The following is an 84974-nucleotide window of genomic DNA, read 5'->3' on the forward strand; positions in this document are numbered from 1 at the left end:
GGGGGGGGGGCGGTCGCGCGGTCCGCGGGGCCCGCCCCCCCCACACACCACGGCGCGGGCCCCCCGCGCGCGGGGCCGCCCCAACTCTGCGTTGAGGTGTTACTGGGGTGCGGGCGCCCAGTCAGCGCCGGGAGCGTTCGGGTTACCGGGCTGGCGACCGAGCTCGGGTAACTCCTGACCGGGGGTCGGCTTGCTTTTCTTCTTGGTGGTCGACGACTCGGTGGAAGTCGGCGCCTTCGGTGTGGTCGGAGCCTCCTGTACCGCGGTCGACGACGGTTCGGGAGGTGTCGACGGCGATCCGGTCGGCGTCGTCCCACCACCACCGGTGCCGGGGTTGGTCGGCACCGTGATGCTCGGCGCCGTCGGGAGGTCTTTGCCCTGGCTGGGGCCCGGTTCGGGCTGGATGTTCAGCTCGCTCGGTGCTGCCTGGACGGTCGCGATGGCCATACCGGAGAGCACTGCGAAGGTGGCCGCGAGCAAACCTAGTTTGGATCTTCGGTTCTTCATCGGGCTGACTTCTTCCTAGATCGCGAACAGGTCGCCGTAGATCTCCTTGGTGGACTTCCCGGCCTTGCTATCGATCGTCAGTACAGCGTAGGACCGAACCTGAGCAGGGCCAAGGCACCCATCGATGTTGACGTTCACGCCGCTGATCTCGGCGAAGGAGTGCGTCGAGGCGAGGGTCTTCTCCTGCATCGAGTAGGCCTTGATCTCACCCGGGCTCGCTGACATGCCGATGGTCGGTCCGATGTTTCCGCCCAATCCGGCGGTGGGGCCGATCGTGTTGATACCGACCGAGGGGCCCAATGTCATTGCGGCGCTAGCGGTCACGGAGTTCAGGTTGGCGAAGCAGCCGATGATGTAGCCGACGCGCATCACTGCTGATTTGAGTTCGGTCTCGCCTGCGCCGGTCACATCGACAACGCCGCGAACGGTCGCCTGACCTTGGCGGCTCGTGCCTGCCATGTTCTGCGGTGCGAGCTTGTTCCAGCTCTCGTTTTCGAGTCGGATGGTGACGTCCCAACCGTCACCTGTGGTGAAATTTTCGCTCTTCGGAGCGAAATTCACGACTTCGGCGTGGGCAGTGCCCGACATCCCCAGGCAAATGGCAGCAACCATGGTTGAACCCGCCATCGCGGACTTCAGTTTCATCAATCTCCCCGTCATTGATAACCCCCACAGCGAGGTTATAAAACTCTCTCGTGTCCCTCGATCACGCTCGCGAGTAGTCCGACAATGAATTCCGTCTACTTGCGGTCAAGAGTCTAACCACATGCTTTCTTCAAGCGTTAGCCGACGCCGCGCACCTCACATTTCCGCAGGTCATACGCCCATATCGACTCCCAGATGGGACGTGAGGGCACAATAGGTTACCTAGCTGGATCCACTCTCAAACATATTGCCCAAATTGTCCGGATAGTTCCGTTCTGCCGGTCCCGCGGCGAGCGGCCTACGCCGCAGGGCGAGGCATCCGAAAACGGCGTGGCGGCACGATCTTTCGATAGACGGCTCTATGGACGGTGGGGTGCACACGCCGACAGCAACCATCGCTTGACCCCGTTTCCGCCTGCGCTACACTCTCGACGGGGATGACCGGGTCGAGATTGCGATGGGCCCGGCTGGACTCATCAGAGGGGGTTGCCGATATCATATTTGCCCAGTGGGGCCAAACCGTGATACCGATGTTTTTAGGGCCCCGGCTGAAGACCTTTGAAAGTACCCGTTAAGAACGTGGAAAGGTCTGCACGGTTCAGTTCGAGTCGTGCACGATGGGTGGGCATGAGGAGCATTTATAGTCGGAACTGAGGGGGATATGAAGAGCAAATTCGTACAGCTTCTGTTCGGTGTCGGCAACGTTGCTGGCGCTTTAGTTCTCATGGTCGATGTTTGGGCGATGCCTGTCGTATCGTCACCTGTCGCAGGGTGGGCAGATCCGGCCTGCGCATCGATCACCAGCTCGGACGCGGATGCTGGGCTGAGATGCGATTTGTCGGCACCTTCCCCGTGGCCGCCGCTTGTGGATATGCCCCCTGTTGAGACAGATCCAGGGTAGGGCGTTTCCACGGCGACAGACTCCTCCATTTCCGCTGGAGGAAGCCTGAAAGTCCTGCGGGATTACGGCGAGCAACGGGCTGGCCGTAATACCCCAAAGCGTTAGAATAACTCAAGATTTCAATAACTCAAGAACGCCGCATTTGTTGTATTGACGTGGCCATTTCTGAAGCTGTTAAACATTTGTTAAGGGGGAGAGAATATCTTTGCGATTCAATTCGAGTCGAGAAAGAGCTATGGGATGAAGTGCCCCTCACAAGAACATCCAGCTCTTGTAGTCCCGACTCTTCCCCGATATTAGAGGGCCCAACAAAGAGAGAAGAGTGCGCGTGAAGAAGATCGCAGCCACGATTTTCATTGGCATCGGCCTCATCACCGGAGTCGGCGCTGGTGTGGCCTCGGCTCAGGACATGAGCCAGGACCCCGGCCAGTCTGCGAACCAGGTTCCGGCGGGATACGGCAGCTGGCAGGACTACTACAACGACTGCCACGTCACCAACACCTGCCAGATTGCACCCATGCACAACCCGCAGGACGGATCGGTTCCGGAGCCGTGGCTCTGGGACGACCACATTCAGCCGACTGATCCCTCCGGGATCATTCCGAACTAGGCATTAGCTGCTGGAAATTAACCGTCGGATAGCAGCCGCAATACGCATGCGCAATACGCATGAGGGAATCAGGAAAGAGAAGGAGATCATCATGAAGAAGTTCGCAGCCGCGATCCTGCTCGGCGCCGCGCTTGCGGGCGGTATGGCGACCGTGACCGCCGGTAACGCCTTGGCCGTCGAGGGTGGCTGGGAAGGCGAGCCCTTCCCGGAGCAGGGCCTGAACCCCCAGCTCGAAGACTGGGATGCCCAGCAGGAACAGCAGATGCCGGCTGACCCGTGCATCAGCCCTGCTGGTGTCAATGTCTGCACCACCTACTGAGTTTGAAATAAGAGATAGACCGTCAGGCGATATCAGCTCGCCTGACGGTCTATTTTTATACGGAATTCCTGTGCGGACGAGCGGACAATTCCGCGCGTATTCGGTTCCGGCGCGGGATATTTCGTTACCATACCCGTCTCGCCCGAGGTCCCTTGATCCTCATTGACGTTCTGAATGTCTCTGCGTTGGCCCGCCTTGTCGGGTAAGACGCCAGTAGGTCGCGGCTGTTGGATGCCGACCGATGTGGGATACTTCGAACATGCGTTCGACTGGACTGGGCACTGGGTCGACGGGGACGGACCTCGCCGCGTTGCCGCTCGACCAGCGGCTCGCCCGTCTGCGTCAGCAGATGGACGCTATCCCCGCGCGTGCGGGATCTTCGGCCCGGACACCGGTACCTGGCCACGACATCCTTCCTATCGAGGGGCCGCTCGGCGCGCTACTTCCCGATCATGGTCTGGCGCGCGGCACGATGGTCACTTGCCCGCGGGGGGCTGTCCTGTGCGGGCTTCTCGCGGGGGCGACCGCGTCTGGTCGGCATGCCGCGGTTCTTACCGATCCGACCGAGCCTCAGATCGGGTTGCTTGCCGCCTGGGAGATGGGCGCTGTGCTCGAGCGCCTGGCGGTGATCTCGACCCCGGATGAGCGCGCCGCGGAGGTGGCGGGAGTTCTGGCCGATGGCGTCGATGTGATCGTGTTTGATCTGCCCCGGGCCCATATTCGACCGGCTGACTTCGAAAAGCTGCGGGGTCGGCTGCGCGCCAAAGGTGCGATCCTTGTCGCTACCCGCGCCGATTGGGCCAGACAGGCGCACCTTGACCTGCGTATCCAACGGCGTCCGACCTATGGGCTGGGGCGCGGCCGCGGCAGAGTCAGCAAGATCGACCTCGACATCGATGTCCTCGCCGGCGGCCGCTGCGTTCGACGAGGGCGAGTCGTGCTGCGCGGACATGGCGGTCGGACCCGCTGGAATCATCCCGACATCGCACCTCTGACACTGGCTCACACCGGATGACGCGCTCACTCAGCAATCACGAGATGATGAGGTGGCTGTCGAGGCCACTGTCGGTAGAAGTCGACCCATGTGCGGTGATCGTGCTGCCCAAGCAGTGGCCTCGAGCGAACAAGCGTGCAATCGGGGTCTCTGCTGGTGGTCTCGATTTGCGGTTGGATCAGGGCTGGCTCCCGGCCACCTTGCACCGGTGGCTGCGCGTCCGCCTCGGATTTTGGATCGGCGAGGTAGAGGTGGCGTACACGAGTTCCAACGGCACGATCGCGGTGCCGTTGCGCCAGTGGGTCAGTCAGGAAGCTATCAGGCTTCCCAATGGAGATGGACGAGCCGCCGAAGCCTTGGGGGGGAGGTAGGCTTCGGCGGCTCGATGATGGCGTAGATGGCATGGGGACGCCACCTACGCGTTCGGACCGATGGGGGGAGATCGGCCCTCGCAGGCCACATTACGCCTCAGCAAATGCGAAGCATTCCTATCTGGAACGATGCGCACGCGGTTCGACGGTTGATCTGGCCGTAGCTCTACCGGCCAAGTTTGAACATCAGAACATCGAATGTCGGCGCATCTGGCCAGTCCGGCGTCAATGTTCCAGCTCGCGCCCAGCCCCACTTCCTGTACGCGGTGTACGCGGCGGGATTCTCGGGGTCGACGAGCAGGGTCGCACGTTCTTCGGACCGCGCGTTCAGGAGCTCGTCGTGGAGAGAGTGCGCGAGGCCCTGGCCGGTGTATTCCGGGTCGACCATGATCTCGCTGAGCGCGAAGGTCCTTTGTCCAGACTCGTCGATGAATGCGGTGTGGTCGGTGTCTGGGTCATCGAGGTGAAGTCCGCGCCACCACGCCGAGTTTGGTCCAAGTGGCCATCCCCAGGTCTGGCCGACGACGGTGTTATCGACCGTGACGGTGACCAGTTCGAATCTGCTCGCTCGGTCCGGCGCGGTGTAGGCGTCGAAACGCGTCATGAACGCTTCCGGCGATTCGAACGGGTCGTCGGCTGCGATCGCGGCGCTGTAGGCGCGCCGGTACACATCTTCGACTAGGTCGCGATGTGCGCGGGCTTCAGCTGCGTCGTAGCGGCGGAAGATCCTGTCGGTCATGCGGAAAGCGCCTTCTTGTCGGGCTTGTCGAGCTTGTTGTATCGGTCGATGAAGCCATCGCCCGCGCCGGCGATTTGGCGGATTGGCGCCAGCACTCGCAGTGTTCGGGGCGACCTGATTGCGGGGCGGCCCGAGCCGGAGCCTTCCATCGCCAGCAGGACCGGTTCAGCGGCTTCGAGTGCCCCTTGTAGGTCGCCGACCGCGGCGCGGGTGTTGGCGTGCCACGCGGCGGCATTGGCGGTGTTGCGGCGGCCTTGGCCTTGCAGGGCTGTCTCGTAGAGATTCAGTGCGGCACGGTGGTCGCCGAGGTCGGAGTAGGCGCGGGCTTCATGCCCTGCGAGCTCGGCAGGATCGACAAACCGCAACCAGCGCGGGCAATGGGTGATCAGCTCGGTGTTGAGTGCGGCGTCGAGGGCTCGATGCGCATCATCCATGGCGATGCGGAATCCATCGGCGTCGCCGATTCGGGCGTGCGCCTGGGCAGCTCGCACACGGATGAGTGCGTGGATGCGGCCTGGCCGCCAACCCCCGGCGAGGTGTTCGGCGCGTGCAATATTCTGCAGCGCGAGATACGGGTTGCCGCCGCGGCCTTCTCTCGACAGCGTGATTTCCTGGGTGGCTCTGTTGCACAGGGTGTGAACGGTGAGCTCGTCGTCGCCGGACCTGCTCGCTAGGTCCATTGCAGCGGAATAGCATTCGCGCGCCAGATCCTGGTCGTCAGCGTCGTAGGCCAGAAACCCGGTGATGGTGGCGAGGTTGCCGACCGCGCTCGCCGCCGCTGTACCGGTGATCGGGTCGCATATCGCAACATCGAGCTGCTGGCGGGCTACTGCCAGCGCGATGCGTGCCTCGTCGACGAGGAAGGCGCCGCCTTCACGTTGGTCGCGTTGCTCGATTGCCTCGGTGTAGTCGACCAGCGCACGGACATCGTCGAATCCAATTCGCTGCCCCGACACCGAAGCCTGTGCCGTGGCGGAGTCGACCACTAGCGTCGCGCCGACGATCGCCGCCGTGCCGAAGCCGAATTGCCTGCGGTTCACCTCATCCTCGATTCCCGGTGCCAGACACATGCGTGCCAGTTGGGTGGGGGTCAGCATTTCGAGAGCAGTATCGAGCGCTCTGGCGCTTTCGCCCCGTACCGGTCTCTCCAATGTGGCGCTGCGCTCCCACTTGGTGACGGCGTCGACGGTGAATCCCAGTCGCTTGGCGAACTCGACCTTTTCTTCCCGCAGCGCGTACTCGCGCAGCGCAAACACGTGTGCTGCTGTCCATTTGCTGACGATCATTCTCGCCCCTTGTCTGCAGCTGCAACCAGTTGTGGGAAACCGTACGGGTTTCGTACAGGTTCTGTACAGGTTCCGTCGGTCGTTTCCGCTGGGATCATCCGCGCGCATCGGACACGCTGAGAAATACGTTCTCGCCCAACGCGACCCACCGGATTCACCTCGAGAATACGCGGCCTCGGGCGACGGAGAAACCCAGTTCAGGAGCCGACATGGTGCACATCGATCCGGCCACACCGCCGTCGACGAAACGCGCATGGGACTGCCGTGAGGATCCCGGCGAATTCGCCTGTCCCGCCGACGTGGCCGCGGTCGACCGTGTGCACGGCGGGCACGGTCCGGACTGTCTTCCCGCGATCGCCGCGTATGCGTACGTGAGCGATGGCACCGATTACTGAGGGGCCCGCGATGTTCACCGATTCCACGCCCGCCGCCACCGTTCTTCCGGTCACCAACAGCGAAACGCTGCAGGCCCGGTGTTCGTACTACCGCTCGTGCGGTATCGACGCGATCGTGCGCCCGGACGTGCGCCGAATCTTCGTCCTCGCCAACTCGCGCCTCGGCGCGGTGATCTTGCCCTCGCAGCTGGCCCCACAGGTCCGTAGAAAGCTGAGTGAGAGCGGCCTTGCGTTCGGCCCGACAGGGTCGCATCCACGGTCGGGCCGCTGGACGGTCATGGTCCGGCCCGACATCGACGAAACCACGGCCACCTACGCGGGGCTGTTCCGCCGTTACGTATCGGTCGTGCGTGGCGGTGGCGAGATCGCTCTGCCGACCCCGAAGGGTGAGCGCGAAGTCGATCGGCATTGGATCAGCTCGCCGACGGATCTCCTGCCGCCCGGATCCGCTGTCGTGCACGCGATCAAGCTGTGCGCCGAACTCTCACCGCGGCGGTAATCGGCATGACCACCGTGCTCATGAACACGCCGAACGATTTGCCCAACTGGCACCAGCTCAACGCGGCGCTGTTCTGTGGGCCCGCGGCCGCAGGTGAGCATCCGATCGCCCAATTGGCTTGTGCCCTGGCGAAACTGCATCGCAAGCGCTGGACAATCTACCGCCCCATGGTGGCGGCCCAGCGACGCCGGGGCCTGGTCGACGCGATCGATGGATGGATCGTGAACAACCTCGGTACCGCCACGCACTCAGTGCCGCTGTCGGTCGGTGCGCTCGTCGACGAGATGACCCGCGCCGGAGCACGCGCACGGAAGCTGCTGGCAACGACCGACCCGGCGGGCGACGCGGTGCATGCCGCGTGGACTGCCTGCGCTGCCCTGGCCGATCAGTGGACCGACCTGATCACCCACATCCCTATCCGATACGAGCTTTCGACCGCGGGGGCGCATTGATGACCAGACCTGACGTTCACCCGATCCTGCCGAGTGTCACCACCGTGCTGACAGTCCTGATCAACCCGGACGATCTGATACCGCACCGGCGACCTGAGCTGGTCACCGCCTTGCGAGAACTTCACGCCCATCATCGGCTGCACCGCAGTGCTGCCGCCGATCTGGCCATCGAAGGGCTTCCGTCGGCGGCGGTATCGGAGGCTGCCGAATTAGCGTGCGTAGCTGCGTCCGACATCGAGCACACCGTGTACGCGATCGACTGCGAGGTCGCACGGCGGCTCAGGGCCAGATCCGTGGTCCCCCAGGCGACAGCGCCCCGGCATTCGGAGTCGGTCGGGGCGGTGCTCTCGCGCGTGGTTGGACTGTGGATCGAAGTAGATGATCACCGCGACGGCACCGAGCATCTGCCCGCGGCGCCGCAGCTGTTTGAACTTCTCGACGCCTACACCCACCTCAGTGTCGAGCTCGCGCTCGGCGCCCGCCAGCTCCCCACACCTCGCCGACCACTGCCGTGTCGCTCGGAAGCGGACGGCGCGCGGTGATCAACACGCAGAAGCGAGTGGCACCGCGGACCAATCCGGCGCCGAAACTGCCCGGTGAGCCGCCGAGACACCGTGCCCGGCCCGTGCGAAGGCAGCCCCGTAAGTTGTTTCCCGACGACTTCCGGGGCCACCCACACCTTCCGATCCGCTTCCCGCGAATGCGACTTTCACAGACCACCTGAATACCTCGGACCACCCGGCGACCCCCGAGCCGCGCCGGTCCGAGGGTGGGGAAATGCCCCCGGAGGCCGCCAACTTCCCGGCCTCCGGGGGCACCACCCCCAACTCACATGACCACACCTGGTGGAACTCTCCCGGAAGTGAGCTCGGGCAGACACCAAAATCACCAGCATCGCCTACCGATGACCATGCAAACGCCCTGAGCGTGCAGAGGAACTGAGGATGACAATGACGATCCAGGCTGATGACCTCGGGAAGACGGTCAGCACGCGACTGAGTTTCGTCCGGCACGCCCACTCGAACTCGAATGTGGCTCAGCAGATCCGGGGCGAGAACACCTGCACCGGGTTGACCGAGCTGGGCCATCAGCAAGCCGACTGTCTGGCCCGACGGATCGAGCTCGATCACTACGACGACCCGATCACACAGATCTATTCGCCCCTCCTGGCACGGGCCATGCAGACCGCCGAGCCCGTGGCACAGATACTCGGGCTAGAGATCCGGCACATCCCTTCGTGGCGGTACGCCAATTACGGAGCGGCCGAGGGGCGCAGCTGGCGCGAGGTGTTCGATGAGTTCTGCGGCGCGCATCCCGCGCTGCACCCGGACCGTCCGATCGCCGAAGGCGCTGAGCCGATGACAGCGTTTCACGCCTCGATACGCACCGCGATCGTGAGCTCGTCCGACGGCACCCCGGCGAACACATCCTCGCGTTCGGGTCCACGGAAAACCTCATGGCCGTCCACGAGGTCATGCTGGGGCTACCGACTGACTCCCGGGGCCGATCGAAGCTGGCGATCGACCACACCGCCATCATGACCTGGGATCTGGTGCCCGCCCCGTGGTCACCCGCCAGTCAGCGCGCAGTCCTGGTGCGGCACAACGACTCCGGACACCTCCCGGCAACACAGCGGCACAGCCGAATCCGCGCGATCCCCATTACGGGATCCTGAGCGCGATCACACCTCCTGGGGCGGGACGACTCGACCACGTCCGCACGCTCCTGACCGACTGAAACCTGTTGAACGCCTACGAATGAAGGATGGCAAGTGCCACATCCCCACCCGGCACGGGTTCACAATGCGTTGCTCGGCGGCAAGGACAGCCACGAACCGGACCGCCTTCTCGCCGAAACCATGCCGAAACGGCTCCGGGTCGCCGTACACGAATCACGCCGATTCGCGGTCCGCGCGGTCGAACACCTCGTCACCGAGCACCAGGTCACCCAGATCGTCGACCTCGGTTGCGGGCTCCCGTGGGCCCCCGATATCGGTGACGTCGCCACCGGAGCCAACGAAAACGCCCGCACGCTCTACATCGACAACGACCGGTTCGTAGCTACTTACGCCCGCGCGCTGCTGGTCACGCCGAACGCCAGCTTCGCCGAAGCCGACCTGACCGACACCGCCGCGGTCCTCGACCACATCGCCGCGGTGATGGACATGTCCGCACCGATGGCGGTGTGCCTGTCCGGAACCGCCGAACTATTGGCGGAGGCGCCTGCGGTCCTGGCGGATCTGACTCGTGGGCTACCGGCCGGATCCTGGCTCGTGCTCAGCCACATCACCGGCGATCTCGACAACCATGCCATCGCTCGGGCCGCCGAAGACCTGTGCCTGGCCGGGATCGGCTACTACCCGCGTAGCGAAGAGTGCATCCGATCGATGCTCGCCCCGTATACGCTCCTGGAACCCGGTCTGGTCGGCGTGCACTGGTGGCGGCCCGAAATTGACCACCACCACGTCAACGACACCGGCGTGACGCTGCACCCGGTGCCCGACATTGTCAGCGCTTACGCGGCCGTCGGCCAGCTCGAAAAGGCGCAGCAGTGCTGAACAGGACTCAAGATAGCGCTCGGCGGTGCGCACATCCAGTTGGCACCACTCCCAGTGGGACCGAATCCCCGGCGCAGCGCAAACCGCGGTACAGCCACTCCCCGAACAGGACACTGAGTCGGACGGGCATGGGTATCACAGTTCTGACTACGAAGATCCAGGTGGTGCCCGTTTCTCCCCGGATGACGTCGATTCGGCGCGGTCGATCATCCGTGTGCCGTATCCACTCGGCTCCGATCGCGGCCCTGATCTCCCCGGCTCGACGGACTCGTTCACGACAGATTTCTACGGGCCGCTCCCGGTCGTTAGTCGAAGATACGTCCTGGTCCGGTGGCCGAGCACTCATCGGGCATTGGGTTTGCGGCCGAGGATGTAGTAGTGCGCGATCGACTCCTGTAGCTGTCTGGACGGCTCGCACTCGAGAAGTTGCGCTCGAAGGTCCTTCTCAAATTCTTCAGCGACAGCGGGGTTCTGACGAATCGAGGCGGTGTAGGAGGTCGACCACAAGAATCCGAGGAACTCGTCCGCCGTCCAAGCGTGTGGTGTCGGGAACCGGTACTCGGTGACGTCGAGGAACCCGGCCTCCCGCAGGATCTCTTCGTGGGTGCGCCGAGGAGGGGCGCTGCTGTCAGCCGTCGCTGTCGCCGGACTCGCAGGGCGTCCCGGTTCGCCGGACCATCGGGCCACGACGTCGACGGCGATGGCCTGCCACGACTCGGTTCCACTCCACGGTGTACTGCTGCCCACAATCGCCAGAAAACCGCCCGGATCCAGCCACTGACCGGCACGTTCGGCGATCATCGGTCGGTCGAGGCGATGGAAGGCGTTGCCGATCGTGACCAGCTGTGCCGGGTCGGTGACCACCAAATCCTCGGCTCTGCCGACGCTCCAGTCGATATTGGTCGCGTCGACTTCGATGGCTTTGCGGCGGCCGACCTCGACCATGTCGGGTTCGAGGTCAACAGCCTGGACGTGGGCGAACCGGTCGTGCAGTGGAATCGCGATTTCGCCTGTGCCGCAGGCAAGGTCGATGAGGAGGCCGCCCTGACCCGTACGAGCGAGTAGGTCCTCGAACAGGCGCTCAGGGTAAGCCGGGCGATACCGGCTGTAGTACTCCGCCGTCCCGCGAAACAGATCCTCGCGGTAGCCGGGCTGCAGAGGCCAGCTCGGCGGAGTCGACGCAGACGACGAGGTCTCGGTCATGTTGTCATCATTCCTTACCCTCGTGATCGGATGAACGTCTCGTTCGCAGGCTGTGGTCAGGGAACAAGGTCGGGACGGTCGAATTGGCGCCGGTAGGCGCTGAACCCTTCGCCGCAGACTCGCGAGCACACCTTGAGCTTTCCTCCTGCGACGGAATCGGCGCTCCAGCTGTTTTCCACGGCCGTGAAGAAGTTGCTGGTCAGGATGTCGTCGAGTGGGTGTTCGGCGGCGTCGAGGGTGTCGGGCCCGCCGGTGTCGGTGAGCAGGTCGTGGACCTGTCGGTCGGTGGCGGCGTGTTTGCCGTAGAGCTCGGGCAGGGTGGCTTGGACGTAGAGCCAGCAGCACGGGTAGACGTGCCCAGTGGCGGCGAGGAAGATCGCGCTCGAATCCAGGGCGAGGCATCGAACGGCGCAGGTGTCGAAGAACTCGTCGAAGTATTCGGCGCGGGCCTCGATGCTGCGTGCCCAGAGCACGACCTCGTTGACGAGGCGCTCGTCAGCGGGCGGCCGCAGTTCGCCGACCACTTCGCCGGTGCGGTCGTAGATCGGGACGGTGCCGATGCCGTCGCCGGGGCGTAGTTCGGGTGCGGGTTCGTAGAGCGGGCGCAGGAAGCGGGCGGTCTTTTTGACCTGGAACTCGGCGAAGCCGAGGTCGGTGGCGTGGGCGCGGGCGGCGTCGATCTCGTGTTCGTTGTGGGCGAAGGCGATGTAGTCCCACTGGGCGCGACCACCGGCGTCAATGAAGGCTGTGGCGTTGCGCAGGGCTTTGTCGGTGTCGACCTTGCGCCTGTACACCTCGTTGGTGGTCAGCCCGTCGATAGCGAAAATTGTGGTGATGTCGGGGATTTTGGCCAGCTGTGCCCACCACTTCGGGGTGCGCAGGCCGCCGTTGGAGTAGATCCTGATCCGGGTTGCGGGGCTGGTGGCTTGGATGTGGCGGCAGATGTCGAGCAGTTCGGGGGCGATGGCCGGGTCACCGTAGGCGCCGCAGATGTCGACCACCTCGAGCTTGGCCAGGACGTCTTCGGGCATGCAGGTGCGGAATTGGTTCAGCGTCATCGAGGTCTCGGTGAGGCCGGGGGCGGTGGCGCCGAAGAGGTTACGTGCGCACATCGGGCATTCGGCGTTGCAGCGAGTGGAGACTTCGAGGTGGAGTTGGCGCAGGTCGGAGACGGTGTACATGCTGGTCACCTCGGTTGTCAGTGGTGGGCGGCAGTCGGGGCTGCCTTGGTGGCTTTGATGCCGGCGATGCAGTTGCAGGACGTGGCCGAGCAGGTGACGCCTGCGGTGGGCAGGCGCAGGTTAGTGTCGAAGATCGATCCGACGGGCCCGCCTTCGCGGCACGACGCCGGCCAGATCTCGTCGAATCGGATGAACAGCGATTCGGCGCCGACGTCGCAGGTCCAGCCGGGCCAGCTGTTGGCGCCGGTGTCGATGATCTGCGACGGCGTCATGACCTGGTGTGTGCCGTCGAGGTATTCGATGTCGAGATCGCCTTTCAACAGGGCGAATTCCCGAGATCCGGGCTGGTCGACCTCGGTGGCGAGCCCGTCGGTGAGCGCGACGTGCTGGGCGGGGCTGTAGTCGGCCGGGCGGGCCCAGCCGTCGAGGAACATGATCTTGCGGTGCACCGGCGCGTTGCCGTCGGCCTGGATGGTCGCGGCGAGACTCATCGTGGTGTCGAAGGCGGTGGGGTCGATCACGATGTTCACATCGACGCTGGTCGTTGCGGCGATGGTGTCGACGACGGCGCGGAAGTGTTCGGGTTCGGCGCGTTCGTGGTGGTAGCTGAGCAGCACATGGTCGAACGTCGGTGCATGGGTGTTCCACCAGGCCAAGGGCCGTGTGCCGTTGGACAGAATCGCGACATCGATGCCATAGGCACGCAGATCTGCGGCCATGCGTGGCAGGTGCGGCCAGAGCGTGATCTCGCCGCCGCTGAGCAGGAAGGTGATGTCGTGGCCGCGGTAGTGCTCGACGACGGTACCGACGAACCGGTGGACAGAGTCGTAGTCGGGCCAACGAACGCGGTTGTCGTGCAGGTAGATCGGGCAATAGTGGCAGGCGTAGTTGCAGACGCTGCTCATGATCCATTCGACGACGACACGACCTGTGTCGGCGGCCTCGGCGGGGGTGATCCGGAGCGGGATGCGGGTCATGACCCTCCGTTCGGTCGGGTGGCGATGATCAGCTCGGTGGTGAGGTGTTCGGTGAGCACCGCATCTATGCCGCACTGGTCGACCAGTGCGGCCCGCAAGTCGGATTCGAATGCGGCGCGGGCACTTTCGTCGCTGAATTGGGCGGGGGTGCTGTAGGAGAAGGAGAACTGGAGTCCGACTACGGAGTCGATGTCGCGGTCCTTGTCCCATGTCCAGGTAAGGGTGTCGATCTCGAAGAACGGCGAGGTGGCCAGGACTTCGGTGTGGGTGAGGTCGGGGTGGGTGTAGGTGGTGGTGCCCGCGCGGCGCTGCGGGCCCAGATGGGCGGTGCGCACCTCGGTGACGACGTCGTGCCAGGGCGGTGGTGTGGCGGTGGCCGGCGCTCCGCCGCTGGCCAACACGACCGCCCCGTGTGCGGTGAGACGGTGGTCGAGGTCGGCGAGCAGGGCGGTGCGCTCGGTCCAGTGGAAGCTGGCGCCCATGGTGACCAGGTCCAGTTCGGGAAGGTCGAGGTCGTCGAGTCGGTAGGAGTCGCCCTCACACCAGCTGATGTTGTTGATCGCCGCGGCGGTGGCGAGCTCGGCGCCTTCGGCGAGCATCTGCGGGTCGGGATCCACGGCGAACACGCGGGCGACCAGCGGTGCCACGGGTATTGCGATCTGGCCGGTGCCGCACCCGAGGTCGAGCACCTGTTGGGTGCCGTCGAGACCGAACCGTTCACGCAGCGTGGTGAACATCGCCGCCGGGTAGCCGGGCCGGAAGCGGGCGTAGTACGGGGCAGCTCCGGCGAACAGTCCCTGGGGGTCGTAGGACATTCAGTGGACTCCTTCCTGGATCGGGGTGCGGTGGGCCGCGGAGTGGTCGACCAGGGCGAGTCCGGCCTCACGTAGTGCTGCCGCGGATATTGCGGTGTGGTCGAGTAGTTCGTCGGCGGTCATCGGCACGGGTGGGTTGGTCCATCCGCGCACGGTGACGGTGCGCGGTGCGCCGCGTTCGCCGAGCAGTGCATGAACCGGCGCGGGGTGGCAGGTGGCGGCGAACAGAATCGGCACCCCGGGAGGAAACAGCCGGTCGAAGTCGGCGGCGGGGATCGCCGCGGAGCGGCGGCCGGGGGCACCGAGGCTGGTCAGGTCGTGGATGTGCACGTAGCGCACTCGCAGGTGTGCGGCCAATACTGTTGCAGCACTACTGAGTTCGCGGGCAGCAAGGTCACCGATCGACACCACCATCAGCTCCGGGTCCGGGTCGTAGGCGATATGCGCCCAGACCGCATACCCGTTGCGCAGTTCCTCGTCGACGGTGGTGAGCGGATGGGCAGGCATCGGGTGTTTGGAGGCGATGATCAGGCTGGCGCGGCCGAGCTTGCGTACGGCGAAGGTGAGCGCGGCCGCGGTGCGGGCGGCGTCGGCGGGCAGGTAGACGTGGACGGCTGGGTCGGCGGTGCCGATCGCGATGTCGATGAGGCCGGGGTTGGCGTGGGTGATGGTGTTGTGCCAGCCGAGGCTGGTCAGCAGGTAGACCAGGCTCGGGGTCGGGGGGCGTCCGGCGGCTGCGGCAAGCCTGTGGGCGAGCAGCTGCTGGGCCAGTAGCGATGCGGTGATCGGGGCGAATGCCTCGTAGCTGATGACGAGGGCGCGTCGTCCGGTGGACTGGTAGCCCTGTGCCCAGGCGTGGCACAGCTCTTCGTTGAGCACTTCGGTCGTCCAGCCGGAATCAGCGGCCGAGGTCAGCTCGATCCTGTTGGAACTCAGCTCATCCGGACTGAAAACCCGCAGTCCATAGACCGCGTTCAGCTGCCGCAGGGTGCGGGTGAGCGCATCACCGAAGCTCAGTCCGGCGACCTGGTCGGCGACAGCGTTCGCCGCCGCCAGGCAGCCACGAGGTGCGGCGAGCTCGACACGGGCGCGATCGGCAGGCGCGAGAACACTGCGGATCGTCTCCACGGGGGCACCATCTAGGAACAGCTCGTCTGGGCGGTAGGTGGCGAGCCAGCGGCTCAGCGCGGTGAATTCCGCAGCGTTCTCGCGTGGGTTGCGCAGAGGGACTTTGTGGACGCGGGATGTGCGGGCGAGCTGTTGTCCGGCAACGATGTTCGGTACGCCGTGGCCTTTGTCGATGGTGATGACAAGGACAGTTGATGGGCCGTGTTGCGCCGGTTCGAGCCCACCCAGTGCGCGGGCCATCGCGTCGACGATCTCGACGGTGCTCGGGCCGGCGGTGATCACCCGATAGCCCAGGCCTCCCAGGTGTTGTGCGAGATCGTGTGGGTCGAGGCCGGACAGCAGTGACGCCGAGCCCATGCGCAGGCCGTTCGCGAGGATGACCGGGAGTACGCGGCCGTGGGTGCCGGTGCCGATCAAGGCGCGCGCTCCCAGCCAGGCTGCTGCGGTGGCGCCGGTTTCGCATTCGCCGTCGCCGATCAGCGCTACCGAGAGCCGGTTCGGGGCGTCCAACCCCATGCCGTGGGCGATCGCGAGGGCGGGACCGAGCTGGCCTCCGAGGTGGTCGTGGCCGGGGATGAGCGGGGTGATCTCGCCGCCGAAGCGGGTGCGCGGGAACTGTGCGCACAGTCTCCGCAGGTCGTGTTCGGTGTGACCGATTCCGTCGGCACCGGTGGCGAGGGCGCCGGTGATCCAGGCCTGAGCCAGCGCGGACGGACCGGCATGACCGCCCCCGTGGACAACCCGTACGTCGATGCCGGGCATACGCCGATACGGGCCGAGCGCGGCGAGGACGGCGTTGACCGGTGGGCACACTCCCCAGTGCCCGGCCGGGTCCGCTTTGACGTGCTGCGATTCCAGCGGCGCCGTCAGGGTGATGTTGTCGCGCAGGTACAGCTGGGTCAGGCACAGGTAATCCAGTGCGCGCCGCGCCGCATCGATCTCCTCAGCAGTCGCCGAATCTGCGGCAGCCCTCACACGCTGCGTCCAGGTGTCAGTCATAGCCGGGCCTTTCGTGCGGCGGCGGCCTGGCCAATCGCGCGCACGACCACGGTGATGCGGTCCGCGCGCACCGCCGCGTCACCGGCTTCGATGATCATCTCCAGCATCTGAGTCAGTTCGGGCCCGGTGATGTGGGCCAGGTCGAGATCCGCTGCGGTCAGGGCGCGATCCAGATCAGCGGGGACACGATGGTTACGGCGGTCCGGCAACGGACGAAGTCGCAGCCTCACCAGTCCGCTGGTCTGTCGTGCCGCCCAGGGCGGCAGACGCAACGCGGCGCGGCCGTCGAGGTTGAACACCACTCGCGAACAGCCGGTTGTGCCATGGTCGTCCTCGACGCGGAAACGACGCCCGCGGTGGGGCCCGCGGGGTGCGGCGAAATCGAGCACGAGCACGGTGCGGCCGTGGAGTCGGCGAACGGCACCACCGGTGCTCACCGGGGTGGTGGGCAGATCAGGCAGCATCGCGCACCGCCTGGGCGAGATCGACGGTGACGACCGCGCCGGCGGGGCCGCGGGCGGCGCGTCGGGAGGCTTTGGCCGCGAACAGAGCACGGTCGACGGCGGCGAGTAGGAACTTCGCGCGTACCGCCGGGTCCTTGCTCGGCCACACCAAACCTGGCCCGACCACGGTCGAGGCAAACGACACCGTGCACGGCAGTGCGTCACGGCAGCGATCACGCAGGTCGGTGACCGAGTCGGTGAACCCTCGCTCTGTGATGCCAGTAGCCACGATAATCACCTCGTCGCCGCCGAAGGTCGACACACAGCCAGCGGGAAGCTCGGTGTCTGCGAACCACTCTCGGCACACGGCCCCCAGCTCGGTCATCAGCGCGTTTCCGGCGAGGTGGCCAAAGCTGTCGGGGTCGGTGGCGTTGGTGTGCTCGACGTGGATCTTGAGGTCATCGACGTCACCGATGGCCAGGCCGAACAGGGTGTGCTCGGCGGCCGCGCTGTCCAGGGCATCGACGACAGCGCGCGGGTAGAGGTCGGGGAAGGCCACCAGGCCCGTGATCGGGTCGGACCGGGCGCCGGTCAGCCACCCTGCTTTGCATGGCAGCTCATCGAGAATGTTGTTCACGGACAAGGCCTTTCAGTCAGCAGAGGTGCCAGTTCAGTGAGCGCGCCGATGCGCGGAACCTCGGGGTGGGACGATGCTGTGGCGTCGCGGACGAGGTGGATCGCCGACCAGCCCGCGGCCAACGCACCGTCGATGTCGAAGCGGGCGCTATCACCGACATTGATCAGCTGGTGCGGCGACAGGCCCATCGCCGACTCGACGGCGTGGAACGCCGCGGGGTCTGGTTTGCACGCGCCGATCTGCCAGCTGTGCAGGACTACTTCGGCGAGGGCGAAGTACGGCGGGGTCGGGATGTGGGTGTCGGGGTCGGGTCCGATCGCATTCGACAACAGGCAGATTCGGAATCCGGTCGCCGCGAGGTGCTCGAGCGTGGTGATCGCGTCGGGATACAACGGTGGGTCGGCCATGTCGGCGACCCGCAGACGCAGTCGAGCGGCCACCGCGTCGGTGGCGTCGGGTCGGGCGCATTCGGCGGCGAGGATGCGGGCTAGTTCCTGGGTTGGTGCGCGTCGGGTCTTGGCGTGTTCGATCAGCAGGTCACGAACGTGCTCTACCGGCGCACCGAACAGGTCGGCGAGTTCGGTGGCCAGGACACCGCGCGGCATGCGAACCAGGACCCCACCGATATCGAAGCAGATCGCACGGACCTCACGCTGCCGCATCGGTTTCTCCTTCCTCGAAGCGATACCCGCTGGTCAACCCAGCGACCGTGCGGGCTTCGAGCTCACCTGCGACGGGAACCAGTGGCTCGAGCTGATGGTCTTGGCGCAACGGTTCCAGCGTCAGGTGGTACTCGATCGCCGCGACAGCATCAGCGGGCGCGCTCGCAGCCAGGGCCAACGCCACCGCCAAACCGGACCCGTGCGGCAGGCTGCGAATGCCCCGTAGCGCCGCCAGTTCCACCATCGACAGAGCGTGAGCGAGCCCACCACACCACGTCGGGTCCGGCTGCCAGATCTGGACATCGCCACCGAGACTGCCCAGCTGGTCGACCGGGTCATAGTCGTGTTCACCTGCGGCTCGGGCCAGGCCGTGGCGCGCCAGATCGGTGTCCGATAGCGCGCCCGGTTCCTCGACCCAGCACACCCCGACCTCGGCCAGCACCGGCAGCATTCGGCGGGCGTAGTCGGCCGACCATCGGCCGCCGACGTCCACACAGATCCGGGCTTCATCGCCGACTGCGTCGCGGATCCGTTGCAGCCGCACGGCATCGGTGCGGGGAGTCTCACCGCGCACCGCGCCCGGCAGCCCCCATTTCTGGGCCCAGAAACCCTCGCCGGCCAGCCAGCACGCGATATCGGGTGCCAGCGGGTGGTCGATGTCGATGCCCAACGCGGTGGCGTACACCGGTACCCGGGCACGGCGCTCACCCCCGAGCAGCACACCGACCGCGACATTCGCGAGGTTGCTGCGCAGATCCCACGCCGCCAGCTCGACAGCCGACACCGCGAGCCGAACATGGCCGCCGTGTCGGTGCCGTCCCTGCGGGATCAGCGACGCCATCGCGCGCCAGGCATCGACGTCGCGGCCGATGACGGCGGGCGCGACTTGATCGAGGGCCAGCACGGCGACACCGGCCGACACCGGCCCGAACCAGCCCGTCGCGCCGGTGTTGTCGACGACGCCGATCGCCATGCGGGTCAGGTTTTCCGGCCACGGCTGGGCCGCCGGGCGGCACCGCGCTGGGCCAGCCCAGTCGGGCAGCACATCGGCCGCGGGCGCGGCGTCGGGCAGCGCGGGCAGCATCCGGGTGATCACGGCGGTGATCGTGTGGGTGCCCATCTCAGATCCGGGTCCCGGTCAGTGGCTCGTCGGCGAAGCTGAAGTACCACAAGGGCCGGTAGTTCTCCCAGGGCTGCGGACGCAGCCCGGTCGGGCCGAACAGTTCCTCAATCTCGCGGCGCGCGGCCAGGTAGAACTCGATGTTGCGCGCCCCGTCGGCGAGGAACACGTCCATCATCGGAGTGTGGGACTGATAGACCTGGAACCGGGGGAACGTCGTTGTCACGTCGACGAACTCGCGCAGATGGCGAGCTGCGCTGTCGAGCGGATCCAGGCCGACGATGTAGGTGAAGTCGGTACGGATTCCCGCATCGACGGCGTCACCGAGGACCCGCACCATCTCGGTCGGAGTGAGTGAGGCCTTGGATTCTTTGAGGATCAAGTCACGCTGGGTGAAGGCCTCGGCGGTCAAGGTCAGGTGAAACGGGCCGATCGCGGCGGCCTCGGCCAACCCTGCAGGGGTGGTCAGCACGCTGGACAGAAAGTGGATCTCCCCACCACAGTCGTGCCCGGTCATCGCCGCACGGACCTGCCGTAGGTGCGTCAACGCGAGCGCTTCGAATCGGAAGCAGCCGGTGCACACGGTCACCTTCTCCACGTTCGACAGACCACCGGCGTGCTGGTCGTCGACGAGGGTGGAGAAGTAGGCGTTGAGGTCGTCGAGGGCCAGGCGGGGGTCGTTGGCTTCCTCGAGTGTGTTCGGGCAGAACACACAACCGGTGCACGCACTGCGCGCGTTGGAGTTCAGGGTTAGGACCCGGCCTTCGTTGCGCCAGTACCCGAGCACGGCGTCATCGGCTTCGGCGACGTCGATGACCGCGACCTGCTCATCGCCCAGCAGGACCTTCGTGCCGACCAACCGGAACGGCGAACTGTCGCGGCCCAGCGACAAGATCATGTACAGCTGGTCGTCCGGACGCGAGTTCAGCCGTAGCCGAAACCTCAGCCGGGACACCCCGATATCGGCGTTGAGACCGCACGCGTTGAGTGCGATCAGCATGATGTCGTCGGCGCCGATGCCCCATCGGGTGGCGAGTCGTTCGGCGTCGCTTCTGTTCTCCAGCATGTGTCACTACCCCTGGTGAGCTGTGTCGGTGGATTGGTGGGTCTGGCGTTGTTCGTCGACGTGGAACAGGTGCGAGACCAGATCGCTGTACTCGAGCGCGAGCTCGGCGAGTTGTGTCCAGGCCCGGTGCATGTGCTCCGACTGAGCGCCGAATGCAACAAGTTGGCGCATCGCCCGTTCGGCGGCCGCGGCCATCCGGTCGATCAATTCGCCGATCGTCTGTGGATGTGCCAGCGCTAGCGACGGGTGGATGGTGGCAGTCAGCTCGTTGATCTGGTTGATGAATTCGACTCGGCGGCAGTCACATTCAGCCGCCCAGACTGGTGAATCCGTGCGCGTGCCATGCAACCGGACGAGTTCACGTGCTCTGGCGCAGATCGGGTCCGAGTCATCGTCGCCGTGACACAGCGCGATCAACAGACGGTTGCGGGCGGGCAAGCGGCAGCGGCGTTTCTGCGTGATCGGCGGTGTACGCATCCAGCTCCTCCCACCCGGGCGACAGCCCTGAACAAAGCGGACACTCACGCGAACGCGCATGTCATTGCCTCGATGTGCGGTGCTCGGAAGCGGTGCACGGGCTACCTGGATCTCACACGGTACCCACCAACATGGTGGTTGTCCACCAGGTGGATAGGTACTAGGTGGTGGGGGGCTTGCGGATATCCACTAGCAATCCGGTAGCGTCTTTGCTATGCCCAAAAAGCCCGAATACCTCTCGATCGCAGACACGCTGCGAGCCGAAGTGCTCGCCGGCGATTACGACGCCGCGCCCCTTCCCGGCAACGGCGATATCGCTGGACGCTTCGACGTCAACATGAAGACCGCTGGACGGGCTGTGCAACAACTGGTCGCCGAAGGCTTGGTGATCGCTCGGCCCGGGCTGCGAGCGGTCCCCACCCCGCCCGAACTGCGCGGAACCCGGTGGCCGATGAACGGCCGATACGCCCGCGCCCGCGCCGCGCGGGGACTGGTCTTCGCCGGCGACGTCAGCGGCAACGTCCGCAAGGACACCATCAGCCGCGAATGGGCGAACGCCCCACTGCCGATCGCACACCTGCTCGGCATCAAAGAAGGCGCACGGATCTTGCGCCGCAACAGCCGCACCTTCATCGATGACATCGCGACCGAGGACACGATCCTGTTCTTCCCGGAAGCGATCGTCAAAGCCGCTCCCGAACTCGAAACCGCCGACCGCATTCAGGTCGTCGCCCTCATCGAAGACGCCGGACACACCGTGACGCGTACCGCCAACGAGATCCGAGCACGACACGCCACCACCTCCGAGCAGGAGCTGTTCGGCATCGACGCGAGCAGCATCGTCATCGAACACATCCACGGAACCTACGGCGCCACAGGCGAACCGCTCGAGGCCGTCATCAACGTGCGACCCGCACAAGGCGGCGTCATCACCTTCGACACCTACGAAGCACCGCTCGACAACGAATAGAAGGAGACCCCGATGTCCACCTCCACCTCCGCGGTCAGAAACCGGCTGGCGATCGCCCTGGACACCAGCGATCTGGACACCGCGGTGTCCATCGCCAAGGCCGTGCAACCCGACATCGGCGTGGCCAAAGTCGGACTCCAACTATTCAGCGCAGCCGGGCGCGACGCCGTGCGCGCCATCCAGGACATTGGCATGGACGTCTTCCTCGACGTCAAACTGCACGACATCCCCAACACCGTCTACGGAGCCAGCACCGTTCTCGGGGCACTCGGCGTCCAATACCTGACCGTCCACGCGGGCGGTGGAACGGCCATGCTCGAAGCCGCAGTGAAGGGCCTGGGCGAAGGTGCGAGCAACGCAGGGTTTGCGGCGCCGACCGTGCTCGCGGTCACCGTGTTGACCAGCGCGCCCGATGCATCACCGGAACTGCTCAACGAGCGGTTGGCCGCCGCGGTCGCCGCTGGTTGTGGTGGTGTCGTCTGCGCGGCCAGCGACCTTTCCGTCATCCGTGCCGCGGCACCCGACATTCTGACCGTCGTTCCCGGAATCCGCCCGGCCGGTGGTGCGGTACACGACCAACAGCGTGTCGCGACACCGGCCGACGCGATTCGCAGTGGCGCAAGCATTCTCGTCGTCGGCCGGGCAATTACCGACGCAGCAGATCCCGCCGAAGCCGCACAGGCCATCGCTGCAGAGGTAGCACAGGCCATCTGATCGGCACCGGACGATCGTCGCGCGCTGTCGACGATCGTCCGGGCTTCGAATGCCTGGCCCAGCCGGTAGAGTACGGCCGTTCCCGCACGCCACGTGCTTCGACGGAGGCAACCAATGGCGATCACTGACGCTGACATCTCGGGCACGCTCGCCGCTTACGTCAGTCGCCTTTCAAATCAGAGACGATTCCTTTTCAGATTGTGACACTCGTCGTCAGAATGCCAGTAGCAATTCGTCGCGGGAATGTCAGCAAAACCGGCCGCTGATCAGAGGTGGTTCGTGGTCGAATATTTTGCAGGGCGCTTGCGCGGATCTGTTGCGAGCCGACAGGTTCGGAAGGCGTGGGCGGTGGCCGATGCTGCGATGTGTGCGCTGAGGAAAGCTGCGGTCGACAGGTTGGCCGTCCTCGATCAGCACGATGACCTGACCAGCGATCACGTGCGATTGGCCGCCGACACCCTCGCTCGGCGTCACCGAACGCACATGGCGCTGGCTCGCGGCCCCGCCGTGCAGCGTCACCGTCGGAACGGGAGCGGGAACGGTTCCGTATCGATCCAGGCCTGCGGGTACGACTTGCCTATTGGCGCGGCAAGGCCTCCGCGCTGACGATGGGCGGCCGTGCCAGACCGGCGCCCTCGACGGCGCCGATCACGATTTTCTCAGATCACGAAGTTGCGCGTTCTACGAGCGAAGTTCTGCGGTGATCTGCGTACGAATCGCGGCGTTCTGGATCCCGATCTCGGTGCGCAGGAAGTCCTCCAAGTCGGTATTGCCGATCGTGTGTCTGGTGAGCTGGTCGGCATGTCTACGATCGACAGTCTTATTGGAAAAACGAATGCCGCCGGTGGGGGTGAGCATATGAAGCACGACGGTTGAAGACAGCGGTGAGTCTGTTGCGTTCGAGGCGTAGAAACTCATTGCGTGATAGTCGGCTGGCGCCACAGGTTCGGCGGTGAACGTGTAGAGCGGTCGGGACTCGGCACAGTGTCGGTAGTGCAGTGTGAATTGGCCGTCACCATCGTCACCTACCCACCAGCCTTGTTGGGAGGCAACGTTTTCAACCATCGCTCCGTCAAGTGGCACCGCGACTCGGGGTCCGTCGACGCCAAACCCGACGTCGATGAGGTACTGAGTTCCTGCGGTATACGCGATGAGGATCGCGTGTGTCGGTGGCAGCGTGCAGTCTTCGTATCCGGGTGGCAACGGCCGCGCCAGTGCCGCGTGCACGGTGTAACCGAGTCGGTCGAGGGCAGCCCTGAACACGATGGAGTTGAAGAAGCAGTCGCCAACACTGAACTCGTGACACGCCGTGTGAATAGCGTGATCCATCGACTCGACCGGGCGGTGCGGAATCGAGACAAACGGGAACGCGTGCAGGTGCGCGGTTACGAGCGATCCCAGATCGACCGGCGGATGCTGGTAGCCGATGCGCCGTAGATACTGTTCGAGATCGGCGTGTGGCATTGTCGGCCAGGTGCTGCGCCACCGCTCACGTCGAGCCGTCATACTGCCCTCGAGATGATCGGGCAACCGCCGCGCTGTCCGTCGCAGCCCAAGATCACCAGAGATAGGAACGTCGAGTTCTTGGTCCAGAACCCCCACGCGACGTCTAGGCCCCGGTGCAGAGACGGCACAGTGTAGGGGGCGCGGTGGGCGAACTCGGGGAACAGCATTGCGGGTTGGACCAGCGAGTCTTCGATTGCTTGGTATTCCGTCGTCGCCCAACCGAAGGCTTCTTCCGGGGTTCGGCAGGTGAGAGCGACCGCGCGGCTTCCGCGTTTGAGCTCGTCTCGAAGCAAGTTGGCCGGGAGCCTGGAGGACAAGAACTCACGCTCGCTGATGATCGGATCCCGTTTTGCTCTGTCGAGGAGCTCTTTCCCTGGGCCAAACCACTGGTAGCAGTGCCAGTGCGCAGGTGCTGAAACCGCTGAGACAGCGCTCATTTTCGCATCATTCCCAGCAGCGCGATCGTCACCGTTTCGCCTTCGCAGAGCGGTGTGCGGCCATGAGGCAGGTAACGGCCGTCGAAAACCACGGCGTTTCCGGGCTCGGATCGAAATGATTGAACACCTGAACTGGTGACGAAACGGGTCTCTGTGGGGGAGCCCGTGTTCGGCTCGGTTGGTGGGACGTAGTCCAGAACGACCAGCGCGGTCGCATCACCGAACGAGGGGTTATCGACGTGGATGAAGTGATGTGCTCCGGTGCCCCGGTAATGGATGTATCGACCAACGCCGTTAGACACCAGCTCCACCCCGAGCTCGCGGTGCACACCATCGGCAAACAGCGCGGCTAACGGTGCAACGTAGTCTTCGGGCATCTGGGCGACGTATTGCTCGTTGTGGCGGACCATCCCGACGTTTTTGAAGGTGCTCAGCATGTTCGTCAGGTAGTCGGTGCGGCACGGCTCCTGCAGCATGTTCGGCAGAGCCACGAGCGGTGCGCCCAGGCTCGAGTTGGCTTCCAGCATCTTGCTCACCGCGCACGCTTCGAGCGCATGCTGACCCGCCGGATCGTCGTTGATGTCATAGATGTCGGAGAACATTCGGCTCACCCAGTAGGGCGGGGTGCCGGTCTCCTTCTTAGTTTCGGTCTCGGTCATGGCCATGGTCTTCTCCCCTTTCGCGACAGCGACTCAGTTCGACTTCTGGTAGACGGCGGCGAAGCGAGTGCTGTTGCGTGTGAACGGCGTTCCCTCGAAGTCACCAGTCCGCTCCAGCAGCTGCATTCCGTTCAGCTCGGCGATCAGGTCAAGCTCTGGAGGCGTGACATAACGCATTTCGATGGGAAACATCTGAATGCCGCCGTCTACGGTGATGAGGATTTCCTGCATCGTGATGCGCTGAGCATGGAAGTCCGACTTCGATGCCGAGAGCATCACCGCGCCGTCGGTGACCGATCGGACCGCCAAGCGTGGAGCCGAAGGTATCGCTCCGGGTTGGGGATACATGTTCTCGACGACGAAGTAACCGCCCGGGCGCAGCGCCGCGCTGACCGAGGCGACGCAGCGGCGCACGCTCGACTGGTCGGTCAGGTTCAGCATGCTGCTGTACACCGAGTAGACGATGTCGAACTCGTTCCACGGCGGTGGGTCAGCCATGTCACCCTGGACGGCGGTGATCCCCAACGTCGGATACTTCTCGCCGATCTGCTCGACCATCTTGGCGGAGATGTCGATTCCGAACACCGCAGCGTCGCATTGTTGGGCGAGAAGTGAGGCGACTCTGCCGGTTCCGATACCGAGTTCGAGTATCCGGGCCGCGTTGGACCGGGCTGCCAGAGCGCTGAGGAAACGCGCCGGTGATTCGGGATCTTCCTGGGCATGCCAGCTGTCATAGACCTCGGACCAGGAGTCCCATATCCGTTCCTGATCGGGTCGGTGTTGGTCAAGCACGAGCGGCCTCCCACTGGTTCTGGATATCTGCGTCGTTACGGACAAGCGGACGGCAGGCGAGAGTGAGCACAGGGATCGAGGCAAGCAAACACCCGATCATAAACATCGAGGTGTGCGGCCCGACTACCTCCAACAGCAGCCCGCCGCCGATTCTGCTGATCGGCGCTACAGCTAGTCCCAATGCCATCTGGGCGGCGAACAGCGCGGCGAATTCCTGGGGGCCCAGGACGAGCCCCATCGCCGAGATCCAGGTCGCCGCAAGGTATTCCATGACCGCGCCGCCGACCATGCCCAGGCCAAAACTGAGGACGCTGTCGGCCTCGACTGCGATGGCGATTGGCCAGGCGGCCGCCACCCCGATGATCAGCAACGGTGGGACCAGCCGAGGTGCCGTCGAGACCCTGGATGTGTAGATGCCGGCGAAGACAGCACCTACCAATGGCGCCGCCGCGAGTACGAGCCACTGGCTCCCTCTCCCCGACGACTCGTACAGTGCGGGCGCGTTGACCTGAGTGGCTGCACCCCAGCAGAGTTGGAAAAGCACTTCCAGACAGGCGGCCAGCAGAAAGGCAGGGTTTCCTGCCAATAGTGCGAATCCCGCGTGACGTCGCGTCGACGGGAGCTTCTCCTGCCCGCGACGGCCCGGAACCCACAGAAACACCATGCCAGCGGCTATTTTGAACAAACCGTCGGCGAGTAGCATCGTCGGCGCACCAAAAGCAGCGATTGCCGGACTACCTGCTACCAGGCCAGCCACGATGGCCACGTTGCGGACTGTCCGGAGCCTCCCGATACTAGCCCTGAGCGTCGAGACCGGAACAGCTTCGCGTAGCAGGGATGCCATCGCCGCGGTGACCGGCGCGGCCGCGAGTCCGCTACAAACCGCTGCGGCGGCACCGGCTACCAGCAAGTCTTGGTCGAAGCACAGCCATGCCCCGATTTGTCCGGTGGCGCAGCCGAATGCGGACAGCATGATCGTCGCGCGCGTTCCGATTTTGCGGATCAGTAGCGGTGCATTAAGGGTTCCGATCAGCGCCGCTACTGCGTACAACGCTGAAACAGCACCAACTGCGGCGTAGTCGTGATTCGACGCCGAAATTATGACATAGGTCAGCGCAATGGTCGACGCATACCCCGTCAATGCGATAAGGAACTGACCGATATAGATCAGAGTAGGGGTAGATTTATAGGCATCAGCGACCATTCATCGAAACTTCCCCGGCATGGTGCGAATGGCGTAGTGGCAACCCGTCATCACGGAGTCTAGGTATACCACATCCCATGATGAATACGGGTATTTCGCAATCGCGATCCAAGGACAGCAGGTCGGACAGTAGTGTGTCCTGAAACGCCCCCGTCATTGATCCTCCGAGACCAAGCGCGGTAGCGTTCATCGAAAAAAGTTGAGCAATGCAGCCAGAATTCTGATACATTACCCGCATCGCTCGAGGGTGCGGATATTTCCAATGCAACCGGTCGACTCGTGAGGTCAAAAATATCACGAAGGCCGCTTTGTCTATGATATTTTGACCGTATATGATGTCGACAATCTTTCCGTTGTCGATCTGACATGGAAGCGGGCGAATGGCATGAAGCAATTCGTCGTACTCGTATACGCCACGAGGAATGCCGACCACGTTGTCTATATACACATAGGGAACGGTGTCATGTCGGGCGCCACCGCTGGCCGCACCACGGAGTTGTACCATGCCCATATTATTGGCGTGGGAGAACCATACCGGTCCGAATGTCTTCTGCATTAGAACGGAAAAGGCTCGCAAACTAACCGGCGCGTCGTCGAACCGACGATGGGTTCTGCGGTCCTCTACAACCTCGAAGTACTCGACCTGAGTGCGCGGCGTGACCCTGGGCAGGTAGATCTCGTCACCGCGTATCTCGGTGGCTGTCGGCGCGGTCGGCCGCTCTCGCTCGCCGAGGTCGGACAGGTACTGGTCGAAGCGCTCATCCGCTTCACCTGTGGTTTTTCCAATGAACGGTGCGTCGAGGGTCGCAGAGTGAAATGCCCACGCTGCCGTTCCCCAGAGCCGCCATACCTCCGGCACAGTCTCACTGTCGACCTCACTAGAGTCGACGGTGAATCCATACTTGGACAGTTGTTGCAGAATCGGCTGCTCACCCACCTCTGAGCCGCCAAGTTCGATCTCTTCGATCAGCATCGGCAAAAGCCGCTCCGGCACGGTGACTCGACGCTTAGAATAAGGTGCACCCAGAATTGCGCGGTCACCCCTAAGCGTAAACGTCACGGGATATCGAAGTTTCAACACTTGCAGCTCCGCAAATTATTTCCCCCGCGCCTCATCGAGCGCGCCAGCAACGATTTTCGTACGGGCGAGCTTGAAACCATACTGCCATCCCAGACATTGGGCGTGGTCAACAGCCTATTGACTGCGACCACGCCCAATGTGCCGAAATCGTGGCTCACCGTCCGATTACGATGACCGACAAGCCATAACTTCAGTTACTACACGGCGCCAGGAGAAGCCTGGTCGAAGCACAGCAGCTCCGAACCTTCGGGGGATTCTTCGATCACGTTGGCGATCAGTTCAGAAAAGGACATAGTGAATCTCCATCTCAGTTTCGTGATACAGCATGAGGGAGCTTCTGAGTTCCTTCCCCCCTCATCCTTAACCTAACAGTAGGTCGTTTGACCGGCAAACCCATACACATAATTGTTCATTTAGTTCATGTAGCCGAAAGTTAGCGTTACTCAAGAGTGAAGATTCCGAACCTGCAATCTCTGCAGCTCCCCAGCTATGCCATGCCGACTGCTGGTCGTTTGTTCAAGTAACGATCCCTCTGCTGCGACCTTCACCGAAAGGCCGAGCGACCTCCACCTGCGATCGAGGTCGTGTCGCGGCGGGATGGGTCGATCTCAAGTGCAGCTGCTTCGTCGTCGGATCGGGCGTGCGTTATCCGCTCGTAGGGATACGGTGCCGCACACCGGCCTCGTCACAAGGGCCCCACGAACCACCTGATCAGCGGTCGGTTCTACTCACATTCTGATGACGAGCGGCGCTGAAATTCTGATGACGGGTCTCAGGTTCGTCGGATCGCCACCGGGCGCTGGGAGGTGGTTGCCGGAGGGGGTGATTAATTCGCAGTGCGCTTGCGCGGATCTGGTGCGAGCTAAGGGTTCGGAAGGCGTGGGCGGGTGGCCGATGCGGCGAACTCCAGGGCTCTCACGATCTGTCCGGGGTACGCCAACGCCGCCCGCCGCGACCAGGACCACAACGCCGACCTACACACACCATCTACCGCTCATTCGGTGACGTGCGACCCACCACGGACGTGCTCGAAATGCTCTCCACCACGCCCTGACGGCTCTGACCCCCCCAGCCCAAAAGCACCTATTCGCAGTGCAGTTAGGTTCGTTTCATGACCGCAACCGACAAGGTACGCGCAGGCGAAGACTTCTACCGACGGACACACAACCAGATGCCGGGGGCGATGAGCCGGTACGTATTGGCGAACCCGCTGCCCGATGGGCGATCGAGCTACCAGTTCCTGGCAGACCAGGTCCCGGATGCTCGCCGAGTACTCGACCTCGGATGTGGCGACGGTTCCCTACTGGCAGTCCTGGCCCGCAACGGTGCAACCAGTCTCGCCGGCATCGACCTGTCCGAGGTCGAACTCGCCACCGCCGAGCGCAGACCGGAGCTGTCTGGCGCGGACGTGCGGCAAGGACGCGCCCAAGAGCTCCCGTTCGAGGACGACGCATTCGACACCGTGGTCTCCCACATGGCATTGATGCTGATGGCTGATATCGAACAAGTCCTGACCGAAACGGCACGAGTGCTGAAACCCGCTGGCGCGCTCGCGATCTCTGTCGGCCTGCGACCCGCGCCCGCAAGTGGACACGGGTTGTTCCAGAAGCTGGCACAACCGATCTTTGCCGCCGCCCAGCAGCAGGGGGCGATGCCCTCACTCGGCGACCGCCGCACACGCACCCGTGAGGGATTGAACGAACTGGTGACGGCCGCCGGATTCCAAGCCATCAACTGGACCGAGGTTCGCCCCGGCGCCGACGCAACACCGGACCAGATATGGCAGTCCGCTGTCGACTCGTACTACGACGTCACCCTCGTCGATGCTCAGCAACTCCGGCGTCTCCGGGATGAATTCCTCAGCCAGGCTTCGCAGTTGGCTAGTGACGGACTACTCGCCTACGGTGCCCGCATGGCGATCGCCACGACTCGGCTTGATTGAGTCTGGGGTGTGGACCGCCAACTGGCCTAGGCAGCGAGAACAGACGTGGATCGAGCTGCCGCGCCCGGCCGCGGCCACCGCCGAGTCGGGCGGGCACGTGCGTATCGGCTACGCGCGCGCCTCCACCGTGCGCCAGTCCCTCGACACCCAGCTCGACTCCCTGCGCGCCGCTGGCATCGGCCGGATCTTCTCCGAGAAGATCTCCACCCGCGCCCTGAACCGCCCCGAGCTCGACAAGGCCGTCGCCCTGGCTCGGGAGATCCGTGCCTCCGGCGCCGCGGTCACCCTGGTCGTGCACGAACACAAACGACTCGGCCGCGGTATCGAGCTCGCCGCCCTGGCCGAACAGCTCAAGGCCGCCGATATCGGGCTGGAGTTCCTCACCGGTGAACTGCAGGGCTCCCACGACCCGTCCGGGGTGGTGTTCACCGTGCTGGCCGCGCTGTCGGGGATGGAACGCGAATACATCCGCGACCGCACTCTCGAAGGCCACGATTCCGCCCGCCAGCGCGGCAAAACCATCGGCGGCGCCGCCGTCGTCGATGACGCCATGCTGTCGATGGCGCTGCACCTGCGCGAGAGCAACCACAGCCTGCGCGACATCGCCGCGCGCCTGGTCATCACCAAGGGCAAGAAGAAGGGCCAACACCCCTCACCGGCCACCATGATGCGGCTACTGCGCGATCACGAGCAGGAGGCCGCGGAATGTCAGTCGTGACTCGCCATTACTGACATCTCCAGGGAGGTTCTGCGAACGTTTCCGGCTCGGCCGCCCTCATCTCAGATCAGGTCCTTGACCAGGTCTTTGCTGACATCTTGTGACGAACTCTACTGACACGAATGACGAATCCCCAGGTCGGCAACTGACATCGAAATGACGAATCTCAGATTGTCCGCACGGTTTTCGAGAGGGCTTTAGGTCCACGTCCGATAAGGCACGTTTACGGACGTGGACCGGGTCGGCAGCCCGCCTTGCGCGCCCGCAACCGATATCGGAGTTGTCAGTAACGAACGGGACATAGCCCAGCCAAGCCAGCTATTCCTCGGTCCAGTCGTCGTATTCACCGACATCGTCGAGCATGTCCTCGAGGCGTGTGAGCAGGTCGTCGAGGTCTTGGCTGGTGGCGTGGTCGCGGTGACGGGCCGCGACGCCGCGTTCGTGCCAGTCTGCGGACAGTTCGACTATTTCGGAAGGCATGTCGAAAGCGCGTCGGCTGGTGAAGATGTCGATGATCTCGGTGCGGGTGAGAGGGGCGAGCTCATCGATGTAGCCGTCGGCGAAACCGCGTTCGTCGAACCGACACAGCAGCGGCAACTCGGCCCATCGCGGCAGCAGTCCGGTGACTGGTTCGTCTTCGGCCGTGCCGGTCAGTAGGCGTTCGAGGTCGATGTGACCGGTGGGGCGGGGTGCGTAGGCGAGCACGGTGGCCCACCGGCGCATGACGGTCACCGGGCAGGTGGTGGGCAAGCCGGTCGCAGGCAGCTCGACGAGCGGCTGTGTGCCCACGACCACGACCGCGTCGTGGATGCGCACGTCGCGCTGGCGTAGTGCGGCGATGGTGTCGAAGGCCAGTCCGGCGGTGATCAGGTGCAGTACCAGCGCGTCTCGGCGCCCGACGAGTGCGTGGGGCCAGCCGGTGACCGGTAGGTGCGCGATCACCGGCTCGAGCTCGGCCCGCGCGCAGGCAAGCCGTTGTGCCCGTCCGGGGCGGGCGCGCGTACCCGTGCGTGAGTGCTCGGCTGGGCGCAGGATGCGCCGGACCGCTTCGGCATCGCCCGGAGACGGCACACCGACCCGCGGTGGTGACCCTGCGACGATCGGCAGCGGGTCACCGGGTGCACGGCGGGCGCGGCGGTGCGCGGCGGCGATGGCGCTCACGCGGCCGCGCTGGGTGGCGAGCGTGCCCGGGTAAGCGGCCAAGTAGTCCAGCAGCACCGACGCGGGTGCGGGTAGCACCGGCAGTCCGTGGGCAATGCCCCACGTTGCGAACTGTTCCCATTCCCGCGCGTGCTCGCCGGTCAAGCCGCGGACCCGCGCCAAGACCTGTTCCAGTTCGACGACGGCGGGATCGTCGTCGAATGTGCTCCCGGCCTGGCCCCGTTCACGTTTGTGCTCGCCGCCGAGTCCCTCGACGAGGGCCGTGATCCGAGCGAGCTCGGTGGCGGCCGGGTCATCACCCTCGGCGTCGAATGCACTGGGTGCGCTCATGAGCCGCTCACGCCGGCCATTGCCTTCGATATGCGTGGTTGAGTCATCAAATGCCCAGGTCGACTCGGACCGAGCGACGTTCGCGGTTGCGGTCGTAGCGCAGGGCCGACGCTGGACTCCGCCAATCGCCCAGGGCCATGACGTCGGCGAGCGAGGCGCCGCGCTCGAACGCCTCGGTCGCCCCGCCCGCGCGCAAGGAATGCCCGCGCAGTGTCGTGTACCCGCCTGCGGCGCCCCGGGCTTGGATGATGCGCGCGACCTGACGGTCGGAGATCGCCCGCTCCAACGGCTGGCCCGCCTTGGCCAACGGTCGGAACAACGGCATGTCCGGGTCGGCGAGTTCGGGCCATGCCTGCGCGCATCGGTGAGTGCGGGGGTCGGCGTCGTCGATCACCAGCGCCCGTTGCACCGCGATCGACACCGCCCGGTTGACCGCGGGCTGGACGATGGTGGTGTGCCGGTGGCGTTTCTGGCGCCGGACCTCGCGGTCTGCGGCCCGGTCGCGGGCGTCGAGCACGACCAGCCACCGGTGCAGCCCACACCACAGGCAGTGCAGCGCCGGGCCGGTTCCGGCGCGGCGGTACACGTGGGTGATCTTTCCCCGGTTGGCCTTGCTTCCACGGCGCCGGATCCGCAGCAGCCGTTCGCCGTCGGTGGTCAACGACAGGTCCGACCCTGCCAGCGCCGCAATCTCGCTGCGACGGCCGAGCATCGAGAAGCCGGTGAGGATCAACGCGATGTCGCGGCGCGCGGCGACCTGTTCCGGCCAGGTCACTGCGGTGGCATGGGCGGTGGTGATCGCCGCGACCACAACCGGGTGATCGGCCGGTGGCGCCTGGTCGATTTCGTGTCCGGCCTGGGTTTGGGTGGTGCGGACTCCGGCCAGGACCTCGCGGACCTTCTCGCCGGTGGTCGGGTCGAGATGGCCCGCGTCGCGGTGGCGGTCGGCGATCGCGGCGATCCACACCGCCAGCGTCGACGCCGAGAGGTCCTTGCGCACGGCGCCGAGGGCGATGTACCGCTCGACGGTGACGGGGTCGGCCGGTAACGATGCCAGATCCACTGTGCCGCACCAGGTACGGAATGCCTCCCACCCTTCGGAGTAGGCGCGGGTCGTGGTGGCGGGTGTCGCGGCCGCGGCGTAGTGGGTGCGCGCGGCGTCGGCGGCGATCAGGTCGGGGTGATCGCCGCCGGTCGCGACCGAGCGTAGCCGTCCGGCCTCGGTGCTCATCGGGGGTGGACCGCCAGCACGGCGGTGGCCAGTGTCTTGGCCTCGGCGAGGGCCGCTTCCCGGGCTGTGTCGAGGTCCATGGTGACCGGCTCGCTGACGCGTTCGCCGCCGGGGCCGACCCAGCCCGCGTCGTCGCCGACGCGCCACCCGTGTTGGGTCTTGGCCACTACCACGTCGGCCAGCGAGCGGGCCGAATGTCCTTCTGGCAGCCCGCGGGCGAGGTAGCGGATGGCCACGAAGGTCGGCTCGGTGTCGCTCACCGACCACCCTGCTCGTCGATGATTTCGGCGCGGGGGTCGTCGAGGACGTAGTCGTCCTCGGGTGCGTAGACGCGCAGAGCGTTGTAGAGCTCGCTCTTGGCGATGTCGATCTGTTCCTTGGCTGTGGCGATCGCGGCGCGGGCGAGGCGGCGGTGCTCGCCCGCGGCGGCGGGCAGGGTCAGGCCGGTCTCGACGCCGGCCCAGTCCGAATTCAGCTCGTCTCGGGCTTCGGAGAGCCCGTTGCGGGCGGTGTCGAGCGCTTTGAGGGCTTGGGTGAAGATTTCCTGTTGGGTGGGCAAGTGACTCATCGGGTCGTGTCCTCGGGTGCGTCGGTGGTGAGCAGGTCGGTGGGGGTGTGCACGGCGCCGTATTCGTAGAGCTGTGCGGCGAGGGTGTCGGTGTCCCACAGGTCGGTCGTCGCGCGGGCGGCGTCGAAGGTCTTCTCGGGGTCGGTCTCGCCGACGACCTCGACGGGCACGGTGATGCCCAGCTCAGCGGCGCGGGCGTGCACGGTGGCCCGGAACGCGGCGAGGTAGCGGTCGTAGCGGGCTTGCCATCGACGGTATAGGGCCTCTTCCCGCTCGCCGGACTCGTCGGCGAACCGGTTCTCGGCGGCGGCCCATTCGGGGTCGTCGTCGCGCCCGGCGTAGCGCGCCTCGAGTTCGGCGTAGGCGGCATCGTCGGCGGCGGTGAGCGCGCAAATCTGCTCGTCGTAGCTTTCACCTTCGGCCAGCAGCGGTCTCCACCTGGGCGCGGTGGGATTGTCCGGGTCGGGGTCGACGGGGACCTCGGTCTCCAGGATCGCTTCGATTGACACCTCGATCCGGACCGTGTCGGTGCGATAGAAGCACAGCTGGGCGGGGTTTTCGCAGCCCGCGTTTTCCAGCAGGGTCCGCAGGCCATCGGCTTCCCAGCTACCCGGGCGGCCCTGTAGCAGAGCCCCGATGCCGCCGCGGTTGGCGGTGACCGCGGCCAGGATCGGGACCAAGAAACCGGCGAAGTCGACCGGTTCGGTGAGCCGGGGCGGGGTCGGGGCGGTGGCAGCGGGCCCGCGCAGCATCGCTGGAACCCCGCGCTGCATCCTGGCTGCACGGGTGAGCAGGGCGATCACCTGCGCGCCGATCTCGTCGAGTTCGGTGGCGTCGTCGGTGAGTGCGGGATCGGTCATGGTCGGTGCCCTCGCATCGGCGTCGGCGTGATCATCGGTAGTGCTCGGACTTGGAATACAACAGGTCGCGCATCGGCGCGGCGGCCGCCGCGGGCAGCGGGGCATCGGGTTGCAGCCACTGATCGGCGATCTGTTTCCAGCCCTGCTGCCCGTAGAGGTCGTCGGCGTAGCGCGAGACGATGCCGGAAAGGTTCTCGGCGACCTCGACGTAGCGCTCCGGGTCACCGGTCCAGCGGCGCAGCACCTCGGCGATCTCGTCGCGGGCGGTGACGTCGACGCGTTTGGGATTCGGGCCGGTGCTCCGCATCGCGGCCACGTCGGCGCGGTTGTCGCGGGGCCACAGATTCAGCTCCGCGCCGAAGATCCACAGTTCGGTCAGCCGCGCCGATTCCCACGACCCGGGCCTCCCCGCGATCAGGGTGCGCTCGGCGTAGGCGGCAGTGCCCGACACATCAGAATCCCAAGGCCCGAACCGGTTCCGTGCCTCGAAGTGGATCGCCTCGACAGCGGAGGCGATCGACGCGATCGTCTTGCGGCCCGCGCGATCGAAGGCGGACTGGAGTGCGGTCGCGTCGTCGGCCGGGCAGGGTAGCACCGGGCGCACCGGGCCGTGCTCGGCAGTGATCTCGGCCAGCGTCGCCATCACCATCGTCGGCTCACCGGACACGGTCGGGTCGAAGCAGCGGTATTGGTCGGTACCGACCTGCACGATCCAGCCCACATTGCGCGCGTCGACGATTCTGTAGGGCGGCTTCTGCACTGCGGCGGCCGCGGCGGAAAGCGGCGAATTCTGTTGACTCATGGGCATTCTCGATTCACAGCGATGCGGTTGCGGCGGGCGCGCACCGTGCGGGCCCGGGAGAACAGATCGACCCGCCGAGCGGCATGCTCCTGCTCGGTGGGTACCGGCAACATATCCTCGAGGCTCATGCCCGCTGCTCCGCTTCGGCCTCGAACCCTGCGAGCCATTCGGCGTGTGCGCGTTTGCGTTCGAGGTAGGCGGGGGTGTCGCTGATCTGCACATCATCGGCCAAGCCGAGCGCGCGCACGACAGCAGCCAGCACCGCGCGGGCGTGGGCGGCGCCGAGTTCGACACTGACCGCGTCACGCAGGTCGACCGGGACGCCGCCGGCGATGCTGACCGCCAGGGCCAATAGCCGCCGCTGCGCACCGCCGAGCGGACCGAGGTCGGTCTCGGCGCCGAGTGCGGCCCAGTCGACCCGGGCCGCACAGGGCTCGAGGCCGTCGCTGTGGTCCGGGTCGTCGATATCGATGTGGGCGCGGATGGCGCGGCGGTCGAGCAGGCCGGCGAAGTCGAGCAGATCGATCCCGGCGCGATGGTGGTCGTTGTCGGCGAGGTCGCAGCCGGTGATGAGCCAGGCGCGCAGCTCGTCGGTTGCGACGGTGGCGATGTCGGTCATGAGGAGGGTTCTCCTGGAGTCGGCGGGGTGGTGGTGTCGGCCGGGGTGCTCGGCTCGGTGAGCCCGAGCGCGATGGAGACGGCCTCGGCGACGGTGGAGGCGTAGTGGGGGTCGATTTCGCGCAGGATCTCGGTGAGGTGGACGGGTTCGTTGAGCACCAGGCCGAGGGCGAGCTCGAGCAGGTGCTCCTGGTCCAGATCGAGGGTCAGGTCGTCGAAGCTGTGGGCCAGGGCGCGCCAGTGCAGGCTCACCAGGGGCACCGGGGTTCCGTCGTCGTAGAGGGTGTCGGTGTTCAGCTGGGCGCGGATGCCGCGGTGGTCGAGCAGTCCGGTGTCGGCGAGCAGCGCGACAGCGGCGGCCTCGAATCGGGTGCCGTGGCGGGCGATGGTGGCGTCGAGGCCTTCGCGGAGGACGGCGGCCGGGGTGTTGGGGACGGCCAGGAGCCGGTAGCAGCGGCCGCAGACGGGCAGCGGCCGGTCGACTTCGACAGCCAGCTGCGGCGGGGTCGTGTCCGGTCCGGTGACTTCGAGCCGGATGAGCAGCCCGGGTTCGGCGGCGCGGGTGCACCCGCCGGAGCCGACGCCGCGGTGGTAGATCTGGCACAGGCATCGACACCCGCCCGGGGTGTGCTGGTTCCACACCATGGCGGCTGCGACGGGGACCGCGAGGATCGGTGGGTGCTCGAACTCCGCGGTCATCGTGGTTCCCCGTCGTGCCATTGCCGGTATCCCGCGATCATCATGATGGTCACCCCGAGCGCGGAAACCGTGGCGCTCCAGCCGAGGTAGGACCAGCTCAGTGTCCCCGACATTGCCAGTCCGAGGAACGCCATCACGACGTAGAACCAGCCGATGGCGGTGACGACGCCGCCCACCCGTCCGAGGAGCCCGCCCGCGGAGGGTCGTCCGCGCCAGGATCCGGCGCGTGGGGTCGCGCTCATGCGTCGGCCGTGCCGTCGCGGCGGAGGTCGGCGGGCGCCAGGAAGACCGGGAACTGGTTGGCGGCAGTCGGGTTCGGGTTCGCCGGTGTGTCGTCACTGTGACGTTCGGAGAACAGCGACGGCATCGGCCACGGCACGATGTTCCCCGGCTCGTCGATGTAGATGATCGTCGGCTGCGCGGGTGTGGGTGATTCGGTCACGGTCGTCCCCTGGAATTCGGTGGCTGAGCTGCGGTTTCGTCGAGCGTAGCGGTGGCCACCGACTCGTTTCCCCCGGTCGCCACAGGTGATGTTACACGGAAACTGTGCTCTATCAGGGGGTTTGGTGGTTACGTGTCCGATAATCGACATTATCGGACATCTACCTGACGCGAGTCCTGGAACTAGGTAATCAAATCTGAACTGTCATCATTTAACATTTGGCTAGCGGCGGACTCATCGTCGCGCGCGGCGGCCGAAACCTGGTGTGGCACGCTGACCTGGTGGTACAAGGAATCGTCGTCGACCAGATCACCAGGGAGCCCGCGCACCTACGTGAGCTACTCACCGACCTCGACGCACTCCATCAACTACGTGACGGTCACTTCGCCGCGTCCAAGAACATCGACGGCAGCGATCCACACCTCGGCCGGCTCGTCGCTGCCCGTGACGGCCAGCTCGAAGGATTCCTTGCCGGAAACCCGCGCACCGGGCACATCGCGCTCATCGGCGTTCGAAACGAAGGCGCTGGCGTCGGCACCGCCCTACTTGACGCATTCCTCCGGCACGCCCGCGCAGTGGCCTCGACTGAGATCACCGTGGTTCTCGACACCGAGCCCCACGGACGATGGCGGCGCCGGGCGTTCTTCGAGGCCCGGATGTTCACCGCCTCGCCGGGCAGCCATCTGCACTTCCACCGAGGCCTGTAATGCCGTTCGGGAACATCGGCGCTCAAACGGCGACGCAGTGGGGCCCGCTCATGCTTGTCAGTCGCACGTCAACCGGCCACCTGGACCGATAGTGGCGGAGTCCCAGGATAAGTGGCGAGCCCGCAGCCCTGATAGCTGTCATTATCGTGAGTGATCTAGAAATCCACGTAGGCCACCACCGGGACATGACGAATCCCGGGCGAAATAGGCGGTTTTCGGCGAGCCCCGAGAAGCGGGTCAATCGCCAGGTCAGCGGGACAAAGGGCCACACGCCGACAGCATCGGTTTCAGAATAACCCCAGGTCGCGAAGTTCACCAGAGATGCGCTCTCGCCCAACGCCGGTGCGCTACGGTCTCTGGCCATGGGACAACACATCGAGCCGGGCTTCGCTGAGCAGGTCGACGCCGCCTTCGCCACGGTTGTCGCCCGACTGGCCGCGGACAGGATCGATCTGGCCGAGGCCGAGGTCAACATGGCCGTCACGGGCCGCACCGACGCCGAAGTCGCGCTTATCCAGCGTCGCGCGGCCGAAATCGGCTTCGGCGCCATGCGTTTCGTCGATGACGCGCCTGTGCCGCGCCCCGGCACGGTATCCGGCGCCACGTTGACCCCGCTGCATAGTTCGCTGGCCGCCGAAGCTCGCGCACAGCGGATACTCAACGATCACTCCTGATCACGACGAATTGAACAGCCACACCCCGAATCGGGGGTCAGCTACCTGTGACGTCCGCGCAGGAGACCTGACGGAGTGAGCCCTCCAGCCCCCGATGCAGCCGATGAACTCCGGCTGCGACAACGACCAAGGTGCTGCTGAGACTAAGAGACGGAGATCAACACTCCGCCGGTCCCCGGCGGAAAGTTTCACTTGTCGCTGGCAGGCCAGAACTCGATCAGAAACTGCTCTGGAAACGTCGCCGGATCGCGAGCAGCCGCCTCGTCCCAGGTCGGCAGATCTCCAGCCACGCCCAGCGAACTCGCTTCCCTCCGGCCGCGCACGTGGCATCGGATATGCCAGGTTCTCGCAGTTAGCTCAAATTTTACGAGTGGGTCTGACAGTCCCAGACCGCGCTCGAAAAGCTGCGTGAGCAGGTATACGGGGCCATCGAAGTGCACGGTTATCTCATCCCCACGCTCCCATATCGACGGGTCGAGAGCCGCGGGCTCCGAGTTGTGAACGTGGATGCTGACGCCGGCGGCGGACGAATCTGTTGCAGCGGAGACAACGACCATGCCGTTTCCGGCGCGCAGGAGTCGGTCAGCGGAATCATCTATGCCGTCGAATGACCAATCGAGACCTCCGCATATAAAAAAATGCGCATATAAGACATACACGGCTCCGTACACGCTTTGAACCATGCCGAACTCCTTCATTGTCATGTCTCTTTGGACGCTACGGCTCCACGATGAATTTATCTCCGACCACAACGCGATTCTCGCGAAAGAACCGGCTAATCGTACGGCCTTGACTGGAGTTCTCGGCACCGGGAACCCAGGCGATCTGCGAACCTGTGCCGCCTTGAATTGAGCTGGCGAAGGGGTACTCGTCGCATTGTGGTTCCACCATCGAAGGTGGAGGAGGTCCCATGGCGCGCTTCTTCGCGGTGCTGCACGCGGCATTGCGATTCGTATCAATATTTGCGCTGCGACCCCGATTGAGGGGATTGTTTTTCGTGCCTTGAAGAGGCAGTAGAGCCTGTGACCGACGAATATGTGGACTAATGGTCGGAAACGTACTGGCTGGAAATGACACAGTCGGCGTGAAGTCTGGGTTCACGCAACCGACACGCCTCTGGAGTTCCGGCGCATCATCGCAGCGTACATTTAGGCCTGCCGGTGTCACGGTTTGGGCTCCTGTTCCATCTTCCGGTACATATCCGGGTACATTGTAGAAATAGTCGATGGCTAGTGAGTATTTGTCGTCGAATGCCTTAGCAAGACGAGGGGTACCGAAATGTTGTGGCGCGATATCAAATGTCTGCTTTGAGAGAGTGACTCCTGAGAGAGAGTGGACCGCAAAATCCTCCCCCTCCCAAGCGCTTTGCATCCGGAAGGTCAGGCTGAGCTTGCCTGGAGGTGGTGCACCTTCGGGTGTTATCTCCACGGTCGCTTTGAGGGTTATTTCTCCATCATCTAATGACATAAACTGGTGTGCGCGGATATTCACCTGGTATGAACCATGTTTGACTTGGTTTCGAAGCAAGTTGACACCGTTGACGGCCTCGCCACAACTGACAATCCGGCTCGGTTCGCACGGCCACTTCTCGGCCGGAACTGCTCCTGCAGTCCCCGGCTGGGGCATGAGTAGTCCTGCGATCACGACCGCAGCCAGCAGGTTCCTGAAATGTGCGCCAATCTTGTGGGTCCCCGACTTCCCAGATGCGGCGGAATGTCGGGCGCTACCACCGGCGCTTTGCCGATACCGACCAGCTATGGCACGCGGCCACACCGTCAGCAAATTCTCGTTCATGTTTGTACAGATGCCGAATTTCACGTGTGCGGTTCGAGGACGGATCGAGCCGTCCCGCAGCGCCGTGCACGAACGCTGGTCCGGTGCGATCACCGAGTGGGACCGAGGTCAACATGGCCGCCACCGGCCGCTATTCGTCTGTCACTGCGCGCAGGTGCCGCTCATCTGTCTGCGCCCGAATCTGGGCGGCCAATGCACGCGCTTCTGCGGCCATCTGAGCCGCTTCGGGCCGGTCCTTCTCGGCCGAGATCCGATCCAGCAGTGACGCTTTCCGGTCGAGCATGCGAGCACGGGCTCCCTCGACAATCGACCGTGCGCGACATTCGCGACCAAGACTTGGGACCTTTGCTGCCGCTTCCGCAGGATCACCTGAGAATTCGCCCAACTCGGCCACCGCGTCGGGGCGCTCTGTCGGTGGTGCGCATTAGGATGCTCCGGTGCCTGACGCATCGCCCGAGCCGAGCTCGCCGTCTCCCGAAACCACTAAGCCTGCAACGAGTTTGCGCACTGTGTTCCCCGGCTACTACCCGCCTACCGCCGAGCAACTGCGGCAGTTCGTTGTCGAAGGCCTCGTCGTGCTCGACACCAACTCCCTGCTCGACGTCTATCGCTTTACCGAGCGCGCCCGCACCGAATACCTCGCTGCCCTCACCGCGCTCGGCGAACGACTGTGGATACCGCACCGCGTCGGCACCGAGTTCTTCGACAACCGCGTAAAAGTCATGCGCGCCCGCCACCGAGAACGCGAACAATTCGGCACCGCCCTACACACGGCGATCCGCACACCGATAGAGCTGGTCACTGATTACACCAAAGACCACGGCCTTTCCGCCGAGGTCGCAGAGGCACTGACAGCGATCCTCGACAACGCCGTCCACACCCTGCTCGACGAGCTCGACTCCACCGACGACACCGGCTCGGCCAACCCCGACATCGACCCCAGCGCCGATCCTATTCTGGCTGAGGTTGAGGCCGTCATCGGCAACCGCATCGGGCTTGGGTTCGACCCGCAGACTAGGGCCGGTCTTGAGCGGATTTCGCAGACGCGGTTCAACGCCCGCATCCCACCGGGCTGGGCCGATCAGAAGAAGGGCGAACGGGCGATCGGCGACTACCTGATCTGGGAGGAAACGATCCGCCAAGCGAAAACACGCAAACGGCCGGTACTGATGATCACCAATGAGAACAAGCCCGACTGGACGCGCCACAACGGCGAGGCCCTTGGGCCACGACCTGAATTGGTGAAGGAGATGTTCGACCAGGCAGCACAGGGTTTCCACCTCGTCGATGTGCACACATTCTTGGCCCTCGCCAACGAACACCTCGCTGCCAAAGTCAGCGAAACGACCGTGACCGAAGCGACCCGACTCGTCTCGGCCGAGGACAGCATCGTATTCGGCGACGAGGCGGCACCAACCGCCACGTTCCGCGTCGCCGCCCGACCTGGATCGTTGGTGGACACCGCAAACAAGTTGCAGTTGATGGAACAGAGCGGATTGCTAGCCGCTGTCGAGCAGGCACAAAGGAATCTTCAGACCCCCGCATTCCTCGACACAATGAAGGAAATCCGGCGTCGCAACGAAGAGGTCATGCGAAACGCCCAGATGCATCCGGACCTCACTCGGTTCATCCGCAACCTCGACATCGGCTGAGTTGAGTAGCACGTTCGTCCGCGCCTTCTTCGTCCATGTAGAGAACACTGCCGCTGGCCCCGACGGCATCATTGCCGGAACCAGCGATTGATCTGGAGCGCTAAGAGCTCCTAACAGGATCTGTCCGGTAGCGGCGAGTCTGCTTGTCGTGCAGGATGTTTCGTCGTGGCAGCGCCGTGGATCGTGGACGACCAGCTGTGGGCAGTGATAGAACCGCTACTACCGGTCAAGGCGCCGGGAACACCGGGACCAGCAAGGATGAACGATCGGCTTGTCCTGCAAGGGATCTTGTTCGTGCTGATCACCGGCATCGGCTGGGAGGACTTGCCCCAGGAGCTGGGTTTCGGGTCCGGGATGACCTGCTGGCGGCGGCTCCGCGACTGGCAGGCCGCCGGGGTATTCGAGGCCATGCACACCACGATGCTCGCGCACTGCCACCGCGCGGGATTGATCGATTTCGACCGCGTCATCCCCGACGGCTCGCACGTGCGGGCCAAAAAGGGGGCGCCGACACCGGTCCAAGCCCGGTCGACCGCCGTAAAACCGGATCGAAGCATCACATCTTGACCTGCGGTAACGGCCTCCCGCTCGCGATCGTTCAATCAGCGGCCAACGTCAACGACCACCTCGTGCTACCCGAACTGCTCGATCGAGTACGGCCGCTGCGAGGACGCCCCGGCCGACCACGCGAGAAGATCACGACCCTGATCGCCGACAAGGGTTACGACTATCCCCGGGTCTACAACGAACTCGAGCAACGACGGATCACCGCCTACATCCCACGAAGAGGCACCCGCGACAAAGTGACCGCCGGCCGCTGGATCGTCGAGCAAACGCTGGCCTTGCTGCACCAATACCGGCGCTTGGCCGTCCGTTGGGAACGTCGCACCGACATCCATCAAGGATTTCTCGACCTCGCCGCTGCGCTGATCTGCTGGCGACGACTCAGCAATCGAACCTGATAGGAGCTCTAAGTGCTGAGGGCCGATATTCCAATGGAGTATCGGCCCTCAGTGCATCTCGGTTCAGCTGGCCAACGCCACCATCCGGTGCGGCTTAGCGTCGTCGATCAGTCGGCGGACGGACTTCTCCTTCCAACCAGTTCGGACAGCGATGTCACCAAAGTCTCGCTGCTGATCGAACGCGAGGTGGAGGATCTCGGCAACCTCTTCCGGGTCATGGCTGACCGGGCCTGCGCATAGTCGACTTGCGACGGTGTTCCACTTCGCTGCGACGCTCGCTTCCGTCTCTTGTTCCGACGATTCTCCGGCGTCTTGTCCGACTGGAGACTTGGTGCTGTCATGTGGCGCGGGCGTGCCCGCCACGGCGAGCGCGGTGTTGAGGTGAGGCTGTTCGCCTGCCTCGTTGAACTCGTCGCGGTAGGTGTCTGCCCGCTGCTGCTGAGGCGGAGCCGTGGCGGCCTCGTCCTGGACGAAGGTAGTGGCTCCGGCCGACGAGACGGGAATGAGTTCGCGTTGCGCGTTGCTGTCCGTCTTGACCGCCACGTCGAGCACCACGTGTTTTTCGAGCACGTCCGGTGTCGGCGGCAAGGCCAGCAGTACGGCGGTGGCGCCAGCGATTGAACCGTCCAGCAGCAGTGGGAAGAGTTGGGCCTCGTCATGAGCGAAGCCGGCTTGCATCGCGAGCTCACGGAGGGCATCCCAACTCAGGTAGAAGCCGCCGACCGCGAGGATCAGAATCACAAGGAACACAACGGCCTTGGCCAGCTTGCCGTGCTTGAGTGGCACCTGGACGATGAGAGCTAGGCCGTGTGTGTGGACGAGGACTGCGATCGGGACGACGGCGGCGAGAAGCGCAGCGACCGCGGGGTGAAGCATCGGCAGCGTCGCGTCAGAGATGTGTTCGACCCGGGTCCAGGCGTGGAGAGCGTTGCCGAGCACGCTGATCGCCGCGCTGGCGCCGAGTACCCACCACCAGAATTTGCGTGCGTCGCGGATTGCTTCTGCGGTGGCAGTCGAGTCGAGCTGGTCAGGGGTGGAGGTGGGTGATGTCATTGGCAGCCTTCCGCATCGGAGCGGGATACGAATGCCTCGCGGCTGGGCGAGGCTAGTCGGTCGGGTATTCCATTGGAATTTCGGCGGCACCTCGTCGGCCACGGCGGAGATGTGGCCGGGGAGGCCAGAGACGGCCATCGGCGTACTGGAGTCTCAGGTGAGAGATTTGCCGGTTTACGGCGGCCTCAAGGAAGTCGCGCAGGGTGTACGAGGGCACTGAGGTCTTCATCCCGTTGACCGTGCCGTACAGCCTCGATCTGGCCGTTGAGGAGACCCACGACTGCAAGGCAGTGGTGTCTCCTGCAGCCCGTCCCTTCGGGTTGACTCCGCCGCGGGAGATCTTCGCCGCGGCGGGCCAGGCATGTCCCTCGTTGTACCGCTTTTCGAGAACGGAGCAGTAGGAGCTCATGGTGTCCTCAAGGAACCGCCGCATGCTGTAGGTGGGGTCGACGTCGTCCTGCATCCCGGTGATCGTGCCCACCGCGTCGTGGTAGATCGGTGTGGCGATAGGACTTTGGACGAGCGCGTCGGACGTCGACTCCCATGTGGTCTGCCGCGGGTCTCTCAAGCGGCAATCACCCCGTGTTCCTTGAGCCAGTCGGCCACGGCTGTCTGGTCCTCAGTGACCCGCTCGTCGGGGACCCAGAGCAAGAGCGGTTGGCGCGCACCGAAAGACTCAGGGACGTGGACAGTTTCGCGGACGGGAGGAGCGACCAAATTCTCGAGCTTGGGGTTGCCTTTGAACGTCTCGTACATCTCCACGTAGAAGCGGCCACGGTTGGTCGTCACGCGGGTAGGCATGATCGCTACCGGTGCGATCGGGTAGTGCTTACTGACCGAGTCGATCTTGGCGAGTGCGTCCCAGAAGTGCTTCCCCATGGCCTTGTCGTCGGGCGTGACGACGAGTACGACACCGGATCGCCCGCCCCTGGTGCCTCCTCTGGCGGCCCACTTCAGCGCCAGGTAGTGCAGGCTGCCGACCATGCCCGGCAGGTCAAAGATTTCGATGTCGGGCAGGTCCGCCTCGTCGAGGCCCTCGTCGATGGATTCGATCGTGGCGAGCACCTTCTCAGGACCGAGGTCATCACGCGTCATGGCGGTCATGGCGTCGTTGAGCGTCGTGCCGGAGATCCCGATGCCGGACGGGACGATCGTCAGGCGGCGGAGCCAATCCTCCTGTCCCGGTTCTTCGGGTGCTAGGCCGCCGAATTCCTCGGCTTCCTCGGCGGTGGCTCGGAACACCGGCAGCTCGATTTCGCGCATGGTGGCGACGCGGCGACCGGTCCGGGAGTTGGGGTCCTCGATCGTCTCGACACCTGCGAGTACTTCGCCGATCGGGGTCGGGGGCTCCATGTAGTGGAAGTAGGTCGAGCCGTCGCCCTGGTTGTCGCCGTCCCAGTATCGAACGCGCAACCCGCGGCGTGCCCACTCGCACGCCTGGTTGACGGCCTGCGAGGTTTTGCCGGTCGACCCGCCGACGCCGAAGTACACGATTCGGGTGGGGGTTTTGGTGTTGGTCATCGGTCTGCTCCCCGTTGGGTGGTGTCGAGTCGGGCTTCATCGAAGGGGGTGAGGCGGTAGTGGCCAAGGGCGGCCAGCCGCTGGACGTGGCGCTGGATCACGATCGGCCATGTGCCGTCGGCGGCGTAGGTCGAGCGCGCGGCCTCGGTCTCGAGGGCGGCCAGCGCGGCAGCGAGGGCGGTGCGATGGACGTCGACTCGTCGCCCTTCCAGCAGGAGGTGTTCGACGGCGGTCGGGCTCACGTCATGGCCAAGTCCTGATGCCAGCTGCTGACCGAGGTCGAAGTCGATCCATTCGGTAGCGAGGACCGCGTCGGCGAGAACGTCGAGCAGAGTGCTCTGGTTGTGGTCGGCCACGATGCGGCGCATCGCTTCGACGCGACCGTGGTGAGCCTCTTCCCCTGCGCGCAATGCGATCTCGATCGCTGCGGCCGGGGCCTCGATAGGCGCGGTGGGCTGGTCGGCAGCAGGCTGCTCGGGTGTGACGGGTATTCCATTGGAATATTTCCCGGATTCCCCCGCCGGGGCGCCAGGCTCAGGGTTGCCATATTCCATTGGAATATGGTCGTTGGTCTCCGTCTCCCCTACTGTGGTTCCAGGTTCGTCGTATTCCATTGGAATATGGTCGTTGGTCTCCGTCTCCCCTACTGTGGTTCCAGGTTCGTCGTATTCCATTGGAATATCGGCGTCTGTCGGGTCGGCATCGACCACGTCCGTCTGGGCGGGTTCGGTGTCTTCCGCAACCCGGTAACGCGGGGCCGGTGGTGTGGAGTAGTAGACGACCCGCCCGGTGCTTTGGACGACAGCTCCGGCCAACTCCCCTGCGTTGCGAACCTCGTCGAGTTCGCTGTCTCGGAGCTGGTGCTGCCATTCCTCCGAGCCGAACACTACGTCGGGGTCGATCTCGGGAATGCCGTCCTCAGCCAGTGCCTGTCGAGCCTTGTCCGCCGCTTCGGCTTCCTCGGCTGTTCTTCTGGCCGCGTTGACGGCAGCGCGTAGAGCGTCCGCCACCCGCGCGGGACGGTCGAGGTCGTCGGCGGCGGTGAGGGATTCGATCGCTGCGAGGTAGGTCTGTTCACGTGTGACGGCGGGCACCGCCAGTAGTTCTCGCGCGGCATGGGGGCTGACGGTGCCAGCTGACACCGCCGCCTGCACGACCGCGGGCAATTCGAGAAGCTTGAGGGTCTTGCTAACCCGCGGTTGGCTCACGCCGACGAGCGCCCCGAGCTCGCTCTGCTTCACCTTGCGGTAGCGCTGGAGTCGCACATATCCCTGAGCTTCTTCGATCGGCGTCAGGCGCTGGTGGTGGATGTTCGAGGCGAGGAACACCTCGGCCGCGATCGCCGGATCGGCGAGGTCCTCCCTGAGGAGATAAGGAACGTCCACGACGCCGGCCAGTTGGGCTGCACCCCATCGCCGGTGACCGTCGGCGAGAACCACCTGCGCAGACTTCGGGATCTGCGCGTCGAGGTCGGCGTCGTAGGAGACAACCTTGTCTCGGGATGCGACCAGGATCGGCGTCAGCAGGCCGCGCCGCTTGATGTCGGCAGCCAGCGCCTGCAGCTCCTCCACGTCGATGTGGCGGTGCTCGGGATTGAGCGGATGCGGCGCGATCTGCGAGAGCGGGATTCGTGGGAGCTCGGCGACCTGCAGTGGGGTCATCGATTCCGCCTCAGTGCGAGCCTCTTCGAAAGCTTGCACCCCTGCTGCGGCAGCCATAGCGCCGGGAGCGGATGTGCGGGTTGGGGCTCCGGCTGCCGCTCGTGCGGCGGCGCTCGCGCCCCCCTTGCCGCGGGCCATATACACCTCCTGGTGATGGACAATATCCGCGTCCTGCGGACAGTTTAATAATACTATAATTACTCGCCGTATTCCATCGAAATACCCTGCGCCTACTGAGGTTTCATGTCGGGGACTCGCATGGGTACCTGTCGCGGGGTCCGGATTATCGGAGAGCCAGGCGGGGCTGTCTCCGGCGCGTCGTCAGGCGGGACAGCCTGGCGCAGTGGACGTGTCACTCACCGCGCCGCGGTGGGTCTCGTCGAAGATGTTGGCCGCGACGAGCATAGCGCGACGGATCTCTCCACGGCGACTCAAAGGCGCCGAGTCGGTGAATATTCCAATGGAATAATGCCCCGCCGGTTCGTGTCAGGGTGACGATTCGGGTCGGTGCGCGCAGAACAGGGGGAGCCCACGGCTACAACCCGGCGGTAGTGAAGAGATCAGATACCGTGCAGTTCGAGTCGCCCAGTGAGAGCTGTGCACTTGCCAGTCGCCACATCGCGCGATGCCTCCATAGTGAACACACCCGTCACTGTGACGTTTCGATGGTGAAGGAGTTCCTTACCCCGCGAGTTAGAGGGATCGGCATCAGAATTCGATGACTGACGGACATCACACGTATCCCGTGCGAAATGTGTGGTACATTATTGGAGCGGACCCGCCCCACACACGTGGATAGGCGGGTCTAGCTGTATCTGAAACCGGTGTCTGGTTCAGATTTCGAACGGTCCGCCGTTCGCGTCTGACGACAGCAGGTAATCCTCGTACCAGGTGTGCGCGAACTGGTTTCCCGCGTGCTTATTCAGGTGGGCATAGGTGGTCCACGCGACAAGGTCTGCCATTTGGATCAGTTGCGAGCGTCGGGAGTCGTGGAAGAACGGGTCTTCGATCAGGTGCCGGGTGTTCAGGGTGAGGGCACGGTGCGCCGCGAAATATGTTGGGTCGGTGCCGTCGCCGTCCATGTTGACGAGCCCTACCTCGGACCGGCCTGCGAGGTTGTGGTCCCAGCGCTGAACCAGCGCGGCGTAGGTGGCGGCCTTCTCCTGGGCATATGCCTTGCCGCGGGCGTCGGTGTGGCGGTAGGCGGCGCCGGTCGAGATTTGTGAGCAGTCGCGGAGGGTTTCGAGGCAGCGGACGGCGACGGCGCGGCCGAGGTCTTTCCATTTGGTGTTGGCCGGGGCTTGGGGCGCGATCCGGGTTCGGCCGGAGACGTACTTGGTGGTGTGCAGTTCCTCGGAGACCGGCACGCCGTGCTCGCGGTATAGCTCTTTGCGCATTTCGAGCAGGTCTCGCAGGCATACGCGCCACGCCTCGTGGGTGCAGTCGAGCCAGCCGAAGACGATCCATCCGGTGTTCTCGACTCCGGAGTCATCGACATAGATCAACCGCAGGTCAGCCATGGTGTTCAACCCTACGTTCTCGATGGGGGACGGGCTACAGTTCCACACGCACGGTGTGGAACGAATTCTGTTGCGCTCGCTCACGATTCAGCGTGCACCTCGGATCGGAGTGTCGGATCCGGCATCGTCGGCCGCTCAGTTCTCGTCGATGAGGACTGCTCCGAGCTCGTTCATCAGCAACGACAGCGCGAGTTCGTCGGGGTCGGCGGCGACGTCGTTCGGAGGCGCGCTGCCGGGGTCGGGGAAGTCGCGGCGAGCGCCGGGGGCAACGGATTCCATGTAGGCGTCGTGGTCGGCGGCGACGTCCGAGGCGCTGGTGTATCCGACGATTTCGCGGGCGGACCAGTTGTCCAGCACCAGGTCCCAGAATTGCCAGAAGTCGGCGCGTTCACGCTGATGACGGGCGATTCGGTCGTCGCGGCGCTGGTCTGCGACTGCGGTGAGGAGGGGGACTCGGCGGGGGGAGCGGTCGGTTCGGGAGATCCAGCCGTGGCCGTAGTCCGCCATGCCCTCTGCGGCCAGGCCGGCGGTGGCACGTGAGACGGTGGCAGGGCTGACTCGTGCGGCGGCCGCGAGGGCGCGGGGGCTGACCGCGGCACCGGGGGAGGGCTCGATCGCGGTGAGGATGGTGTGGACCCACCATGTCGAGAGGCCGAGCTCGCCCCAGACCGGGTCGACGGGCTCGGGTCGGGCTGCGAAGGCCTCCCATTCGGCGGCGTGTACCGGTTTACCTGCGATCTGGGGCGTGACCAGGGAGAGGCGGTCTCCGGCATGTGTACGGGCTGACCAGGCTTCGATGAGGCGGACCGGAGATCCTTCCGCCGCGATCAATTTTCGCAGGATGAGCCGGGTTGTGTCGTCGCCGAGTACCCCGGCGGCGACTGCTAACCATCGCCCTCCCATGGTCGCGGATCCACGGCCGCTGAGCGAGATCGCGTAGGCCAGAGCGGTTACTACGGCGAGTGCTGAGAACGTCTGTTTCCCTGAAAATTCACCACTTTCGAGAATCCACTTCCGTGCGGCCGCAAGTTTCCAGCGAATTGGTCGTAGAGCAGGCATCCCCCCCGTGTGGACTTGCTCGGGTTTATGCGCGGAATCAGATGATTTCCCTGCGATCTTCGCGGCTGCTCTGCCGCGGGCATGGGTGATGGCTTTGGTCCACTCGATTGCCAGGAGCCGGCGGCCGTCGCGGCGGCTGGTATAGGTCGCCCAGAACGCGGCCCAGGCGGGTTGGTGGGTAGTGGCGCGGAGGTCGGTTAGCGACCAGCCGCGTGAGGCGTGATGGAACAACACGGCTTGACGAGACTCGCTGGGGGACTGGTGGTGCGACGGCACCGCACCATGGGCGCAGAAGTCCGCGACCCACCACGGAACAGGCTTGCGGGTCGGCGCCGGATCAACGGCGTAGTCGTCGTCGATGACCAGATCGGTGACGTCAGAGGAAGACACGTCGCCGGTGTCACCGCGGCCGCCGTGGTGCGCGGGTTCGCTGTCACGGCTGGAGAGGAAGAGACCAGGCGTGGCGGCCGCTCGGAGACGTCCGATCAGACCGGGCTCGGAGCGGCGGTCCAGGGTCTCGAGGGCATCGTCGAGTGTGCCGCCGAGCAGGGTGCGGAATCCGCCGCCCTTGCAACGTGATCCGGGGATCGTGATGCAGCCTTGCTCTGCGTTGAGCATCGGCTGTGCGTCTAGTGTCGGCAGCAGTGCGGTGAGCTCGCGGTACAGCGGCCGGATCGAGCTCTGCGAGACCGACTCTCGGAGTGGGACGTAAAGGTGTACGCCCCCACGGGGACTCACGTCGATGAACCAGCGGCCACCGACGGCGTCGAGCCAAGTGGTGATCCGGTCAACATCTCGAACGACGGCGGCCCGGCGGTCGGCGAGATTGCCGCTTTTCGGCGGATCGAAGTCGAAGTACAGCGTTCCGACGCGCTCGGCGCGGTCGTGGGTCATGACGGCGGCGGGGCGGTCGGGGAGCCGTCCCCAGTACAAGCGGGTGCTGTCGTCGTACTTGCCGGACTTCGCGTCGTGTAGCCGCATCCAGTGGCGGCCGGCTAGCCGGGGGGCGAGCGCGCGCCACAGTCGGTGGGCGGTTTCGCGATCGTCGAACCCGTTCGGGGGCTCGAGCAGCGCTGGTGCGCTGACGTGGTCAGAGGAGTAGGTCTCAGATTGGTCGACACGGCCTGATCCAGTAGCGCTGGAAAATGGACGTGCGGTATCCTCGACCCCAGGTTCCTTCAGCAAGAGTGGTCCTTCTCTAGAGGATGCTGAGGGTGCCGCCAGCGGGGACGAGTTCGCAGCTCGTCCCCCGAGACTTAGATTGATGACTCTCGGCTCTGCCAAAGCCGGGGGTCATTAGTCTTTTCGGGGCACTTTGGGTCTATTCAGTTGTCGTACTACCGCCGGTTTCGGCGGTTCCGGTTCACGCGGACTCTCGCAGTACCTCCTGGCCCAAGTCGCGCAGCAGTTCTTCTTCTGGGACGCCCGTTTCGCGCGCAAGGAGCGCGGTCACGAAGCGTCCGGCGCTGAGCCCACGCTCTTTCGCGATCTGATCGAGGGTGGTCTTCGCAGCTTCCGACAGCCACAGCCTCTTCGCGACCAGCGTGAATTGCGGGTCGGGTCCAGGTTTTCCGCTCTGACTTGCCATACGGACCATCCTTACATGCGTGTGATTCGAGAGCCTAGGCGACACGCGGAACCCTGGGTCCAGAGACTGGGCAACAAAGTCCCGAGCCTCGGAAGAATCCGGTAGTAGGCCGCCAACGCCAGTGATCGCCTGGAGCACAGAGTAATACGGACACACCCTCGATGAGAGGTGCCGGGTCGGACGGAGCATCGACTGCGGACCGCGTAACCTCCTGTAGCTGAACACTTCTCGCCGATAGGCAGTGGACGAGACCGAGCAACATGTGGGACTGCCCAAGACGCCACGTAAGTCGGACCGCAATAGCGTTGCGCAGAGGCGATACCCAACGCCTATGATCTTGAGGCGCCCGTGGCGCGTCATCGCTTAAGGGGAACAGGCGGTGTCTAGGCTCGGTCGGTTGACCCTTGATTCGTTTCTCTCACCCTGTATTTCCGTTGTCGCTCGCAGCTCGTGCTCTGCCAAGAACACCACTTCAGCAACAACCACACCCTGTACGGGGTGCAGGAGGTCATGGTGCCGGGGGGATCGACTATGCCGCCACACCGCGATGAAGTCCATCGCTGGCGCAGAGCGCGGGGTTGGTCACCTTCGGATGTCAGTCCGCGCGTGTCCGAACCCGGATGGGCGGCAAGTGAATGTCGGCCCGGGGGAGAAGCCCCGCGCGATCGGGACGCGGGAACTGCTTGGTCGGCTGTGGCGTGGAGCTCGCCGCCCGAGAGTCCGTCAGCGAACGCGGCCGCGGTTGTAGGCGTCGACGACTTCCGCGACCGGCAGCCCAAGGGCTTTCGCGAGTCGTCGACCGACATCGTCGGTGAGGTTTCCGTGACCGCGTTCCAGCACCGCGAGCAGCCCACTCGAAACCCCCACCTCTGTGGCGAGCATCGGCTGGGTGCGCCCGGACAGTTCCCGCAAGGTCCGCAGTGTGCGCTCGTCGGCGGGGACATCGATCAGGGCGGACATCGGGAGGTCGAGCGCGGCGGCGGTCGCGGCGAGCTTGTCGGGGCTGGGGCTGCGAGTACCACGAACCCATGTCGAAACTGTCGCGGTCGAGACCGACGGTCCAGCTTGGTCAGTGGGGTTGAAGCCCTTCTGCTGGCGCAGGATCGCGGTGGCTCGGGCGGCCAGCTCGCCTTGGGAGATGTCGGCGGCGCGTCGGGCTGCCTCCAACTGATCTGCGCGGAACCCGCGCATCGGCACTCGACTCATCTCTCAGTTCCGCCCATGGTCGGACATCGTGCCCCATCCCCGAATGTATTGTCACAGAGCAGCACAATGCCCTGTAACAATAATACGTTACAATAAAGTACGATTCATCGAATCATGAGGAGAGACATGGCAAAACGCACTGTCACCGCGGTGATCGCATTGCAAGCTGCTGCCGCGGTTGTCGCTGGTGTCGCACACGCCGCACCTGGACAGCCCGGTCTGGCCGCACCGGAACAAGGGCAGCCGGGACTGAGCACCGCACCACAGCCGCCTGCCGCGGTGCCGATCCCAGTCGACTACCTGCCGCCGGTGGAGTCTTTGCCGACACCTTCGCGGCCACGGCCTCGCGCCCAAACGCCCGAAGTTCAGACCCTGATTCAGCCTCCTGCGAGCAGTGAGCTTCCAGCTTCGCAGCAGCTGGAGACGACACCGATCGTGCCCGCCCGGCTGGAGTCGGTGCGCTATGGCTCGGCGAATGTGGCCGTGCCGGAATGGGTCGACCCCACGGTCGCTCGTCGCGTCCAGGGGTACAGCGACGTGGCCGAATGGTGGATGGCCGACGCATTCGACAGGGCAGGGCTGGCACCAGAGGAAAGTGAACGCCGCGCGGCCGCGGCAGTTGCTGGCGGCGTGACCGGCGCCGCCATCGGCGCGCTGATCGCTGCGCCGGTTCCGGCGGTCATCGGCTGCCTCGGCGGCGGTGCTGCGGGCGCGTTGATCGGTGGTGGTGTCGGCGGTGCGATGACCGGTGGTGCTGCGGTGCTACCAGGTGCGGCGGCTGGATCTGTCATCGGTTGTGCCGCCGGAGGTGTGGGCCTCGGGCTTGTCGGCATGACGATCGGTGCGGCGATCGGTGGCGCCGCCGGTGGCATTGCTGCGGCGACCCTGGCAGGTCCGGCCAATCTCGCGAAGCCGAGCGGACCCGATCCTTTGGTCAGCTTCGAGGCCGCTGCGGTGGATCCGGTAGCGGTGGTGGAGTCGTTCACCGAGTCGGTAACAGTCCAGGTCAACGCGGCTGCGCCACGGGTGGAGTCGGTGGTGGATCAGGTCGCGGCGTCGAGCCCGCAGGGCGAGGCGGTCGTGACTTCCCTTCGGGGAGCGATCGACCAGCTGCCGACGTTCGCACCGGATCAGTTCGGGCCACTGACGGCCGGGCTCAATGATCTGACCGCTGCTGCCTCGGCCGCGGTCGGCGCAGCCTAACTACCAGGACGGGGGTGCTGAACATGTCGGGAGACGACAAGGCCGCTGCTGCGGATTGGATGGCGTGGGCGGTGGCGAACGACAACGCCAGCACCCCCGCCCCGGAGGGGCAGCTGGCACAGCCCATCGACGACGGCGACGAGATGGACTCGACGGTGTACGCGGCGCCGTTCGTCGATCACAACGACCCGATGGTCGCGATCGCCGCATCCGTGCGTGAACGCGATCTCGCGCGGCGGCGTCGACATCGACTGTTGCGCACCACCGGCATCGTCGGTGGCGTCGCGGCCGCCGGCGTCGCGGTGTTCGTCGGTGCGCTCGTGGTCGCGACCCCCGATGCACCGGAAACCACGGCGGCCACCGTCGCGACGCCGTCGCTGGTTCCGGCCGTGGCGACTACCTCGGTGGCGGCTCCGGCGCCGTGGTGTGCCGAAGTCGACACCCTCGGGCGGGCAGTGAGTTCGGGGCCGGGCAACCTCGACACCGAGATGGGCGTGATCGTGTTCCAGCAATACGCCTGGTACGTGCTGCGCGATGCCGACAAAGCGCGCTCGGTGCTGGCGCCGGACGCGGTAGCGGCGTCACCGGAAGCCACCCGCGACGCGGTCGCCGCGGTGCCCGCGGGGACCAAGCACTGCGTCGTGGTGAGCGCGCGCGAGGCGAACAAGTGGAACGTTCAGATCACCGAACGCCACGTCGACGGCTCCGATGTCACGTGGGAGCAGGTCGTGACCACCGCGCAGCGCGACGGCGCGATCGCGATCACCTCGATCACGGCGGCCCCGAAATGACCCTGCAGATCGACCTCGACGCGATGAACAACGACTCCGCCCCTGACTCGACACTGCACAACCCGTCACCGCCCGGATCGCCGACGGATCTGGTTCCGCTGCGCGGCGGGGCAGGACGGCTACTCCGTCCGGCCTTCCCGCCGGTCGTGGTGATGGGCGCGGCGGGCGGGGCGGGCGCGACCACCACCACGCTCGGTCTGGCAGCGGCGCTGGCCTCGGAAGCCGAGCCTGACGACGAGATCTGGCCGGGCGCGATCGACGCCACCCTCGGCGGCGGGGATCTGGCGTTGCGCGGCTGCGACGGACACAAAGCGACCAGCTCGATCCAAGAATGGATCCTGGCCGATGCGCCGGGGTTGCCGAACACGATCGAGGAGTACGCCGGATTCAGCTCGACCGGAGTCGCGGTGATGGCGCGCACGCCCGATCCGCTGCCACGGCGCGAAAGCTACGTCTCGGTGCATCGCCATCTCACCGACGGCGGGATCACCCCGATCTATGACGGGGGAGCGCCGGTGACCAACCGGGCACTGACGCCGCTGTTGTCCGATCCCCGTGTCGGGCTGGTGATTTCGGTGACCGCGCGCAGCGACACGCTCAGCCGGGTGTCGGTGCCGTTGCGCTGGCTCGATCAGCACTTCGGGGAGTTCGTGATCGGCGATGCCGTGTTGGTGCTCTCGCACCAGAGCCGAGACGTCAATCCACACCTGGCCAAGCAGGTGCGCACCGTCATGGGGTCGTGGGTGCGCGCGATCGTCGAGATCCCGTTCGATCTGCACGTTCATACCGGTGGCCCGATGTCGTGGCATCGGCTCGCTCCGGAGACGCGAACGGCGTTCCTGAAACTGATGGGAGAGTTGCGATGAAGAACCCTCAGCCGTTGTGGCGCCGGGGTGGTGTTGTCTGCGCGGTCGCGGCGCTATCGGCCGCGCTGGCGCTGGGGGCGGTGCCGGCCACCGCGCAGCCGCCCGCGCCACCGCCCCCAGCGGAGGCTCACGATGGGCGGCCGCCGCAAGGCGAAGCGGCGATTCCGTGCACCCCCCTGCACGTGATCGGCTTCCAGGGCACCGGCCAATCCGGTGACAACGCCAATCCCACTGTCGATTCCGGATTCCTGGGCGACACGGTCACCAAACCGTTGTTGGGGGAGTCGGTGCGCGGGTCGGTGTCGCGCCAGTTCGTGCCCTACTCGGCCGATTTCGGCTTCTCGACCGCGACCTACATCCAGTCGATGACCAGCGGCGTCACCACGGGAATCAAGGTGATCACCGACTACCTGGGCCGCTGCCCAGACTCGAAACTGGCAATCGTGGGCTACTCGCAGGGCGCGCAGATCGCCGACGAGATCGCCCGCATGATCGGTGGCCGGGAACCCAACGCACCAGCCAAGGCCGACCAGGTCGCGGCGGTGTCGCTGTTCTCCTCACCGATCCGGCCGAACAAGGCCGAGATCTTCCCGACCGGTGCCGGGTCCTCAGCAGCGAAATACCCCTCGTCGTCGACCACGACCTCGACGCCCGGCACCGTGGTCAGCCAGCGGCTGAGCCCGTCCGCGCCCCCGGGTGTGGACGCGAGCGCACTGGCCGGGTTGCAGTTGGGCGCGGTCGCACCGGCCCCCGGTGGTGGCTTGTCCACGCCGTTGAGCAAGTCCAACGGCTATGGCGCGCTCTCCGGCAGGGTCGCTTCCTGGTGCAATGCTGGTGACCTCGGGTGCTCGACGCCTGCGGATGCGCCGTTGGCGCGGGTCGTGGCCAATATCGGCGGTCAGTCGCACTTTTCGGCGCAAGACCCGCTGCGCACGGTCAGCGACATCGCGACCGCGCTCGGTGGCTCGGTGCTGCGCACGGGTGCCTCCGCGCTGGCCAACGACATCAAGTTCGACAACGGCAAGTTCTCGATCGCGACGCCGAACAAGACGCTGATGGGTCGCCTCGCCGAGAACACCGATCCGCGCTCTACCGCCGACAACGACATCATCCGCAATGTGCTCAAGGTCGGCGTGATGGGTTTCCAGGCCGCGGTCTCTGTCGCTCAAGATGTCCTCACCCCGGCCAACATCGCCCAGATCGCCGCCGTCGGCCTGGTCGATCCGCTCAGCGCCTTGGTGACTTTCGGGACCAAGCTCGGCGGCGCGGTGCTCGAACTCTTCCCGCCCGCCACGATCAGTTCCGGTGTGCGCTACATCTTCAACGAGATCAGCAAGGACGTCACCGACAACGCCGGGTTGGTGCAGATGGCAACGGATCTGCGCTACTGGGACACCGCGCGCCAGCACATGTCCTATGACTCCGCGCAGGTCGGGGTCGAGGGCCAGTCTCCGGCGAAGTTCACCGTGGAGTGGTTCACCCGACTCGCCACCGCGCTCGAGCAGAAGGCCGCGAAGTCGACGGCGAAGGTGACCACTCGTCCTGCGGCTCCGGCGCAGGCGACGTCCAAGCCCTCGGTGTCCCCGACGACGGCGACGACTACGCGCTGATGAGTGGACAGGGTGCGGTTATTGCAGCGGCAGGAACGGTAGGTGTGCTCATGTCGACCACCGTGCTGATCGTGCTGGGCGGGCAGTTCGAGGCCGACTCGGCCACGACCTGCGGTTCGAGCGCGATGCCCGACGAGGCGGTGTTGGCCGGTGCGGTGGTTCCGCCCGCGGCCGCCGCGCCCGATGCTGCTGCGACCGCACCCGCGGTGGCCGGACGCCGCGCGATGCCGATGGCCGAAGGCACGTACACGATTTCGGATGTCTTCGGCTCCCGTGGCGGCGGCCACAAGGGCATCGACATGGCGGCGACCGACGGCACTCCGATCTATGCCGCGACCGACGGCACGGTGGTCGCGGCCGGGCCCGCGTCCGGCTTCGGCAACTGGATCGTCATCGACACCGTCGACGAACAGGGTCGTCCGCTCTCGACGGTCTACGGCCACATGTGGGACGAGGGCGTCAACGTCGCTGTCAATCAAAAGGTCGTGGCCGGGCAGCCGATCGGCAAGGTCGGTTCCAACGGTGAATCCAGCGGGGCGCACCTGCATTTCGAGGTCGTGCCGGGCGGGCGTTTCGGCGGCGGCACCCAGATCGATCCGCAGCCGTGGTTGGCCGGTGCGGCGACCCCGGACACCTCCACGGCGCCGGGGCCCTCGAGCAGGTCCGGCTCGGGAGGTTCCGGCGCCGACCGTGGCGATGCCTGTCCGCCCGGATTCGGCACGCCCGGTGGCGAACTCAACCAAAACGACATCCCCGACGACCTTGTGGAGTGGTACCGCAAAGCAGGCTCGGTGTGCGCGGAGATTCCCGGGTCGGTGCTCGCCGCCCAGGGCAAGCAGGAAACCGGCTTCCGACGCGGGCTGACCTCGCCGATGGGGGCGCAAGGTCTGGGGCAGTTCCTGCCCGGCACTGCGGCGAGCACCAGTCCGCTCGACGGGCAGCCCTACGTCATCGACTCCGACAACAGCGGCACCGCCAGCGTGTGGGACGACGGCGACGCGATCATCGGCCAAGCCCGCTACATGTGCGCGATCGCGGCGAAGGTCACCGAGTGGAAGAACCAAGGCCTGGTCACCGGCGACGTCGTCGAGCTGACTTTGGCCGGGTACAACGCGGGCGAGGGCGCGGTGCTGGCCTCGGGCGGGATGCCCAATCAGTACCCCGCGCACTTCACCGAAACCCAGCCCTACGTCGCGAACATCATGGCGATGGAACCGGCCTACCGCGCCGCGGGCTCGACAGGCCGGTTCATCCCGACGCCGGGCGCCAACGCCTCCGCGATCGTCGAGGCCGCCCACGACTACCTCGGCACCCCGTACATGTGGGGCGGGGGTGGCCCGTCCGGGCCCAGCGGCGGCGGCTTCGACTGCTCCGGACTCACCAGTTACGCGGTCTACCAGGCATCCAACGGCTCGATCACCTTGCCGCGCACCTCGGAGCAGCAATGGGAAATGGGCACAGAGGTGCCTATCGACCAGGTGCAGGCCGGCGACCTCGTCTTCGGCATGTGGAGCGACCAGGGACTACCTGGCCATGTCGGCATCGCGATGGGGGATGGGCGCATGATCCACGCGCCGACCACGGGCGAAACGGTCAAAGAAGCCCCGTTGCAAGAGGGCATGCGCGCCAAGAGGGTGATGTGAGTGAACCTCAAACCCATTGCAGTGCTGGTCATTTCAGCATCCATCTGCTTCACCGCCGTTGCGTGTTCGGGCAGCGAGGACACCGGTGGCGCCGCGCCCTCCGCGCGCCCGCCGGGCTGGCCCGCGCCGATCACCTCCGCCGGTCCGGCCGCGGGCGATGACCCCGACGCTGTCGCGGGCGCCGGAGTTCGCGAGATCAACACCCTGCGCCCGGCACAGGAAGCCGCCGACGATCCGATCCGCCGTGCCCGCCCATGGCTGAGCGAGGCGTTCACTGCGCGCCTGGGCCCGGCCGCGCCCGCCGCGAAAGGTTCGCTCGAATGGGCGGACTGGGCAAATGACCGTGCACAGATCGACGCGCAGGTTCTCGTCAGCGGGGAGCGCCCGCCGCACGAAGCCGAGGGTCACGCCGACCGCAAGGTCGGCGTGACGCAGACCGTGACCTGGCCAGATGGCCGCCAACAGACATTGCCCACTTTTACCGTCACGGTGGCGTTGACCGCCACGAGCAGCGGGTGGCGAATCGACGGACTCCGTCGGTGGTGAAGGAGAAACTGTGAACGACGTTCTTGCCACACATGCCCGCGCTTGGCCGCCGGTGCCGATGTGGAACCGCAGCGTTGCCCCGACCATGCCCAACCGGCAGGCGCCGATGCTGTGGCTGGTCGGAATGCACGGCGGGGCAGGGGTTTCGAGCCTGACGGCGTCGCTGCCGTTCGCCGGTGACGCCGGTACGCGCTGGCCCGGCAACATCGGCGCTAGCAAGGGACTTGACTCGCCATTCGTCGTGGCGGTCGCTCGCACACACCTGCACGGGCTGGTCGCGCTGCACAACGCGCTGCTGTCACACATGAACGGCGCGACACCGGTCAACACCCAGCTGGCCGGTGTCATCACCGTCGCCGATTCAGACCGCCCGCTGCCCAAATCGGTACAGGTGCGCCGCGACACGATCGAGTCGCTGGCGGTGGAGTTGGGCGGGGCGGCGTGGCGGCTCGGATGGATCGAGCCATGGCGTTCGCTCGAACAGCGCGAACTTCCCGCCTGGGATCACCGCAGCGCAACACCGGCCAAGGTCGGCGACCGCGATGCCCGGCTGGTGCCGCCTTCGACCGTGCAAACCCTCGCCCACTCCATGTACACCACCGTGGGCGAGGCAGTCCGCAGATACATGTTCGCCAACCCCCATAGCTCGCAGTCCGCCGCGGGCTGACAAGTCGAATAGCCAACTACCACAACAGTTCTCGAACAAGGGATCACACACATGATGAAGTCCACTATCGATCTCCTCACCACCCTGGCTCAGGACGCCGGGATCACTATCGTCACCGTCGCCCCGCCGAACTCCGACAAGTTCACCAAGCTGCTCGGCGTGGGTTTGTGGTTCGCCGTGCTCGCCTGCATCGGTTTCGGTATCTACTCCGGCGTCCAGCTCGCGAAGTCGTTCGCCGAAGGCACTCAGACATCTAGCGGAAAGATGGCTCCGATCGGCGCCGCGATCGGAGGAATCATCTCGACCACCGCAGCGTCGTGGGTGACCTTCTTCTGATGGAAGAGAACCTGTTGGCAGCGATGGAGCTACCACCGGCCGATGTCGTCGAGCCGCTACTCACACTCGCGGGCTGGGTGATGTGGCTGGTCTTCGGGGCGTTGGTCGGTGCGGCAATCAAGTCCGGCATCGAAGTCGCGATTGCCTTCAACCGTGGCGAAGGCCTCGATGTCGCGATACAGAAGCCGATGACCATCGCCATCTGCGCGGCCTTCGGCTCGTCGCTTTCCGGCTGGGCCGCGTTCCTACTCGTATGAGGACACCGATGAAACCATCGAAATTCGCTGCCGCTGTGGCGATCCTGTGCGTCGCGGTCACCGTCTCGTGCGGTATCGACGACGACGGCGGCACCGACGTGGCCGAGCTCGACACAACAACCGCACCGGCATCACCTCGCTGGGACAACTACCGCGGGGTCTATGTGCCCTTCACCGCCGACGGGCCGACCCAGAACGTCAGCTCGGTCGCACCAACGGGGTACAAGCAGGTTCCGCAAGGCGCGGTGGTCGCTGCGATGCAGGCCCAGGTCCGGTTGGCGTTGACCGCCGACGACAGCTGGAGCCCTGTGGCCCGCACGTTGGTGCTGCCCGGACCGGGCCGCGATGCGTTCACCACCTCGCGGGTCTTGATGTCGACGACCAAACCCGCCGATCCCGCCGAGACCGCACAGTTCGCGGGGTTCCGCGTCGAAGGCTGGTCAGACCAGGCCACAACGGTATGGCTCGCGACGCGGATGCCCCAAGGGCAGCTCTCCGCGTCCCCGACACGGATGGTGTGGCGCGGTGGCGATTGGAAGGTCGAACTTCCTGCCACGCAAACACCCGACGCGGAGGGTCGGGTACCGACCGACCCGGTAGTGATTCTGACCTTGCAGGGCTACACCGAATTCCACCGCTAGAACAAGCACCGTCGCTAGAAGGAGCACCGTGAAAGACACCAAAGACACCAAAGCTGCCACCGGAATCCGCGCGGCCGGTCAGTGGCTCATCGGCAGCAAGACCACGTTCTGGTTGGCATTCGGGTTCTTCGGGTTCGCCATCCTGGCCGGCGCAGGCGTCTTGTTCGCACGGTTCACCTCAGGCGACGACGCAGCCGCCGCGGGCACGACGAGTTCGGCGGCCGCGCCGACGACCTCGGCGCCTGCGGGCGGCGGATTCGGGACACCGTCAGCGGATACGCTCGGCCGCCCGGTCGAGCATCCGAGAAACCCTGCGGGACAGCCACTCGCGCAGACCCCGGCTGCTCCTACCGACTACCAGTGCGAACTGCCGCCGAACTGCCCGGCGGCCGAAGTACCGCAAGGCCTGATGTGGCAGGAGGTCAAGCCGTGGGTGTTGCCCTTCTCCACCTCTGCGGGACCCGCACGGGTCGAGGGGCCCTTGGCATTCGGATTCCAGCGGAGCCCCCAGGGCGCTGCGCTCGCTGCCTGGCAGATCGCGTGGCGCGCGGCATCGAGCAGGGAGAACTTCGACTTGTTCCTGGCCCGGCAAGCAGCCGGTGAGCCACAGGACTTCGAGTCGATGAAGGCCACCAAGGATTGGGACTACTCGGATCGTGTCAGCGCGGCCAAGCGCCCTTCGGCGTTCCGGATCACCGGCTGGCAACCGTCCGGCTTCGCGGTGATCCAATTCGCGGTCCCTTCGACACCTGGAACCTGGTCCGTCATCGCACTGAATGTGGTCTGGCAGGACGGAGATTGGAAGCTTCGCGCGCCGGGTGGCAGCACGCAGCATTCCCAAACCCTCGTGTCGTTGGCTGGGTGGACGCAGTGGTAACCCACCGTCTGCTGGCTCGAACAATCGGGTGCCTCATCGCGGCCTTCGCGCTCCTGATGATGGCGTCGACGGTCGCCATCGCGCAGTCGCCGTCCACGCCACCCACAACAACCGCGCCCTCGTCCCCGACCACCACAGCAGAGCCGGACTTGTACGAGCCCTGCCGAGAGATCGGCGAAACAGTTCCGGGTCTCGGGGAAGTCCTGGAACTCGGATGCGACGTCACCCAAGCCGCCACCAACCCAGGTGAAGCGGCGAGCGAGGCGGGCAAGGGCTTCTTGGAGAAGATTGCCGCGTCATTCGCGAAAGGTTGGACGAACGCGATCACCATGATGTTTTCGTGGTGGTATCGGACACCGATCACCGGGTCGACCAATACCGACGGCACCTCCGACACCGTCGAGCAGGTCCATAGTTATTTGGGGTTCCTGCAGGTCCTGATGTTCGTCGTGTGCATGGGCTTGGCGTTGGTGAAGATCGCGTGGGCGAGTGCACAGCAACGCGCGCTCCACGTTCAGCAGACCAATACCTATGTGGTGCGCACGGTCGTAGCTGCTTCGCTGGCAGCGAGTTTCGTGATCGGCGCCGATTCCGCGATGCGTGGGTTCAGCGTGTGGCTGCTGTCCAAACTCGCCGCTACCGACGATCCGGCTGCCGCGGTTGAGCGGTTGATCAACGTCGCCGCGATGGGGAACGGTCTCGGTGCCGCGCTGCTGTTGACGTTCGCCCAACTCGGGATGTTGGGGTGCATCGCTCAGATGGTGTTCATCATGGTGCAGCTGGCGGTATCGAAGCTGGCATTGGGCACGTTGCCGCTCGCGGCTGCTGCCTCGGGGACCGAGCCTGGGATGCAGACCTACCGCAAGCTCATGGCGTGGGTTGTGGTGTTCGTGCTTTTCCCACCGGCTACCGCGCTGATCTACGGGCTGGCGCTGTCGATGTCGCTCGGCGCTGAAGATGCCCAAGGCACCCTGGCCGGGCTCGTGCTGCTGACCTTGTCGTGCTTTGCGTTGCCCGCGCTGGTCCGGCTGATCGTTCCGATGGCTGCCCAGGCTGCAGGCGGAAACAGTGCCGGAATGCTCGCCGGAGCAGGTGCTTTGGCGACGGGCGCAGTTCCGATCATGAGCAGCACGTTGCGTGGCGGCGGCCAACCTCCTGGAGGTGGTGCCGGGGCGCCTCCTGGTGGCGGCGGCCGCTCCGACGGTGATGGGCCGTCGGGTGCGGTCTCCGTCGTCGGTGGTGGCGGCGGGCCCACCGGTGGTGGTGCTCGTGGCGCGTCAGGCGCACCGGGGGCGGCGCGCACGACGGCGGGTGGTCTCAGCGGAGGTGCGATGGCAGGTGCGGGGCCGGTCGGCATGGCCGTGGGCGCTGCTGGCCAGCAGCTGGGTTCGACGGCCGGTCAGCTCGCTGGTGGTGCGCGTCAGGCGATCGGTGACTCGACTTCGCCGCCGCCACCGTCGGCCTCCGGCTCGATACCGCCTTCTGGCGGCCGTTCCGACAACCAGTGACCAGGGACAGGACTCGACGATGGTGAACCAGCAACTCAGCCCGGAAGAACGGCCTACCTACGGGCCCGGCCGCGAGGTCCGGCGAACGTTTGCCTATGGCCTCTCGCGAGGCATGTTCTACGCGATCTTCGTCTCGATTCTGCTGGGTGTCGTGATCGCGCTGGTGGGCTTCCGCACGGTCGGGATCGGCTGGGCGGTGCTGAGTTTGGTCTCGGCATGGCCGATGTCGCAGCGGATCGGCGGCAAGACGATCTATGAGCAGTTGGTGTTGGAACGCAAATTCCGCCGTGAGCGCCGTAGCGGGCGGAACGTACTGCGTGCCGGCCCGCTGTCGCACGCGCCTGGCGGGCGTACGCGCCTGCCCGGCGTCGCGGCAAGCACCGAAATGTGGTGGGGCATAGACAAGTACGGTCGCCGATTCGGCATGATCCGGATGCACACCACGGGCCAATACACAGCGGTACTGCGCTGCTCGGCCCGCGGCATGACTGGCATGGAGCAAGCCGCGATCAATGAAATGGTCGCTCAGTGGGGCGACTTCATCGCGACAACCGGGCAGCCCGGTGACATCGCGGGCATCGTTCCGATCGTGGAGGTCTTGCCCGAGACCGGTGCCCGTTTGGGCGCTGAGATCCGCCGCATCGACTCCCCGAACGCACCGGCGCAGGTACGCGATTGGTTGCAGCAGGCCGGATCCGGCCATGACGCCGACGCCAACGGCACCCAGCTGCACACCCGGATCGCGATCACCTGGAACGCCCGCACCGCAGCAAAGAAACAAGACCCGATGCTGATGCTCGCCGATCTGGCCGAACGCATACCAACGATGTGCGAGCAGTTGCGACGCGTCCAGGTGGTCGCGACGCCGATGAGCGATCACCAGATCGCGGCCACGGTGCGGCGTTGTTTCGAACCCCGGCTGACCGTCGAAATGGCAGTCGAGCAGTTGATGCGCTATTCCGGCGAGCCCCCCGCGCACGAGATCATCGACTGGGTCGACGCCGGACCGATCGCCGCAGATGACAACGATCGCGCCACCTACTCCCACGACAACGCCTACTCGCGGTGCTGGGTCATGACCGCACCACCCGCGGGCTTCTTCAACGAGACGGTTCTGAAACCGCTGATGGAACCGCGTGCCGACATTCCACGCAGGCGGCTGGCGATGTTCCTGCGACCGCTCAACCCCACCGAAGCCGCAAACAGCGCGCACAAAGATCTGTTGTCGGCGACCGCGGACGTGTCCGGTGCGCGTGGCATGACCTCGGCGCGCGCGGAACTGAAGCTGCGCGCTACCCACCAGGCCCGTGACGAGGAAGCCAAAGGGGCGGGCGTCGTTGATCAGGCAATGATTTTCACCGTCTCCGCCGACAGCCGCGCAGAACTCGAGGCAATCGCTGAGATCGTCGAAAAGGACTTGTTTCCGGCGGCACGGATCCAGATGCGACCGGCGTATCGAACGCAGGCCTCGACCTTCCTCGCCGGGCTGGGCATCGGCGTTCTGCTGCCTGATCACGCCTCGGTCAGCAAGACCCTGCAGGGAACGGGGGAGTAGATGCGATTCACCTACCGCGGCCGCCGCTTCTTCGAGGACCGCGTCCGCCATTCCTACCGGGAGTCGACCCCGAAAGTCGGCTCGGGAAACCCCGATCTGCTGGCAGCGAGCCGACGCGCACGCCGCGAAGCCGCGCGAGAGCGCGAACTCGCCAAGCGCCAAGCGTTCAAAGAGGAAGTCGCGCGCCGTGATCCGTCTCCGCGTGAGCCCAAGTGGCGCCGCTCAACTCGGCTGACCGCGACCGGATTGCAAGGTCCGGGCGGAGGTTCTACCGACGTCATCGACGTGCCGATGATGTTCCGCTCCACCACCATGCACGCGTGCGGGCTGTTCCCCTGGGTCCAGGGCGATACGCACCCGATGATCGGCACCCCGCACGGCAGACAGATCGCCAACGGCCGCACCTTCTGCTACGACCCGGTCTCGGCGACCTACCGTTCCCGGATCCAGAACACGCCCTCGGCGTTTGTTCTCGGGCTGCCGTCCTTCGGGAAGTCGACCTTCGCGCGCAAGATTTTCGCTGGTGAAGTCGCCGCAGGCCGGATCCCGATGGCGTTCGCCGACACCAAGGGCGAATACGTCAAGTTGGTCGAGTCGGTCGGTGGTGTGGTGATCCGGCTGGGACACGGCCACGGTCACCTCAACCCGCTGGCGGTCGGAGCACTCGGCTCGATCGTCCCGCGCCTGGAAGAGGCGGGCCGCCATGATCTGGCCAAGCAGGTCAAAGCCGATGTGCTCGCACGTCGCCGCCGCCTGGTGCAGGGTTTGTGCGAGATCGAGCGCGGCGAGCCGTTGCGTCAGATCGAGCGCAATATCCTGGGTCGGGCGCTGCGATTGCTCGACGACGACACCCGGTTCGATCCCGAGAACCCGCCGCTGATCAGGGATCTGAGCCAGTTCATCGAGAACCCACCGGCCGAGTTGGTGCGCACCGCCCGCATCCGCAACACCTCCGACACCGCGGCCTACGCCGACACCGTCCGTGAGCTGTTGGCCACCCTCGACGCGCTGCTCGACGGTGATCTGGGCACGGTCTTCGCCGAACAGACCACCAAACCTCTGGATCTGACCGACCAGCCGCCGACGGCGGTCTGTGTCGACATCTCGACGTTGTCGGCCAGCGAGGACAAGCTGTTGGCCGCGGTGATGTTCGCGTGCTGGGAGGACGGCTTCGGTGCCGTCGAGGCCGCCCATGTTCTCGCCGACGCCGAGCTGGGCCCGCAGCGCAACTTCTTGACAGTGATCGACGAGCTGTGGCGAGTCCTCAACGCCGGGCCGGGCATGGTCGAGCGCATCAACGCCACCACCCGGTTGACCCGCACACTGGGCACCGCGCTGCTGATGATCACCCACACCGTCAAAGACCTCGAGTCGTTGGCCGAAGTCTCCGACATCAAGAAGGCCAAGGGCTTCATCGAACGGGCCGGGGCGGTCATCGTCGGCGCGCTCCCTCGCGAGGAAATGGAAGCCCTCGATCAGATCGTGCCCTTCACCTCCACGGACAAAGACCTCGTATCGAGTTGGAGCACACCAGGTATGCGCGATCCCGACACCGGTCACGAAGCCGCGTCACCAGGACGTGGGTGTTTCCTGCTCAAGATCGGCAGCCAACGCGTTCCAGGCGTCGCCTTCCGTACCGAGCTAACGCAGATCGAGATCGACAACAAGTGGCACGATACCGACGCCCGCTTCGCCACGGCGGCGTGAGTGATGGCCAATCCAGATAAGGCGCCCTACCCCGGCGACTCCAGCGCCGGGCTGTGGACTCTGGGCGGCATGCTCGCCCTCTACGTCTCGGCCACGGTGACGATGTGGATCTCGCTGACACTGGCCGGGGCCGACCCGGCGAACCCGATCGCTTTGCCGATGGCGCTGGCCACCGGTCACCAACCGTGGCCGACGGCAGCGACGGTGGTGATGGTCATCCTTGTCGCGGTACAGGTGTGGATCTTCGTCGTCGCTTGTGTGCGCTGGCTCCGGCGCACGGCTGCGCTCGGGCGCTTCGACTTCAAAGCGAAGTGGATGGCGACGCGCCGCGATGTCGCGGCGCTGAGTCTGCCGCAGACCTTGGTCAAGAACGCCGAGCTCGGCGTTCCGAATTGGCCCGGCATTCCGTTGGGAACGTTGGTGACGCCAAAGGGGACTCCTGACTACGACAAGATCCGCACCCAGCAGGTGCCCGCCGACATGCTCTACACCAACGCCGAACAGCTCACCATCGATATCTGGGGTCCGCGGAAGGGCAAGACGAGTACCCGCGTGATTCCGGCGATCATGGCGGCTCCCGGCGCGGTGGTCACCACGTCGAACAAACGCGACGTCGTCGACGCGACCCGTCAGATCCGTGCCGACCGAGGCCCGGTGTTCGTCTTCGACCCGCAGGGCATCATCGGTGACAAACCCCAGTTCGCGTTCAACCCGATCGCGGCGATCCGCCGTGGCCCGCGCAACAAGTGGGACACCCGCGCCGAAGAAATCGCCGACATCTTCCTCGCCAACGCCACCCCGGCCGGCTCCACTCCGGACGCATTCTTCGACCCGGAAGGCCGCGATCTGCTGGCGCGTCTGCTGTTGGCCGCCGCGATAGCGGAGCACCCGATCACCAAGGTCTACCAGTGGATCATCAAACCGACACCGGCACCGCTTGCCATTCTGCGGGCATCGGAATTCACTGCCGCAGAACAGGCTTTGTCGATGTTCATCGGTTACTCCGACCGGCAGAAGGACGGTCTGTTCGGCACGGCCAAGAAGATGACCAATGTCCTCGGTCGGTTCATCACCTCCGAGTGGGTAGAACCGACCGACGAGGCCCCTGAATTCGACGCCGAGGCCTTCCTTCTCGGCAACGGCACCATCTACATCCTCAGCCAGGAAGGAGTGTCTTCTGCCGGGGCGCTGGCGACCGCACTGACCTGGTACCTGCTCGACACCGCCGAGCAACTCGCCAACGCCAACGGCGGCCGTATGCCGATCCCGCTGGTTGCCGCACTCGATGAGCTGGCCAATGTCGTCAAATGGCCCGGCCTGCCAGCAAAGTTCAGCCACTACGGCTCGCGTGGCATCATCGTGCTGGCCATCCTGCAGAACTGGTCTCAAGGCGTGAACTGCTTCGGCGAAGAGCCGATGCGCCAAATGTGGTCTGCTGCGCCGATCCGCTTCTACGGAGGCGGCGAGGCCGACGACAAGTCCCTCGAGATGATCTCCAAACTCATCGGCGACTACTTCGAGATCACACGCTCGATCAGCAACTCCCGCCAAGCCGGACTGCTGTTCGCCTCGGGCCAGGGAGGCGCGCACATTTCGGTCAATTCCGATGTCCGCGAACGCACCCTGTTTACCGTGGCGAACCTGGCGCAGTTGCCGACGGGCCGCTCGATCATGCTCTGGGGCGGGAAAGCGGCGCTGGTGCGCCCAGTTCCGTACTGGGACCGCGACTACGCCGACGACATCGCCGCGTGCATCGAGGCCAATGATCCCAGCGCGGCGTTCCGCAAGCAATCTGCGGCGGTTGCCGCCGAGCGAACTGTCGCGCTCACTCGCCGCCGACGAGTTGAGCAGCAGCTGAGCCGAATTCCCCGCCCGCGTGCACTCGACCGTGCCCGGTCCAAGCCCCCCAATCGGAGATAACCATGACCTCCAACCACATCGATCTTGGTCTGGACCCCGATGTCGAGGACCAGTTCGTCAAGCTCGCGGACAAACGTGGGCGCCCGGCTCTGCGCGAGCTGTTTTCCGGCCTGTACGACAGGGCAATAGCCCAAGCCCTCGACCATAGCGACAACGCCGACATCGCCCGCCAGCTCTCCGATGTAGCCGACGCTGCTGCCGCGCAGTGGGTCAAAGAGCTGCGCAAACCCGACGGCGGACCCACCGACAAGCTGATCTTCGACAACCTCGAACAGTTCTGCACACAGTTCTTCTTCGAGCTCTACGCACGCGACACCACCTACTCCAACGCGATCAAGTGGTGCTGCGACTGGTGGGCCCATCCCGAGGCACAGGTGCGACTCGAGGCGATCTGGCGGGCCTGGGAACAACTTCGCCGCGACGGCGGGACCGGGATGAGCACGTTCATGCGCGACCACGCCGACCACCACATGGCCAAACTGTTCGATCCCGAAGGGCCGTTCAAGTACTGCAGCGCAGACGGCCACGAAAGCGACGAGGAGGGCCGGGTCAAAGCCCTTGCTCACACTCCCGCGCCCACCGGCCTGTTCGCCCGCCCCACCACCAACCAGCCCTAGAGGGGGAGTAGATGAGTGAACTGGAAAATCCTGGCCGCGACGTCGCGGTGGCACTGCGGTCGCTGCTGTTGGTCGCCTCACGTCTGGCCGAGCTCGCCGCGCGACGACGCGAACTGATACTGCGCCGCGCCACCCAACAATCCCAGCAGGCCTACCGAGACACCCAAACTCGATTCAACGCCGAGCGGAAGCTAGCCGAAGACCAGCTGCGCGCCGTCCGCTCCACCATGAACGCCCTGGCCCGCGTCGATCCGAACCAGGTCGCCAACGCCTACCAGACCGCGGCGGCGTGGCGCGGCCAATCAGCCCTTGCCGACGAAGTCATCACCTCCGTCGAAACCTACATGCGTTCCTTCGGCATCGACCCCGATCAACTGCGGGCCGCGGGAACACAATTCGCGCGCCGCGCCGAACCCTCCGCACGCCCCGGCCTGACCTCCGAGATCACCGCCACCGACACCACCCTCGCCACCGACGGCACCGATCCGTGGCGCAGCCAGCTCAGCGAGGAATCGCGACGCATCGGCGCCGCGATACAGGAATCCGGACTGCCCCAATCCTCACGCGACGCACTCGACGCCGCCGACCGAGCCACGATCAAACAGCACGGCCACCAGACGCTCGGCTGGGAACCCAGCAGACAGGTCGACGACACCGCACTGCTGACGTGGCGTGTCGATGAAGCCACTCGGTGGGCGCGCGAGCACCACCATGTCGCCGACCTCGCTCTGTTCGCCGCGCTGATGTCCGACGACGACCCGGTCGCGACCAACAACGATGAACTCGCCACCGCCCGCGCACAACTGGTCGCGCTGTGGATGGACTCACGGATGCGCACCGAAAACGGCATCGCCCAAATCGACCTGATGCGCATCTCGGGCTCGGCCGCGCAGACCCAGCTCGACCGCGCACACGCCTGGGTCCAAGACACCGACGCCGACTACTACGTGGACTGGTCACGCATGCGGACCGTCGATCCCGCACGCGCCGACGCTGAACTGGTGCGCCACTTCGAATCCGATGTGGCACGGCAATGGGCCGGCGAGCTCGGCGACGACCTGTGGAAGCACGGCTTCGCCGCCGCGGTCGCCCGCGACCCGGACGCCGACCTCGACGACGTCGCGCGCCGCGTGTGGACCGCAGCAGGCAAACCCGCGCCCTCGTTCGACCCCGCCGTCACGATCGTGCCGATTCAGCAACGGTGGGCCGACCAAGTCGCTGCTGCGAACGCGTGGGCGCGAAGCGCCGACACCGACGCATGGGACCAGTGGCGGCGGTGGCGTGAAAACCCCGACCACCCGATCGCCGACCGTGCGCGCGGCGACGCCGAACTGGTGTCGGACTATCACAGCGTCCAAGCCGAGGAATGGGTCAGTGCCGCCCGCACCGCCGGAACCCTTTCCCCCGCCCAACACCCGCGCACACCCGATCAGATGATGGCCGCGTGGCGCATCCACACCAGCGGACAAGTCAACATCCGCGAAGCCGCCCAAGGCGAAGACAACGTCCTGAGCCGCGCCATGAACTGGCACCGCAGCCAAGACCCCTTGGGTCACCTCGCATGGAACGCATCCATCCAGGCCGGCGACGACAACCACCGCCAGCAGGCACTCGAAGAACTCGTGCACGACTACGAAACCCACGAAGCACGCCGGTGGGCGCAGGCCGCGGAAACCCTGGCGATCGTTCCCGAGGGCACCGCGAAACTCGAAGCCGACGAGGTGATCGCGATGTGGCGCAGCTACACCGACGCCGTCCGCACCGACAAAGCACAAGCCGCCCAAACCAACACCGAGCAGCCAACCGCAGGCGGTCCTGCCCAGGCCACGCAACAGTCCGAGCAACAGGCGGGGCAATCCCGGCAGCAGAGTGGGCAGCGCCGCCAAAATGAGAAGTCTTTGGCGGATCTGGTGCGAGGCAGCGTGCCCGACAGCCTCCTGGCGAGAGCCCAATGGCGCCAGGCCGTGGAGCCCGCGTTCCGGACCTTCCGGGGCTTCAACATTCCCGCCAGCGAACTCGCCAACGCGGTGCGCAAAATCAATTTCGCTGAAGCCACCAAGCCGATCGGCTTGGTCATCTGGACGCTGCGACAAACGGCAGGGCCAGACGCAGCTGCGAAGTTCGACGAAGCGCGCCACAATCCGACTCCTGAACCAGGTACCGATAAGACCAACACCACCGGCCAAGCCAAGGGAGCGGCCTGGGATTCGCAACAAAGTCGCGACCAGCGTGCCGCCGATCTCAACGCCAACACCAACATCGACCCTGCCGCCGCACGGGCACGCAAGCTCGCCGACCTCGCCTTCGGCACACCACCGCGGTCGGCCGTCGACGACGCCACCGGCAAAGAGAACCCCCGCACATCTCCCAACCAACAGCAGGAACAGCAGCGCCAACGCGGCAAGGGCCGCTCGGCGTGAGTGCCGATCCTGCCGAGCTCGTCGCCGCGCTCGTCTCCGAGATAGCCAAGCTCACCGCGGCCAACGCCGCACCAAAGGAGAAGAAGAAACCGCAACCGCCCGTCTGCGAGTCGGTCTTCGAGTGGGTCGCCGACTACCTCGCCAACGTCTATTGGCGACCCACAGCACCGTCGATGCAACAGCGCGACAACCACTGGTGTTCAGCATGGTTCGAGCACCCCGAAGCGCAAGGCCGGCTCAACCTTCTCTGGAAATTCTGGGAAGCCGCACAGGGCAACGACGAAGCCATGCTGCGCTGGTGGAAGGAGGCCGATCACCACATGAGCAAACTGATGTCGAGCACCGGCCCGTTCTCGCTCTGCACCAAAAAGCACGCCGATCCTGAACGCCTGAAGGTCGACGCGACACCAGCCAAGTTCCTGCAAGGCGACGATCCACCTGACGACGACGACCCTCCAGACGAAGACTGACCGATCCCTCATCGACGGCCGAACCGGCTCTAGACTGGCGACCCGTTCTCGTGGCAAGGTCGCCAGTCTCTGCTCCTCATCGGTGTCGTCAAGAATCCCCACCCGCCCCAACCTTCCTGCCGTGCAAGCTGATGTGCCGGAACGCGGGCATCGGTTTCAACCCGAACACCGCTGCCCCGACGAGATCAGCACCGGCGCCATCATTGACGTCCCGCCGAACATGTCTGGCGCCCGAAGAGCGCCAACCTGCACCAGAACGGAGCACCCCCAGTGACCGACCAACACGATCACAACTCGATGCACTACCTGCTGCGGATCACCGCTGACGACGGATGCGAAGACATCGACATCGAAGTCCACGACGCCGTGCCCCGGATCGGTGAACAGCTCAATTTCGGGATGCGCAACCGGAGCCCTGCCGAGCGCCTGCTGGTCACCGTTACTGACATCGAGCACTGGATCGACGACAACCCGCCCAGGCGGCTCACGGTGGTGATCACCGAGATCGGCGACGATCCGTCCAGCCGCGCCCTCCTGCACAGCTTCTACGATGAGGACACCCTGCAGGCGTGGCTGGCACCGTACTTCCCCCTGCTGCAACCCGATCGCCCCGCGGCGGTGTAATCCCATCGCGGCGGATTAGTAGACGCCACTGCGGCACATAAGGCCACTAATCCGACCGCCGCCAGTATGTCGGTGGGATCTGTCATCGTTGTGGTCACTACGTGCGCAAGGAGGACAGCATGGACGACAGTCGCTCAGGACTCGATGTCGCTGCCCTGCAGCAGATGAGGCTACCGGCTATCCGCGCATTCGAGCAGTCACTGGCGGCCTCGCGATTCGCCGACAAGACGATCGCCACATACATCGAGCGAGTCGGCGAGTTCCTGCGGTGGCTCGCGGCCAGCGCACACTCGCATGCGCTGACCAACGCCAATAGCCTCGACTCTGCAGTGGCTGACTATGTCGGCGATCTACGCGAACGCCGCGCCGCACCGTCCACGATCAACGTCAGCCTGGCCGCGCTCGACCAGTTCGCCGAATGGCTTTCCCTGGGAGATGTTCTCGCGCCCCGGGAAGTGGTCGACCAGATCATCCCGAAGACCCTCAACGCGGCCGAGCAACGGAAGCTTCTGTTCTCCGCCGAAGGCCGGTGGATCCGCGACTACGCGATCGTGGTCCTGCTCCTCCACGCCGGCCCCCGCGAGTCCGAGATCCAAGCCCTCGACCGCGAGCACCTCGACCTCGAATCCGCCAGCGGCGGCAGCACCGTCCTCGGCGCAACCGGACCATGGCGTCGACGATTCCCACTCGGGCCCGGCGCCTGCACGGCACTGCGGCTATGGCGGGCAGAACGCACCAGGATCCTCGGCACCGACGCCGACGGACCGCTGTTCGTCTCGCGCACCAACGCCCGCTCGCGTCTGTCGATTCGCCAGATCGACCGCATCGTCCGAACGATCGGCGCGGCCGCCGATCTCACGATCTCGCCCAGCACCCTGCGCAACACCTGCGAGCAACAGCTACTCCTCGAGGGACATCACCCGAATGCGGTCGCCGCGCTGATGGGTCAACAGAGCAGCAACCGCGCCCGCGTCGACGCGCTCGCTCCGATCCCACAACTCGAATTCGACTTCACGGCCTAGCCGACCCCGACCCTCAGAGGTCGCGGCCGCCATCGTGATCGCGACCGATCTCGGGCTGACGATCGACACCACGCTCGTGCTCACGCTCGACGTCACTTCCCGCCTCAGCCGACCGCGACTGCTGCACCGCACCCGGCGCCGCGGGGCCGACCTCTTCGACGGGATCGGAGTCGAGCGCATCCAGATCGACCTCACGTGGACCCGTCGCGGGACGGTTCCACCCCGACACGAACTTCGCCGCGTCGAACTCGCGGCGCTCAACTCGCGCCCGCTTGGACGGCGCCTGGCGGGACGGCTCAGTCGCACGGGGAGGTATGACCCGTGGTGAATCTGTGTCGCTGAATGCCTCCCGGATTCGGCTGGCGCGCTCAGCAGTTGACCGATCGATCACCGCCGTCGCGGTCGCGCCACCGGCCGTTAGGAACCGGGCATGCACCGCGTCCAAGTCGTGGGAGGCGACGTCGGCGAGCTCGCGCGCGCGACCGGCCTCGCCGCGCGCGTCAGCCGCACGCGAGATCGCCTCAACGGTCCGGCCGATCTGTTTCAGCAGCGCCGCGTTCGCCAATGTCGGGTCCGCCGACGCGCGCGAAGCGAGCAGGATCGTCGCCCACCCGGACAGGTCATCTCGCCGCTGGATCGAGGGCACCGCGCCGTCGAGGTGCGCGGGCAGCTGCGCGTAGCGGCTCAGCGTCTTCGCGGCACGAGCCATGACTCCGGGCTTGGGCTCGCTAGCCAGCGACCAGGCCGAGAACACTCCAGCGGCCTGCCGGGCGGCCGCTGCAAAGGCAACACCATCGGTGGCGGGAATCCGCGCGAACCTCTCCGACCATCGACGCGCCTCGGCGAGCATGGCGTGATTCTTCATCGCGCGATCGGCGGCGGGCAGTGGCTGGGGGAGCGGGGCCACCCGACCCACCGCGGAAGTATCACCGTCCATGTACCGCGCGTAGGCATCTTCCGCCTCGGCCCACGCACGTTCGGCGGCTTCACGGTCTTCGGGGGTGTCGTCCCAGTTGTTGCGCAACCGGGGCAGCGTCAGATCCTTTGCGATGGTTCCGCCAGAAGACAACACCGCGCCGCGCGCACCATCTCGCGGTGAGCCGACGCACCAGCCACGCACTTCCCCGGTCGACTTGTCCCGCGAGCGGTAGAACAGCATGCCCTGATTGCGCAGGTGTCCGACGAACTCCGCTTCGTTGCATGAAGCCGCCAGCGAGGCGCGCACGATTCGTTCATCTGTGTCACGGGTCGGTTCGAGCGTTGCGTTTCGCACAGCTTCCTTCACCTGTCCTCGTGGAATGCCAGCTGCACGCGCGGCCGCGTACAACTGGGCTCGGTGGTATCCGCGGCTCGTTCGTCCGTCGTGACGGCCGATGACAACCCGCAGACCGAACTGTTCTTCAAGCTCTCGGCATGCTCGATGCGCGCGCGAGAAATCCTTGTACGTGTTGACGCGGGTGCCGTCCTCGCGCACCGCGCTCGCGGCGATGTGGATGTGGTCGTTCCCGCCGGCCGAGGGGCCATGATGGATCGCGACCCACCGTGCGGACGCTCGCGCGGATGATGGGTCGTCGAGCTCCATCTTCTTGACGAAAGCGTGAGCGATCGCCGACCACTTCTCGTCGGAGATCCGGCCTTCATCGCGGTGCAGACTCAGCGAGCAATGCCACACGTTGCCGTCGCGCGTCGGTTCGAGCGGGTTGACGACCGGCGTTCCGTCGGCCCCGACAATGGTTCGCCCATCCGCATCTCGGAGATAGTTCGGAACGACCGTGTCGACTTTGTGCGCGCGCCGGGGAGTGTCGATCACGCGCGCGATCGACAGTGCTTGCTCATGTGAAAGGTCGCCGTCGAACCCCATGTCGTACAACGTCTCATGGCTCGCGACGATGTGCGGATGCTCGTGCACGTTCGCGTTCTCGTCGCCGATCCCCACGAGGTAGGCGAGCAGGCCTGACATCCGAGCACCACGGCTGATCTTCGGAATCACCAGCTCACCACCCGATCAACGGCGTGGTTGATGTTGTCGGCATAGCCGCGAACGCTAGCAAGGACATGGGCGAGCTGATCCCGCTCGGCCTCATCGAGCTCATGAGTCGCGTTGACCGATCGCGCGATCTGGTTGAGGTTGTTGCCCAGCGCACGCAGAGCGGACTGCGCCCGAAAAAGCTGGTGCACCAGCTCGCGGAATTCGTCAGGGGAAACCGGGATCTCATCGGCAAGGACAGCTTCGCGCATGAGCCGAGGTGGGGTAACACCGTGGTCGGCCGCGAGCCGTTCGATCTCCGCCTTCTCCTCCGCGGAGACCCTGACTTGGAACGAGCCCGTACGTGTGCCGGTAGGCAGATTGGCCGTGCGCCGACGGCGCTCGGCACGGGCGCTGTTGTTCGCGAGAATGCGCACCGAAGTGGGCGCGTCATGCGAATTCGCTTCGTCCGACACGTCCCTGCACCTCCCTAGCAATCACCCGCTACCGACACCTGTGGTGACCCGATTTCACCACAGAACAAATCGGAGCGCCACGCGCGATCTCACTTACGTTACCTATCCCTATAACTTGCTCTCCGCGAAGATGCCTGAATGCTTGCACACGTCGGTTGATCCAACGGTTCTAAAGACGCTGGGGAGGAGGGGGTCGGTTGCGTCGGGCGGTCTCTCCGGTCCGTCCGGGCGACAGTTCTAGAGCGGCTTGGGAGGCGGCGGGTTGGCCGGGTCGGGCAGTGATCGCGGCGGTAGGCTGTGGTCATGTCGGACTTCGAGAGCTATGAACGCCGGATCCGCGAAGAGGCGGAGCGAAAGATCACCGCCGGCCGCGGTCTCCACGAGGCGGCGGCGGCCGTACTGGCCACGCATGAGCTGTACCGCGGTGCGGTCGATGAGGCTCGGGCCGCGGGCTGGGATGAGGCTGAGCTCTCGCGGTTCGGGCTCCTCGTCGACGGCGTGCGAGTGAGCACCAAGCCGAAGAATGCCAAGTCCCCTGTGGCCAAGAAGGCAGCACCGAAGAGTTCTACTGCTGGGGCATCCGCTACCGCTAAAGCGCCCTCGGCCCGGGATGCAACTGGCGCGGCCGCGGAAAGTGGGCCTGCTTCGCAGTCAGCGGCAGCCGCTGAGGGCGCGGTGCCGACACCGGTCGCCTGAGCTGGAAACGACAGAACGCCCGTCCGGATTCATTCCGGGCGGGCGTTCGTCGATTCGTGAGTGTGTAGATGAGCGTAGGTCCCGGGCGGCGGGAACCTGCCCGGGACCTACATGTGGGGGGTGGTGCTACTTCTCGATGGGATCGGCGGTGTCGTCGCTCAGCTGAGACTGCTGGTACGCGCGCGCAGTGCGAGGATCCTGCTCTCCATGGCATCCCATCCGTCGTTCGCGGTTCGGCGGAGTTGTTTGAGGTCTTCGACCGTGGCAAAGCTGTCCGCCATCTGCTTGATGCGTGTGCCGAATTCCGCGTGGCTGCGTAGGTAGGCGTCTTCGACGACTTGGGCTGCGTCACATCGTGCGCTGATCGGCGTCCCCATCGTGTAGGCCTTCATGATGTAGTCGGCCAGGCGGGAGAACGAGGCATGCTCGACATCTCGCACTCTGCGGGCCCGCGCGATGACTGCTTGGGGCGTGAGCTCGGGGCGTGGGTGCTCACTGAGCAGTGTGCGGATGATCGTCACCACTGCGCCAGCGATGAAGTTCTCGAGGTCGGTGTCCTCGATGAGTCTTAGGATCGCGGCGGCCTCGTCGGCGGTGCTGCAGAGCAATCCGGCGATGAGATGGTTCTCCGCGCTCGCGACGAACAGCTCGGCGTTGTATTCGTCGCCGTCGCCGTCGTCGACCTCGAGAGCGGTGATGGCCTTTGGATCTTTCGATGCCAGCGTGAGCGGCGGCCGTGTGCTGTCACTGCTGCTGTCGGACTGCATCCCCCGACCTCCTACCCCCGTAGTGGCGCGCGATCGGTTGGTGTCGCGGCGGCCGCGACCAACGGTACCCGCCGGCAATTGCGCGCGGGGAACTGCAGCGGTGGCGATCGGTGCGGCGGTCATCGTGGTCTCCTTCGGTTGAGTTCGATCGGCGGAGGCTGAGCTTCAAGAGCCTCCCGGTGAGTTGATTAACTTATAAGTTTACGTTATTTACAGTATGTTGGCCGGGGTTTCCGAACTGATCCAACCGGCGACTGTGGTGTCGGGGTTCAGAGCGCTTCGACGAGCGCTGCGGCGGCCTGGGCGCGGTGGCGGCGCGCGGCTCGGGCCGCCGTGCTTCGGTCGTCTGCAAAGTAGTCGAGGGCTCCGCAGGTGCAGCTGGCGTGTGAGGTCCTGTCGTGAATTTTGCCTGCGCGGCCGCCGGGCTTGTTGAGCCCGACGCTGTCGATGGCGTAGCGGTGGTCGGCCGGATGGTGGTAGCCGCGGGGCGCTCGGGTGTGGGTGCGGTGAGCGCAGGCGGTCAGAGCCAGTCGGGCGGCGAGTGTGACTCGGATCGTTTGTGTCGAGTCGATGATGATCAGTCCCGCGGCGTATAGGCGGGCCTTCGCGCTGTCGGACAGATCGAGAAGGTCGGCACGCGCGCCGTCGTGGATGCGGTCAAGGTTGGCCTGCAATGCCGTGGACATGCGCACGGGGATCTGTGCTTCGATGCGGATCTCGCGCGGGGTTCGGTGGAACATCAGGCTCGGCGGCGTCCATCGCAGGACGGCTCCGCCGGCTGCGCGTGGGTCGATTTCGACACCGCGGCGGTGGCCGGTGCGTAGGAGTCGGATGGTGTCGCGTTCGGTGTAGGTGCATGCGCGCGGCTGGCCGTCGATGGTCTGGTGGATGGTGAACATTAGGTTGCTCCGCTCCTCGAGCGGGTGGGCCCGGTCCGGGCCCACCCGGGGGTTGGTCAGTTGGGTGCGATCTTGGCGCGGGTGATGATGGTGCGGTGTTCGCCGCGTTCGATGGCGGTCTCTTTGACCGTGGCGGCGGTGATGCGGCAGCTCTGGCCGATGGCGAGGTCGAGTTCCTTGGACGCTTTCCACACGATGATGTGCCCGTCGACGCTTCGCAGGGTCAGGTACGTGGTGATCGCGTCGGACCGAAAGTTGCTCGGTCGCTTGCGGACGCCGGTGACGACGGCGTCGACGTCGGTGATCTTGTCGCCCTTCTCGGCGATCCACTCGTGCAGCGCGGGGCCGCTGGCTGCGCGCTGGGATTCGGCGCGCAGGTGCACCGCGACGGCGGAGACGAGTAGCGCGATATTGCGGGTGGTGACGAACTCGGCGGCGGCGATCAGGCGCAGGTTGTATCCGTACTCGCTGTCGTCGGTGACGGTGGTCTCGATGTCGGCGAGGATGGCGTCGATGGTGGCGGCCGGGATCCGGTGCGCGGTCGAGATGAGCACTCGGGACACGGGTGAGTCGTCGATGAGCAGTTGGCGGACCTGTTCGCCGGTCGTGTGGCGGCCGGTGCTGTCGGCGAGGGCGCGGCTGACGTAGGCGCGGCCGCTGTCGCTGGCGGTCCAGGCCAGGGCGAGGATGTCGCGCATCGGGTAGTCGGGTTGTCCGCCTGCGTGCGGGTCCTGGTCGTCGAACTCGTCGAACATGTCGTCGGCGTGGAGCATGCGCATTGCGGTCGGGTTGACCGTGATACCGGTGAAGGCCTCGACGCACGTGGATCCGATCTGTGCGATCTCGCCGGTGTCGTTGTTGCGCAGAACGTAGTTGCGGTTGCGGTTGCGGCGGGTGTTGCAGTGTTGGCACAGCTGGGGGTCGGGTCGTGGCCAGTTGCGCAGCAGTTCGAATCCGTTGCCGTGGGTGCGCATGAGCGCGCCGGTCTCGATGATGTCGAGTTCGGCGATCAGGGTCCATGATCCGAGTTGGAGCACGGGGGTGGTGAGGGTGACCTCGATCCAGTGGCGGACGTAGCGGACGCCGGTGTGGTGGTCGGTCTCGATGGTGTCGGGGTGTGGCTGATGGGTCATGCCGATGGTGGCGGTGATTCCGGCGCGGGCGGCGCGGGCGTTGGCGTTGGTGACTCGGCGGGTGAATTCGGTGAGCGAGTAGTCCGGGATGATGTGGGTGATCGCGGCGGCATCGGTGATCGTGTCGGTGGTGTCGATGGTGGTTGTCATGTCGTTCGGCCCTTCGGTGGTGGGTGGTTGAGGGGCCGGGCACGTTCCCGGTGCCCGGCCTCTCGTGCGGGTGGTTGGTCAGCCCAGGACCAAGCCGCATTCGTCGACGACGAAGCCGTAGAACCTGACGTCGAAGTAGTCGGTTTGGCTGTCGCTTCCGTCGTGGTTGTAGGCGCTCATCACGTCGCGCAGCGCGTGGCCGAGGGTCCGCAGTGCCTCGGTGGGGTAGTCGGCTTCGTGTCCGTTGCGGGTTTCGCGCACGTCCCCCCATTCGGAGGGAATGTTTTTGACCGTGACGTTTATCGAGCCGTGGTGAGGGACGCGGACGCCGTAGGTGATCGGGTCGGGGGCGTCGCCGATGGGGTCGAAGGCTTTGATGTCGCCGGTCGTGGTGGTTGCCTTGGCGGTCTTGCGGGCGAACTTGATTTCGGCGCGGATCACCTTGGCGATTTCGACGGTGCTGGCGTACTTGGGGAGGTGGTTGTACTTCTCGCCGTAGGTGCGGGCGTAGGGGCCGCCTGCGTAGGGGTCGTGATCGCCGGTTGTTGCGGGGTTGTTGGCGCGGATCCGTTCGAGCATCGCGGCGGCGGCCGCGCGTTCGTGTTCGGGGGTGCGGTCGTGGTCGATGAGGGCGCGCAGGTGCTTGATGCGGTCGGCGGTGCGGTTCTTGGCGGCCATATAGAGATCTCCCAGTGGTTGGTTGGCCGGGCACGTTCCCGGTGCCCGGCCTAGCGGTGTGGATCAGAGCGCGACGTAGTCACTTCCAGCGGAACTGATCTCGGCGAGGTCGACTGCGTGAGCGAGGTCGGCGGCCTTCCCTTCGCCTTTCTGGATGGCGTCGGCGGTGGTGTAGATGCCGACGTACCAGTAGTCAGCGGTGGCGGTGCTGGCGTCGGCTAGTCCCGGGTCACCGTTGCTGGCGAGGACTTCGCGGCCGCGCTGCTGGGGTGCCCAGAGGCACATGACGCGGCCGGTGTCGACGATGTCGGCGCGGCCGAAGCGGGCGCGCAGAAGGTTGCACTCGGTGCGGTAGAGCTGGTGGAGCTCGACTACGGGGTCGATGGGGCCGCGGGTGCGGAAGCGGGTTTCGAGTCCGGCGAGGGCGGCGAGGGTGCCGGGTTCGACCGGGCTGGTGCGGCCTTCGGTGATCTCGGTGATGCGATCGCGGGTTTCCTCGAGCAAAGTCTTGGTCGAATGGACGTCGATTCCGCGGCCGTAGTTGCGTAGGGCGGGGCCGACGGCAAAGGCTGCGGCGATCATTCGGGCTTCGGTCTCGGTGAGCAGATCAGTGTCGGTGGCGGTCGGGATGAGTGCTCGGGTCGCGATGGTCGACAGAGCGGTGGTGAGCTCGGCGGTGTGGGATGTGTTCACGGTGTGTGGCCTTCCTGGTCAGACGGTGGTGGCAGCGCCGGGCGCGACTGCTGCGGTCTCTGCGGTGCCCGCGTCGGTGGAGGGCTCGGTGCCGGTCGCCGGGTCGGGGGTGCCCTGGGCGACGCCGGTGAGCACTTTGGTGCGGCATGCCAGACCGATTCCGCGGCCGCGTGCGCGAATGAGCGGCTGGGGCTCTTTGTTCGCGGGGTTGACGTCGAGGCTGGCGCGCTGCTGGTCGTAGGTGATCACCACTTCGTCGCCGACCCGGAAGCTCTGGTGGATGCGGTCGGCGTAGCGGCCTCGGGAGAAATAGAACTGCCAGCGCGACTTGCCGGTCGGGGTGTAGCTGCCATCGGGGTTTCGCCGGTCGTGGTCCTCGATGACGGTGACGTAGACCGCGCGGTTCTCGCCGCCGCCTTCGCGATCGAAGGTGTGGACCTCCGAGATCCAGGCGATGTTGCCCTCCATGTCGCCGCTCATAGCCGGGGTTCCTTTCGTTCGTCGTGGTCCTGCGGGTACGTTTCTATTCTATCATGACTTTACGTTCTGTACGTTCTTTACGTTTTAAGGGCGAGTTTGGGCCGTGGACGCTGCTCTGCTGCTGCGGGGGTGTGGTTCGCGCGGAGTAGGCGCCACACTCGCAGGATGGGCGCCAGCATCGCGGGGGTGTTCCACGTAGCGACCGCGCGCCGGACCTCGGCGGCCGGGCCGGCATCGAGCGGGGGCGTGGTCATCGCGGGCCTTTCGTGTGGTTGGGGTGGGCGATACACCGGCCCGGCTCGACGGGGAGGGGTTCCGGATTCGGGCCGGTGGATCGCTATTCAGGTGGTCTCGGTGCTGGTTGTCAGGCGGGGGGATGCCAGGTCAGCGTCGCGGGGGTGCGGCGGGTGATTCGTTGCCACCAAGTGGGTGCGATGGTGATGCGCAGAGTGCGGTCGTCGTCGATCCTGGGTGCCATCTCGAGGGCGATCTCGGTGAGGATCTGGACGGTGGCGTCGGCGTCGCGGGTGGTGTCGGCGATGGTGCGGCCGTCTCGCTTGACCGATGCGTAGTTGTCGGTTGCGTAGGTGCCCAGGTAGTCCGCCATCGCCGTCATCGCATGCTCGTAGCTGAGTGTGTCGGGGTGCAGGGGCACGCCGTAGCGGATGCGGGCGGTGCGGTCGAGCACGGCGAATCCCCACAGCGACAGCACGATGACGTAGGGGTCGGGCGTGGGCGCTTGTGCTGGTGTCGGTGTGGTTGATCGTGTGGTGTGGGCGGGCGGTGCGGGCTCGGAGCTGGTCGGCTCCGTCTCGGTGGTGGTTGCTGGTTCCTCGTCGAGGAAGCCCATGAACTCCACGGTGGCGGCCAGCTGGTCGTCGTCGTAGTTCCACCACTTGCCGACGACTCGGAATCTGTTGTCGCGCAGGTGGTGTTCGACATCGTCGAGCGAGGGGTTCTCGGGCAACCCCGGAAGTGCGCGGGGCTGCGGAAGTTCGCCCTCGAGCGGGTCGACGATCTCGAGCGCGCTGGTTCCTGGCCAGTGGTGGACGGTGAGCAGCTCGCCTGCTGCGGGCTCGGGGAGTTCGTCGTCGGCGACCGGCGTGTGGTGGGTGAAGATGTAGTCGACGACTTCGTGCCGGGATGCGGGCCGCCGTCGTTGTGTGCCGTCGTCGGTGCGGTGGAAGGGGTAGACGCCGTTGCGGTCGTTCGGGTTGAGGTAGTGCACGGTGCGGGTCCCGTCGGTGTCCTCGGTGATCTTGCCGATGGTGTATTCGCCGTTGTTCAGGAACGGGATGCACACCAATGGCTCGATCGCCAGGAATTCGCCGGTGGCCTGGTAGTAGGACATTGTCCGGTAGGTGCCGATCACCTCGATCACCTTGTGCTCGCCGACGGTGGACGGGATGTCGGCGGCGAGTGACAGATTGCGCGTCTCGAGCCATTCGTGCAGGTCCATGTTGACGCGGAATGCGGTGTGCGCGGTGGCTTTGTCGGTGATCGTGTACCAGTAGCCGCAGCTGTTTTCGCGCTGGCGTTCGGTCAGGCACTGCAGGCTCATGTGGGCGTATTCGCGGGTGGTGACGGACATTCTCGGTGCCTTTCGGGTAAGTCGGCTGGGCGGGTTGCCGGTGGCGGTTCGTGCTCGGTGCGCGGTCAGCGGTTCCACCGGTTCGGGCGGCGGAAGATCATCTCGGCGAATTGGCCGAGCTGTTCGTTGGTCAGCTCGAGCGATGTCGGGCGGCTGTCGGGCTGGCCGTCGGAGATCGAAATGCGGTGGACGGCACCGAGATCGGTGATGTCGATCGTCTTGCCCGTGGGGTCGATCGCGGTGGTGTGCGCGAGGGCGCTCAGCTGCATGAGCCGTCCGCCGTGTGCGGCGCGGTGCTGGCGCAGCATGTGGGCGTTCGCGGTGCTGAGCGCGTCGGCGGTGAGGAGCTGGTTGACGAGGGTGCCGTCGTCGAGCCATGCGACCTGGTCGCCGTCGGGATCGTGGAGGGCGGTGAAGAACGCCTCGCTGTCGCCGTGGTGGTCCATCAGCGCGTTGGTCACCTCGACGCGTAGACCGTTGGACAGCAGTCCGCAGATTGCAAGGCTGGTGCCGCCGACGGAGCAGAGTTGGGCACCGGTGGGGCAGAAGCGGGCGACCGAGTTGATCTCGGCGGCGTAGCGGGTGGTGAACTTGGTGGTGCGGTCGGTCATGGCTGCGGCCTTTCGGGTTAGGTGCGTCGGCCGGGCACGTTCCCGGTGCCCGGCTGACGCGGGTGGTGGGGTTAGAACGGGATGGCGTTGTAGATGCCCACGCTGCGGATTCGGTGGCGGGCGCGGGCCCATCGGGTGGCGATTCGTTCGGCGGCGGGGAGGGCGTTCCATTCCTCGCGGAGGATCTGGTCTTCCATTTCGCCCTCGCAGTGGTCGCAGATGCCCCATTGGGCCAGGTGATCGGCCCGGTGGGGTGCGGGTGGGAAGTGGGGGCGTGGGCCCTGGTACAGGCTGCGGGGTGCGGGCATTTCGGTTGGTTCCCTTCGGTGTTCGGGGTTGGGGGCGGTTGTCGGGGGGGGGGGGGGGGGGGGGGGGCGCGGGCCGCGCCCCCACGGGAGAGGGGGGGGGTGGGGGCTGGTGTGAGAGGGCGAGATCGAGAG

General features: G+C 65.5%; 93 protein-coding genes. 39 read left to right on the forward strand and 54 right to left on the reverse strand.

Annotated features, from left to right (window positions below):
• Positions 1-99 precede the first annotated feature (99 nt).
• Positions 100-507, reverse strand: coding sequence for a hypothetical protein (locus tag ACFWPX_RS29615; RefSeq protein ID WP_378930910.1), 408 nt, complete (start codon positions 505-507; stop codon positions 100-102).
• Positions 508-522: 15 nt separating this feature from the next.
• Complete coding sequence (locus tag ACFWPX_RS29620) at positions 523-1152, reverse strand: MspA family porin (protein ID WP_378930913.1); 630 nt, start codon at positions 1150-1152, stop codon at positions 523-525.
• Between the two features lie 1229 nt (positions 1153-2381).
• Between ACFWPX_RS29620 and ACFWPX_RS29625 the strand changes: the two genes are divergently transcribed.
• The 3 genes from ACFWPX_RS29625 to ACFWPX_RS29635 all read left to right on the forward strand — a co-directional run bounded on the left by ACFWPX_RS29625 (position 2382) and on the right by ACFWPX_RS29635 (position 3997).
• Entirely contained in the window at positions 2382-2663 is a 282-nt protein-coding gene (locus tag ACFWPX_RS29625) for a hypothetical protein (RefSeq protein WP_378930915.1), read from the forward strand.
• Between the two features lie 91 nt (positions 2664-2754).
• On the forward strand, positions 2755-2982 hold the full coding sequence (locus ACFWPX_RS29630; protein WP_378930917.1) for a hypothetical protein: 228 nt from the start codon (positions 2755-2757) through the stop codon (positions 2980-2982).
• Between the two features lie 259 nt (positions 2983-3241).
• Positions 3242-3997: a hypothetical protein gene (locus ACFWPX_RS29635; RefSeq protein ID WP_378930919.1), complete on the forward strand. Its 756-nt coding sequence runs from the start codon at positions 3242-3244 to the stop codon at positions 3995-3997.
• Between the two features lie 516 nt (positions 3998-4513).
• Here ACFWPX_RS29635 and ACFWPX_RS29640 read toward each other — a convergent pair.
• Both ACFWPX_RS29640 and ACFWPX_RS29645 read right to left on the reverse strand, forming a co-directional pair.
• Positions 4514-5086, reverse strand: coding sequence for a GNAT family N-acetyltransferase (locus ACFWPX_RS29640; protein WP_378930921.1), 573 nt, complete (start codon positions 5084-5086; stop codon positions 4514-4516).
• A complete protein-coding gene (locus ACFWPX_RS29645) occupies positions 5083-6372 on the reverse strand; it encodes a hypothetical protein (protein WP_378930924.1) in 1290 nt (429 codons plus the stop codon). The genes ACFWPX_RS29640 and ACFWPX_RS29645 overlap by 4 nt, the downstream gene beginning before the upstream one ends.
• Positions 6373-6581: 209 nt before the next feature.
• Here ACFWPX_RS29645 and ACFWPX_RS29650 point away from each other — a divergent pair, with 209 nt between their 5' ends.
• From ACFWPX_RS29650 to ACFWPX_RS29675, 6 genes are all read left to right on the forward strand, one after another.
• Positions 6582-6767, forward strand: a complete 186-nt coding sequence (locus ACFWPX_RS29650) for a hypothetical protein (RefSeq protein WP_378930926.1) — start codon at positions 6582-6584, stop codon at positions 6765-6767.
• Between the two features lie 10 nt (positions 6768-6777).
• A complete protein-coding gene (locus tag ACFWPX_RS29655; protein ID WP_378930928.1) occupies positions 6778-7266 on the forward strand; it encodes a DNA-directed RNA polymerase subunit beta in 489 nt (162 codons plus the stop codon).
• Positions 7267-7271: 5 nt separating this feature from the next.
• Entirely contained in the window at positions 7272-7718 is a 447-nt protein-coding gene (locus ACFWPX_RS29660) for a DUF4254 domain-containing protein (RefSeq protein WP_378930930.1), read from the forward strand.
• On the forward strand, positions 7718-8260 hold the full coding sequence (locus ACFWPX_RS29665; protein ID WP_378930932.1) for a hypothetical protein: 543 nt from the start codon (positions 7718-7720) through the stop codon (positions 8258-8260). Before ACFWPX_RS29660 ends, ACFWPX_RS29665 begins: the two co-directional genes overlap by 1 nt.
• Before the next feature lie 402 nt (positions 8261-8662).
• The gene (locus ACFWPX_RS29670) at positions 8663-9259 is read left to right on the forward strand and encodes a histidine phosphatase family protein (protein WP_378930934.1); all 597 of its coding nucleotides are present in this window, start codon (positions 8663-8665) and stop codon (positions 9257-9259) included.
• 230 nt (positions 9260-9489) lie between these two features.
• The gene (locus ACFWPX_RS29675) at positions 9490-10275 is read left to right on the forward strand and encodes an SAM-dependent methyltransferase (protein ID WP_378930935.1); all 786 of its coding nucleotides are present in this window, start codon (positions 9490-9492) and stop codon (positions 10273-10275) included.
• A 342-nt stretch (positions 10276-10617) separates the two neighbouring features.
• Here ACFWPX_RS29675 and ACFWPX_RS29680 read toward each other — a convergent pair whose 3' ends face one another.
• Genes ACFWPX_RS29680 through ACFWPX_RS29730 form a run of 11 tightly spaced genes read right to left on the reverse strand, consistent with a single transcriptional unit; the run spans position 10618 to position 21043 of the window.
• Positions 10618-11478: a class I SAM-dependent methyltransferase gene (locus ACFWPX_RS29680; RefSeq protein ID WP_378930938.1), complete on the reverse strand. Its 861-nt coding sequence runs from the start codon at positions 11476-11478 to the stop codon at positions 10618-10620.
• 56 nt (positions 11479-11534) lie between these two features.
• Positions 11535-12659, reverse strand: coding sequence for a radical SAM protein (locus ACFWPX_RS29685; RefSeq protein ID WP_378930940.1), 1125 nt, complete (start codon positions 12657-12659; stop codon positions 11535-11537).
• A gap of 17 nt (positions 12660-12676) precedes the next feature.
• Positions 12677-13636 (reverse strand): radical SAM protein, encoded by a 960-nt coding sequence (locus ACFWPX_RS29690; protein ID WP_378930942.1) that lies wholly within the window; start codon positions 13634-13636, stop codon positions 12677-12679.
• The gene (locus ACFWPX_RS29695; RefSeq protein ID WP_378930944.1) at positions 13633-14451 is read right to left on the reverse strand and encodes a class I SAM-dependent methyltransferase; all 819 of its coding nucleotides are present in this window, start codon (positions 14449-14451) and stop codon (positions 13633-13635) included. The genes ACFWPX_RS29690 and ACFWPX_RS29695 overlap by 4 nt, the downstream gene beginning before the upstream one ends.
• Positions 14452-16578, reverse strand: coding sequence for a phosphoketolase (locus ACFWPX_RS29700; RefSeq protein WP_378930946.1), 2127 nt, complete (start codon positions 16576-16578; stop codon positions 14452-14454). It lies immediately after the preceding gene.
• Positions 16575-17042 carry a hypothetical protein gene (locus ACFWPX_RS29705; RefSeq protein WP_378930948.1) on the reverse strand — a complete coding sequence of 156 codons (468 nt, stop codon included), beginning with the start codon at positions 17040-17042 and terminating at the stop codon, positions 16575-16577. The genes ACFWPX_RS29700 and ACFWPX_RS29705 overlap by 4 nt, the downstream gene beginning before the upstream one ends.
• Positions 17032-17658 carry a GGDEF domain-containing protein gene (locus ACFWPX_RS29710; RefSeq protein WP_378930950.1) on the reverse strand — a complete coding sequence of 209 codons (627 nt, stop codon included), beginning with the start codon at positions 17656-17658 and terminating at the stop codon, positions 17032-17034. Before ACFWPX_RS29710 ends, ACFWPX_RS29705 begins: the two co-directional genes overlap by 11 nt.
• A complete protein-coding gene (locus ACFWPX_RS29715; protein WP_378930952.1) occupies positions 17655-18320 on the reverse strand; it encodes an HAD family hydrolase in 666 nt (221 codons plus the stop codon). The genes ACFWPX_RS29710 and ACFWPX_RS29715 overlap by 4 nt, the downstream gene beginning before the upstream one ends.
• Positions 18307-19440, reverse strand: coding sequence for an enolase C-terminal domain-like protein (locus tag ACFWPX_RS29720; RefSeq protein ID WP_378930954.1), 1134 nt, complete (start codon positions 19438-19440; stop codon positions 18307-18309). Before ACFWPX_RS29720 ends, ACFWPX_RS29715 begins: the two co-directional genes overlap by 14 nt.
• 1 nt (position 19441) lies before the next feature.
• Positions 19442-20506: a radical SAM protein gene (locus tag ACFWPX_RS29725; protein ID WP_378930956.1), complete on the reverse strand. Its 1065-nt coding sequence runs from the start codon at positions 20504-20506 to the stop codon at positions 19442-19444.
• Between the two features lie 6 nt (positions 20507-20512).
• Entirely contained in the window at positions 20513-21043 is a 531-nt protein-coding gene (locus ACFWPX_RS29730; RefSeq protein WP_378930959.1) for a hypothetical protein, read from the reverse strand.
• Positions 21044-21197: 154 nt separating this feature from the next.
• On the opposite strand from ACFWPX_RS29730, the gene ACFWPX_RS29735 reads away from it, so the two are divergent.
• Positions 21198-21953 (forward strand): UTRA domain-containing protein, encoded by a 756-nt coding sequence (locus ACFWPX_RS29735; RefSeq protein ID WP_378930961.1) that lies wholly within the window; start codon positions 21198-21200, stop codon positions 21951-21953.
• A gap of 12 nt (positions 21954-21965) precedes the next feature.
• Positions 21966-22667 (forward strand): orotidine-5'-phosphate decarboxylase, encoded by a 702-nt coding sequence (gene pyrF / locus ACFWPX_RS29740; RefSeq protein WP_378930963.1) that lies wholly within the window; start codon positions 21966-21968, stop codon positions 22665-22667.
• A 246-nt stretch (positions 22668-22913) separates the two neighbouring features.
• Here the strand turns inward: pyrF and ACFWPX_RS29745 are convergent, their stop codons facing one another.
• From ACFWPX_RS29745 to ACFWPX_RS29770, 6 genes are all read right to left on the reverse strand, one after another.
• Positions 22914-23186 (reverse strand): hypothetical protein, encoded by a 273-nt coding sequence (locus tag ACFWPX_RS29745; RefSeq protein WP_378930965.1) that lies wholly within the window; start codon positions 23184-23186, stop codon positions 22914-22916.
• Between the two features lie 162 nt (positions 23187-23348).
• Positions 23349-24197 carry an arylamine N-acetyltransferase gene (locus ACFWPX_RS29750; protein WP_378930967.1) on the reverse strand — a complete coding sequence of 283 codons (849 nt, stop codon included), beginning with the start codon at positions 24195-24197 and terminating at the stop codon, positions 23349-23351.
• Positions 24198-24606: 409 nt separating this feature from the next.
• Positions 24607-25275 carry a hypothetical protein gene (locus ACFWPX_RS29755; RefSeq protein ID WP_378930969.1) on the reverse strand — a complete coding sequence of 223 codons (669 nt, stop codon included), beginning with the start codon at positions 25273-25275 and terminating at the stop codon, positions 24607-24609.
• A 27-nt stretch (positions 25276-25302) separates the two neighbouring features.
• Positions 25303-26061, reverse strand: coding sequence for a class I SAM-dependent methyltransferase (locus tag ACFWPX_RS29760; protein WP_378930971.1), 759 nt, complete (start codon positions 26059-26061; stop codon positions 25303-25305).
• A complete protein-coding gene (locus ACFWPX_RS29765; RefSeq protein WP_378930974.1) occupies positions 26054-27265 on the reverse strand; it encodes an MFS transporter in 1212 nt (403 codons plus the stop codon). The genes ACFWPX_RS29760 and ACFWPX_RS29765 overlap by 8 nt, the downstream gene beginning before the upstream one ends.
• Complete coding sequence (locus ACFWPX_RS29770) at positions 27255-28238, reverse strand: SagB/ThcOx family dehydrogenase (RefSeq protein ID WP_378930976.1); 984 nt, start codon at positions 28236-28238, stop codon at positions 27255-27257. Before ACFWPX_RS29770 ends, ACFWPX_RS29765 begins: the two co-directional genes overlap by 11 nt.
• Before the next feature lie 1219 nt (positions 28239-29457).
• On the opposite strand from ACFWPX_RS29770, the gene ACFWPX_RS29775 reads away from it, so the two are divergent.
• Both ACFWPX_RS29775 and ACFWPX_RS29780 read left to right on the forward strand, forming a co-directional pair.
• Entirely contained in the window at positions 29458-30288 is an 831-nt protein-coding gene (locus ACFWPX_RS29775; RefSeq protein WP_378930978.1) for a class I SAM-dependent methyltransferase, read from the forward strand.
• Between the two features lie 7 nt (positions 30289-30295).
• Complete coding sequence (locus ACFWPX_RS29780; protein ID WP_378930980.1) at positions 30296-31006, forward strand: recombinase family protein; 711 nt, start codon at positions 30296-30298, stop codon at positions 31004-31006.
• 318 nt (positions 31007-31324) lie between these two features.
• On the opposite strand, the gene ACFWPX_RS29785 is transcribed toward ACFWPX_RS29780, so the two are convergent.
• From ACFWPX_RS29785 to ACFWPX_RS29835, 11 genes are read right to left on the reverse strand one after another with little or no spacing between them, the layout of a single operon-like run.
• Positions 31325-32497, reverse strand: coding sequence for a hypothetical protein (locus ACFWPX_RS29785; protein ID WP_378930982.1), 1173 nt, complete (start codon positions 32495-32497; stop codon positions 31325-31327).
• 46 nt (positions 32498-32543) lie between these two features.
• Complete coding sequence (locus ACFWPX_RS29790; protein WP_378930984.1) at positions 32544-33728, reverse strand: hypothetical protein; 1185 nt, start codon at positions 33726-33728, stop codon at positions 32544-32546.
• Entirely contained in the window at positions 33725-33988 is a 264-nt protein-coding gene (locus tag ACFWPX_RS29795) for a hypothetical protein (RefSeq protein ID WP_378930986.1), read from the reverse strand. Before ACFWPX_RS29795 ends, ACFWPX_RS29790 begins: the two co-directional genes overlap by 4 nt.
• Positions 33985-34296 (reverse strand): hypothetical protein, encoded by a 312-nt coding sequence (locus tag ACFWPX_RS29800; RefSeq protein WP_378930988.1) that lies wholly within the window; start codon positions 34294-34296, stop codon positions 33985-33987. Before ACFWPX_RS29800 ends, ACFWPX_RS29795 begins: the two co-directional genes overlap by 4 nt.
• Positions 34293-35156, reverse strand: a complete 864-nt coding sequence (locus ACFWPX_RS29805) for a hypothetical protein (protein ID WP_378930990.1) — start codon at positions 35154-35156, stop codon at positions 34293-34295. The genes ACFWPX_RS29800 and ACFWPX_RS29805 overlap by 4 nt, the downstream gene beginning before the upstream one ends.
• A gap of 31 nt (positions 35157-35187) precedes the next feature.
• On the reverse strand, positions 35188-35958 hold the full coding sequence (locus ACFWPX_RS29810) for a hypothetical protein (protein ID WP_378930992.1): 771 nt from the start codon (positions 35956-35958) through the stop codon (positions 35188-35190).
• A complete protein-coding gene (locus ACFWPX_RS29815) occupies positions 35955-36086 on the reverse strand; it encodes a hypothetical protein (RefSeq protein WP_378930994.1) in 132 nt (43 codons plus the stop codon). The genes ACFWPX_RS29810 and ACFWPX_RS29815 overlap by 4 nt, the downstream gene beginning before the upstream one ends.
• Positions 36083-36577, reverse strand: a complete 495-nt coding sequence (locus ACFWPX_RS29820) for a hypothetical protein (protein ID WP_378930996.1) — start codon at positions 36575-36577, stop codon at positions 36083-36085. Before ACFWPX_RS29820 ends, ACFWPX_RS29815 begins: the two co-directional genes overlap by 4 nt.
• Positions 36574-37275, reverse strand: a complete 702-nt coding sequence (locus tag ACFWPX_RS29825; RefSeq protein WP_378930998.1) for a DUF6372 family protein — start codon at positions 37273-37275, stop codon at positions 36574-36576. Before ACFWPX_RS29825 ends, ACFWPX_RS29820 begins: the two co-directional genes overlap by 4 nt.
• Complete coding sequence (locus tag ACFWPX_RS29830) at positions 37272-37517, reverse strand: hypothetical protein (RefSeq protein ID WP_378931000.1); 246 nt, start codon at positions 37515-37517, stop codon at positions 37272-37274. The genes ACFWPX_RS29825 and ACFWPX_RS29830 overlap by 4 nt, the downstream gene beginning before the upstream one ends.
• Positions 37514-37717: a hypothetical protein gene (locus ACFWPX_RS29835; RefSeq protein WP_378931002.1), complete on the reverse strand. Its 204-nt coding sequence runs from the start codon at positions 37715-37717 to the stop codon at positions 37514-37516. Before ACFWPX_RS29835 ends, ACFWPX_RS29830 begins: the two co-directional genes overlap by 4 nt.
• Positions 37718-37935: 218 nt before the next feature.
• Between ACFWPX_RS29835 and ACFWPX_RS29840 the strand changes: the two genes are divergently transcribed.
• Positions 37936-38424, forward strand: coding sequence for a GNAT family N-acetyltransferase (locus ACFWPX_RS29840; RefSeq protein ID WP_378931004.1), 489 nt, complete (start codon positions 37936-37938; stop codon positions 38422-38424).
• A gap of 362 nt (positions 38425-38786) precedes the next feature.
• Positions 38787-39098, forward strand: a complete 312-nt coding sequence (locus tag ACFWPX_RS29845) for a hypothetical protein (RefSeq protein WP_378931006.1) — start codon at positions 38787-38789, stop codon at positions 39096-39098.
• A gap of 188 nt (positions 39099-39286) precedes the next feature.
• Here ACFWPX_RS29845 and ACFWPX_RS29850 read toward each other — a convergent pair whose 3' ends face one another.
• Together ACFWPX_RS29850 and ACFWPX_RS29855 are read right to left on the reverse strand one after the other, a co-directional pair.
• Entirely contained in the window at positions 39287-39802 is a 516-nt protein-coding gene (locus tag ACFWPX_RS29850; RefSeq protein WP_378931008.1) for a hypothetical protein, read from the reverse strand.
• A gap of 13 nt (positions 39803-39815) precedes the next feature.
• Positions 39816-40589 carry a NucA/NucB deoxyribonuclease domain-containing protein gene (locus tag ACFWPX_RS29855; protein WP_378931011.1) on the reverse strand — a complete coding sequence of 258 codons (774 nt, stop codon included), beginning with the start codon at positions 40587-40589 and terminating at the stop codon, positions 39816-39818.
• Between the two features lie 265 nt (positions 40590-40854).
• Between ACFWPX_RS29855 and ACFWPX_RS29860 the strand changes: the two genes are divergently transcribed.
• The 3 genes from ACFWPX_RS29860 to ACFWPX_RS29870 all read left to right on the forward strand — a co-directional run bounded on the left by ACFWPX_RS29860 (position 40855) and on the right by ACFWPX_RS29870 (position 43506).
• Positions 40855-41157: a hypothetical protein gene (locus tag ACFWPX_RS29860; RefSeq protein WP_378931013.1), complete on the forward strand. Its 303-nt coding sequence runs from the start codon at positions 40855-40857 to the stop codon at positions 41155-41157.
• A gap of 172 nt (positions 41158-41329) precedes the next feature.
• Positions 41330-42544, forward strand: a complete 1215-nt coding sequence (locus ACFWPX_RS29865) for a PIN-like domain-containing protein (RefSeq protein WP_378931015.1) — start codon at positions 41330-41332, stop codon at positions 42542-42544.
• 165 nt (positions 42545-42709) lie between these two features.
• Positions 42710-43506, forward strand: a protein-coding gene (locus ACFWPX_RS29870; protein WP_378931017.1) for an IS5 family transposase whose coding sequence is annotated in 2 segments (ribosomal slippage) — positions 42710-43040 and positions 43040-43506 — 798 coding nt in all. Because the reading frame shifts where the segments join, the coding sequence is not laid out codon by codon here.
• Positions 43507-43569: 63 nt separating this feature from the next.
• Here ACFWPX_RS29870 and ACFWPX_RS29875 read toward each other — a convergent pair.
• The 8 genes from ACFWPX_RS29875 to ACFWPX_RS29910 all read right to left on the reverse strand — a co-directional run bounded on the left by ACFWPX_RS29875 (position 43570) and on the right by ACFWPX_RS29910 (position 53114).
• On the reverse strand, positions 43570-44559 hold the full coding sequence (locus tag ACFWPX_RS29875) for a DUF2637 domain-containing protein (protein ID WP_378931019.1): 990 nt from the start codon (positions 44557-44559) through the stop codon (positions 43570-43572).
• A gap of 52 nt (positions 44560-44611) precedes the next feature.
• On the reverse strand, positions 44612-45040 hold the full coding sequence (locus ACFWPX_RS29880) for a hypothetical protein (RefSeq protein WP_378931021.1): 429 nt from the start codon (positions 45038-45040) through the stop codon (positions 44612-44614).
• Positions 45041-45123: 83 nt separating this feature from the next.
• Positions 45124-46080, reverse strand: coding sequence for a ParA family protein (locus ACFWPX_RS29885; protein WP_378931023.1), 957 nt, complete (start codon positions 46078-46080; stop codon positions 45124-45126).
• Entirely contained in the window at positions 46077-47741 is a 1665-nt protein-coding gene (locus ACFWPX_RS29890) for a ParB/RepB/Spo0J family partition protein (protein ID WP_378931025.1), read from the reverse strand. The genes ACFWPX_RS29885 and ACFWPX_RS29890 overlap by 4 nt, the downstream gene beginning before the upstream one ends.
• 833 nt (positions 47742-48574) lie before the next feature.
• Entirely contained in the window at positions 48575-49261 is a 687-nt protein-coding gene (locus ACFWPX_RS29895) for a DUF3800 domain-containing protein (RefSeq protein ID WP_378931027.1), read from the reverse strand.
• A 135-nt stretch (positions 49262-49396) separates the two neighbouring features.
• Positions 49397-51301, reverse strand: coding sequence for a hypothetical protein (locus ACFWPX_RS29900; RefSeq protein ID WP_378931029.1), 1905 nt, complete (start codon positions 51299-51301; stop codon positions 49397-49399).
• Between the two features lie 382 nt (positions 51302-51683).
• Complete coding sequence (locus tag ACFWPX_RS29905; RefSeq protein ID WP_378931031.1) at positions 51684-51908, reverse strand: hypothetical protein; 225 nt, start codon at positions 51906-51908, stop codon at positions 51684-51686.
• A gap of 723 nt (positions 51909-52631) precedes the next feature.
• Complete coding sequence (locus ACFWPX_RS29910) at positions 52632-53114, reverse strand: helix-turn-helix transcriptional regulator (protein WP_378931033.1); 483 nt, start codon at positions 53112-53114, stop codon at positions 52632-52634.
• Positions 53115-53240: 126 nt separating this feature from the next.
• Between ACFWPX_RS29910 and ACFWPX_RS29915 the strand changes: the two genes are divergently transcribed.
• From ACFWPX_RS29915 to ACFWPX_RS30010, 20 genes are all read left to right on the forward strand, one after another.
• Positions 53241-54317 (forward strand): hypothetical protein, encoded by a 1077-nt coding sequence (locus tag ACFWPX_RS29915; RefSeq protein WP_378931035.1) that lies wholly within the window; start codon positions 53241-53243, stop codon positions 54315-54317.
• 23 nt (positions 54318-54340) lie between these two features.
• Positions 54341-55108 (forward strand): hypothetical protein, encoded by a 768-nt coding sequence (locus tag ACFWPX_RS29920; RefSeq protein WP_378931038.1) that lies wholly within the window; start codon positions 54341-54343, stop codon positions 55106-55108.
• A complete protein-coding gene (locus tag ACFWPX_RS29925) occupies positions 55105-55974 on the forward strand; it encodes a MinD/ParA family protein (protein ID WP_378931040.1) in 870 nt (289 codons plus the stop codon). Before ACFWPX_RS29920 ends, ACFWPX_RS29925 begins: the two co-directional genes overlap by 4 nt.
• The gene (locus tag ACFWPX_RS29930) at positions 55971-57584 is read left to right on the forward strand and encodes a cutinase family protein (protein WP_378931042.1); all 1614 of its coding nucleotides are present in this window, start codon (positions 55971-55973) and stop codon (positions 57582-57584) included. Before ACFWPX_RS29925 ends, ACFWPX_RS29930 begins: the two co-directional genes overlap by 4 nt.
• Before the next feature lie 50 nt (positions 57585-57634).
• Complete coding sequence (locus tag ACFWPX_RS29935; protein WP_378931044.1) at positions 57635-59227, forward strand: peptidoglycan DD-metalloendopeptidase family protein; 1593 nt, start codon at positions 57635-57637, stop codon at positions 59225-59227.
• Complete coding sequence (locus ACFWPX_RS29940; RefSeq protein WP_378931046.1) at positions 59228-59773, forward strand: hypothetical protein; 546 nt, start codon at positions 59228-59230, stop codon at positions 59771-59773. It abuts the gene before it with no gap.
• Positions 59774-59783: 10 nt separating this feature from the next.
• Entirely contained in the window at positions 59784-60440 is a 657-nt protein-coding gene (locus ACFWPX_RS29945; protein WP_378931048.1) for a hypothetical protein, read from the forward strand.
• Positions 60441-60491: 51 nt separating this feature from the next.
• On the forward strand, positions 60492-60776 hold the full coding sequence (locus ACFWPX_RS29950) for a hypothetical protein (protein ID WP_378931050.1): 285 nt from the start codon (positions 60492-60494) through the stop codon (positions 60774-60776).
• On the forward strand, positions 60776-61033 hold the full coding sequence (locus ACFWPX_RS29955; protein WP_378931052.1) for a hypothetical protein: 258 nt from the start codon (positions 60776-60778) through the stop codon (positions 61031-61033). Before ACFWPX_RS29950 ends, ACFWPX_RS29955 begins: the two co-directional genes overlap by 1 nt.
• Positions 61034-61041: 8 nt before the next feature.
• Positions 61042-61674 carry a hypothetical protein gene (locus ACFWPX_RS29960; RefSeq protein ID WP_378931054.1) on the forward strand — a complete coding sequence of 211 codons (633 nt, stop codon included), beginning with the start codon at positions 61042-61044 and terminating at the stop codon, positions 61672-61674.
• A 28-nt stretch (positions 61675-61702) separates the two neighbouring features.
• On the forward strand, positions 61703-62551 hold the full coding sequence (locus ACFWPX_RS29965; RefSeq protein WP_378931056.1) for a hypothetical protein: 849 nt from the start codon (positions 61703-61705) through the stop codon (positions 62549-62551).
• Complete coding sequence (locus ACFWPX_RS29970) at positions 62536-64059, forward strand: hypothetical protein (RefSeq protein ID WP_378931058.1); 1524 nt, start codon at positions 62536-62538, stop codon at positions 64057-64059. The genes ACFWPX_RS29965 and ACFWPX_RS29970 overlap by 16 nt, the downstream gene beginning before the upstream one ends.
• Positions 64060-64078: 19 nt before the next feature.
• A complete protein-coding gene (locus tag ACFWPX_RS29975) occupies positions 64079-65614 on the forward strand; it encodes an SCO6880 family protein (RefSeq protein WP_378931060.1) in 1536 nt (511 codons plus the stop codon).
• The gene (locus ACFWPX_RS29980) at positions 65615-67321 is read left to right on the forward strand and encodes an ATP/GTP-binding protein (RefSeq protein ID WP_378931063.1); all 1707 of its coding nucleotides are present in this window, start codon (positions 65615-65617) and stop codon (positions 67319-67321) included.
• A 3-nt stretch (positions 67322-67324) separates the two neighbouring features.
• Complete coding sequence (locus tag ACFWPX_RS29985; protein ID WP_378931065.1) at positions 67325-69241, forward strand: type IV secretory system conjugative DNA transfer family protein; 1917 nt, start codon at positions 67325-67327, stop codon at positions 69239-69241.
• Between the two features lie 2 nt (positions 69242-69243).
• The gene (locus ACFWPX_RS29990; protein WP_378931068.1) at positions 69244-69858 is read left to right on the forward strand and encodes a DUF4913 domain-containing protein; all 615 of its coding nucleotides are present in this window, start codon (positions 69244-69246) and stop codon (positions 69856-69858) included.
• An 11-nt stretch (positions 69859-69869) separates the two neighbouring features.
• Positions 69870-72278: a hypothetical protein gene (locus ACFWPX_RS29995; protein ID WP_378931070.1), complete on the forward strand. Its 2409-nt coding sequence runs from the start codon at positions 69870-69872 to the stop codon at positions 72276-72278.
• The gene (locus tag ACFWPX_RS30000; RefSeq protein WP_378931072.1) at positions 72275-72748 is read left to right on the forward strand and encodes a DUF4913 domain-containing protein; all 474 of its coding nucleotides are present in this window, start codon (positions 72275-72277) and stop codon (positions 72746-72748) included. The genes ACFWPX_RS29995 and ACFWPX_RS30000 overlap by 4 nt, the downstream gene beginning before the upstream one ends.
• 270 nt (positions 72749-73018) lie before the next feature.
• On the forward strand, positions 73019-73372 hold the full coding sequence (locus ACFWPX_RS30005) for a hypothetical protein (RefSeq protein ID WP_378931074.1): 354 nt from the start codon (positions 73019-73021) through the stop codon (positions 73370-73372).
• A 119-nt stretch (positions 73373-73491) separates the two neighbouring features.
• Positions 73492-74394: a tyrosine-type recombinase/integrase gene (locus ACFWPX_RS30010; RefSeq protein ID WP_378931076.1), complete on the forward strand. Its 903-nt coding sequence runs from the start codon at positions 73492-73494 to the stop codon at positions 74392-74394.
• Between the two features lie 13 nt (positions 74395-74407).
• Here ACFWPX_RS30010 and ACFWPX_RS30015 read toward each other — a convergent pair whose 3' ends face one another.
• Together ACFWPX_RS30015 and ACFWPX_RS30020 are read right to left on the reverse strand one after the other, a co-directional pair.
• Positions 74408-76354 (reverse strand): relaxase/mobilization nuclease domain-containing protein, encoded by a 1947-nt coding sequence (locus ACFWPX_RS30015; protein WP_378931078.1) that lies wholly within the window; start codon positions 76352-76354, stop codon positions 74408-74410.
• 26 nt (positions 76355-76380) lie between these two features.
• Positions 76381-76836, reverse strand: a complete 456-nt coding sequence (locus ACFWPX_RS30020) for a plasmid mobilization protein (RefSeq protein WP_378931080.1) — start codon at positions 76834-76836, stop codon at positions 76381-76383.
• Between the two features lie 303 nt (positions 76837-77139).
• On the opposite strand from ACFWPX_RS30020, the gene ACFWPX_RS30025 reads away from it, so the two are divergent.
• The gene (locus tag ACFWPX_RS30025) at positions 77140-77532 is read left to right on the forward strand and encodes a hypothetical protein (RefSeq protein WP_378931083.1); all 393 of its coding nucleotides are present in this window, start codon (positions 77140-77142) and stop codon (positions 77530-77532) included.
• A 158-nt stretch (positions 77533-77690) separates the two neighbouring features.
• Here the strand turns inward: ACFWPX_RS30025 and ACFWPX_RS30030 are convergent, their stop codons facing one another.
• The 10 genes from ACFWPX_RS30030 to ACFWPX_RS30075 all read right to left on the reverse strand — a co-directional run bounded on the left by ACFWPX_RS30030 (position 77691) and on the right by ACFWPX_RS30075 (position 84842).
• The gene (locus tag ACFWPX_RS30030) at positions 77691-78299 is read right to left on the reverse strand and encodes a hypothetical protein (protein ID WP_378931085.1); all 609 of its coding nucleotides are present in this window, start codon (positions 78297-78299) and stop codon (positions 77691-77693) included.
• A gap of 269 nt (positions 78300-78568) precedes the next feature.
• Complete coding sequence (locus tag ACFWPX_RS30035) at positions 78569-79198, reverse strand: hypothetical protein (RefSeq protein ID WP_378931087.1); 630 nt, start codon at positions 79196-79198, stop codon at positions 78569-78571.
• 56 nt (positions 79199-79254) lie between these two features.
• The gene (locus tag ACFWPX_RS30040; protein ID WP_378931089.1) at positions 79255-80481 is read right to left on the reverse strand and encodes a hypothetical protein; all 1227 of its coding nucleotides are present in this window, start codon (positions 80479-80481) and stop codon (positions 79255-79257) included.
• A gap of 78 nt (positions 80482-80559) precedes the next feature.
• Positions 80560-81159, reverse strand: a complete 600-nt coding sequence (locus ACFWPX_RS30045) for a hypothetical protein (RefSeq protein WP_378931092.1) — start codon at positions 81157-81159, stop codon at positions 80560-80562.
• Between the two features lie 63 nt (positions 81160-81222).
• Complete coding sequence (locus ACFWPX_RS30050; protein ID WP_378931095.1) at positions 81223-81852, reverse strand: hypothetical protein; 630 nt, start codon at positions 81850-81852, stop codon at positions 81223-81225.
• A gap of 18 nt (positions 81853-81870) precedes the next feature.
• On the reverse strand, positions 81871-82332 hold the full coding sequence (locus ACFWPX_RS30055; protein WP_378931097.1) for a hypothetical protein: 462 nt from the start codon (positions 82330-82332) through the stop codon (positions 81871-81873).
• A gap of 77 nt (positions 82333-82409) precedes the next feature.
• A complete protein-coding gene (locus ACFWPX_RS30060) occupies positions 82410-82586 on the reverse strand; it encodes a hypothetical protein (RefSeq protein WP_378931099.1) in 177 nt (58 codons plus the stop codon).
• 110 nt (positions 82587-82696) lie between these two features.
• Positions 82697-83923 carry a hypothetical protein gene (locus ACFWPX_RS30065; RefSeq protein WP_378931101.1) on the reverse strand — a complete coding sequence of 409 codons (1227 nt, stop codon included), beginning with the start codon at positions 83921-83923 and terminating at the stop codon, positions 82697-82699.
• Positions 83924-83988: 65 nt separating this feature from the next.
• Positions 83989-84534, reverse strand: coding sequence for a hypothetical protein (locus ACFWPX_RS30070; RefSeq protein WP_378931103.1), 546 nt, complete (start codon positions 84532-84534; stop codon positions 83989-83991).
• Between the two features lie 71 nt (positions 84535-84605).
• Positions 84606-84842, reverse strand: a complete 237-nt coding sequence (locus ACFWPX_RS30075) for a hypothetical protein (protein WP_378931105.1) — start codon at positions 84840-84842, stop codon at positions 84606-84608.
• Between the last annotated feature and the right edge of the window lie 132 nt (positions 84843-84974).

The sequence above is a fragment of the Nocardia sp. NPDC058518 genome (assembly GCF_042719655.1).
In the GTDB taxonomy this organism is placed as follows: Bacteria; Actinomycetota; Actinomycetes; order Mycobacteriales; family Mycobacteriaceae; genus Nocardia.

Bases quoted from the DNA above. Each gene is read 5' to 3' on its own strand.
- ACFWPX_RS29615 (WP_378930910.1), bottom strand. From the start codon at position 507: ATGAAGAACCGAAGATCCAAACTAGGTTTGCTCGCGGCCACCTTCGCA.
- ACFWPX_RS29620 (WP_378930913.1), bottom strand. From the start codon at position 1,152: ATGAAACTGAAGTCCGCGATGGCGGGTTCAACCATGGTTGCTGCCATT.
- ACFWPX_RS29630 (WP_378930917.1), top strand. From the start codon at position 2,755: ATGAAGAAGTTCGCAGCCGCGATCCTGCTCGGCGCCGCGCTTGCGGGC.
- ACFWPX_RS29635 (WP_378930919.1), top strand. From the start codon at position 3,242: ATGCGTTCGACTGGACTGGGCACTGGGTCGACGGGGACGGACCTCGCC.
- ACFWPX_RS29640 (WP_378930921.1), bottom strand. From the start codon at position 5,086: ATGACCGACAGGATCTTCCGCCGCTACGACGCAGCTGAAGCCCGCGCA.
- ACFWPX_RS29645 (WP_378930924.1), bottom strand. From the start codon at position 6,372: ATGATCGTCAGCAAATGGACAGCAGCACACGTGTTTGCGCTGCGCGAG.
- ACFWPX_RS29650 (WP_378930926.1), top strand. From the start codon at position 6,582: ATGGTGCACATCGATCCGGCCACACCGCCGTCGACGAAACGCGCATGG.
- ACFWPX_RS29655 (WP_378930928.1), top strand. From the start codon at position 6,778: ATGTTCACCGATTCCACGCCCGCCGCCACCGTTCTTCCGGTCACCAAC.
- ACFWPX_RS29660 (WP_378930930.1), top strand. From the start codon at position 7,272: ATGACCACCGTGCTCATGAACACGCCGAACGATTTGCCCAACTGGCAC.
- ACFWPX_RS29665 (WP_378930932.1), top strand. From the start codon at position 7,718: ATGACCAGACCTGACGTTCACCCGATCCTGCCGAGTGTCACCACCGTG.
- ACFWPX_RS29670 (WP_378930934.1), top strand. From the start codon at position 8,663: ATGACAATGACGATCCAGGCTGATGACCTCGGGAAGACGGTCAGCACG.
- ACFWPX_RS29680 (WP_378930938.1), bottom strand. From the start codon at position 11,478: ATGACCGAGACCTCGTCGTCTGCGTCGACTCCGCCGAGCTGGCCTCTG.
- ACFWPX_RS29685 (WP_378930940.1), bottom strand. From the start codon at position 12,659: ATGTACACCGTCTCCGACCTGCGCCAACTCCACCTCGAAGTCTCCACT.
- ACFWPX_RS29690 (WP_378930942.1), bottom strand. From the start codon at position 13,636: ATGACCCGCATCCCGCTCCGGATCACCCCCGCCGAGGCCGCCGACACA.
- ACFWPX_RS29695 (WP_378930944.1), bottom strand. From the start codon at position 14,451: ATGTCCTACGACCCCCAGGGACTGTTCGCCGGAGCTGCCCCGTACTAC.
- ACFWPX_RS29700 (WP_378930946.1), bottom strand. From the start codon at position 16,578: ATGACTGACACCTGGACGCAGCGTGTGAGGGCTGCCGCAGATTCGGCG.
- ACFWPX_RS29705 (WP_378930948.1), bottom strand. From the start codon at position 17,042: ATGCTGCCTGATCTGCCCACCACCCCGGTGAGCACCGGTGGTGCCGTT.
- ACFWPX_RS29715 (WP_378930952.1), bottom strand. From the start codon at position 18,320: ATGCGGCAGCGTGAGGTCCGTGCGATCTGCTTCGATATCGGTGGGGTC.
- ACFWPX_RS29720 (WP_378930954.1), bottom strand. From the start codon at position 19,440: ATGGGCACCCACACGATCACCGCCGTGATCACCCGGATGCTGCCCGCG.
- ACFWPX_RS29725 (WP_378930956.1), bottom strand. From the start codon at position 20,506: ATGCTGGAGAACAGAAGCGACGCCGAACGACTCGCCACCCGATGGGGC.
- ACFWPX_RS29730 (WP_378930959.1), bottom strand. From the start codon at position 21,043: ATGCGCGTTCGCGTGAGTGTCCGCTTTGTTCAGGGCTGTCGCCCGGGT.
- ACFWPX_RS29735 (WP_378930961.1), top strand. From the start codon at position 21,198: ATGCCCAAAAAGCCCGAATACCTCTCGATCGCAGACACGCTGCGAGCC.
- pyrF (WP_378930963.1), top strand. From the start codon at position 21,966: ATGTCCACCTCCACCTCCGCGGTCAGAAACCGGCTGGCGATCGCCCTG.
- ACFWPX_RS29755 (WP_378930969.1), bottom strand. From the start codon at position 25,275: ATGGCCATGACCGAGACCGAAACTAAGAAGGAGACCGGCACCCCGCCC.
- ACFWPX_RS29765 (WP_378930974.1), bottom strand. From the start codon at position 27,265: ATGGTCGCTGATGCCTATAAATCTACCCCTACTCTGATCTATATCGGT.
- ACFWPX_RS29770 (WP_378930976.1), bottom strand. From the start codon at position 28,238: ATGCTGATCGAAGAGATCGAACTTGGCGGCTCAGAGGTGGGTGAGCAG.
- ACFWPX_RS29775 (WP_378930978.1), top strand. From the start codon at position 29,458: ATGACCGCAACCGACAAGGTACGCGCAGGCGAAGACTTCTACCGACGG.
- ACFWPX_RS29785 (WP_378930982.1), bottom strand. From the start codon at position 32,497: ATGAGCGCACCCAGTGCATTCGACGCCGAGGGTGATGACCCGGCCGCC.
- ACFWPX_RS29790 (WP_378930984.1), bottom strand. From the start codon at position 33,728: ATGAGCACCGAGGCCGGACGGCTACGCTCGGTCGCGACCGGCGGCGAT.
- ACFWPX_RS29800 (WP_378930988.1), bottom strand. From the start codon at position 34,296: ATGAGTCACTTGCCCACCCAACAGGAAATCTTCACCCAAGCCCTCAAA.
- ACFWPX_RS29805 (WP_378930990.1), bottom strand. From the start codon at position 35,156: ATGACCGATCCCGCACTCACCGACGACGCCACCGAACTCGACGAGATC.
- ACFWPX_RS29810 (WP_378930992.1), bottom strand. From the start codon at position 35,958: ATGAGTCAACAGAATTCGCCGCTTTCCGCCGCGGCCGCCGCAGTGCAG.
- ACFWPX_RS29815 (WP_378930994.1), bottom strand. From the start codon at position 36,086: ATGAGCCTCGAGGATATGTTGCCGGTACCCACCGAGCAGGAGCATGCC.
- ACFWPX_RS29820 (WP_378930996.1), bottom strand. From the start codon at position 36,577: ATGACCGACATCGCCACCGTCGCAACCGACGAGCTGCGCGCCTGGCTC.
- ACFWPX_RS29825 (WP_378930998.1), bottom strand. From the start codon at position 37,275: ATGACCGCGGAGTTCGAGCACCCACCGATCCTCGCGGTCCCCGTCGCA.
- ACFWPX_RS29830 (WP_378931000.1), bottom strand. From the start codon at position 37,517: ATGAGCGCGACCCCACGCGCCGGATCCTGGCGCGGACGACCCTCCGCG.
- ACFWPX_RS29845 (WP_378931006.1), top strand. From the start codon at position 38,787: ATGGGACAACACATCGAGCCGGGCTTCGCTGAGCAGGTCGACGCCGCC.
- ACFWPX_RS29850 (WP_378931008.1), bottom strand. From the start codon at position 39,802: ATGACAATGAAGGAGTTCGGCATGGTTCAAAGCGTGTACGGAGCCGTG.
- ACFWPX_RS29860 (WP_378931013.1), top strand. From the start codon at position 40,855: ATGGCACGCGGCCACACCGTCAGCAAATTCTCGTTCATGTTTGTACAG.
- ACFWPX_RS29875 (WP_378931019.1), bottom strand. From the start codon at position 44,559: ATGACATCACCCACCTCCACCCCTGACCAGCTCGACTCGACTGCCACC.
- ACFWPX_RS29885 (WP_378931023.1), bottom strand. From the start codon at position 46,080: ATGACCAACACCAAAACCCCCACCCGAATCGTGTACTTCGGCGTCGGC.
- ACFWPX_RS29890 (WP_378931025.1), bottom strand. From the start codon at position 47,741: ATGACCCCACTGCAGGTCGCCGAGCTCCCACGAATCCCGCTCTCGCAG.
- ACFWPX_RS29895 (WP_378931027.1), bottom strand. From the start codon at position 49,261: ATGGCTGACCTGCGGTTGATCTATGTCGATGACTCCGGAGTCGAGAAC.
- ACFWPX_RS29900 (WP_378931029.1), bottom strand. From the start codon at position 51,301: ATGCGGCTACACGACGCGAAGTCCGGCAAGTACGACGACAGCACCCGC.
- ACFWPX_RS29905 (WP_378931031.1), bottom strand. From the start codon at position 51,908: ATGGCAAGTCAGAGCGGAAAACCTGGACCCGACCCGCAATTCACGCTG.
- ACFWPX_RS29910 (WP_378931033.1), bottom strand. From the start codon at position 53,114: ATGAGTCGAGTGCCGATGCGCGGGTTCCGCGCAGATCAGTTGGAGGCA.
- ACFWPX_RS29915 (WP_378931035.1), top strand. From the start codon at position 53,241: ATGGCAAAACGCACTGTCACCGCGGTGATCGCATTGCAAGCTGCTGCC.
- ACFWPX_RS29920 (WP_378931038.1), top strand. From the start codon at position 54,341: ATGTCGGGAGACGACAAGGCCGCTGCTGCGGATTGGATGGCGTGGGCG.
- ACFWPX_RS29925 (WP_378931040.1), top strand. From the start codon at position 55,105: ATGACCCTGCAGATCGACCTCGACGCGATGAACAACGACTCCGCCCCT.
- ACFWPX_RS29930 (WP_378931042.1), top strand. From the start codon at position 55,971: ATGAAGAACCCTCAGCCGTTGTGGCGCCGGGGTGGTGTTGTCTGCGCG.
- ACFWPX_RS29935 (WP_378931044.1), top strand. From the start codon at position 57,635: ATGTCGACCACCGTGCTGATCGTGCTGGGCGGGCAGTTCGAGGCCGAC.
- ACFWPX_RS29950 (WP_378931050.1), top strand. From the start codon at position 60,492: ATGATGAAGTCCACTATCGATCTCCTCACCACCCTGGCTCAGGACGCC.
- ACFWPX_RS29955 (WP_378931052.1), top strand. From the start codon at position 60,776: ATGGAAGAGAACCTGTTGGCAGCGATGGAGCTACCACCGGCCGATGTC.
- ACFWPX_RS29960 (WP_378931054.1), top strand. From the start codon at position 61,042: ATGAAACCATCGAAATTCGCTGCCGCTGTGGCGATCCTGTGCGTCGCG.
- ACFWPX_RS29975 (WP_378931060.1), top strand. From the start codon at position 64,079: ATGGTGAACCAGCAACTCAGCCCGGAAGAACGGCCTACCTACGGGCCC.
- ACFWPX_RS29980 (WP_378931063.1), top strand. From the start codon at position 65,615: ATGCGATTCACCTACCGCGGCCGCCGCTTCTTCGAGGACCGCGTCCGC.
- ACFWPX_RS29985 (WP_378931065.1), top strand. From the start codon at position 67,325: ATGGCCAATCCAGATAAGGCGCCCTACCCCGGCGACTCCAGCGCCGGG.
- ACFWPX_RS29990 (WP_378931068.1), top strand. From the start codon at position 69,244: ATGACCTCCAACCACATCGATCTTGGTCTGGACCCCGATGTCGAGGAC.
- ACFWPX_RS29995 (WP_378931070.1), top strand. From the start codon at position 69,870: ATGAGTGAACTGGAAAATCCTGGCCGCGACGTCGCGGTGGCACTGCGG.
- ACFWPX_RS30010 (WP_378931076.1), top strand. From the start codon at position 73,492: ATGGACGACAGTCGCTCAGGACTCGATGTCGCTGCCCTGCAGCAGATG.
- ACFWPX_RS30015 (WP_378931078.1), bottom strand. From the start codon at position 76,354: ATGTCAGGCCTGCTCGCCTACCTCGTGGGGATCGGCGACGAGAACGCG.
- ACFWPX_RS30025 (WP_378931083.1), top strand. From the start codon at position 77,140: ATGTCGGACTTCGAGAGCTATGAACGCCGGATCCGCGAAGAGGCGGAG.
- ACFWPX_RS30030 (WP_378931085.1), bottom strand. From the start codon at position 78,299: ATGCAGTCCGACAGCAGCAGTGACAGCACACGGCCGCCGCTCACGCTG.
- ACFWPX_RS30035 (WP_378931087.1), bottom strand. From the start codon at position 79,198: ATGTTCACCATCCACCAGACCATCGACGGCCAGCCGCGCGCATGCACC.
- ACFWPX_RS30040 (WP_378931089.1), bottom strand. From the start codon at position 80,481: ATGACAACCACCATCGACACCACCGACACGATCACCGATGCCGCCGCG.
- ACFWPX_RS30045 (WP_378931092.1), bottom strand. From the start codon at position 81,159: ATGGCCGCCAAGAACCGCACCGCCGACCGCATCAAGCACCTGCGCGCC.
- ACFWPX_RS30055 (WP_378931097.1), bottom strand. From the start codon at position 82,332: ATGAGCGGCGACATGGAGGGCAACATCGCCTGGATCTCGGAGGTCCAC.
- ACFWPX_RS30060 (WP_378931099.1), bottom strand. From the start codon at position 82,586: ATGACCACGCCCCCGCTCGATGCCGGCCCGGCCGCCGAGGTCCGGCGC.
- ACFWPX_RS30065 (WP_378931101.1), bottom strand. From the start codon at position 83,923: ATGTCCGTCACCACCCGCGAATACGCCCACATGAGCCTGCAGTGCCTG.
- ACFWPX_RS30070 (WP_378931103.1), bottom strand. From the start codon at position 84,534: ATGACCGACCGCACCACCAAGTTCACCACCCGCTACGCCGCCGAGATC.
- ACFWPX_RS30075 (WP_378931105.1), bottom strand. From the start codon at position 84,842: ATGCCCGCACCCCGCAGCCTGTACCAGGGCCCACGCCCCCACTTCCCA.